The organism is Nocardioides sp. CPCC 205120 (genome assembly GCF_048654585.1).
Taxonomy (GTDB): Bacteria; Actinomycetota; Actinomycetes; order Propionibacteriales; family Nocardioidaceae; genus Nocardioides.
In genome coordinates this window covers 450,095-562,746 of record NZ_JBMCYY010000001.1, presented here as the reverse complement: position 1 = coordinate 562,746, position 112,652 = coordinate 450,095, and the positions used below count along the sequence as shown (strand labels likewise).

At 74.7% G+C, this 112,652-nt stretch carries 105 protein-coding genes (2 of these 105 running past the window's edge); 54 read left to right on the top strand and 51 right to left on the bottom strand.

Annotated features, from left to right (window positions below):
- The 7 genes from gyrA to dnaA all read right to left on the bottom strand — a co-directional run.
- Positions 1–2,637, bottom strand: partial view of a DNA gyrase subunit A gene (gyrA, locus tag ACOACO_RS02690; RefSeq protein WP_420296285.1) — the 5' portion only. The gene continues 54 nt to the left of window position 1, outside the view; the window shows 2,637 of its 2,691 coding nt (coding positions 1–2,637); it begins with the start codon at positions 2,635–2,637; its stop codon lies beyond the left edge, outside the window.
- A 187-nt stretch (positions 2,638–2,824) separates the two neighbouring features.
- Positions 2,825–4,894 carry a DNA topoisomerase (ATP-hydrolyzing) subunit B gene (gene gyrB / locus ACOACO_RS02685; protein WP_420296284.1) on the bottom strand — a complete coding sequence of 690 codons (2,070 nt, stop codon included), beginning with the start codon at positions 4,892–4,894 and terminating at the stop codon, positions 2,825–2,827.
- A gap of 358 nt (positions 4,895–5,252) precedes the next feature.
- On the bottom strand, positions 5,253–5,852 hold the full coding sequence (locus tag ACOACO_RS02680) for a DUF721 domain-containing protein (RefSeq protein ID WP_420294711.1): 600 nt from the start codon (positions 5,850–5,852) through the stop codon (positions 5,253–5,255).
- 73 nt (positions 5,853–5,925) lie between these two features.
- Positions 5,926–7,080, bottom strand: coding sequence for a DNA replication/repair protein RecF (gene recF, locus ACOACO_RS02675; protein WP_420294710.1), 1,155 nt, complete (start codon positions 7,078–7,080; stop codon positions 5,926–5,928).
- A gap of 7 nt (positions 7,081–7,087) precedes the next feature.
- Positions 7,088–8,029, bottom strand: a complete 942-nt coding sequence (gene gnd, locus ACOACO_RS02670) for a phosphogluconate dehydrogenase (NAD(+)-dependent, decarboxylating) (protein ID WP_420294709.1) — start codon at positions 8,027–8,029, stop codon at positions 7,088–7,090.
- 149 nt (positions 8,030–8,178) lie between these two features.
- Entirely contained in the window at positions 8,179–9,318 is a 1,140-nt protein-coding gene (dnaN, locus tag ACOACO_RS02665; protein ID WP_277501520.1) for a DNA polymerase III subunit beta, read from the bottom strand.
- A gap of 539 nt (positions 9,319–9,857) precedes the next feature.
- Positions 9,858–11,285, bottom strand: coding sequence for a chromosomal replication initiator protein DnaA (dnaA, locus tag ACOACO_RS02660; RefSeq protein ID WP_420294708.1), 1,428 nt, complete (start codon positions 11,283–11,285; stop codon positions 9,858–9,860).
- A 507-nt stretch (positions 11,286–11,792) separates the two neighbouring features.
- Here dnaA and rpmH point away from each other — a divergent pair.
- The 8 genes from rpmH to ACOACO_RS02620 all read left to right on the top strand — a co-directional run bounded on the left by rpmH (position 11,793) and on the right by ACOACO_RS02620 (position 17,037).
- Positions 11,793–11,930, top strand: a complete 138-nt coding sequence (gene rpmH, locus ACOACO_RS02655) for a 50S ribosomal protein L34 (protein WP_277501522.1) — start codon at positions 11,793–11,795, stop codon at positions 11,928–11,930.
- Positions 11,931–11,949: 19 nt separating this feature from the next.
- On the top strand, positions 11,950–12,300 hold the full coding sequence (rnpA, locus tag ACOACO_RS02650; RefSeq protein WP_420294707.1) for a ribonuclease P protein component: 351 nt from the start codon (positions 11,950–11,952) through the stop codon (positions 12,298–12,300).
- Complete coding sequence (gene yidD / locus ACOACO_RS02645) at positions 12,297–12,530, top strand: membrane protein insertion efficiency factor YidD (protein WP_277501524.1); 234 nt, start codon at positions 12,297–12,299, stop codon at positions 12,528–12,530. Before rnpA ends, yidD begins: the two co-directional genes overlap by 4 nt.
- Before the next feature lie 19 nt (positions 12,531–12,549).
- Positions 12,550–13,581 (top strand): membrane protein insertase YidC, encoded by a 1,032-nt coding sequence (gene yidC / locus ACOACO_RS02640; RefSeq protein ID WP_420294706.1) that lies wholly within the window; start codon positions 12,550–12,552, stop codon positions 13,579–13,581.
- Between the two features lie 13 nt (positions 13,582–13,594).
- Positions 13,595–14,173: a protein jag gene (locus ACOACO_RS02635; protein WP_420294705.1), complete on the top strand. Its 579-nt coding sequence runs from the start codon at positions 13,595–13,597 to the stop codon at positions 14,171–14,173.
- Between the two features lie 62 nt (positions 14,174–14,235).
- Positions 14,236–14,835, top strand: a complete 600-nt coding sequence (rsmG, locus tag ACOACO_RS02630) for a 16S rRNA (guanine(527)-N(7))-methyltransferase RsmG (RefSeq protein WP_420294704.1) — start codon at positions 14,236–14,238, stop codon at positions 14,833–14,835.
- A 364-nt stretch (positions 14,836–15,199) separates the two neighbouring features.
- Complete coding sequence (locus ACOACO_RS02625; protein WP_420296283.1) at positions 15,200–16,021, top strand: ParA family protein; 822 nt, start codon at positions 15,200–15,202, stop codon at positions 16,019–16,021.
- A complete protein-coding gene (locus tag ACOACO_RS02620) occupies positions 16,018–17,037 on the top strand; it encodes a ParB/RepB/Spo0J family partition protein (RefSeq protein WP_420294703.1) in 1,020 nt (339 codons plus the stop codon). The genes ACOACO_RS02625 and ACOACO_RS02620 overlap by 4 nt, the downstream gene beginning before the upstream one ends.
- A gap of 414 nt (positions 17,038–17,451) precedes the next feature.
- On the opposite strand, the gene ACOACO_RS02615 is transcribed toward ACOACO_RS02620, so the two are convergent.
- The 8 genes from ACOACO_RS02615 to ACOACO_RS02580 form a co-directional block, all read right to left on the bottom strand.
- Complete coding sequence (locus ACOACO_RS02615) at positions 17,452–18,219, bottom strand: lysophospholipid acyltransferase family protein (RefSeq protein WP_420294702.1); 768 nt, start codon at positions 18,217–18,219, stop codon at positions 17,452–17,454.
- A 134-nt stretch (positions 18,220–18,353) separates the two neighbouring features.
- A complete protein-coding gene (trxA, locus tag ACOACO_RS02610) occupies positions 18,354–18,680 on the bottom strand; it encodes a thioredoxin (protein WP_420294701.1) in 327 nt (108 codons plus the stop codon).
- Positions 18,681–18,762: 82 nt separating this feature from the next.
- The gene (gene trxB / locus ACOACO_RS02605; RefSeq protein ID WP_420294700.1) at positions 18,763–19,806 is read right to left on the bottom strand and encodes a thioredoxin-disulfide reductase; all 1,044 of its coding nucleotides are present in this window, start codon (positions 19,804–19,806) and stop codon (positions 18,763–18,765) included.
- A gap of 94 nt (positions 19,807–19,900) precedes the next feature.
- The gene (locus ACOACO_RS02600; RefSeq protein WP_420294699.1) at positions 19,901–20,734 is read right to left on the bottom strand and encodes a hypothetical protein; all 834 of its coding nucleotides are present in this window, start codon (positions 20,732–20,734) and stop codon (positions 19,901–19,903) included.
- Between the two features lie 61 nt (positions 20,735–20,795).
- Entirely contained in the window at positions 20,796–21,491 is a 696-nt protein-coding gene (sigM, locus tag ACOACO_RS02595) for an RNA polymerase sigma factor SigM (protein ID WP_420294698.1), read from the bottom strand.
- Entirely contained in the window at positions 21,488–23,674 is a 2,187-nt protein-coding gene (locus tag ACOACO_RS02590; protein WP_420294697.1) for a hypothetical protein, read from the bottom strand. Before ACOACO_RS02590 ends, sigM begins: the two co-directional genes overlap by 4 nt.
- A 74-nt stretch (positions 23,675–23,748) precedes the next feature.
- Positions 23,749–25,809 (bottom strand): murein biosynthesis integral membrane protein MurJ, encoded by a 2,061-nt coding sequence (gene murJ, locus ACOACO_RS02585; protein WP_420294696.1) that lies wholly within the window; start codon positions 25,807–25,809, stop codon positions 23,749–23,751.
- Positions 25,806–28,265 (bottom strand): DUF6049 family protein, encoded by a 2,460-nt coding sequence (locus ACOACO_RS02580; RefSeq protein ID WP_420294695.1) that lies wholly within the window; start codon positions 28,263–28,265, stop codon positions 25,806–25,808. Before ACOACO_RS02580 ends, murJ begins: the two co-directional genes overlap by 4 nt.
- Positions 28,266–28,369: 104 nt before the next feature.
- Between ACOACO_RS02580 and ACOACO_RS02575 the strand changes: the two genes are divergently transcribed.
- From ACOACO_RS02575 to ACOACO_RS02565, 3 genes are all read left to right on the top strand, one after another.
- Positions 28,370–29,806 carry a CCA tRNA nucleotidyltransferase gene (locus ACOACO_RS02575; protein WP_420296282.1) on the top strand — a complete coding sequence of 479 codons (1,437 nt, stop codon included), beginning with the start codon at positions 28,370–28,372 and terminating at the stop codon, positions 29,804–29,806.
- Positions 29,807–30,011: 205 nt separating this feature from the next.
- On the top strand, positions 30,012–30,482 hold the full coding sequence (locus tag ACOACO_RS02570) for an SRPBCC family protein (RefSeq protein ID WP_420294694.1): 471 nt from the start codon (positions 30,012–30,014) through the stop codon (positions 30,480–30,482).
- 102 nt (positions 30,483–30,584) lie between these two features.
- Positions 30,585–31,250 carry an AIM24 family protein gene (locus ACOACO_RS02565; protein WP_420294693.1) on the top strand — a complete coding sequence of 222 codons (666 nt, stop codon included), beginning with the start codon at positions 30,585–30,587 and terminating at the stop codon, positions 31,248–31,250.
- 202 nt (positions 31,251–31,452) lie between these two features.
- Here ACOACO_RS02565 and ACOACO_RS02560 read toward each other — a convergent pair whose 3' ends face one another.
- Together ACOACO_RS02560 and ACOACO_RS02555 are read right to left on the bottom strand one after the other, a co-directional pair.
- Positions 31,453–32,538 (bottom strand): inositol-3-phosphate synthase, encoded by a 1,086-nt coding sequence (locus tag ACOACO_RS02560; protein WP_420294692.1) that lies wholly within the window; start codon positions 32,536–32,538, stop codon positions 31,453–31,455.
- Between the two features lie 76 nt (positions 32,539–32,614).
- Complete coding sequence (locus tag ACOACO_RS02555) at positions 32,615–33,196, bottom strand: PadR family transcriptional regulator (protein WP_420294691.1); 582 nt, start codon at positions 33,194–33,196, stop codon at positions 32,615–32,617.
- A 204-nt stretch (positions 33,197–33,400) separates the two neighbouring features.
- Between ACOACO_RS02555 and ACOACO_RS02550 the strand changes: the two genes are divergently transcribed.
- Positions 33,401–35,755, top strand: a complete 2,355-nt coding sequence (locus ACOACO_RS02550) for a transglycosylase domain-containing protein (protein WP_420294690.1) — start codon at positions 33,401–33,403, stop codon at positions 35,753–35,755.
- 27 nt (positions 35,756–35,782) lie between these two features.
- Positions 35,783–37,207 carry a glycosyltransferase 87 family protein gene (locus ACOACO_RS02545; RefSeq protein WP_420294689.1) on the top strand — a complete coding sequence of 475 codons (1,425 nt, stop codon included), beginning with the start codon at positions 35,783–35,785 and terminating at the stop codon, positions 37,205–37,207.
- Here ACOACO_RS02545 and ACOACO_RS02540 read toward each other — a convergent pair.
- The 4 genes from ACOACO_RS02540 to ACOACO_RS02525 form a co-directional block, all read right to left on the bottom strand.
- On the bottom strand, positions 37,197–38,264 hold the full coding sequence (locus ACOACO_RS02540) for an alanine racemase (protein WP_420294688.1): 1,068 nt from the start codon (positions 38,262–38,264) through the stop codon (positions 37,197–37,199). The two genes, ACOACO_RS02545 and ACOACO_RS02540, sit on opposite strands and share 11 nt — an antisense overlap.
- Positions 38,265–38,273: 9 nt before the next feature.
- Positions 38,274–39,401, bottom strand: coding sequence for a lipid II:glycine glycyltransferase FemX (locus tag ACOACO_RS02535; RefSeq protein ID WP_420296281.1), 1,128 nt, complete (start codon positions 39,399–39,401; stop codon positions 38,274–38,276).
- Positions 39,402–39,641: 240 nt separating this feature from the next.
- A complete protein-coding gene (locus ACOACO_RS02530) occupies positions 39,642–40,457 on the bottom strand; it encodes a deoxyribonuclease IV (protein ID WP_420294687.1) in 816 nt (271 codons plus the stop codon).
- A gap of 44 nt (positions 40,458–40,501) precedes the next feature.
- A complete protein-coding gene (locus ACOACO_RS02525; RefSeq protein ID WP_420294686.1) occupies positions 40,502–41,404 on the bottom strand; it encodes a DUF6892 domain-containing protein in 903 nt (300 codons plus the stop codon).
- A 259-nt stretch (positions 41,405–41,663) separates the two neighbouring features.
- Between ACOACO_RS02525 and rpsF the strand changes: the two genes are divergently transcribed.
- The 4 genes from rpsF to rplI all read left to right on the top strand — a co-directional run bounded on the left by rpsF (position 41,664) and on the right by rplI (position 43,502).
- Positions 41,664–41,960, top strand: a complete 297-nt coding sequence (rpsF, locus tag ACOACO_RS02520) for a 30S ribosomal protein S6 (RefSeq protein ID WP_277500074.1) — start codon at positions 41,664–41,666, stop codon at positions 41,958–41,960.
- Between the two features lie 136 nt (positions 41,961–42,096).
- Entirely contained in the window at positions 42,097–42,693 is a 597-nt protein-coding gene (locus ACOACO_RS02515; protein WP_420294685.1) for a single-stranded DNA-binding protein, read from the top strand.
- A 105-nt stretch (positions 42,694–42,798) separates the two neighbouring features.
- Positions 42,799–43,035 (top strand): 30S ribosomal protein S18, encoded by a 237-nt coding sequence (gene rpsR, locus ACOACO_RS02510; RefSeq protein ID WP_277500077.1) that lies wholly within the window; start codon positions 42,799–42,801, stop codon positions 43,033–43,035.
- A gap of 20 nt (positions 43,036–43,055) precedes the next feature.
- Entirely contained in the window at positions 43,056–43,502 is a 447-nt protein-coding gene (gene rplI / locus ACOACO_RS02505) for a 50S ribosomal protein L9 (protein WP_420294684.1), read from the top strand.
- A 172-nt stretch (positions 43,503–43,674) separates the two neighbouring features.
- On the opposite strand, the gene ACOACO_RS02500 is transcribed toward rplI, so the two are convergent.
- Positions 43,675–45,027, bottom strand: a complete 1,353-nt coding sequence (locus ACOACO_RS02500) for an MATE family efflux transporter (RefSeq protein ID WP_420296280.1) — start codon at positions 45,025–45,027, stop codon at positions 43,675–43,677.
- A gap of 440 nt (positions 45,028–45,467) precedes the next feature.
- Between ACOACO_RS02500 and dnaB the strand changes: the two genes are divergently transcribed.
- Positions 45,468–46,883 (top strand): replicative DNA helicase, encoded by a 1,416-nt coding sequence (dnaB, locus tag ACOACO_RS02495; protein ID WP_420294683.1) that lies wholly within the window; start codon positions 45,468–45,470, stop codon positions 46,881–46,883.
- A 30-nt stretch (positions 46,884–46,913) separates the two neighbouring features.
- Here the strand turns inward: dnaB and ACOACO_RS02490 are convergent, their stop codons facing one another.
- The 3 genes from ACOACO_RS02490 to ACOACO_RS02480 form a co-directional block, all read right to left on the bottom strand.
- Entirely contained in the window at positions 46,914–47,303 is a 390-nt protein-coding gene (locus ACOACO_RS02490) for a TIGR03618 family F420-dependent PPOX class oxidoreductase (RefSeq protein WP_420294682.1), read from the bottom strand.
- Between the two features lie 277 nt (positions 47,304–47,580).
- The gene (locus tag ACOACO_RS02485; RefSeq protein ID WP_420294681.1) at positions 47,581–48,150 is read right to left on the bottom strand and encodes a hypothetical protein; all 570 of its coding nucleotides are present in this window, start codon (positions 48,148–48,150) and stop codon (positions 47,581–47,583) included.
- Positions 48,151–48,180: 30 nt separating this feature from the next.
- Positions 48,181–50,142 carry a VWA domain-containing protein gene (locus tag ACOACO_RS02480; RefSeq protein WP_420294680.1) on the bottom strand — a complete coding sequence of 654 codons (1,962 nt, stop codon included), beginning with the start codon at positions 50,140–50,142 and terminating at the stop codon, positions 48,181–48,183.
- Between the two features lie 159 nt (positions 50,143–50,301).
- Here ACOACO_RS02480 and ACOACO_RS02475 point away from each other — a divergent pair, with 159 nt between their 5' ends.
- From ACOACO_RS02475 to ACOACO_RS02465, 3 genes are read left to right on the top strand one after another with little or no spacing between them, the layout of a single operon-like run.
- Positions 50,302–52,290: a serine hydrolase domain-containing protein gene (locus tag ACOACO_RS02475; protein WP_420294679.1), complete on the top strand. Its 1,989-nt coding sequence runs from the start codon at positions 50,302–50,304 to the stop codon at positions 52,288–52,290.
- Between the two features lie 38 nt (positions 52,291–52,328).
- Positions 52,329–53,663 (top strand): sensor histidine kinase, encoded by a 1,335-nt coding sequence (locus tag ACOACO_RS02470; RefSeq protein ID WP_420294678.1) that lies wholly within the window; start codon positions 52,329–52,331, stop codon positions 53,661–53,663.
- Positions 53,660–54,313, top strand: a complete 654-nt coding sequence (locus tag ACOACO_RS02465; RefSeq protein ID WP_420294677.1) for a response regulator — start codon at positions 53,660–53,662, stop codon at positions 54,311–54,313. The genes ACOACO_RS02470 and ACOACO_RS02465 overlap by 4 nt, the downstream gene beginning before the upstream one ends.
- Here ACOACO_RS02465 and ACOACO_RS02460 read toward each other — a convergent pair.
- The gene (locus ACOACO_RS02460) at positions 54,310–54,690 is read right to left on the bottom strand and encodes a pyridoxamine 5'-phosphate oxidase family protein (RefSeq protein WP_420294676.1); all 381 of its coding nucleotides are present in this window, start codon (positions 54,688–54,690) and stop codon (positions 54,310–54,312) included. The genes ACOACO_RS02465 and ACOACO_RS02460 overlap by 4 nt on opposite strands.
- Before the next feature lie 81 nt (positions 54,691–54,771).
- Between ACOACO_RS02460 and soxR the strand changes: the two genes are divergently transcribed.
- The gene (gene soxR / locus ACOACO_RS02455) at positions 54,772–55,239 is read left to right on the top strand and encodes a redox-sensitive transcriptional activator SoxR (RefSeq protein ID WP_420294675.1); all 468 of its coding nucleotides are present in this window, start codon (positions 54,772–54,774) and stop codon (positions 55,237–55,239) included.
- Positions 55,240–55,264: 25 nt separating this feature from the next.
- On the opposite strand, the gene ACOACO_RS02450 is transcribed toward soxR, so the two are convergent.
- Positions 55,265–55,903, bottom strand: coding sequence for a TetR family transcriptional regulator (locus tag ACOACO_RS02450; protein ID WP_420294674.1), 639 nt, complete (start codon positions 55,901–55,903; stop codon positions 55,265–55,267).
- A 73-nt stretch (positions 55,904–55,976) separates the two neighbouring features.
- Between ACOACO_RS02450 and ACOACO_RS02445 the strand changes: the two genes are divergently transcribed.
- Positions 55,977–57,326: a cytochrome P450 gene (locus ACOACO_RS02445; protein WP_420294673.1), complete on the top strand. Its 1,350-nt coding sequence runs from the start codon at positions 55,977–55,979 to the stop codon at positions 57,324–57,326.
- A gap of 37 nt (positions 57,327–57,363) precedes the next feature.
- Here the strand turns inward: ACOACO_RS02445 and ACOACO_RS02440 are convergent, their stop codons facing one another.
- From ACOACO_RS02440 to ACOACO_RS02430, 3 genes are read right to left on the bottom strand one after another with little or no spacing between them, the layout of a single operon-like run.
- Complete coding sequence (locus ACOACO_RS02440) at positions 57,364–60,858, bottom strand: ATP-binding protein (protein ID WP_420294672.1); 3,495 nt, start codon at positions 60,856–60,858, stop codon at positions 57,364–57,366.
- Entirely contained in the window at positions 60,855–61,805 is a 951-nt protein-coding gene (locus ACOACO_RS02435; RefSeq protein ID WP_420294671.1) for a DUF4194 domain-containing protein, read from the bottom strand. Before ACOACO_RS02435 ends, ACOACO_RS02440 begins: the two co-directional genes overlap by 4 nt.
- Positions 61,802–63,385, bottom strand: a complete 1,584-nt coding sequence (locus ACOACO_RS02430; protein ID WP_420294670.1) for a DUF3375 domain-containing protein — start codon at positions 63,383–63,385, stop codon at positions 61,802–61,804. Before ACOACO_RS02430 ends, ACOACO_RS02435 begins: the two co-directional genes overlap by 4 nt.
- Before the next feature lie 172 nt (positions 63,386–63,557).
- Here ACOACO_RS02430 and ACOACO_RS02425 point away from each other — a divergent pair, with 172 nt between their 5' ends.
- A complete protein-coding gene (locus tag ACOACO_RS02425; RefSeq protein WP_420294669.1) occupies positions 63,558–64,490 on the top strand; it encodes an oxygenase MpaB family protein in 933 nt (310 codons plus the stop codon).
- A 9-nt stretch (positions 64,491–64,499) separates the two neighbouring features.
- A complete protein-coding gene (locus ACOACO_RS02420; protein WP_420294668.1) occupies positions 64,500–65,018 on the top strand; it encodes a GNAT family N-acetyltransferase in 519 nt (172 codons plus the stop codon).
- Here ACOACO_RS02420 and ACOACO_RS02415 read toward each other — a convergent pair.
- The 3 genes from ACOACO_RS02415 to ACOACO_RS02405 form a co-directional block, all read right to left on the bottom strand.
- The gene (locus tag ACOACO_RS02415; protein WP_420294667.1) at positions 64,991–66,259 is read right to left on the bottom strand and encodes an MFS transporter; all 1,269 of its coding nucleotides are present in this window, start codon (positions 66,257–66,259) and stop codon (positions 64,991–64,993) included. The genes ACOACO_RS02420 and ACOACO_RS02415 overlap by 28 nt on opposite strands.
- Positions 66,260–66,427: 168 nt before the next feature.
- Entirely contained in the window at positions 66,428–66,775 is a 348-nt protein-coding gene (locus tag ACOACO_RS02410; protein WP_420294666.1) for a TraR/DksA family transcriptional regulator, read from the bottom strand.
- A gap of 40 nt (positions 66,776–66,815) precedes the next feature.
- A complete protein-coding gene (locus ACOACO_RS02405; protein WP_420294665.1) occupies positions 66,816–67,493 on the bottom strand; it encodes a TetR/AcrR family transcriptional regulator in 678 nt (225 codons plus the stop codon).
- A gap of 119 nt (positions 67,494–67,612) precedes the next feature.
- Between ACOACO_RS02405 and ACOACO_RS02400 the strand changes: the two genes are divergently transcribed.
- Positions 67,613–68,362: a hypothetical protein gene (locus tag ACOACO_RS02400; RefSeq protein WP_420294664.1), complete on the top strand. Its 750-nt coding sequence runs from the start codon at positions 67,613–67,615 to the stop codon at positions 68,360–68,362.
- Here the strand turns inward: ACOACO_RS02400 and ACOACO_RS02395 are convergent.
- The 4 genes from ACOACO_RS02395 to ACOACO_RS02380 all read right to left on the bottom strand — a co-directional run bounded on the left by ACOACO_RS02395 (position 68,275) and on the right by ACOACO_RS02380 (position 72,430).
- Positions 68,275–69,888, bottom strand: a complete 1,614-nt coding sequence (locus tag ACOACO_RS02395; RefSeq protein ID WP_420294663.1) for an ABC transporter transmembrane domain-containing protein — start codon at positions 69,886–69,888, stop codon at positions 68,275–68,277. The two genes, ACOACO_RS02400 and ACOACO_RS02395, sit on opposite strands and share 88 nt — an antisense overlap.
- Positions 69,885–71,009, bottom strand: coding sequence for a hypothetical protein (locus ACOACO_RS02390; protein ID WP_420294662.1), 1,125 nt, complete (start codon positions 71,007–71,009; stop codon positions 69,885–69,887). Before ACOACO_RS02390 ends, ACOACO_RS02395 begins: the two co-directional genes overlap by 4 nt.
- Positions 71,010–71,153: 144 nt before the next feature.
- Entirely contained in the window at positions 71,154–71,714 is a 561-nt protein-coding gene (locus ACOACO_RS02385) for a dihydrofolate reductase family protein (RefSeq protein WP_420294661.1), read from the bottom strand.
- A 95-nt stretch (positions 71,715–71,809) separates the two neighbouring features.
- Entirely contained in the window at positions 71,810–72,430 is a 621-nt protein-coding gene (locus ACOACO_RS02380; RefSeq protein WP_420294660.1) for a DUF6891 domain-containing protein, read from the bottom strand.
- Between the two features lie 63 nt (positions 72,431–72,493).
- Here ACOACO_RS02380 and ACOACO_RS02375 point away from each other — a divergent pair, with 63 nt between their 5' ends.
- A complete protein-coding gene (locus ACOACO_RS02375; RefSeq protein ID WP_420294659.1) occupies positions 72,494–72,793 on the top strand; it encodes a DUF1905 domain-containing protein in 300 nt (99 codons plus the stop codon).
- Here the strand turns inward: ACOACO_RS02375 and ACOACO_RS02370 are convergent, their stop codons facing one another.
- Positions 72,794–73,102 (bottom strand): hypothetical protein, encoded by a 309-nt coding sequence (locus tag ACOACO_RS02370; RefSeq protein WP_420294658.1) that lies wholly within the window; start codon positions 73,100–73,102, stop codon positions 72,794–72,796.
- 131 nt (positions 73,103–73,233) lie between these two features.
- On the opposite strand from ACOACO_RS02370, the gene ACOACO_RS02365 reads away from it, so the two are divergent.
- Both ACOACO_RS02365 and ACOACO_RS02360 read left to right on the top strand, forming a co-directional pair.
- Positions 73,234–73,566, top strand: a complete 333-nt coding sequence (locus ACOACO_RS02365) for a YnfA family protein (RefSeq protein WP_420294657.1) — start codon at positions 73,234–73,236, stop codon at positions 73,564–73,566.
- 82 nt (positions 73,567–73,648) lie between these two features.
- Positions 73,649–74,689, top strand: a complete 1,041-nt coding sequence (locus ACOACO_RS02360) for an LLM class flavin-dependent oxidoreductase (RefSeq protein ID WP_420294656.1) — start codon at positions 73,649–73,651, stop codon at positions 74,687–74,689.
- A gap of 88 nt (positions 74,690–74,777) precedes the next feature.
- Here ACOACO_RS02360 and trxA (ACOACO_RS02355) read toward each other — a convergent pair whose 3' ends face one another.
- A complete protein-coding gene (gene trxA / locus ACOACO_RS02355; RefSeq protein WP_420294655.1) occupies positions 74,778–75,161 on the bottom strand; it encodes a thioredoxin in 384 nt (127 codons plus the stop codon).
- Between the two features lie 175 nt (positions 75,162–75,336).
- Here trxA (ACOACO_RS02355) and ACOACO_RS02350 point away from each other — a divergent pair, with 175 nt between their 5' ends.
- Positions 75,337–75,840, top strand: coding sequence for a ribonuclease H family protein (locus ACOACO_RS02350; RefSeq protein WP_420294654.1), 504 nt, complete (start codon positions 75,337–75,339; stop codon positions 75,838–75,840).
- A 100-nt stretch (positions 75,841–75,940) separates the two neighbouring features.
- Positions 75,941–77,158 (top strand): pyridoxal phosphate-dependent aminotransferase, encoded by a 1,218-nt coding sequence (locus tag ACOACO_RS02345; RefSeq protein WP_420294653.1) that lies wholly within the window; start codon positions 75,941–75,943, stop codon positions 77,156–77,158.
- A gap of 16 nt (positions 77,159–77,174) precedes the next feature.
- Here the strand turns inward: ACOACO_RS02345 and ACOACO_RS02340 are convergent, their stop codons facing one another.
- Together ACOACO_RS02340 and ACOACO_RS02335 are read right to left on the bottom strand one after the other, a co-directional pair.
- Complete coding sequence (locus ACOACO_RS02340; RefSeq protein WP_420294652.1) at positions 77,175–78,509, bottom strand: cation:proton antiporter; 1,335 nt, start codon at positions 78,507–78,509, stop codon at positions 77,175–77,177.
- Positions 78,510–78,648: 139 nt separating this feature from the next.
- Complete coding sequence (locus tag ACOACO_RS02335; protein WP_420294651.1) at positions 78,649–78,996, bottom strand: winged helix-turn-helix transcriptional regulator; 348 nt, start codon at positions 78,994–78,996, stop codon at positions 78,649–78,651.
- A 62-nt stretch (positions 78,997–79,058) separates the two neighbouring features.
- Between ACOACO_RS02335 and ACOACO_RS02330 the strand changes: the two genes are divergently transcribed.
- The 8 genes from ACOACO_RS02330 (at position 79,059) to ACOACO_RS02295 (ending at position 84,882) form a co-directional block, all read left to right on the top strand.
- Entirely contained in the window at positions 79,059–79,979 is a 921-nt protein-coding gene (locus ACOACO_RS02330) for an NmrA family NAD(P)-binding protein (RefSeq protein WP_420294650.1), read from the top strand.
- 111 nt (positions 79,980–80,090) lie between these two features.
- Positions 80,091–81,092 carry an ATP-binding cassette domain-containing protein gene (locus tag ACOACO_RS02325; protein WP_420294649.1) on the top strand — a complete coding sequence of 334 codons (1,002 nt, stop codon included), beginning with the start codon at positions 80,091–80,093 and terminating at the stop codon, positions 81,090–81,092.
- Positions 81,089–81,895 (top strand): ABC transporter permease, encoded by an 807-nt coding sequence (locus ACOACO_RS02320; RefSeq protein WP_420294648.1) that lies wholly within the window; start codon positions 81,089–81,091, stop codon positions 81,893–81,895. The genes ACOACO_RS02325 and ACOACO_RS02320 overlap by 4 nt, the downstream gene beginning before the upstream one ends.
- A gap of 13 nt (positions 81,896–81,908) precedes the next feature.
- Positions 81,909–82,496, top strand: coding sequence for a sugar O-acetyltransferase (locus ACOACO_RS02315; RefSeq protein ID WP_420294647.1), 588 nt, complete (start codon positions 81,909–81,911; stop codon positions 82,494–82,496).
- Complete coding sequence (locus tag ACOACO_RS02310) at positions 82,493–83,149, top strand: GNAT family N-acetyltransferase (RefSeq protein ID WP_420294646.1); 657 nt, start codon at positions 82,493–82,495, stop codon at positions 83,147–83,149. Before ACOACO_RS02315 ends, ACOACO_RS02310 begins: the two co-directional genes overlap by 4 nt.
- 6 nt (positions 83,150–83,155) lie before the next feature.
- Positions 83,156–83,482 carry a hypothetical protein gene (locus tag ACOACO_RS02305; protein WP_420294645.1) on the top strand — a complete coding sequence of 109 codons (327 nt, stop codon included), beginning with the start codon at positions 83,156–83,158 and terminating at the stop codon, positions 83,480–83,482.
- A gap of 12 nt (positions 83,483–83,494) precedes the next feature.
- A complete protein-coding gene (locus tag ACOACO_RS02300; RefSeq protein ID WP_420294644.1) occupies positions 83,495–84,481 on the top strand; it encodes a hypothetical protein in 987 nt (328 codons plus the stop codon).
- Positions 84,478–84,882 carry a hypothetical protein gene (locus ACOACO_RS02295; protein WP_420294643.1) on the top strand — a complete coding sequence of 135 codons (405 nt, stop codon included), beginning with the start codon at positions 84,478–84,480 and terminating at the stop codon, positions 84,880–84,882. Before ACOACO_RS02300 ends, ACOACO_RS02295 begins: the two co-directional genes overlap by 4 nt.
- A 24-nt stretch (positions 84,883–84,906) precedes the next feature.
- Here ACOACO_RS02295 and ACOACO_RS02290 read toward each other — a convergent pair whose 3' ends face one another.
- A complete protein-coding gene (locus ACOACO_RS02290) occupies positions 84,907–85,560 on the bottom strand; it encodes a hypothetical protein (RefSeq protein WP_420294642.1) in 654 nt (217 codons plus the stop codon).
- An 86-nt stretch (positions 85,561–85,646) separates the two neighbouring features.
- Between ACOACO_RS02290 and ACOACO_RS02285 the strand changes: the two genes are divergently transcribed.
- Both ACOACO_RS02285 and ACOACO_RS02280 read left to right on the top strand, forming a co-directional pair.
- Positions 85,647–86,405: a GAP family protein gene (locus tag ACOACO_RS02285; RefSeq protein WP_420294641.1), complete on the top strand. Its 759-nt coding sequence runs from the start codon at positions 85,647–85,649 to the stop codon at positions 86,403–86,405.
- 89 nt (positions 86,406–86,494) lie between these two features.
- A complete protein-coding gene (locus ACOACO_RS02280; protein WP_420294640.1) occupies positions 86,495–87,016 on the top strand; it encodes a PGPGW domain-containing protein in 522 nt (173 codons plus the stop codon).
- A 43-nt stretch (positions 87,017–87,059) separates the two neighbouring features.
- Here ACOACO_RS02280 and ACOACO_RS02275 read toward each other — a convergent pair whose 3' ends face one another.
- The gene (locus ACOACO_RS02275) at positions 87,060–87,713 is read right to left on the bottom strand and encodes a TetR/AcrR family transcriptional regulator (RefSeq protein ID WP_420294639.1); all 654 of its coding nucleotides are present in this window, start codon (positions 87,711–87,713) and stop codon (positions 87,060–87,062) included.
- Between the two features lie 44 nt (positions 87,714–87,757).
- Between ACOACO_RS02275 and ACOACO_RS02270 the strand changes: the two genes are divergently transcribed.
- Positions 87,758–89,029 (top strand): oxygenase MpaB family protein, encoded by a 1,272-nt coding sequence (locus tag ACOACO_RS02270; protein WP_420294638.1) that lies wholly within the window; start codon positions 87,758–87,760, stop codon positions 89,027–89,029.
- 83 nt (positions 89,030–89,112) lie between these two features.
- On the opposite strand, the gene ACOACO_RS02265 is transcribed toward ACOACO_RS02270, so the two are convergent.
- Complete coding sequence (locus tag ACOACO_RS02265) at positions 89,113–89,544, bottom strand: VOC family protein (RefSeq protein WP_420294637.1); 432 nt, start codon at positions 89,542–89,544, stop codon at positions 89,113–89,115.
- Positions 89,545–89,690: 146 nt separating this feature from the next.
- Here ACOACO_RS02265 and ACOACO_RS02260 point away from each other — a divergent pair, with 146 nt between their 5' ends.
- Entirely contained in the window at positions 89,691–90,062 is a 372-nt protein-coding gene (locus tag ACOACO_RS02260; protein ID WP_420294636.1) for an MmcQ/YjbR family DNA-binding protein, read from the top strand.
- 32 nt (positions 90,063–90,094) lie between these two features.
- Here ACOACO_RS02260 and ACOACO_RS02255 read toward each other — a convergent pair whose 3' ends face one another.
- A complete protein-coding gene (locus ACOACO_RS02255; protein ID WP_420294635.1) occupies positions 90,095–91,042 on the bottom strand; it encodes a PfkB family carbohydrate kinase in 948 nt (315 codons plus the stop codon).
- A gap of 117 nt (positions 91,043–91,159) precedes the next feature.
- Here ACOACO_RS02255 and ACOACO_RS02250 point away from each other — a divergent pair, with 117 nt between their 5' ends.
- On the top strand, positions 91,160–91,981 hold the full coding sequence (locus ACOACO_RS02250) for a PP2C family protein-serine/threonine phosphatase (protein ID WP_420294634.1): 822 nt from the start codon (positions 91,160–91,162) through the stop codon (positions 91,979–91,981).
- 39 nt (positions 91,982–92,020) lie between these two features.
- Here the strand turns inward: ACOACO_RS02250 and ACOACO_RS02245 are convergent, their stop codons facing one another.
- Together ACOACO_RS02245 and ilvA are read right to left on the bottom strand one after the other, a co-directional pair.
- The gene (locus ACOACO_RS02245; protein ID WP_420294633.1) at positions 92,021–93,127 is read right to left on the bottom strand and encodes an alpha/beta hydrolase; all 1,107 of its coding nucleotides are present in this window, start codon (positions 93,125–93,127) and stop codon (positions 92,021–92,023) included.
- Positions 93,128–93,265: 138 nt separating this feature from the next.
- A complete protein-coding gene (gene ilvA, locus ACOACO_RS02240; protein WP_420294632.1) occupies positions 93,266–94,573 on the bottom strand; it encodes a threonine ammonia-lyase IlvA in 1,308 nt (435 codons plus the stop codon).
- A gap of 45 nt (positions 94,574–94,618) precedes the next feature.
- Here ilvA and ACOACO_RS02235 point away from each other — a divergent pair, with 45 nt between their 5' ends.
- Together ACOACO_RS02235 and ACOACO_RS02230 are read left to right on the top strand one after the other, a co-directional pair.
- Positions 94,619–94,987, top strand: coding sequence for a hypothetical protein (locus tag ACOACO_RS02235; protein ID WP_420294631.1), 369 nt, complete (start codon positions 94,619–94,621; stop codon positions 94,985–94,987).
- Positions 94,980–95,420 carry a hypothetical protein gene (locus tag ACOACO_RS02230; protein ID WP_420294630.1) on the top strand — a complete coding sequence of 147 codons (441 nt, stop codon included), beginning with the start codon at positions 94,980–94,982 and terminating at the stop codon, positions 95,418–95,420. The genes ACOACO_RS02235 and ACOACO_RS02230 overlap by 8 nt, the downstream gene beginning before the upstream one ends.
- Before the next feature lie 65 nt (positions 95,421–95,485).
- Here the strand turns inward: ACOACO_RS02230 and ACOACO_RS02225 are convergent, their stop codons facing one another.
- Positions 95,486–100,096 carry a hypothetical protein gene (locus tag ACOACO_RS02225; protein WP_420294629.1) on the bottom strand — a complete coding sequence of 1,537 codons (4,611 nt, stop codon included), beginning with the start codon at positions 100,094–100,096 and terminating at the stop codon, positions 95,486–95,488.
- 175 nt (positions 100,097–100,271) lie between these two features.
- Positions 100,272–102,164, bottom strand: coding sequence for a penicillin-binding transpeptidase domain-containing protein (locus ACOACO_RS02220; RefSeq protein ID WP_420294628.1), 1,893 nt, complete (start codon positions 102,162–102,164; stop codon positions 100,272–100,274).
- A 58-nt stretch (positions 102,165–102,222) separates the two neighbouring features.
- On the opposite strand from ACOACO_RS02220, the gene ACOACO_RS02215 reads away from it, so the two are divergent.
- Positions 102,223–103,530, top strand: coding sequence for a phosphotransferase family protein (locus ACOACO_RS02215; protein WP_420294627.1), 1,308 nt, complete (start codon positions 102,223–102,225; stop codon positions 103,528–103,530).
- On the top strand, positions 103,527–104,207 hold the full coding sequence (locus ACOACO_RS02210) for a histidine phosphatase family protein (protein ID WP_420294626.1): 681 nt from the start codon (positions 103,527–103,529) through the stop codon (positions 104,205–104,207). Before ACOACO_RS02215 ends, ACOACO_RS02210 begins: the two co-directional genes overlap by 4 nt.
- Before the next feature lie 109 nt (positions 104,208–104,316).
- Here the strand turns inward: ACOACO_RS02210 and ACOACO_RS02205 are convergent, their stop codons facing one another.
- Together ACOACO_RS02205 and ACOACO_RS02200 are read right to left on the bottom strand one after the other, a co-directional pair.
- Complete coding sequence (locus ACOACO_RS02205) at positions 104,317–105,072, bottom strand: SDR family oxidoreductase (RefSeq protein WP_420294625.1); 756 nt, start codon at positions 105,070–105,072, stop codon at positions 104,317–104,319.
- A gap of 71 nt (positions 105,073–105,143) precedes the next feature.
- Complete coding sequence (locus tag ACOACO_RS02200) at positions 105,144–105,782, bottom strand: hypothetical protein (protein ID WP_420294624.1); 639 nt, start codon at positions 105,780–105,782, stop codon at positions 105,144–105,146.
- 191 nt (positions 105,783–105,973) lie between these two features.
- Between ACOACO_RS02200 and ACOACO_RS02195 the strand changes: the two genes are divergently transcribed.
- The 6 genes in view from ACOACO_RS02195 to ACOACO_RS02170 are tightly spaced (at most 44 nt apart) and all read left to right on the top strand, a layout consistent with a single transcriptional unit that may run on beyond the window.
- Positions 105,974–106,627: a TetR/AcrR family transcriptional regulator gene (locus ACOACO_RS02195; protein WP_420294623.1), complete on the top strand. Its 654-nt coding sequence runs from the start codon at positions 105,974–105,976 to the stop codon at positions 106,625–106,627.
- Entirely contained in the window at positions 106,627–107,553 is a 927-nt protein-coding gene (locus tag ACOACO_RS02190; RefSeq protein ID WP_420294622.1) for a TIGR03084 family metal-binding protein, read from the top strand. Before ACOACO_RS02195 ends, ACOACO_RS02190 begins: the two co-directional genes overlap by 1 nt.
- The gene (locus tag ACOACO_RS02185) at positions 107,550–109,367 is read left to right on the top strand and encodes an acyclic terpene utilization AtuA family protein (protein ID WP_420294621.1); all 1,818 of its coding nucleotides are present in this window, start codon (positions 107,550–107,552) and stop codon (positions 109,365–109,367) included. Before ACOACO_RS02190 ends, ACOACO_RS02185 begins: the two co-directional genes overlap by 4 nt.
- Positions 109,364–110,560: an acyl-CoA dehydrogenase family protein gene (locus ACOACO_RS02180; protein WP_420294620.1), complete on the top strand. Its 1,197-nt coding sequence runs from the start codon at positions 109,364–109,366 to the stop codon at positions 110,558–110,560. The genes ACOACO_RS02185 and ACOACO_RS02180 overlap by 4 nt, the downstream gene beginning before the upstream one ends.
- A 44-nt stretch (positions 110,561–110,604) precedes the next feature.
- Positions 110,605–112,191 carry an acyl-CoA carboxylase subunit beta gene (locus ACOACO_RS02175; RefSeq protein WP_420294619.1) on the top strand — a complete coding sequence of 529 codons (1,587 nt, stop codon included), beginning with the start codon at positions 110,605–110,607 and terminating at the stop codon, positions 112,189–112,191.
- Positions 112,192–112,196: 5 nt separating this feature from the next.
- Positions 112,197–112,652 carry the 5' end (the start) of a biotin carboxylase N-terminal domain-containing protein gene (locus ACOACO_RS02170; RefSeq protein ID WP_420294618.1) on the top strand. It continues 1,506 nt past the right edge of the window, so only the first 456 of its 1,962 coding nucleotides appear in the window; the start codon lies at positions 112,197–112,199; its stop codon lies off the right edge, out of view.

Sequence of the window (112,652 nt, the reverse complement as noted above, 5' to 3'; positions counted from 1 at the left end):
CGCGCCAGCGGACTCATCCCCCGCGATTGTGCCACCCTCCGGTGAACCGGCCACCGCCTCGGCGTCGATGGTCGAGTCGGCGTCGGCGCTCGGCTCACCGCTGAGCTCGCCGGCCTCCTCGGCCTCGTCGAGGATCTCCTCGGCGCGGGCCTCGACGGAGCGGGCGACCACGGCGACGGCGTCGTTGGCCTTCGGGCTGACGAACTTCACGCCCATGGTCGAGCGACCGGTGGCGCGGAAGTCCTCGTTGATCGGGCTGCGCACGACCTGGCCGGACTGGGTGATGGAGAGGATCTCGTCGCCCTCCTCCACGATGAACGCGCCCACGAGCGAGCCGCGGTCCTCGTTCGCCAGCGCCATCGCCTTGATGCCCAGGCCGCCGCGCGACTGGCTGCGGTAGTCGCTGATGCGCGTGCGCTTCGCGAAGCCGCCGTCGGTGATGGTGAAGACGTACTGCTCCTTCACGCCCGGCAGCTCGCCGGCCTCCGTCGACGCACCCGCCTCGGCGGCAGCGGCCTCGGCCGCCTCCTCCGCCTCGACCTGCGCGGCCCGGATGACCGACATCGACAGCAGCGCGTCGCCCGCGCGGAACTTCATGCCCGTCACGCCGGAGGTCGCGCGACCCATTGGGCGCAGCTGGGTGTCGTCGGCCGCGAAGCGGATCGCCTGGCCCTTGCGGGACACCAGCAGGATCTCGTCGCGGTCGTCCACCAGCTCGGCGCCGATGAGCTCGTCGTCGTCCTCGCGGAAGTTGATCGCGATGACGCCGGCCTGGCGCGGGGAGTTGTAGTCGCCCAGGCGGGTCTTCTTCACCAGCCCGTTGCGGGTGGCGAGCACCAGGTAGGGAGCCTGCTCGTAGTCGCGGATCGCCAGCACCTGGGCGATCTCCTCGTCGGGCTGGAAGCTCAGCAGGCCGGCCACGTGGCCGCCCTTCGCGTCCCGGCTCGCCTCGGGCAGGTTGTAGGCCTTCGTGCGGTAGACCCGCCCGGCGGTGGTGAAGAACAGCAGCCAGTGGTGGTTCGTCGTCGCGATGAAGTGCTCCACGACGTCGTCCCCGCGCAGCGAGGCGCCGCGCACGCCCTTCCCGCCACGCTTCTGCGTGCGGTACAGGTCGGCGCGGGTGCGCTTGGCGTAGCCGCCCCGCGTGATGGAGACGACGAGGTCCTCGTCGGGGATGAGGTCCTCCATCGACATGTCGCCGGCGGCCGCGATGATCTGGGTACGGCGGTCGTCGCCGTACTTGTCCACGATCGCCGCGAGCTCGTCGGAGACGATCTGCCGCTGGCGCGCCTCGTTGGCGAGGATGTCCTTCAGGTCCGCGATGATCAGCTCGAGCTCGGCCAACCGGTCGATGATCTTCTGGCGCTCCAGCGCCGCGAGGCGCCGCAGCTGCATCGCGAGGATGGCGTCGGCCTGCACCTCGTCGATGTCGAGCAGCTGGATCAGCCCCTGGCGGGCCTCGTCGACGTCGGGGGAGCGGCGGATGAGGGCGATGACCTCGTCGAGCGCGTCGAGCGCCTTCACGAGGCCGCGCCACACGTGCGCGTCCTCCTCCGCCTTGCGGAGCCGGTAGCGCGTGCGCCGCTGGATGACCTCGATCTGGTGGGTCAGCCAGTTGCTGATGAACTGGTCGATCGTCAGCGTGCGCGGCACGCCGTCGACCAGGGCCAGCATGTTGGCGCTGAAGTTGGTCTGCAGCTCGGTGTGCTTGAGCAGGTTGTTGAGCACCACCCGGGCCACGGCGTCGCGCTTGAGCACGACGACGAGCCGCTGGCCGGTGCGGTCGGAGGTGTCGTCGCGGACGTCCGCGATGCCCTGCACCTTGCCGGAGTCGGCGAGCTCGGCGATCTTCAGCGCCAGGTTGTCCGGGTTGACCATGTAGGGCAGCTCGGTGATGACCAGCACGGTGCGCCCGCGGCTGTCCTCGTCGACGTCGATGACCGCGCGCTGCGTGACCGAGCCGCGGCCCGTGCGGTAGGTCTGCTCGATGCCCTGGGTGCCCACGATGAGCGCGCCCCGGGGGAAGTCGGGGCCCTTGATGCGCTCGATGAGCGCGTCCTGCAGCTCCTCGCGCGTCGCGTCCGGGTGCTCGATCGCCCACTGCACGCCGGCGGCGACCTCGCGCAGGTTGTGCGGCGGGATGTTGGTCGCCATGCCGACCGCGATGCCGGCCGAGCCGTTGACCAGCAGGTTCGGGTAGCGCGACGGCAGCACCGTCGGCTCCTGCGAGCGGCCGTCGTAGTTGGGCTGGAAGTCGACGGTGTCCTCGTCGATGTCCCGCACCATCTCGAGCGCGAGCGGCGCCATGCGGCACTCGGTGTACCGCATGGCCGCCGCGCCGTCGTTGCCCGGCGAGCCGAAGTTGCCCTGGCCCTGGATGAGCGGCGCGCGCATGACCCACGGCTGCGCGAGACGCACGAGGGTGTCGTAGATCGCCGTGTCGCCGTGCGGGTGGTACTGACCCATCACGTCACCGACGACGCGGCTGCACTTGCTGAAGCCGCGGTCGGGGCGGTACCCGCCGTCGTACATCGCGTAGAGCACGCGCCGGTGCACCGGCTTCAGGCCGTCCCGCACGTCGGGCAGCGCGCGACCGACGATGACCGCCATCGCGTAGTCGATGTAGGCGCGCTGCATCGAGGTCTGCAGCTCGACGTGCTCGATGCGGCCGCCAGGCCCCAGCGGCAGGCCGCCGTCGGTGGGGGTCTCGGTCACGATTGCTCTCTCTCCGGAGTTCTAGATGAATCTAGGAACAGCTGTAGATCGGTGGAGACTCTCCTGACGAGGTGCGGCGACACGCGCCGCCGTGCCCCGCCGGCAGGTCCTAGATGTCGAGGAAGCGGACGTCCTTGGCGTTGCGCTGGATGAACGAGCGGCGCTGCTCGACGTCCTCGCCCATGAGGATCGAGAAGATCTCGTCGGCGTGGGCGGCGTCGTCCAGCGTCACCTGGAGCAGCAGGCGCTGGTCGGGATCCATCGTGGTCTCCCACAGCTCCTTGGCGTTCATCTCGCCCAGACCCTTGTAGCGCTGCACCGGGTTCTCCTTCGGCAGCTTCTTGCCGGCGTCGTGCCCGGCCTTCAGCAGCGCGTCGCGCTCGGCATCGGAGTAGACGAACTCGTGCTCGGCCGGCTTGTTCCACCGCAGGCGGTAGAGCGGCGGCTGCGCCATGTAGACGTGGCCGTTCTCGATGAGCGGGCGCATGAAGCGGAACAGCAGCGTCAGCAGCAGCGTGTTGATGTGGTGGCCGTCGACGTCGGCGTCGGCCATCAGCACGACCTTGTGGTAGCGCAGCTTGGCGAGGTCGAACTCCTCGGTGATGCCCGTGCCGAGCGCGGAGATGATCGACTGCACCTCCTGGTTGCCCAGGACCTTGTCGATGCGCGCCTTCTCGACGTTGAGGATCTTGCCGCGGATCGGGAGGATCGCCTGCACGCGCGGGTCGCGCCCCTGGCGCGCGGAGCCGCCGGCGGAGTCGCCCTCGACGATGAACACCTCGCACTCGGCGGGGTTCGTCGACTGGCAGTCGCTCAGCTTGCCCGGCAGGCCGCTGCGGCCGAGCAGGCCCTTGCGGTCGCGGGCCAGGTCGCGCGCCTTGCGGGCCGCGATGCGCGCGTGCGCCGCGGACTGCGCCTTGCGGACGATGTCCTTGCCCTCGGCCGGGTTCCGCTCGAACCAGTCGCCCAGCTGCTCGTTGACGACGCGCTGCGTGAAGCCCTTGGCCTCGGTGTTGCCGAGCTTGGTCTTCGTCTGGCCCTCGAACTGCGGCTCGCCCAGCTTGATGGAGATGATCGCGGTGAGGCCCTCGCGGATGTCCTCGCCCGAGACCCGGTCCTCCTTCTTCTTCACCAGGCCCCACGTCTCGCCCCAGTTGTTGACGAGCGAGGTGAGCGCCGCGCGGAAGCCCTCCTCGTGCGTGCCGCCCTCGTGGGTGTTGATCGTGTTCGCGAACGTGTGGACCGACTCGTTGTACGAGGTGTTCCACTGCATCGCGACCTCGAGGCTCATGTGGTTCTCGACGCTGTCGGGCGTCTGGGCCTCGAAGGAGATGACGGTCGGGTTGGCCACGGCCTTGCTGCGGTTGAGGTGCTCGACGTAGTCGACGAGGCCGCGGTCGTAGCGGAAGACCTGCTCGAGGCCGCCGCCCGCGCCCCGGGTCAGCGCGTCGTGCCCGCCGTCGACCGACTCGTCGATCGTGTCGTCCTCGACCGCGTCGGCGATGCCGGAGGCCGCCGGACGGTCGTCGCGCACGACGATCTCCAGGCCCTTGTTGAGGAAGGCCATCTCGCGGATGCGCGAGGTGATGGTCTCCAGCGAGTACTCCGTCGTCTCGAAGATCTCCTCGCTGGCCCAGAACGAGACGGTCGTTCCGGTGTCCTCGCCCTCCTCCATCGGGCGGACCTTCTCCAGCGGCCCGTCGGGCGCGCCGAGCTGGAAGGACTGGCGCCACAGGTGGCCGCGGTTCTTCACCTCGACGACGAGGCGGCTCGACAGGGCGTTCACGACCGACACGCCCACGCCGTGCAGACCACCGGAGACCTTGTAGCCGCCGCCGCCGAACTTGCCGCCCGCGTGCAGCACGGTCAGCGCCAGCGTCACGGCCGGCAGCTCCTGGCCGGGGGCGGTGTCGGTCGGGATGCCGCGACCGTTGTCCTCCACGCGGATCGCGCCGTCGTCGGTCAGCGTCACGACGATGCGGTCGCAGTGGCCGGCGAGCGCCTCGTCGACCGCGTTGTCCACGATCTCCCAGATGAGGTGGTGCAGGCCGCGGGCACCGGTCGAGCCGATGTACATGCCCGGGCGCTTGCGGACGGCCTCGAGGCCCTCGAGCACCTGGATCGCGGACGCGTCGTAGGCCCCGTCGTCGACGATGGACGCCGACACCGGCTGGGCCATCGCCTCGTCGGCGCTCCCGGGCATCTCGGGCGTCTCCGGCACTCCCGGCGTCTCGATCTGCTCGTCGTCGCTCACGCGCGTTCCCTCTTCTCCTCGACCCGGTCCGCGACCGGCAGCCGCGACACACGCGATGACCGCCCGAGGACGGTCACCGTTCGCCATCCTACCGCCGTGGAGGCCCGGAGACACGCAGGCGTCCCCAGGCCGGGGGGCGAGTCGTGGACGCGGACCGCCTCAGGCGGCTCGGGAACCCACCGTGGAGGGGCGCGCAGGGTGCCGGGTGGGTCCCCCCACCACCGCGAGGCCCGCAGATCGTCTCCTGCGCGCTCACGCCGTCCGGGGTCTCCCGGCCCCGGCCTCACCCGTAGGTGTCGCGCGGCCCCCGGCCGTCGCGCACGCTGCGCGGGCCCTTCTTCCACGACGGCCCCTGCGGGCCGAGCACCTCGATGGCCGTGACCGTGCCGGAGCCCAGCTCGGTGTTGATCCGCTGCAGCAGCGTCGGCGCCAGCAGCCGCAGCTGCGTGGCCCAGGCGGTCGCGCGGGCGCGCACCACGAGGCGCCCGTCGACGAACGACTCGGGCGTCGAGTGCTCCGCGACGTCGGGCCCGACCAGCTCGGCCCAGCGCCCGAACACCCCGTGCACCCGCAGGTCGAGCTCCCACCCGCGCTGGGCGACGAGGCGTCGTACCTCCCCCTCCACCCCCTGCGGGTCACGGTCGTCGGGCCGCGAGCCGGAGAACGTCGGTCCCTTGCTGCGCCCTCGTCGGCGGTCGGGAGCGCCGACCCAGCCGGTGCCCCCCGTCGTACGGCGACGCCCCCCGCCCGGCAGGCCGGGGGGTCCGCCCGCGGCGGCCGCGGCGCGCGCGGCGGCCCGGGCCAGGTCGAGCCCGGCGGCGTCGTGCGGCGGCGCGGCGGGGTCCGCAGGATCCTCCGCGGGGTTATCCCCAGGGTTCTCCACACCTGTAGGGACAGCCTCGTCCGTCCCGTCCGTGTGCTCCGATCCCTCGGATCCCACCGGTCCCTCCGGCACCTCAGGGCTCACGGTGCACCTCGCCTCCGGCGACGCGGTAGCGCGCCCCGGCCAGGGCGGGCGGCACGTCCTCGGCCACGGCGGCGGTGACGAGCACCTGCTCGGCTCCGGCGACGAGCTCGGCGAGCTGGTCGCGCCGGCCCGCGTCGAGCTCGGCGAAGACGTCGTCGAGCACGAGGATCGGGTCGTCGCCGTCGTCGCGCAGCAGGTCGTACGACGCCAGCCGCAGCGCCAGCGCGAACGACCACGACTCCCCGTGCGAGGCGTAGCCCTTGACCGGCAACCGCGTCTCCGCCGACGCCAGCGTGCAGAGCAGGTCGTCGCGGTGCGGCCCGACGAGCGAGTGGCCGCGGTCGAGCTCGTCCTTGCGGCGCTCCGCGAGCCCGGCGAGGAACGGCTCCGTCAGCGACGCCGCGCTCGGGCGGTCCTCGCCCTCGGGCAGCTCGACCGAGGAGCGGTAGACGACGTCGGCCGCGTCCCGCCCCGCGCCGCGTGCCACCGCGGCGTACGCCTGCGCCAGGTAGGGGCGCAGCTCGTGCACCAGCGCGACCCGCGCGGCGAGCAGCTGGCTGCCGACCTCGACGAGGTGGGAGTCCCAGACGTCGAGGGTGGCCAGCGACGCGTCGAGCGAGGCGCCGCGGCGCGCGGCGCCGGCCGTCTTCAGCAGCGTGTTGCGCTGGCGCAGCACGCGGTCGTAGTCGGCGCGGACCCCGGCGTACCGCGGCGAGCGCAGCACCAGCAGGTCGTCGAGGAAGTGACGGCGCTCGGTCGGGTCGCCCTTGACGAGCGCGAGGTCGTCGGGCGCGAAGACGACCGTGCGCACCAGGCCGATGAGCTCACGGGCGCGGGGGAGCGCCGAGCGGTTGACCCGCGCGCGGTTCGCCTTGCCCGGGTTGATCTCCACCTCGAGGGTGGCGCTGCGGCCGTCGCGCACGACCGCCGCCCGCACCACCGCCCGCTCCGCGCCGTGCCGCACGAGCGGGGCGTCGGAGGCGACCCGGTGCGACGAGAGCCGCGACAGGTAGTCGATCGCCTCGACGAGGTTCGTCTTCCCCTGGCCGTTGCGCCCCAGGAACGCGCCCACCCCCGCCTCCAGCGGCAGCTCGAGCGTGCCGTAGGAGCGGAAGTCGTGGAGGGAGAGGTGGGCGACGTGCACGAACGGGTCAGCGCTGGGCGGGGTGCGCCGTACCGGTCTGCTCGCCGGACTCGGGCGCGTCACCGCCGGCGGGGGCGGCGGTGTGGACGGCGTGGCCGCCGAACTGGTTGCGCATCGCGGCGATCGCCTTCATGGCGGGGGAGTCGTCCTGGCGGGAGACGAAGCGGGCGTAGAGCGCCGCGGTGATCGCCGGCGTGGCGACCGCGTTCTCGATGCCGGCCTCGACGGTCCAGCGGCCCTCACCCGAGTCCTCGGCGTACCCGCGGATCGATGCCAGGTCGGGGTCGTCGTCCAGCGCGGCGACGAGGAGGTCGAGCAGCCACGAGCGGATGACCGTGCCCTCGCGCCACGAGCGGAAGACCTCGGTGACGTTGTCGACCATGTCGACCTTCTCGAGCAGCTCCCAGCCCTCGGCGTAGGACTGCATGATCGCGTACTCGATGCCGTTGTGGACCATCTTCGAGAAGTGGCCGGCGCCGACCTTGCCGGCGTGCACGGCGCCGAACTCGCCCTCGGGCTTGAGGGTGTCGAAGACCGGCTGCACCTTGGCGACGTCCTCGGGGGTGCCGCCGTACATCAGCGCGTAGCCGTTCTCCAGGCCCCAGACGCCGCCGGAGACGCCGCAGTCGACGAAGCCGATGCCCTTCGCGCCGAGCTGCTCGGCGTGGGCCTGGTCGTCGGTCCAGCGGGAGTTGCCGCCGTCGACGACGAGGTCGCCCTCGCTCAGCAGGTCGCCGAGCGCGGTGATCGTGTCGTGGGTCGGGCCGCCGGCCGGCACCATCACCCAGACGACGCGGGGCGAGGGGAGCGCCTCGACCATCGCCTCGAGGCTGTCGACGTCGGCCAGGTCGGGGTTGCGGTCGAACCCGGCGACCGTGTGGCCGCCGCGGCGCAACCGCTCCCGCATGTTGCCGCCCATCTTGCCGAGTCCGATGAGGCCGATCTCCATGGCGAGCTCCTCTGCAGGCGTGTCGTGTCCGGGGGTTCGTGTCCGGGTGTGTCCGGGGTGGGTGTGTGCGGTGGGGCGGGCGCGGGGCCCGCGCACCTGCGTACGACGCTACGCAGCGGCGCCAACGGGCGGCGTACCCCGCCGAGGGGTCAGGAGAGCAGGCGGCGCGGCATCAGCAGGTAGCGGAAGCCCGGGTCCTGCTCGCCCTCGTCGACGACGCCGCTCATCACCACGGGCTTGGAGGCCTGGGTGAAGGCGAGCTTGACGACGGGCTGGTCGATGGCGGTGAGGCCGTCGAGGAGGAACTGGGGGTTGAAGCCGGTGACGATGTCGCCGCCGTCGATGGCCGCCTCGATCGACTCGGAGGCCTGGGCCTCGTCGCCCGAGCCGGCGTCGAGCGTGAGGACGCCGTCGGAGAAGGCCATCTGCACCGCGGTGTTGCGCTCCGCGACGAGCGAGACGCGCTTGACCGACTCGACCAGCGCGGCCTTCTCGATCGTGGCGACCGTCAGGTGCTCGTTGGGGAACAGGCTGCGGACCTTGGGGAACTCGCCGTCGAGCAGGCGCGTCGTCGTACGGCGCACCCCGCCGTTCGCGGCGCCCTCGAAGCCGATGATGCCCTCGCCCGAGCCGCTGGCGGAGAGCGCGATGGTGACCTCGGTGCCGGCGGTCAGCGACTTGGCGGTGTCGGCGAGCACCTTGGCCGGGACGAGCGCGGCGAGCGACTCGTCGGGCGTGCGGGGCTCCCACTCCAGCTCGCGCTGCGAGAGGCGGAAGCGGTCGGTGGCCAGCAGCGAGATCGTCGTGCCGTCGATCTCGATGCGCACACCGGTGAGCACCGGGAGCATGTCGTCGCGGCCCGCGGCGGTGACGGCCTGGGCGACCGAGTGGGCGAAGACGTCGCTGCGCACCGTGCCGGTGGCGGTCGGCATCTGCGGCAGCGAGGGGTACTCGTCGACCGGCAGCGTCTGCAGCGTGAAGCGCGCCGAGCCGCAGACCAGCGAGACGCGGGCGCCGTCGAGGGTCATCTCGACCGGCTTGTTCGGCAGGCTGCGGGTGATGTCGGCGAGGAGACGGCCGCTGACGAGCACGGTGCCCTCGTCGACGACGTCGGCCGCGAGCGTCGCGCGGGCCGAGGTCTCGTAGTCGAAGGTGGACAGCACCAGACCGTCCTGCTTCGCCTCGACGAGGAGGCCGGCGAGGACGGGGACGCTCGGACGCACGGGCAGGCTGCGAGCAGCCCAGGCGACGGCGTCGGCGAGGACGTCGCGTTCGACGCGGAACTTCACTGCAGGTCCTCCTGGTGGCGGTCCGTTCGGGGCCGGGGCGGCGTGCGAATCACACGACGTCGGCACGCACGGGTGGGAATCGCATCCTGCCACGTGCGTCGAGGTCGCGGGACCGCTGGGCGGAGGGATCCGTGTGATTCACGGTCGTCGGCCGGTCCCGGGTCGCCCGTCGACGTGACCGCGAGGTGCTCCTGGCGTGCCGGTTGCGTGCCGTGCGGGCTCGGTCATCCCCAGGGAGAGGGCCGGGTGGGGGTCGACGAGGAATCGGATCCGGATGTCAGGAGGGAGGGGTCATAGGTGCTGTGCACTCTGTGGAGAAGTGCTGTCCGCCCAGGTCAGGTGACCGACCCCCCTGTGGAGCGGCGGTGGAGGACGACACGACGCACCTAGGGGCGGGTGTGGAGGGGCCGGCGTCCGTCGCGACTTCCTCCCCACGAGTGCACAGGGGCTGGGGACGGCAGGCGGGGTGGGCGCACAGGCGCTCCACATCTTCCACGCGTGTAGTTCACCCGGGTGCCCGGACGTCGAGCAGTGGCGCGTCAGGGGGTCTGGCGCGCCTGCATCTTGATGCGGTTGGTGAGCTCGCTGACCTGGTTGTAGACCGAGCGCCGCTCGGCGAGCAGCTGGTTGATCTTGTTGTTGGCGTACATGACCGTCGTGTGGTCGCGGTTGCCGAACTGGGCGCCGATCTTCGGCAGCGACAGGTCGGTGAGCTCGCGGCACAGGTACATGGCGATCTGGCGGCCCTGCACCAGGTGGCGGCCGCGGCTGGGCCCGGTGAGGTCCTCGATGGCCACCCCGAAGTACGCCGCGGTCTGCGCGATGATCGCGGCCGGCGTGATCTCCGGCTCGCCGCCGTCCGGGATGAGGTCCTTCAGCACGATCTCCGCCAGCGTCAGCTCGACCTCCTGGCGGTTGAGGTTGGCGAAGGCGGTGACGCGGATGAGCGCACCCTCGAGCTCGCGGATGTTCGTCTGGATCTTCGAGGCGATGAACTCGAGGACGTCAGGCGGCGCGGTCAGGCGGTCCATCGCCGCCTTCTTGCGCAGGATCGCGATGCGGGTCTCGAGGTCCGGCGGCTGCACGTCGGTGATGAGGCCCCACTCGAACCGGTTGCGCAGCCGGTCCTCCAGCGCCTCGAGCCGCTTGGGCGGGCGGTCGGAGGTGAGGACGATCTGCTTGTTCGCGTTGTGGAGCGTGTTGAAGGTGTGGAAGAACTCCTCCTGCGTCTGGGTCTTCCCCTCCAGGAACTGGATGTCGTCGATGAGGAGCACGTCGACGTCGCGGTAGCGCCGCTTGAACCGGTCCTGCCGGTCGTCGCGGATCGCGTTGATGAACTCGTTCGTGAACTCCTCGCTCGACACGTAGCGCACCTTCGCGCCGGCGTAGAGGCTGCGCACGTAGTGGCCGATCGCGTGGAGCAGGTGCGTCTTGCCCAGGCCGGACTCGCCGTAGACCATCAGCGGGTTGTAGGCCTTGCCCGGCGCCTCGGCCACCGCGACGGCGGCCGCGTGGGGGAAGCGGTTCGACGAGCCGATGACGAACGTCTCGAACGTGTACTTGGGGTTGAGCCGGGTCTCGAGGTTGGCCGACTGGCGGCTGGACTCGGACTGCTGCGGCTCCGGCTCCGGGATTATCGACAAAGCAACTTGGCTACTCGTCGACTTCTCGGGCTCGGTGGCGGGGGTCGACGTGGTGGTGGGCTCGTCGTCGGTGTCGAGGGCGGGGTTCACGGTGACGGCGATGCGGACCTCGTGGCCGAACGCCTCGCTCAGCGCGTCCTCGATCTGGGAGCGCAGCCGGCCCTCGAGCTGCATGCGCGTGAACTCGTTCGGCACCGCGATGATCGCCGTCGTCTCGTGCAGCGTCATGGGCTCGCTCGCGTGCAGCCACGCGCGCTGGTGCGCCTGGAGGTCGGCGAGCACCCGCCGCCACGCCGTGGCGAGGTCCGTGGGGCCGTTCTCCATGGTCACTCCTCCTCGTGGCGCCAGGGTGTCCCGGAGCGCCGACCGCTGTCGTCCGCTGCCCGATCCTGCCTCATGGGCGGCGTGATTCCACAGTCTTCTCCACAGCTTGTGAAGAAGGGGTGGTGGGGGCGGAGGCCGGACGGCCGTCGGGCTCCACGGGGCGCCCGAGAGGCATCCGCGCTGGTCATCCGGGGTGCGGCGGCCGGGGTGCGGGCACCCCGAGCGGTACGCGCGGCGCTGCGGGCGGCGTACCGGCTCCGGGCGGGGAGGTGCACGGGTACGGCGGACCACCCGCCGCCGGGGCTGGTTGTCCACAGGGCGCCGACGGTTTGACCCGTCCGGGCCGAGCACGTACCGTTCCTAAGTCGCCGGGGTTGTCTCGACCGGTGCCGCATGTCCACGGAGGGGTCCCCGACGGGCCACGGCCGTGGGTGGGCGGTGCCAGCCGATGGCTGAGACCTCCCCCCGGTGATGGACATCGTCCCAGACCCGATCCGGAGAAGACTCGTGAGCAAGCGCACCTTCCAGCCGAACAACCGCCGCCGTCACAAGGTGCACGGCTTCCGTCTGCGCATGCGCACCCGCGCCGGCCGCGCGATCATCAACACGCGCCGCCGCAAGGGGCGCAAGAGCCTGACCGTCTGAGCTCGCCGAGCAGCCGGACGTGCTCGCGCGCGACCAACGGATGCGTCGTGGCGCCGAGTTCGCCACGGCCGTCCGGCGCGGTCGTCGCGCGGGCACCCGCACGCTGGTGTGTCACTGGGCCGACGCGGAGGATCCCCTCCGCGTCGGCTTCGTCGTGAGCAAGGCAGTCGGCCCGGCCGTCGTGCGCAACCGCGTGAAGCGCCGGCTGCGCCACCTCGTGCTCGACGCGGGCCGGTCCGGCGCCCTCCCCCTGACGGGTCTGCTCGTCGTCCGGGCGCTGCCCGCCGCGGCCGACTCCGACGTCGACCGGTTGCGCTCCGACCTGGAGCGCAGCGTGGACCGCGTCGGTCCGCCGATGGTGGCGGCGTGAAGTACCTGCTCATCGGGCTGCTGAAGGCCTACCGGCTCCTCATCAGCCCCCTGTACGGCCAGGTGTGCCGCTACCACCCCTCGTGCTCGGCGTACGCGCTCGAGGCGGTGACGCAGCACGGAAGCATCCGCGGATCGTGGCTCGCGGTGCGGCGTCTGTCACGCTGTCACCCGTGGGCGGCCGGCGGTTACGACCCCGTTCCCGAGCGCCACCCGGCGCCACGACCCTGAGATCGAGGAGCTCCGCATCGTGTTCGACTTCTTCGGTGCCATCGGCGGCGCCATCATGACGCCGCTGTACTACGCCGTGTCGGCGGTGATGCTGGCGTGGCACAAGCTGTTCTCGCTGTTCCTCCCGTCGGACAGCGGCGCGACCTGGATCCTCTCCATCGTCGGCCTGACCCTCGTCATCCGCGCGGCCCTGATCCCGCTGTTCGTCAAGCAGATCAAGTCCAGCCGCAACATGGCGTTGCTGCAGCCCCAGGTGCGCGAGCTGCAGAAGAAGTACAAGCACGACCGGGAGCGGCTCGCCCAGGAGACGATGCAGCTCTACAAGGAGGCGGGCACCAACCCCTTCGCCTCCTGCCTGCCGATCCTGCTGCAGATGCCGATCTTCTTCGCGCTGTTCCGGCTGATCGACCAGGCCGCCAAGAACGGCACGGCGCACGGCTTCCTGACCGAGGAGCTGGCGGAGAACTTCGGTGCCTCCGAGCTGTTCGGGATCCCGATCGCGCGCACGTTCATCGACAACGACGGCAACCTGGGCGTCAGCGTGCTGGCGGCGATCCTCGTGATCGCCATGACGGTCACGACCTTCACGACGCAGCGCCAGCTGATGAGCAAGAACATGCCGGCGGAGGCCCTCACGGGCCCCTACGCCCAGCAGCAGAAGATGCTGCTCTACATCCTCCCGCTGGTCTTCGCCGTCGGTGGTGTGGCCTTCCCGATCGGCGTGCTCTTCTACTGGACGACGTCGAACCTGTGGACCATGGGCCAGCAGTTCTACGTGATCCGGCGCAACCCCGCTCCCGGCACGCCGGCGGCCCAGGCCAAGGCCGAGCGCGACGCCGAGAAGGCCCGGCGCAAGGGTCACCGCCCCGCCGACGGGGTCTCGCTCGACAAGGGCGGGAGCACCGTTGTCGAGACGGCTCCCGAGCCGGCCCCCCGCCCGCGGCAGCAGCCGCAGCGACAGACCAAGGCGCAGCGCTCGAAGGCCTCCCCGGCGGGCTCCAAGCCCCGGCCGCAGGGGTCGAAGAGCGCGCCCACGAAGAAGAAGCGCTGAGCGGGAGACCCGCGTGGACGAAGGAGTGGAGCAGGTGACGGAGACGACGGAGACGGTCGAGCCGACCGGTCAGGACGCAGTGGCGCAGGACGAGCGCGAGGATGCTGCCCCGGCGGCGGGTGAGCCCGGTGCCCGGGTGGGTCGCCTCGAGCGTGAGGGCGACATCGCGGCGGACTACCTCGAGGAGCTGCTCGACATCGCGGACCTCGACGGCGACCTGGACATCGACGTCGAGGGGGACCGTGCGTCGGTCTCGATCGTCGGTGCGGACCTGTCGCAGCTGGTCGGCCCTCAGGGTGAGGTGCTCGACGCGCTGCAGGAGCTGGCCCGCCTGGCCGTCTACCGCGAGACCGGCGAGCGCTCGCGGCTGATGCTGGACATCTCCGGGCACCGCGCGGAGCGTCGTGCGGCGCTGGAGAAGTTGGCCGCCGAGGCCATCGAGGAGTCGCGCACGACGGGTGACCGAGTGTCGCTCGACCCCATGTCGCCGTTCGAGCGCAAGGTCGTGCACAACGCGGTGGCCGCTGCCGGTCTGTCGTCCGAGTCCGAGGGCGTGGAGCCCCGCCGGCACGTCGTCGTCCTGCCGAGCTGATCGGTCCCGTGTCGGACGACGTTTCACGTGAAACACCCCCCGCGCCCGAGGTGGCGCGGGGGGTGTTCCCTGTCGACCGGTGGTCGCTCGCGGAGCGGTACGCCGCGTCGCTGGCCGACGACGGAGTGGTGCGCGGCCTCATCGGACCCCGCGAGGTGCCGCGGCTCTGGGACCGCCACCTGCTGAACTGTGCGGTGATGGCGGATGCCCTGCCGAGCACACCGCACACGCTCGCGGACATCGGCTCAGGCGCGGGCCTCCCGGGCATCGTCCTCGCGATCTGCCGGCCCGATGTCCAGGTGACGCTCATCGAGCCCCTGCTCCGGCGCGTCACCTACCTCGAGGAGATCGCCTCAGAGCTCGGTCTCGACAACGTCGAGGTCGTCCGCGCCCGGGCCGAGGAGGTGCACGGACGTCGGACCTTCGACGTCGTGACCTCCCGCGCCGTCGCTGCCCTCGGCAAGCTGCTGGGCTGGTCGATGCCGCTGGTGCGTCGTGACGGCGAGCTCATCGCCATGAAGGGCTCGCGCGCCCGCGACGAGGTCGCGTCATCGGCGAGGGCCCTGCGTCGGTGGACCACCGAGCGTGTGCGGGTCGAAGAGCTCGGTGGCGGTGTCGTCGATCCACCGACGACCGTCGTTCGAGTGGTGCGGACGAAGTGAGTTGACTAGGTTGTTCCCTCGGGTCCGGGCATCGCGCGGCGCCGTCCTCGGCGCTCCGCACACTGGAGCCGACCAGCGATCGACACCCGGTACGCACGGCTCGTCTGTACACAGGGCGATTCCGCGTGGTTGTGGGGCGAGCACGCTGGTTGTCCACAGATGTGGCCCGGATATCCACACGGCGTGATGAAGGGACGTTGACGTGGTTTCACGTGAAACAGAGATCGACGGGGGTACGCCGGCGGCGTACCGCGTGCGGACCGCCGGCGACCTCGCCGAGACGACTCCCCCGTCGGACGACGCGACGACGCCCCTCGCTCGCGCGGTCGAGGCCTCGCTCCTGGTGCGCGACGGCGCGCGACGGATGGCTCTCCCCCGGCCGGCGCAGACCCGCGTCATGGTGGTGGCCAACCAGAAGGGCGGCGTCGGCAAGACCACGACGACCGTGAACGTCGCCGCCGGCCTGGCGCAGCTCGGCCAGCGGGTGCTGGTCATCGACCTCGATCCCCAGGGCAACGCGTCCACGGCGCTCAACATCGAGCACCACCGCGGCACCCTGGGTACCTACGACCTCCTCGTGGACGGGGCGGCGCTGGCTGACGTGGCCCAGCCGTGCCCCGAGGTCGAGCGGGTCGACGTCGTACCGGCGACCATCGACCTCGCCGGTGCGGAGATCGAGCTGGTGAGCGTCGTGGCCCGCGAGAACCGGCTGAACAAGGCCATCCAGGCGCATCCGCTGGTCGGCGGGGCCGAGGTGGGCGAGGGTCGCTACGACTACGTGCTCGTCGACTGCCCGCCGTCCCTGGGGCTCCTGACGCTCAACGCGCTCGTCTCCGCGCACGAGATGCTCATCCCGATCCAGGCGGAGTACTACGCGCTCGAGGGGCTCGGCCAGCTCATCGAGACCGTCGAGATGGTCAAGAAGCACCTGAACCCCTCGCTGTGGATCTCGACCATCCTCATCACCATGTACGACGGCCGCACGCGGCTCGCTGCGGGTGTCGCCGAGGAGGTACGTGAGCACTTCGGTGACCAGGTGCTGCGGACGATGATCCCGCGGTCGGTGCGCGTCAGCGAGGCTCCGTCGTACGCGCAGACCGTCATGACGTACGACCCGGGGTCGACCGGGGCCATGGCGTACTTGGAGGCCGCCCGCGAGATCGCCCAGCGAGGAGGCAAGGCATGAGCAAGCAGCCACCGCGCCGCGGGCTGGGTCGCGGGCTGGGCTCGCTCATCCCCACCGCTCCGGAGCAGCCGGCAGAGGTCGCGGAGGGCGCTCCGGGCGCCCCGAGCTCGTCCGGAACGGATGGGGCGCCCGCGTCGGGCGCGTCGGACGTTTCACGTGGAACGAACGCTGCGGGTCGCGAACCTGAGCTGGCGCCCGTCAACGGGGCCTACTTCGCCGAGCTGCCGGTGGGGCAGATCTCCCCCAACGCCCGTCAGCCCCGCCAGGTCTTCGACGAGGACGCCATGGCGGAGCTGGTGTTCTCCATCAAGGAGATCGGGCTCCTGCAGCCCGTCGTCGTGCGCCGTACCGGCGACGACGCCTACGAGCTCATCATGGGCGAGCGACGCTGGCGCGCCACCCAGGAAGCCGGCCTCGACGTCATCCCGGCGATCGTGCGGGAGACCGAGGACACCGCGATGCTGCGGGACGCCCTCCTGGAGAACCTCCACCGCTCCCAGCTGAACCCGCTGGAAGAGGCGGCCGCCTACCAGCAGCTGCTCGAGGACTTCTCGTGCACCCACGAGGAGCTGGCCCAGCGCATCGGGCGCTCCCGTCCTCAGATCAGCAACACGCTGCGGCTGCTCCGGCTCAGCCCCGCCGTGCAGCGTCGCGTGGCCGCCGGCGTCCTGTCGGCCGGCCACGCCCGGTCACTCCTCGGCGTCGCCGACGGAGCCGCACAGGACCGCCTCGCCCAGCGCGTGGTGGCCGAGGGCATCAGCGTGCGGGCGCTCGAGGAGATCGTCTCGATGGGCGAGGAGACCGGCGAGCCTGCGCCGCGGCGGCGGTCCGCCCGGCAGCAGGAGCCTGGCCTGGTTGACCTCTCGGACCGGCTCTCGGACCGCTTCGACACCCGGGTGAAGGTCGACATGGGCAAGGCCAAGGGCCGGATCACCGTCGAGTTCGCCTCGGTCGAGGACCTGCAGCGGATCGTGGACATCATGGATCCGCGCAATCGTACCGACAAGCTGATCTAGCACTAAGTCGACAAAGCGCTTTGTGGCCGCTGGACCGGGCTCAGAGAGTTCTGTGAGAGCGATTCTGAGCGCCGTCCGCAGGCGCGCGGAGCGACGTCGGGTGCCCGCTCGGCGTCTACGAGCGTCCCTGGGAACGGTCCTGAGCGTTCTTGGGCGTGGTTTCGAGGGCCGCTGGCGCGGCCACCTCAACCACCGGGGAGCTGGCGCGGCCACCTCTACGAGCGGTGGTTGAGGTGCGAGCCCTGGCGAGCCTCGAAACCAGTGCGGGCTCGTCGTGGTTTCGAGGGCCGCTGGCGCGGCCACCTCAACCACCGCGGAGCTGGCGCGGCCACTCAACCACCGGGGAGCTGGCGCGGCCACCTCGACCACCGGCGTACTGACGCGGCCCCTCGGCCTCCGGCAGCCCGTGGAAGGTCAGGAGGCGCGGCGCTTCTCGGCCCGCTTGGCGGCGCGGGCGCGCTTCTCCTCCGCGTCGAGGCGCTCGGCCTCCTCGAGCGTCGGGGCGCCGCCGCCGCGGCGGGCGGGGATCCACCAGGCGCCGGCGGGCTTCTCGTCCTCGGGGTAGAGGTCGATCGCCTTGTCGAGCAGCGCCTTCATGGACTCGTGCAGCTCGGCGGTCTCGGCGACCGGGTCGGCGGCCGTCGGGTGCAGGGGCGCGCCGACGTGCACGCCGATGGTCTTGCCGCGGGAGAAGTCGCGGGGGTGGTCCTTGGTCCACATGCGGTGGGTGCCGAAGAGCACGACGGGCAGGAGCGGAACGCCGGCCATCGCTGCGATGCGCACCGCGCCCGTCTTCAGCTCCTTGATCTCGAAGGACCGGGAGATGGTGGCCTCCGGGAAGATGCCGACCGCCTCGCCCTTGCGGAGGTAGTCGACGGCCTTCGCCGCGGACGCCGCGCCCTCGCCCCGGTCTACCTCGATGTGGTGGAAGGACCGCATCACCGGGCCGCCGACGGGGTTGTCGAAGATCTCCTTCTTCGCCATGAACCGCACGTAGCGCCCCGACGGGTTGGCGGCGAGGCCGCCGTACACGTAGTCGACGTACCCGACGTGGTTCACGGCGAGCAGCACGCCGCCCTTGCGGGGGACCTGCTCGGTGCCCGTCATCTGGAAGCGCTGCCCGAGCGCGCGGAAGGAGAGCTTCGCGGTGGCGATGACGGCGGGGTAGGTCAGGTCGAGCACGTGGTCTCCCGGTGGCTGCGGCGCTGCGGTCGACCGACTCTAGCCTGCAACGGCGCGGCGTCGACCCGGGCCCGGACGCCAGAAGGCCGGCCCCCGGGACGCGGGGCCGGCCTTCGACGAACTGGTGTCGCTGGTCAGCCGATGAACTCGCTGAGCTCGCGCACCAGCGCGGACTTCGGCTTGGCGCCGACGATGGTCTTCACGACCTCGCCGCCGGAGTAGACGTTGAGCGTGGGGATGCCGGTCACCCGGTAGTTGTTCGGGGTCACGGGGTTCTCGTCCACGTTCATCTTCACGAACGTGATCTTGTCGCCGTGCTCCTTGGCGAGCTCGTCGAGGATCGGGGAGACCTGGCGGCACGGGCCGCACCACTCGGCCCAGAAGTCGACCAGGACGGGCTTGTCGGACTTCAGGACCTGCGCCTCGAACTCGGCGTCGGTCACAGCGGCGATGTCAGCCACGGCGTGTTCCTCTCGTTGATGGGGTCGCCCGGCGAACCGGGGCGTCGGTGGTGGAACGTCGGGGAGCCGTCGGATCTTCCCGTCAGAGACCGGCGGTCTGCACGGCCTCGGTGACGGCCTCGAGGGCGACCGCGTCCTGCGCCTGCTGGGGCGAGTGGGCGGCGTGGTCGAGGTCGGCGATGTAGCGCTCGGCGTCCAGCGCGGCCGCGCACCCCGTGCCGGCGGCCGTGATGGCCTGGCGGTAGTGGTGGTCGACGAGGTCGCCGGCGGCGAAGACGCCCGGCACGTTGGTCGCGGTCGAGGGGTGGCGCACCAGCACGTAGCCCTCGTCGTCCAGGTCGACCTGGCCGCCGAGCAGCTCCGAGCGGGGGTCGTGGCCGATGGCGACGAACAGGCCCGTGACCTCCAGCGGCCGGGTCTCGCCGGTCACCGTGTCGCGCAGCGTGACGCTCTCCAGCTTGTCGCTGCCGTGGATCTCGGCGACCTCGGAGTTCCAGACCATCTCCAGCTTGGGGTCGGCGAACGCCCGCTCCGCCATGATCGCGGAGGCGCGCAGCTCGTCGCGGCGGTGGATCAGGTACACCTTCGACGCGAAGCGCGTGAGGAAGGTGGCCTCCTCGACCGCGGAGTCACCGCCGCCGACGACCGCGATCGCCTGCTCGCGGAAGAAGAAGCCGTCGCAGGTGGCGCACCACGACACGCCCTTGCCCGAGTAGAGGTCCTCGCCGTCGATGCCGAGCTTGCGGTAGCCCGAGCCCATCGCCAGCACCACGGCGCGCGCGGTGTAGGTGTCGGTCTCGGTGCGCACGACCTTGATGTCGCCGGTCAGGTCGACCTCGACCACGTCGTCGGGGATCAGCTCGGCGCCGAAGCGCTCGGCCTGGGCACGCATCTCGTCCATGAGCGCCGGGCCCATGATGCCGTCGCGGAAGCCCGGGAAGTTCTCCACCTCGGTGGTGTTCATCAGCGCACCGCCCGCGGTGACCGAGCCCTCGAACACGAGGGGCGCGAGGTTCGCGCGCGCGGCGTAGACCGCGGCCGTGTAGCCCGACGGCCCGGACCCGATGACGATGACGTTGCGGGGCTCCCCGGCAGCGGGGGTGGCGGTGGCTGTCTGGTCGGTCATGGGGGTCGAAGCTCCTGAGGTCGGTACGGCGGAGGCCGGTGCCCTCGCCACAGTCGTCAACCGATCGTAGGCGAGAGGGATTCCCGGCTCGCCGTCACGGCCGGGCCAGTCGCAGCGCGTCGAGGCGGTCCCCGGTGCCGCAGGCGCGCACCACGACGTCGACGGTCCCCGCGTCCCCCTCGGGGAGGGTGACGTCGACGCGGGCGGGGGTGCCGGCGTACGTCGTGAGGACGCCCACCGCGCCGGGTCCAGGCTCGCCGCAGTCCCCGGCCGCGGGGGCGGGCGCCGCAGCCACGGAGGACAGCAGGTCGGCCACCTGGGCGTCCAGGTCCGGCCCCGCCGAGAGCACGACGCCGTCCGGGCCCGCGAGCACCTGACCGGCGTACGGCGTGAGGGCGGCCGCCGCGGTCACGGCGCGGTCCTGCACGTCGGCCTCCGGGGCCGCACCGGGAGCGTCGTACCCGGGGGACGCCGGACCGGCGTCCTCCTGCTCCTCGGCCGAGGAGCCCTGGGGCGCCTCGCCCGCCACCTCGCTCGACTCGGAGTCGCTCTCCGAGCCCCCGAGCCGCGGCACGACGGTGCCCCCCACCCCGACGACCACGACGGCCGCGGCGGCGACGAGCAGCCCCCGCGCGACCCGTCGGCGGCGACGTGCCGCGGCGAGGTCGACGAGCTCGGGGGCGGGGCGGTGCGCGGGGGATGCGTCCGGGCGCGGGGGGAGGGCGTTCTGCGCCGGGGTCGCGGCGGGCGCCGCACCCGCGCGCTCGGCGGCGAGGCCGGCGAGGACGTCGTCGAGCCGGGCGGCGACGTCCGCGGGCATGGGCGAGCGCTCGGCGGCGGCGCGCAGCAGGCCGCGTACGCGGGCCTCGGTCGCGGGGTCCAGCGGGGCGTCGTCGCCGGGCGCGGGTCGGTCGGTCGGGTCGGTCATCTCACCTCCTCGTGGGGGCGCGGCGGGGTCGGGGGCAGCGCGGGTCAGGGGCCGCGCGGGGTCAGGGGGCGTCCGCGGGTGGTCCGCGCGTCGTGCGTGGGGATGGGACGTCCGAGGTGGCGGGACGGTTCCCCGGCGGCGACGCGGGAGGTCGCTCCGCGACGGGCGCCGCGACCAGGTCGGCGAGGAGCGCGGCCAGGCGCGCACGCCCGCGGGAGCACCGCGACTTCACCGTGCCGACGGCGCAGCCGAGCACCTCGGCGGCCTCGGCGACGCCGTACCCCTCCATGTCGACGAGCACCAGCGCGGCCCGCTGCTCCGGCGGCAGGGTGGCCAGCGCCGCGAGCACCCGCTCGCGGGTCTCGGCGTCGGTGGCGGCGCGCTCCGGGTCGGTCGTGGGCGTCGGGGCGCCGACCACCCCGCCCCGGGACGCCTGCTCGTCGAGGTCGTCGGGCAGCGGGTCGGCCGCGCGGACCTTGCGGGCGCGGAGCCGGTCGAGGCAGGCGTTGACGACGACCCGGTGCAGCCACGTCGTGACCGCGGAGTCGCCGCGGAAGGTCCCCGCCCGCCGGTACGCCGCCACGAGGCCGTCCTGCAGGCCGTCCGCCGCGTCCTCGGGGTTGCCCGTCGTGCGCAGCGCCACCGCCCACAGGCGGTCGCGGTGGCGGGCGAGGAGCAGGCCGAACGCGTCGGGGTCACCCGCGACGTGGGCGCGCAGGAGGGCGTGGTCGTCGGGGCCCTCCGGGCTGGCGCTCACCCGAGGACCCGCACCTCGGCGACCTCGGCGCGGAAGCCGCCCTCGACGGTCGGGAGGGCGGTGAACCAGAGCGTCAGGTAGCGGCCGGAGCCGCCCTCGACCGCGAGCGAGGCCCGCTGGGCGAGGTCGGCGCCGGTGGCGACGGGCTCGAGGTCCTCGACGTCGTCGACCGCGTCGTCACCCAGGTAGACCGCCACGGCGGCCCCGGAGCCGGCGAGGTCCAGCTGCACCTCGCGCACCTCACGGCTCTCGCCGAGGTCGAGCTGGAGACCCACGCCGGTCTTGAGGCCGCCGGGACCGAGCTGCTGGAAGTAGCGCTCGCTCGTCCACGAGGTGCCGGCGTCGCCGTCGAGCACGTTGGCGACCTGGTTCTCGCGCTCCTCGCCGTCGCCCTGGGGGTCGATCGAGGTCGCGGTCAGCCCGGTCAGCGGCTCGGGCGCGGCAGCCGGCGCGCTCGAGGAGGACCCCGACGACGCCTCGTCGGAGCCGCCGCCACCGCCGTCGTCGGAGGGGCCGACGAACTGGTAGAGGATCGCCACGACGAGCAGCAGCGCCACCAGCGCACCGAGGAACCCGGCGAGCTGCAGCCACGAGCGCCCCGGGGCGGTGCGCTTGCGGGCGCCGGGGTCGCGGACGGGATGCGGCAGCACGGCGCCGGTGGTGTGGCCGGTCGCCCACGGCCAGAACTCCTCCGAGACCGGCGGCGGACCCGCCTCCTGGGCGCGGCGGCGGGCCTCGATCTGCTCGGGCGTCTCCGGCGCGAACAGCGGCCGCTCGGGGTGCGGCTCGAAGTCCGGCGGGGGCGGCGGCGGCTCGGCGCGCTTGGCCAGCCAGGACACGTCGCCCGACTCGCCCTCCTCACCCTCGTGGAAGATCGGGACGCCCGCCTGCGTGGGCACGTCCAGGGACTGCGCCGCGCGCACGTTCGGGCGCCCCGCCGGACGTTCCCCCGACGCGCCCTCCCCGGAGGGGCGCTCGGAGTCCGCGGCGTCCGCCGCGTCGGCCGGCACCGCCGCCCGCTCCGCCGTCGAGGTGGCTCCCTCGTCGTCGTGCTGGGCGGTCACCGGCCCGGGTGCGGGTACGGCGGGGGTCGCAGCCGTCGTACCGCTCACGGCGGAGGAGGCGAGGCCCGGCTGCGCCTTCGCCACGTGGGCGGGCGTGGCGGAGGTGGCGGAGGAGGTGGCGGCGGGAGCGGCGGCGGTGGGAGCGCCGAGCGGGTCGGCGGCGGGGCCGGTCAGCGGGTCGGCCAGGGGGTCGCCGGTCGGAGCCGCGGGGACGGCCGCGCCGGGCCGCACCGCGGTGGCGCCGTTGCGGGCGTCGTGGGGCAGCACCGGGGGCAGCGGGGTCAGCAGCGTGGGGGACACGGCCGGGATGGCTCCGGTCGCCACGGTGCCGCGCTCGGCCTCGGCGGCCGCCATGCCGGCGGGGTCCCCGACGTACTCGCGGAGGTAGTCGGCGATGCCGCGGGCGGTGGTCAGGTCGTACGGCGCGCGCGGCGGGTCCGGGGCGTTGAGGACGTCGTCGCACAGCTCGTCGAGCACCCGCGGGATGCCGGCGCGCACCTGCCGCGGGCGCAGCACGGCGTGGCCGTCAAGGGGGGCGGCGGGCATCTCCGAGGGGGAGCGGCCCGGCCAGCGGCCCGTCAGGCCGGCGTAGAGGAGGCTGACGATCTCGTGCACGTCGTCGCGCTCCGTGGCGGGCAGCAGGCCCTTCAGCGCGGCGTCGACCTGGGCGCCGACGACGCGCACCGAGCCCGAGAGGTCGACGAGCACGTTCTCGGGGGCGAGGCGGCCGTGGGTGACGCCGACGGCGTGGGCGGCGGCCATGGCGCCGGCGACCTCGCCGACCATCCAGGCCGCGCGGCGGGGGGCCAGCGGCGCGTGCTGGAGCATCAGCAGCAGGGAGGTGCCGGTCCCCCACTCCGTGACGACGTACGTCATCCCCGCCTTGACCTCGGCGTCCAGCACGCGCAGGAAGCGGCGGTCGGTCAGGCGGGCGCAGCCGCGGGCGGCCTCGAGCAGGGTCGCGGCGCGCGGGGTGCCGGCGGGGCTGACGAACACCGCGACGTGGCGGGCGAGCACGCGGTCGTGCGCGCGCCAGAAGCGTCCGTCGCCGGTCTCGCCGAGCAGGTCGATGAGCAGGTAGCGGTCGGCGAGCACGTCACCGGGCCGGATCGTCGGCACCCGCGAACCTCCTCACCCGTCGGTCTCGTCATCGGCTCCGGCCATCGTAGGACGCCGGTCGAGCGCGCGTGCGGTCAGCGTCGGACCCGTCGTACGACGGTGCTCACCACGTCGTTCACCTCGCGCACCCGCAGCAGGCGGGCGAGCAGCAGGACGACCGCGAGGTAGAGCAGCCCGACCGCGGCGAGGAGCCCACCGGCGGCCAGCTTGCCCGGCTCGTCGGGGAGCAGGTCGAGGGCCTGGAGGCGCACCACCCAGGCGACCGCGGAGCCGATCACGACGGCGACCATCAGACGGGCGAGGAAGCCCAGCGTCCGGCCCGTGTGCAGGCCGCCGAGCGTGCGCGACAGCACGACGTACGACAGCGCGGCGCCCACCGCGTACGCGGTGCCGTAGGCGAGGACCAGCGCGGGTGCGGTGTCGTAGAGGTTCGCGCGCCGCACCAGCAGCACCGCCATCCCGATGTTCACGGCGGCGATGACGCACTGGATGAAGAACACCCGCCGGGTCTGCTCGAGGGCGTAGAAGCCGCGCAGCATCAGGTAGTGGATCGTGAAGAGCACCAGTGCCGGGGCGAAGAGCACGAGCGACGGCACGATGACGCCGAAGGTCTCGCGCGCGGCGCCGTAGCCCCAGATGATGTTGGCCAGCTCGTCGGCGCTGACCACGACGAAGGCAAGGGTGGGTACGACGAACGCCAGGGCCGTGCGCAGGGTCTGGGCGATCGTCGTGCCCATGGCGGCGAGATCGTGGTTCGCGGCCGCCGCGGAGAGGCGGGGCAGGATCGCGGTCGTCAGCGAGACCGTCACGACCGAGTGCGGCACCATCATGATGAGGAAGGCCTGGGAGTAGACGGTGTAGCCCGTGCCCACCTCCTCGTTCAGCGCGCCGCCGGCGGCACCGGAGGAGGCCAGGCGCACGACGACGGTGTAGGCGACCTGGTTGACGATGACGAAACCGATCGTCCAGACGGCGAGCTTGAGCGTCCGCCCGAGGCCGGTGCCCAGGAAGTCGAAGCGCGGACGCAGCGAGACGCCGGCCTTGCGCAGGTAGGGCACGAGGATGGCGAGCTGGGCAACGATCCCGAGCGTCGATCCCAGGCCCAGGAGCAGCTCCTGGCCGGCGGTGAAGGCGCTGTCCTGCTCGGAGCGGGCGACGGGCCCGAAGACCAGCAGGTAGATCGTCAGTACGGCCACGGAGATGACGTTGTTGGCGATCGGCGCCCACATCATCGGACCGAAGCGCCGCCGGGAGTTCAGGATCTGCCCGACGAGCACGAACATGCCGTAGAAGAAGACCTGGGGCAGGCAGTAGCGGGCGAAGTCGATCGCCGACTCCCGCTGCGCGGCCAGCTCGGGGGCGTCGAAGGCGTCGTCCAGGTAGATCGACATCACCCAGGGCGCCGCGATCACCAGCAGCACGGTGACGGTGCCCAGGAAGAGCACCGAGAGGGTGACGATGCGGTTGATGTACGCCTCGCCCCCGTCGTCGTCGTTCTTCATCGCCCGCACCAGCTGCGGCACCAGCACGGCGTTGAAGACGCCGCCCGCGAGCAGGATGTAGACCATGTTCGGGATCGTGTTGCCGATCGTGAACAGCTCGGCGTGCAGCTCGAGACCCAGGGCAGCGACGAGCAGGATGCCCCGCACGTAGCCGGACAGGCGGGACACGATGGTGCCCGCCGCCATCACCGCGCTGGAGCCGAGCACGCCCGCGTCGACGGAGCGCTCGGCGGCCCGCTCGCCGGCACGCTTGCCGCCGCCCCCCGCGCCCGCCTCCCGGTCGGCCTCGCGATCGGCCTCCCTGTCGGCCTCGCGGTCGGCGGCGCGGGCCTCGGCCCGCGGGTCGCCGACGGCGCCGAGGTCGCCGAGCGCGAGCTCGCCCGTGGCGGCGTCACCCGACAGGGGCGCGCCGACCGCGGCCGGTCCCGGGGCCCGGTGCTTGCCGCCCGACGGGGGCTCGGCCGGGTCCTCGACGGGCGCCGCGGGCAGGGCGTGACCGCTGTCGGGCAGCCAGAGGGCCGGGCGCTCGCGGGTCTCGTCGAGCCCGGACCCGTCGTCCTCCCACCCGTCGGGCCAGCGCGGGGCGCCGTGGTCGGACCCGTGGGGGGACCGGGGGTCCTGCGGTGAGCTCACGCGGTGCTACCCGTCCGTTCGTCCGCCGGCTCCGCCGCGGGGGCGGCGGGCTCGGGTGTCTCGTCGGCGGCGAGGCGCCGCGCCGCTGCGCGCCGGCGGCGCACGAACAGGTAGGAGGTGCCCACCAGGAGCACGAAGGCGACGACGATGACGATCCAGATCACGTCGCTCACCGCCGTGGAGCGCAGCGGCACGGTCGTCGACGCTCCGAGCGGCACGCCCTCGGCGTCCGTCACGCGCACCTGCGCGTCGAAGACGCCGATGTAGTCCAGCGTCGCGGACAGCAGCACCGTCGCGGTCCCGCCGGGCGGCAGCTCGACCGGGCCGGACTCCTCGAGGGTCACGGAGTCGCCCTCGGCGCCCCGCAGCTCGACGACCACCGGCTGCTCGAGGCCGTTGACGACCCGCACGCTGAAGCGCCCCGACTCCGACGCCAGGGTCACCGAGGGCGGACCCTCGACGGTGACCTCGCCGAGGAGCGACTCGATCTGCGTGACGGCCGCCTGGGTGCTCTCGCGGGTGCGGGCCACGTCGTTGCGGTGCGCGTAGGACAGCAGCACGGCCGCCTCGCGCTCCACCTGGCCGCGCACGGCGTCCGTGTCCGGCAGGATCTCGTCGAGGCGGGCGCCGCGCACCAGGAGGTGCTGCCCGCGGTCGAAGACGTCGGCGGGCAGCGTCTCGGCGCCCGCGTCGGTCACGACGTCCTCGGGCTGCGCCGTGGGCAGGTCGCCCGACGCGAGCTCGCTCAGCGGCACCGCCTGGAGCCACCCGGTGCCGAGCCCCGCGGTGGGGGAGGCCGACGCCCCCGGGTCCCACGCGGAGGGCAGCACGACGACGGGCGGCTGGTACGACGCGGCGTCGGGGCCGAGCGCCCCCACCGCGGCATCGGCGAGGAGGCGCTGGCGCACGGCGAGGCCCGACGTGCGGGCCGCGGCGGCCTCCGCCGCCCCGGCGGCGGACGTCTCCCCGTCACCGTCACCGGCCCCGTCACCGGCCCCGTCGGTCGGGTCGTCGCTCGCCCCGCCCGCCCCGCCGGCGGTCGCGACCGCCTCGGAGCCGTCGGCCGAGCCGTCGGTGACGACGAGGGTGCGCCCGCCGAGGTCGAGGACGGGGGCACCGCCCACTCGCGGCTCCTCGTCGTCGGCGGGGAGGTGGTCGTCGCCCACGAGGACGACGGCGTCGTCCTCCAGCACGTCGAGGTCCTGCTGCGCCACGCCCTCGCCCTCGGGCGCGACGGCGGGCACACCGCTCAGCTCGAACCGCTCGAGGGCCTCCTCGGCGAGCAGCCGGGCCCGCGCGTAGGCCTGGGGGCGGTGCTCGGCGGCGCCGGCGAGGTCGGTGTCGCCGTACGGGAGGACCAGCAGCTCGCCCGACCGCAGCAGCGCGAGCACGTCGTCCAGCCAGGCGGCGGCGTCGCTGGCGAGGTCGTCGTCCGCCCCGGCCGCGTCGTCGGCGCCCTCCCCGCTCCCGTCGCCGCCGTCGTCCCCACCGTCGGTGGTCGCGCCGTCCTCCGGCTCGCGGGCGACGGGCGGGGCCAGCGTGCGCTCCGGGTTGCCCCGGGCGAGGCGCTGCGCCACGTCGAGCACCGCGGGGTCGACCAGCCAGGTCACCGGGGCGGAGCCGGGCTGCCCGACGGCGTCGACGACGTGGCGCAGGCGCCCGTCGTCGCCCAGCAGCTCCTCCCAGCGCTCGGGGTCCGCGACCGACCCGTCGGCGGCGTAGCGCACCGCCTCGCGGATCGGCACGACGACCGAGGCCTGCACGCCCGGCGGTGTCGCGGGCGGGGCGGGCAGCAGCGGGAGGAGGACCCGGTCCTTGCCCTCCGCGTTGCCGCTGCGGCCCTCGTCGGTCGCGCCGAGCGCGTGCACGCCGAGCCAGTAGACGCCCGGCTCGTCCGCGACCGGCAGCGCCTCGCGGGGCAGCACGACCGTGAACGGCCGCGTCTGGCCGGGCTCGAGGGTGGTGATGGAGTCGTCGAAGACGCCCTCGGTGGTGATGCGGTTGCCGATGAAGTCGTCGACGTCGCTCGCCGCCGCGTCCGCCACCTCCTCGGCGTCCGTCAGCGGCTCGGTCGAGGTCAGCGGGTAGATGCGCACGTCGCGCCACTCGTCGTCGGAGGTGTTGGTGACGGTGCCGGTGGCCGTCACCACGCCCGCGGTCGCGGTGGTCAGCACCTCGGGGCTCACGTCGAGCAGGCGCACGTCGAGGGCCTCACCGTCGCCCGCGGCGGCGAGCGACGCCGTACCGGGGGCCGACGGGGACGCGCCCGGCGCGGGTACGGCGGACCCCGCCGCCGCGGGCGCCGTCGGGCCGAGCAGCACGAGGGCGAGGAGCGTGACGACCCCGGTCGCCGCGGCCCGCAGGCGCGCGGAGGGGCCCGCGGGCGGGGGCGACGTCGGACGCCCGGGAGCCGGGGGTCGCGCGGCGCGCGGGGGAGACGCGACCGGCTCGAGCATGGCGACGACTCTAGGACAGGCGCGGGCAACTAGAGTGGTCCGTCGTGTCCACCGAGCCCACGAGCCCCGCCGCCACCCCGTCCGAGGGCGGCGAGCAGCTGTCGATGGTGCAGGTGCAGCAGCGCGTCACCGCGGAGCTGGAGCGCATCGGCGCCGTGGTCGACGAGCTGGGTGAGCGCTTCGTCACGGCCGGCCACCAGCTGCACCTCGTGGGCGGGCCCGTGCGCGACGCGATGCTCGGGCGGCTCCAGGACGACCTCGACTTCACCACCTCCGCGACGCCCGACGAGGTGGAGCGGCTCGTCAAGGGCTGGGCCGACGCGGTATGGGACATCGGTCGCGCCTTCGGCACCATCGGCTGCCGCAAGGGCGGCTGGACGATCGAGATCACGACGTACCGCTCCGAGGCCTACAGCCCCGACTCCCGCAAGCCCGAGGTGGCCTACGGCACCGACCTGGGCGGCGACCTCGGCCGGCGCGACTTCACGGTCAACGCGATGGCCGTCTCCATCCCGGACCGGCGCTTCGAGGACCCGTTCGGCGGCATCGTCGACCTCGCCCACCGGGTGCTGCGCACGCCGGGGCGCCCCGAGGACTCCTTCTCCGACGACCCGCTGCGGATGATGCGCGCGGCCCGCTTCGCCGCCCAGCTCGGCTTCGACGTCGCGCCCGAGGTCGTGGAGGCGATGACCGCGATGGCGGAGCGCATCGACGTGATCTCCGCCGAGCGTGTGCGCGACGAGCTCGTGAAGCTGGTGTGCGCGCCGTACCCCCGCCTCGGGCTCGCGCTGCTGGTCGACACCGGGCTGGCCGCGCGGGTGCTGCCCGAGCTGCCGGCGCTGCGCCTCGAGCGCGACGAGCACCACCGGCACAAGGACGTCTACGAGCACTCGCTGACGGTGCTCGAGCAGGCGATGGACCTGGAGCCCCGGCTGGCCGGCGAGGACGGCGCGGGGGTGCCCGACTTCGTCGTGCGCTTCGCCGCGCTGATCCACGACATCGGCAAGCCGCGCACCCGCCGCTTCGTCGACGGCGGCACCGTCACGTTCCACCACCACGACGTCGTCGGCGCCAAGATGGCGCGCAAGCGCATGAAGGCCCTGCGGTTCTCCGGCGACGAGATCGACGCCGTCGCCAAGCTCGTCGAGCTGCACCTGCGCTTCCACGGCTACGGCGACGGCGAGTGGACCGACTCCGCCGTCCGCCGTTACGTCCGCGACGCCGGCGACCAGCTCGAGCGGCTGCACATCCTCACCCGGGCCGACTGCACGACGCGCAACAAGCGCAAGGCCGACCGGCTGCGCCGCACGTACGACGACCTCGAGCGCCGCATCGCCGTGCTGGCCGAGCAGGAGGAGCTCGACTCGATCCGGCCCGACCTCGACGGCAACCGGATCATGGAGGTGCTGGGCATCGGCCCCGGCCGCGAGGTCGGCGAGGCCTACCGGTTCCTGCTCGAGCTGCGCATGGACGAGGGCCCCCAGGAGGCAGAGGTCGCCGAGGCGGCGCTGCGCGCCTGGTGGGCGGGGCGGCAGGGCTGAGGTTTCCCCGCCTAGGCGGGGAAACCTGTGGTCTACGGCCAATGCCTGGGCCGTAGAGCACATGGTTCGACCGTGGAGCGTCGCCGGAGCGCACCACCCTTGTCTTGTTGACGCGCGTTCAGTAGCGTGCGCCGGGAGCCTGACCACCCGGCGTACCCCCGCGCGCCCGCGCGCCCGGCGTGCGCCGCCGACGAGCGGAGCCCCCGTGACCCAGCAGCAGTCCACCTCGACCGAGCTCGAGGCCACGACCGACATCGACGCCAGCCCCGCCCAGGTCTGGGCGCTCGTCTCCGACCTGCCCCGCATGGCGGAGTGGAGCCCGCAGGTCGTGCGCACCTTCGTGCCCGGCGGCGTCCGCCTCGGGGCGACGATGGTCAACCTCAACCACCGCGGGCTGCTCGTGTGGCCCACGCGTGCGAAGGTCGTGCGCTTCGACCCGCAGCGCGAGATCGCCTTCCGGGTCGCGGAGAACCGCACCATCTGGTCCTACCGCCTCGTCCCCCACGAGGGCGGCACCCGCCTGGTGCACCGCCGCGAGACCCCGGACGGCATCTCGAATCTCTCCATCGGCCTCACCAACCGCGTGCTCGGCGGCGTGCCCCAGTTCACCGAGGAGCTGCGCACCGGCATGGCGCGCACCCTGGCCGCCATCAAGAAGGAGGCCGAGCGCGCCTGACGCGCCGCCCGGCTCCCGCCCGACCCGCTCCACCCGCCTGCCCGGCACGCGCCTGAGGTGATCGCGTGCCGGGCAGGCCCGTGATCGGGCAGAGTTGCCCCCATGAGAAGCGAACTCTTCGCGCAGGACAACCTGCCCAAGCAGAGCAACGAGCGGTTCCTGCTGCAGAACTCCCAGACCCTGCGGGTGGGCCTCGGCCCGGACGTCCTGGCGGCGAAGGGCTCGATGATCGCCTACCAGGGCAACGTCAGCTTCGACCACGAGGGCGCGGGCAGCATCGGCAAGCTCGCGAAGAAGGTGCTCACCAGCGAGAACCTCGCCCTCATGCGCGTCTCGGGCCAGGGCGTCGTCTACTTCGCCGAGCAGGCCGGCTACGTCAACCTCATGCACCTCGAGAACGAGGGCATCTCGATCAACGCCCGCAACCTGCTCGCGTTCGACGCGACGCTGCAGTGGGACATCAACCGCACCAAGGGCGCGGGCATGATGGGCGCCGGCCTCTTCAACACCACGATCGGCGGCACCGGCACGGTCGCGATCAACGCGGTCGGCCTCGTCACCGTCCTCGACTGCTCCCAGGGACCCGTGTACGTCGACTCCGACGCCGCGGTCTGCTGGTCGGCCAACCTCGAGCCCGGCGTGAAGAACAGCATGAACGCCCGCTCGATGCTGCGCGGCGGCACGGGCGAGGCGCTGCAGTACGTCTTCCACGGCCCGGGCTTCGTCGTGGTCCAGGCCTTCGAGTGGTCGCCGGTCCCCACCTCCTGACGCACCCGCACCCGGGCACCCGGGTGCGCAGACGCGACGAGCGCCCCGTGGGTCCGACCCACGGGGCGCTCGTCGTACGGCGGGTGATCCGCCTGACGGCGGCGGCGGCGGTTTCGACTCGCGGTCGCGACCTCGTCCCTCGCTCGCGCGCTCGCTCAACCTGATCCACCGACGCCGGCAGCTCACGCTGCCGGCTGGCGGATCACTCCTCGCCGCGGATGAAGGCCTCGACGCGGCGACGGCCCTCGTCGTCCGGCAGCTGCACCGGCGGGGACTTCATGAGGTACGACGACGCGGAGATGATCGGGCCGCCGATGCCGCGGTCCTTGGCGATCTTCGCGGCGCGGATGGCGTCGATGATGATGCCGGCCGAGTTCGGCGAGTCCCACACCTCGAGCTTGTACTCCAGGTTGATGGGGGCGTCACCGAAGGCGCGACCCTCGAGGCGGACGTACGCCCACTTGCGGTCGTCGAGCCACGCGACGTAGTCCGACGGGCCGATGTGCACGTTCTTGTCGTGCACCTTGCCCGAGAGCGAACCGGTGAGGTTCGAGGTGACGGCCTGCGTCTTGCTGACCTTCTTCGACTCCAGGCGCTCGCGCTCGAGCATGTTCTTGAAGTCCATGTTGCCGCCGACGTTGAGCTGGTACGTGCGGTCCAGCGTGACGCCGCGGTCCTCGAACAGCTTCGCCATCACGCGGTGGGTGATGGTGGCGCCGACCTGGCTCTTGATGTCGTCGCCGACGATCGGGACGCCCGCGACCTTGAACTTCTCGGCCCACTCGGGGTCGGAGGCGATGAAGACGGGGAGGGCGTTGACGAAGGCCACGCCGGCGTCGATCGCGCACTGGGCGTAGAACTTGTCGGCCTGCTCCGAGCCCACGGGGAGGTAGGAGACGAGGACGTCGGCGCCGGTGTCCTTGAGGACCTGCACGACGTCGACCGGCTCGGCGTCCGACTCCTCGATGGTCTCGCGGTAGTACTTGCCGAGACCGTCGAACGTCGGGCCGCGCTGCACGGTGACGCCGGTGGGCGGCACGTCGCAGATCTTGATCGTGTTGTTCTCGCTGGCCTGGGTGGCCTCGGCGAGGTCGAAGCCGACCTTCTTGGCGTCCACGTCGAACGCGGCCACGAACTCCACGTCGGCGACGTGGTAGTCACCGAAGACGACGTGCATGAGCCCCGGCACGGCGCCGGAGGGGTCGGCGTCCTTGTAGTACTCGACGCCCTGGACGAGCGACGTCGCGCAGTTTCCGACGCCGACGATCGCTACTCGAACCGAACCCATGGGGCTCTCCTTACTGATCTTCCTGAATGGACAGGTCTGTGGGTGGTGGGATCACATCGGGACGTGCACGAGCCGCTCAGGCCGTGCTCGGCTGGTCGCCCGGAGGTGCGTCGTCGGCGGGGCGGCCCCGCTCGGCGTCGATCAGGTCCGACAGCCAGCGGACCTCGCGCTCGACCGACTCGACCCCGTGGCGCTGCAGCTCCACGGCGTACCGGTCGACCTCCTTCTGCGTGCGGCTGAGGTCGGACTGGACACGGTCCAGCCGCTCCTGCAGCCGCGTACGGCGCCCCTCCAGCACGCGCAGGCGGATCTCCATGTCCGTGCGGCTGAAGAAGGCGAAGCGGATGTCGAACGTGTCGTCCTCCCAGGCCGCCGGCCCGGAGTCGGACATCATCCGCTTGAACTCGAGCTTCCCGTCCTCGGTGACCTCGTAGACGATGCGCGGCCGCCGGGTGACCGGGGTCGTCGACACCGTCGTCTCGGTGATGAGGCCCGCGCGCAGCAAGCGCTTGAGGGCGGGGTAGAGCGATCCGTACGACAGCAGGCGTCCCCAGCCCAGCATGAGGTTGAGGCGCTTGCGCAGCTCGTAGCCGTGCATGGGTGCCTCGTGCAGCAGTCCGAGGACTGCTAGCTCGATGGTCTCCGCGCGACGTGCCACGCGATCTATCGTAGCGATATATCCGGGTAAGTGAACCCCCGGTGTGCCGGCGACGTCCGTCACGTGTCGCGCAGTGGCCCCAGCGGGCGGTCGCGGGCGCCCGCCGTACCGGTTCCGGGGCTGCTGTGGCGGCGGGTGCGTACCCTGGGTCAGGTTTGCCCGGTGCCCCCGCACCGGCCCCCCCACCTGCAGGAGGCCCCCCAGATGGCTGGAAAGCGTCGCGCGGACGGCACCGCGGCCACCCGGGACCGCGGCGCCGGACGCGCCTCGAGGTCCGGTGAACCGAAGGTCAAGCGCGCCTGGTGGAAGCGCGCGCTGCTGTGGGCGACCACGATCGGACTGGCCCTCGCGCTCATCGGCGTCGGCACGTTCGTGGTGGCCTACCAGACCACGGAGATCCCCGACCCGAACGAGGACTTCCAGACCCAGACGACCAAGATCTACTACACCGGCGGCGGTGCCGAGATCGGGTCGTTCGCGACGCAGAACCGCGAGTCGGTGCCCTTCGACGACATGTCGGAGTACATGCGCGACGCGGTCGTCGCGGCGGAGGACCGCTCCTTCTGGACGAACCGCGGCATCGACCCCAAGGGCATCCTGCGCGCCGCGTTCTCCAACGCCTCCGGCGGCTCGACGCAGGGCGCGTCCACGATCACGCAGCAGTACGTGAAGATCCTCTACCTCAGCCAGGAGCGCACCCTCAGCCGCAAGGCCAAGGAGGCGATCCTCTCGCTGAAGATCCAGCGGCAGCTGAGCAAGGAGGAGGTGCTCGAGGGCTACCTCAACACCATCTACTTCGGCCGCGGCGCGTACGGCGTGCAGGCGGCGGCCCGCGCGTTCTTCGGGCCCGAGGCCAACGCGAACAACCTGACGCTGCAGCAGGCGGCGGTGCTCGCCTCCGTCATCAACAACCCGACGGCCTTCGACCCGGCCAACGGCCCGGAGGCCGAGGAGCGCCTGCTCGGCCGCTACCGCTACGTGCTCGACGGCATGGCCGAGGAGGGCGAGGTCGACCGGGCCGAGGCCGACGCGGCCGCCGAGGCGCTGCCGCCGTTCCCGGAGGGCGAGCAGTCGGACTCGTACGGCGGCGAGAAGGGCCACATGCTCCGCCTCGTGCGCGACGAGCTCGTCGAGCTCGGGTTCACCGAGGACGAGATCGACGGCGGGGGCCTGCGTGTCGAGACCACGTTCTCCGGCAGCGCGATGAAGGCGGCCCGCGAGGGCGTGGCCGAGGAGTTCCCCGAGGGCTTCTCCAACGAGGAGCTCCACGTCGGCGTCGCGATGGTCGAGCCCAGCACGGGCGCGCTGCGCGGGTTCTACGCCGGCCAGGACTACCTGCAGTCCGAGATCAACTGGGCGGCCTCGCTGGTGCAGCCGGGCTCCACGTTCAAGGCCTTCGCGGTCGCCGCGGCGCTGGAGTACGGCTTCTCCCTGCGCGACACCTTCGACGGCAACTCGCCGTACGAGACCCCGGACGGCAGCGAGGTGGAGAACCAGGGCGACCAGGACTACGGCAGCGCCGTCAGCCTGCGCACGGCCACCCAGAACTCGATCAACACCGCCTTCGTCGACCTCACCGAGCAGATGGAGGACGGGCCCGGCCTCATCCTCGACGCCGCCGGGCGCCTCGGCATCCCGGGCAACGGGGGCAGCGAGTACGGCATCCCGCGCACCTCGCGCGGCCTCGACACCAACCTCGGCGTCTCGCTGGGCTCGGGCGACGTCAGCCCGATCAACATGGCCTCGGCCTACGCGACGATCGCCAACGACGGCGTGCAGCAGGACGTGCACGTCGTGCAGAAGGTGACGGACCGCTTCGGCGCCGTGAAGTACGAGTGGGAGTCCGACCCGCAGCGCGCGATCTCCTCCGACGTCGCGGCCGACACCTCCTACGCCCTGCAGCAGGTCGTGCAGGACGGCTCGGGCACCGCGGCCCGCGCGCTGGGCCGCCCGGCCGCCGCCAAGACCGGCACGGCGACCAACGACCGCGGCGAGGTCTCCTCCTCGTGGTTCGTCGGCTACACCCCGCAGCTGGCGACGGCGGTGGCCTACACCCGCGGCACCGGTCGCGAGCAGCTGCAGGACTGGCTGCCGGAGTACTTCGGCGGCGCCTTCCCGGCCCGCACCTGGACCGAGGTCATGGACCGCGCGCTCGGCGACTCCGAGGAGCTCGACTTCCCGGAGCCGGCGTTCCTCGACGGCGACGTCGACTCCGACTCCGGCGAGTCCAGCTCGGGCGGTGGCGGCGGCAACGGCGGCGGCTCCGGCTCCGGCGGTGGCGGCGGTGGCGGCGGTGGCGGCGGCGGCAACGACGACGACGACGCGACCTCCGCGCCGTCGACGAGCGCCCCGCCGGCCACCACGGCTCCCCCGGCACCCCCGCCGGTCGAGGAGACGCCGGTCGAGCCCTCGCCGCCGGTGGACCCGCCGGTCGAGCCGCCGGTCGACCCGTCACCCACTGCTCCGGCGCCCACCACGGGTGGCGGTCAGGGCGGCGGTCAGGGCGGCGCCGGCCAGGGCCGCGGTGGCGGCAACGGCGGCGGCACCGGCCCTCCGTGACGGACCGCACGGGGCGGTGACGCGGCGGTGAGGAGCGTCGCCGTACCCACGCAGGAGGACCCGGCCCTCGCCTCCCTCAGCGAGGTCGTCGGCGGGCCCGTCGGCGTCCACGCGCGGGCGACACGCTGGGTGCCCCTCGCGGTCGCGGCGGCGCTCGCCGCCCTGTCCGTCGTGCTCGGGCTGGTCGCGCGTGCGGACTGCCCCGCCCCCGGGTGGTCAGGCTCCGGCGCGACCTGGACCGAGGCGTCCTGCTTCTCCGACCTGCCCGACGCGTACGTCGCGGGCGGCGCCGCGGAGGGGGTGGCGCCGTACGACGAGCGGGTCGGGGACGTCGACGACGGGGCCCGCCACGCGGCCGACGCCGACCACGCGCTCGTGGGCGCGACGTACCTCCGCGGCGTGCTCGGCGCGCTCGTCGCTCCTGGCGACACGACGGTGACGGACCAGCGCGGGCTGGTGCCGACCGCCGACCTGGCGCGCGACGAGGACGTGCGCGGGGAGGCCGGCCGGGTGCTGCTGCCGGGGGCGGTGCTCGTGGGGCTCGCGGCCCTGGTGCTCGTGGTGGCGGTCGCACGCCACCGGACCGAGCGCCCCTGGGACGGGGTGCTCGTCGCCGCGGCGCCACTCCTGCTCGTCGCCGGGCTCGCCGACGTGGACCTCGTCGGCGTGGCCCTGGCCGTGGGCGGCCTCGTCGCCGCCGGGCGCGGCCGGCCGCTGGTCGCCGGTGCGCTGCTGGGGCTGGGGCTGACGGTGACCTGGTCGGCCGGGCTCGTGCTGCTCGCCGTCGTGGCCGCGGGGGTACGGCGCGGCGCCGCCACCGCCGCCCTGCGCGCCGGGGGTGCGGCCGCGCTGGTGTGGCTGGCCGTGACCCTGAGCGCGGCCGTGACCGGCCCCGACGCCTGGCGGACGGGCTGGGTGGAGACCCTCGTCGGCGCCGCGACGCCCGGCTCGCTGCGCCACGCCGTCGAGCAGACCGCCGGCCGCGAGCTGCCGGCGTACGTGCCCGTCGCCCTCGTGGTGCTCGTGCTGTGGACCGCGGCCGTGCTGCTCATCGAGCGCCGCGCGCCGCGCCCCGCGCGTCCCGAGCAGGTGGCGCTGGTGCTCGTGGCCGTCGCCGTCGCGCTCCTCGGTGCCGGCCCGGCCTCGGCCCTGGCGGTGCTGCCGCTCGCCGTGCTGGCCCGGCCGCGGCTCGGGCCCCTGCTGGCGTGGCAGGCCGTCGAGCTCGTCCACGCGCTGGTGCTGTGGTGGACGGTGGCCGGCTACCTCGACTCGGGCTCGGAGCCGGCCGCGGGGCCGCTGCTCGTGCTCGGCCTGGTGCGCGTCGGCGCGCTGCTCGCGCTCGCCGGGCTCGTGGTGCGCGACGTGGTCATGCCGTCGTACGACGTGCTGGCCCCCGCCCGGCCGCGGTCGAGGACCGGGGCAGCGACCGGGGCAGCGACCGTCAGGAGATGACGACGTCGTCGAACGACGTGGTCGTGTAGCGCACGCGGACGTCGACGGGGTCGCCCACCGCGGGCACGTGGGCGCCGGCGGGCACGAACAGCATCGAGGCCTGCATGTGCGGCGGCTCGGCGAAGAGGCGCTGCTTGCCGTCGATCGAGAACGGGGAGCGGACGAAGCCGACCGCGTCGAGGCCGCCGCGGGCCAGCGTCGCCGCGCGCGAGCGCAGCGACAGGTCGCCGCTGGGCGCCTCGAGGCCGATCCCGTGCGCGGTGCCGCCCGAGACGACGAGGATCGTGCCCGGCTTCGGTGCGGAGCGGCCGCGGTAGCCGAACACCTCGCCCCGCTCGACGGGGTGGACGTCGAGCACGGTGGAGGTCACGCGCAGCGCGCTGCGGTCGCCGAGCCACAGGCCGGTGCCGGTGCGCGGGCGGAAGGTGTAGTCCGGGTACGACGTGGCGAGCTCGCCCTGCTCGGCCTCCGAGAGGTGGCTGACCCAGACGGTCGTGGTCGCCAGGTCGGCGGCGACGACGTCGGTCATGAGGCGGCGCACCTCGCCCAGGTGCGAGCCCTGCGCGAGCGGCAGGTGCAGGGCGACGCCGCGCAGCTGCTCGCGCATCCCGCCGCGGGCGGCGAGCAGGGCCCCGGCCGCGCGGAGGTCGCGGGCGGAGAGGCCGTGGCGCAGCATCGAGGTGGCGCGCTCCAGCACGAAGCGGGCGTCGGGGTCGCGCGCGAGCAGCGCCTCGAGGTCCTCCACGCGGCTGACCGTGTGGACGACGCGGCGCGTCAGCGGGCTGCCCGGCGCCAGGTCGAGGGCGGCGCCGAAGGGGCGCCACGGGGTGAGCACGAGCAGCGAGCCGTCGAAGCGGTTCGCGACCTCGCCGAGCTCGTCGTACGTGCCCACGGCCAGCGTGTCGACGCCCAGCCAGGCGGCCTTGCGGGCCAGCCGGCCGAGGCCGAAGCCGTAGCCGTTGCCCTTGGCGACGGGCACGAGGCCCGGGTGGCGCTCCGCGTAGTCGCGCAGGTGCGAGCGCCAGCGCTCGCCGTCGACGGTCAGGACCAGACTCATGGTTCCTCCTCAGCCCCGGCGCCGCATGTAGAGGTCGAACGCTCGGTAGAGCAGGCGGTTGACCGGGAGGTCCCACTCGCCGGCGTACTCCACCGCCTCGCCCCCGGTGCCCACCTTGAACTGGATGAGCCCGACGTGGGCGTCGTCGGTGTCGAGGGTCTCGGTGATGCCGCGCAGGTCGTAGACGTCGCAGCCCGCCGCGAGCGCGGCCCGCACCATGGCCCACTGCACGGCGTTGGAGCCGCGGACCTCGCGCTTCTCGGTGGAGGAGGCGCCGTAGGAGTACCAGTAGTGCGCGCCCACCCGGATGGCGATGGTCGCGGCGACCAGGTCGCCCTCGTGGTGGGCGAGGAAGAACGTGAAGCGGTCGGGGGCCTCGGCGTTGAGCGCGTCGCGCATGGTGCGGAAGTAGGCGAGCGGCCGGGGCGTGAAGTGGTCGCGCTCGGCGGTGTGGAGGTAGAGCGCGTGGAACGCCTCGAGCGCCGCGTCGTCGGTCGCGGTCGTGACCTCGACGCCGGCCTTGTCGGCCTTCTTGATGTTGCGGCGCCACAGCTGGTTCATGCCGGCCAGCACGTCGGCCTCGGTGCGGGCCTCGCCGTCGGCGGTGCGCAGCGGCACCTGGAAGTTGAACGCGGGCTGGCCCGCGGAGAAGCCGCCCTCGGCGGAGAGCCGCTGCCAGCCCAGCTCGAGCAGCTGCGAGACCACCGTCGCGCCGCCGGGCTCGCGCTGCGTGGGCGGCAGGGCGCCGAGGCGGGTCACGGACTCGTCGGCGATGCCGCCCTTGACGGTCGCGGTGTCCCAGCGGTTCACGACGACGGGCGGGCCGATGCGGATGCCGAACGCGCCCTGACCGCGCAGGTGGCGCGTCAGGGGGGTGAGCCAGCCGGCGAGGTCGCCGTCGTCGTACGTGATGACGGGGCCCTCGGGCAGGTAGGCCAGGTACCGCTTCAGCTTGGGCACCTGCCGGTAGAGCACCAGCGCCGCGCCGACGAGGGCGTCGCCGTCGAACCACCCGACCGACTCGTGGCGCCACTCGGCCTTCACCGCACCCCACGCGGGGGTCTGCAGGAAGCTCGCGGAGCGGCGGGTGGCGAGGAACGCCCGGTGCTCGTCGGCCGCGATGGTGCGCACGGCCAGCGGTCCCCGGGGCGACTCCGGCAGGTGCTCCGGGCGGGGGTCCGGGCGGGAGGAGGGAGTCGTCGTCACGGGGGCGAGGCTACCGGTCGACGGGCGGTGCGCCGGGTGGGCCGGGGGCCCGAGCGGTCCCCCGTGACGCTCGGGTCCCCGGCCGGACGAGTGGTGCCCGCCTCGCGGCGTGGGCAAACCCGGACGGGGACGGGAGGGGGCGGGTGGCGGCGTGCGGGGGCGTGCGGGGGCTCAGGCCGGGATGCGCTCGCGCAGCCAGGCGAAGTCGGCGACGTGGGCGTCCGCGCCGCCGGGGGTCTCGCACACGACCGGGGCGCCGGCGTCGCGCACGACGGCGGCGAGCAGGCCGGGGTCGATGCGGCCCGCGCCGAAGTTGGCGTGGCGGTCGGCGCCGGAGTCGAAGTCGTCGCGGGAGTCGTTGGCGTGCACCAGGTCGATGCGCCCGGTGATGGCCAGGACGTCGGCCACGACCGTCTCGAGCGCGTTGCCGCCCGCGTGGGCGTGGCAGGTGTCGAGGCAGAAGCCGACGCGGTCGGCGCCCTCGGCGGCGCCGATCGCGTCCCACACCCCGCGGATGCGGTCGAGGTAGCGCGTCATGGCGTTGTCGCCGCCGGCCGTGTTCTCGATGAGCAGCGGCACCTTGAGGTCGGTGGCCTCGACCGCCTTGCGCCAGTTGTCGAAGCCCTTCGCGGGGTCGTCGTCCTTGCCGACGTGGCCCCCGTGGACGACGAGGCCCAGCGCGCCGATCTCGGCCGCCGCGTCGACGTGCTGCTGCAGCAGCTTGCGGCTGGGGATGCGGATGCGGTTGTTCGTCGTCGCCACGTTCACGACGTACGGCGCGTGCACGTAGATGCCGACCCCCGCCTCCTCCGCGGCCGCCTTGAGCGCGGAGGCGCCCCCGGCGTACGCCACGACGGGGCCCTTGTAGCTCTGCGGGTCGCCGAGGAACATCTGCACGACCGGCGCCTGCCGGGCCTGCGCCTCGGCGATCGGGTCCGCCTGGTCCACGTGGGCGCCGATGACGAGGTCGGTCGGGTGCGGGCTCATGCCCGCCATCGTAGGGACGGGCACCGACCGACCGGGCGGGTCCCTCAGAGCAGCTCGGCGTCGATCCCGCGGGCGCGGATGAGGCGCAGCGTCTTCTCGTCCCCGCCCATGACGGTGACCGACCGGAGACCGGGGAGCCGGTCGAGGTCGTCCCACCGGGCCACGTCGAACGCCCCGTCCTCGCCGTCCCACTGCGGCGCGACCTGCAGGTAGATCTCGTTGCCCCCGTCCATGGAGATCTCGTCCACCTGGGCGAGCAGCTCCTCGGGGATCTCGAGCGCGGCGAAGTGGGCGAGCACCTCCGGGATGGGCCCGTACCCCTCCGTGACGAGGTCGATCTCCCGCTCGCAGGTGTCGACGAAGTCGTCGACGACGAACCGGGGGGTCAGCAGCCCCTTCTCGTACATGAGGACCTGCACGACCGCGAGCTTGAGGTTGAGGTCGGCGAAGCCCACGACGGCGGGCGGCGTGGGGGCGGCGGGGGTCGCAGGGGCCGCGGGAGCAGCCTGCTTCTTCCCGGCGGCACGCCTGCGCGGCACCTTCTGCTCGACGATCACCTCGCGCACGTGCTGGTCGGGTCCGGGCTCGGAGCGGTGCACCATCACGTAGCCGGTGCCGAAGTCGCGGTTCGGGAACGTCGAGCCCCGGGGCCCGAACTCCTCGCCGAACGGCACCCCCTCGATGCGCACCTCCCGCTCGACCGTGTCGACGGAGAACGCCAGCTTCTCGGCGTGCACCTCGTCCTTCGTCCCGGCCCTGACGCCTGCGTCATCCCAGATCCAGGAGCCGCGGTTGCGCTTCGACGGCGGGATGGCGAAGGGCTCGCCGGGCAGGATCTCCGCCAGGTCGGCGAGGAGGACGGGGTAGGCGAACAGCCGGCCGTCGATCTCGACGCCGTCGAGGCGGATGTCGACGTGGCGGGCGGGCACGGTGGTCTCGTCGGTCACGGGCCGGGTCCTGCCCCCGGCGGGCCGGGCCCAATCCCACCGCCCGTGGATCCAGGCCCCCGTGGAGGGATTTCGGCGCCGGGGCACGGCGCTGCTATCTTCAGGGGTCTTTCGTCCGCCCCGACCGACGGGGTACGGCGAGGACACCCACCCACCGCTGCCGGCGTCGTACCCGTGCGAGCCGGCGAGGGGGTGGACGCAGAGCCCTCCTGCCACGGAGAGACCGTGGTCGCCTAGTCCAGAGGAGGTGGAGACCGCTGTGCGTGCATACGAAGTGATGGTCATCCTCGACCCCAGCCTCGAGGAGCGGACGGTCGCCCCGTCGCTCGACAAGTACCTCGAGAACGTCGTCCGCAAGGACGGCGGCACCGTCGAGAACGTCGACGTGTGGGGCCGGCGTCGCCTGGCCTACGAGATCAAGAAGAACGCCGAGGGCATCTACGTCGTCATCAGCCTCCAGGCTGAGCCGGCGACGGTGAAGGAGCTCGACCGTCAGCTCGGTCTGAACGAGTCGATCCTCCGGACCAAGGTCATCCGCCCCGACATCCGCGGCTGAGCGTCCTTCCACAACCGTGGAACCGGGGGTCGCGCCGCAACGCCGCCACAGGCGACGATGAGGCAGGACCCCGGCGCTAGGCCCCGCGACACCGCAGGGCGGCCCGACGGGCTGAGACTTCACGAGGAGACCTGACATGGCAGGCGAGACCGTCATCACCGTGGTCGGCAACATGGTCGACGACCCGGAGCTGCGCTTCACCCCTTCGGGTGCGGCCGTGGCGAACTTCCGGATCGCGTCGACGCCGCGCACGTTCAACCGCCAGACCAACGACTGGGAGGACGGCGAGGCGCTGTTCCTCTCGTGCTCGGTGTGGCGCCAGGCGGCGGAGAACGTCGCCGAGTCGCTGCAGCGCGGCATGCGTGTCGTCGTCCAGGGTCGCCTGAAGGCGCGGAGCTACGAGACCCGTGAGGGCGAGAAGCGCACCGTCTTCGAGATCGAGGTCGAGGAGGTCGGGCCGTCGCTGAAGTTCGCGACCGCCAAGGTCGCCCGCGCCACCCGCTCCGGCGGTGGCGGTGGTGGCGGCTTCGGTGGGGGCGGCAACAGCGGTGGCGGTGCTACCGGCGGTGGCGGCGGCGGCTTCGACCAGGGCGGGCCGCAGCGCTCGTCCGGTCCGGCCTCCGACGACCCGTGGGCCTCGCCCGCGCCCTCGCAGGGTGGCGGCTCGCGCGGCGGCCAGTCGGCCGACCCGTGGGGTGCCCCCGGCGTCGGTGGCGACGAGCCCCCGTTCTGAGCCTGAGCCTCGGCCCACCCAACGGCGGTCCTCGGGACCGTCTGACAAACCTGTTCCACCATCCCATTCCGGCCTCGGCCGGGCTCTGACTAGAGGAGCACCACAATGGCGAAGCCAGTCATCCGCAAGCCCAAGAAGAAGCAGAACCCCCTCAAGGCTGCGGGCGTCACGTACATCGACTACAAGGACGTCAACCTGCTGCGGAAGTTCATCTCCGACCGCGGCAAGATCCGGGCGCGCCGCGTCACGGGTGTCAGCGTCCAGGAGCAGCGCAAGATCGCCATGGCGATCAAGAACGCCCGCGAGGTCGCCCTGCTGCCGTACTCGTCGGCCGGTCGCTGAGAAGGAGAGTCGGAAACAACATGAAGCTCATCCTGACCCAGGAAGTCGACGGTCTCGGCGCTGCCGGTGACGTCGTCGACGTGAAGCCGGGCTACGGCCGCAACTACCTCGTGCCCCGCGGTGTCGCCATCGCGTGGACGCGCGGTGCGGAGAAGACCGTCGAGTCCATCAAGGCGGCCCGCGCCTCCCGTGCCGTGCGCGACCAGGCGCACGCCGAGGAGATCAAGGGCAAGCTCGAGGGCACCACGGTGGACGTCAAGGTCCGCTCCGGCCAGGGCGGCCGCCTCTTCGGCGCCGTCACGGTCGCCGAGATCGCCGACGCCATCAAGGGCACGACGGGCGAGCCCGTCGACAAGCGCACGATCGTGGTCACCAACCCGATCAAGTCGCTCGGCGCCCACGCCGTGTCGGTCAAGCTCCACGACGACGTCTCCGCCGCCGTGTCGCTGAACGTGCAGTCCGCCTGACGAGTCCCCTCGTCACCGGCTCCGGACGGGCCGTCCTCCTGCGGGAGGGCGGCCCGTTCCGCGTCTGCGGGGGCTGGCCTTGGGGCGCCCGGGCGCCGGTAGTCCCTGACGTTTCCGACGCCTGGACCGGCGTGTCGTGTCGAAAACGTCAGGGACTACGGGCGGGGCGGGATCAGCGCGCCGGTGCTCCGGTGACCATCCACGCGTCGGTGCGGGCGCGCCGTACCAGCACGACGCCGCGGGCGCCCATGAACACGAACCCCAGCGCCGCCCACGTCACCACGAGGTGCGCCGCCACGTGCGCGAGCACGAGGACGACCGGGGCGTAGACCGCGAGCACGACGACGCCGCCCCACGCGAGGTAGCGCCCGTCGCCGGCGCCGATGAGGACGCCGTCGAGCACGAACACGACCCCGGCCAGCGGCTGGCCGACGGCGATGACGAGCAGGACGGGCACGAGCAGGTCCTGCACCCCGGTGTCGGGGGTGAAGAGCGCGCCCAGCCACGGGCTGGATGCCGCGAGCAGCACGCCGGTGACGACGCCGCTGCCGATGCCCCACTGCACCATCCGGCGGGTGGTGGCGCGGGTGTCCTCGAGGTCGCCGGCACCCAGCGAGCGCCCCGTGAGCGCCTGGGCGGCGATGGCGATCGCGTCGAGCACGAACGCGAGGAACGTCCAGAGGGTGAAGGCGAGCTGGTGGGTCGCGAGCGTGACGGCGCTGCCGGAGCCCTGGGCGGCGGCCAGCGTCGCGGCGTACGTCGTCACGAGCAGCGCGGCGCGCAGGGTGAGGGTGCGCACGACGAGGGGTACGCCGGAGCGCCCGGCCGCGCGGATCCCCGGCAGGTCGGGGCCCAGGGGGGCGCCGTGGCGCCGGGCGCCCCGGGCGACGACCGCGGTGAGGACCGCTGCGCTCGCGAGCTGGGCGAGGACGGAGCCGATGGCGGAGCCGGCGACGCCGAGGGCGGGGACGGGCCCGGCGCCGTACACGAGGAGCAGGTTGAGGGCGACGTTGAGCCCGTTGCCGAGGACGGCGACGACGAGGGGGGTGCGCACGTCCTGCAGCCCGCGGAGCACGCCGGTCGCGGCGAGCATGACGAGCAGGGGTGCGGCGCCGAGCAGGGAGATCCGCAGGTACGTCGTCGCGTGGTCGGTGACCTCGGCCCCGGCGCCGAAGAGCCCGACGAGCGGGCCCGCCAGCGGGATGCCGACGACGGTGACGACGACGCCGATGGCGACGGCGAGCCAGATGCCGTCGATGCCCTGGGCCAGGGCGCGGCGCAGGTCGCCGGCCCCGAGGTGGCGGGCGACCGCCGCGGTGGTGCCGTAGGCGAGGAAGACGCAGACGCCGACGAAGGTCTGCAGGACGACCGAGGCGATGCCGACGCCGGCGAGCTCCGCGGTGCCCACGTGGCCGACGATCGCGGCGTCGGAGAGCAGGAAGAGCGGCTCGGTGACGAGGGCCAGGAACGCGGGGACGGCGAGGCGGAGGATCTCGCGATCGCGGGGGCCGAGCACCGTCCGCACTCTAGTGCTCGGGACAAGATTCGACGGTTCGGTGGACACCGCGGCCCCGATGCTTGTATTGGGGACAACCTGTGCATATCCGTGCAGGAGAGGCCGGGTCGGGGCGTCGTCGGCCGCTGCGGCGAGCCGATCCTGATTCCACAGGGCACGAGTTTTGCTCCACAAGCGTGAAACTGCGTTTCAGCAGGTCAGCGGCCTGTATCGGAGTGACCGGACGGTTGTCCACCGGGTTCTCCCCAGGCGGGGAGGAGCGCCACGCCGCGTCCTCCACGGACTTTCCCCAGTTATCCCCAGGGGCTGTGGAAAAGGTCCTGTCGCGAGCCCCCTCCGGACGCGTACGGTCGGGCCTCTCCCGGTCGCGAGCCAAGACTGTCCATGGCCGGTCCTAGCCTCTCTCGGGGTCGGACGGACGACGGGGAGCGCACCAGGAAGGGGAGGCCGTGAGCGTCACGCAGCGGGACCAGGACTACGGCGCCCCGCCGCCGCAGGAGTGGGGCGACGGACCGTCGTCGTACAGCCCCGGTGAGGCCCCCTCGCGACCCGGCGACCGCACCCCGCCGCAGGACAACGCGGCGGAGCAGTCGGTGCTCGGGTCGATGCTGCTGAGCAAGGACGCGATCGCCGACGTCGTCGAGTCGATCAAGGGCACCGACTTCTACCGGCCGGCCCACGAGATCGTGTTCGACGCGATCATCGACCTCTACGGCCGCGGCGAGCCCGCGGACCCCGTCACCGTCGCCGCCGAGCTGCACCGCAAGGGCGAGCTGCAGCGGGTGGGCGGCGCGCCGTACCTGCACACGCTCTCGGCCAACGTGCCGATCGCGGCGAACGCGGGGTACTACGCGGAGATCGTCCGCGAGAAGGCGATCCTGCGGCGCCTCGTCGAGGCCGGCACCAAGGTGGTGCAGCTGGGCTACTCGGGCGAGGGCCAGGTCGACGACATCGTCGACACCGCGCAGGCGGAGATCTTCAAGATCACGGAGAAGCGGGCGAGCGAGGACTACGCGCCGCTGGCCGACATCATGGAGGGCGTCCTCGACGAGATCGAGGCGATCGGCAACCGCGACGGCGGGGTGTACGGCGTGCCCACCGGCTTCGTGGACTTCGACGAGCTGACCAACGGGCTGCACGCCGGCCAGATGATCATCATCGCCGCGCGACCCGCCATGGGTAAGTCGACGCTGGCGCTGGACTTCTGCCGCGCCGCGTCGATCCACAACAACCTGACCAGCGTCTTCTTCAGCCTGGAGATGAACCGCGCCGAGATCACGATGCGCCTGCTCTCGGCCGAGGCGCGGGTGCCGCTCAACCACATCCGCAACGGCCAGATGACCGACGACGACTGGGCGAAGCTGGCGAAGAAGATGGGCGAGGTCTCGAGCGCGCCGATCTTCATCGACGACAGCCCGAACCTGACGATGATGGAGATCCGCGCCAAGGCGCGCCGGCTCAAGCAGAAGCACGACCTGCGGCTCGTCGTCATCGACTACCTGCAGCTGATGAGCTCGGGCAAGAAGGTCGAGAGCCGCCAGCTCGAGGTCTCCGAGTTCTCCCGGCAGATCAAGCTGCTGGCCAAGGAGCTCGAGGTGCCGGTCATCGCGCTGTCGCAGCTGAACCGTGGCTCCGAGCAGCGCTCCGACAAGCGCCCCATGGTCAGCGACCTGCGTGAGTCGGGCTCGATCGAGCAGGACGCCGACATGGTCGTGCTGCTGCACCGCGACGACGTCTACGAGAAGGAGTCGACCCGCCCCGGCGAGGCCGACCTCATCATCGCCAAGCACCGCAACGGGCCCACCCGCGACATCGTCGTGGCGTTCCAGGGCCACTACTCGCGCTTCGTCGACATGGCGCAGTGAGCGCCGGGAGCGACGGGGACGCGCTCAGCGCTACGGCGTGTGCACCTTGTCGGCGGCGATGGTCACGATGAGGCGGGACGAGCCGGCGCCGAAGCCGGGGTAGGGCCGCCCGAGGTAGCGCTGGGACAGCTGGTCGATGTGCTCGTCGGCGCCCTCGGTGGTCGTGGCGGTCACGCGACCGCGGACGCCCCAGTAGCGGGCCGGCTGGTCGGGATCGGCGATCGCGACCGCGACGCGGGGGTCGCGGGCGATGTTGCGGACCTTCTGGTGCGTGGTGACCGTGTTGATGACGACGTTCTCGCCGTCGGTGTCCACCCAGGTCTCCGTGGTGACGGGGGAGCCGTCGGGCATCAGGGTGGTCACGAAGCACAGGGCGCGGCCCCGCATCATCTCGACGAGGTCGGACGGCAGGGCGGTCATGGGTTCTCCTCGCGTGGTGGCCGCTGGACGGGGGCGTCCATGACGTCACCGACCCTACGGGCCGCACCACCGGCGGCTCGGGCCGCCGACGACCACGCCGCGGCCGGGAGCAGCCGGGCCTCGTGGCGGATCGGCGGTCGTCCGGCTCCCGGGCTGCGGGAGTGCGCAGAATCAGCCCCCGACGCGGCGCGGGACTGAATCCACGCACTCCGGCGGCACGGAGCACGCCGCGAGACGCCGACCGAGCCCCGGCGGCGCGGCGCGGGGGGGCGGCTGGTCAGTCGGTCGCGGGCTGCTCGTCGCCGTACCGCCACACGGCCGCCCAGCCCATCGCGCAGAGGGCGAGCACGCCGACGGCGAGGAGCGCCGTACCGGCCACAGTGAGGACCGGCAGGTCCGACTGGAGCCCCGGCACGAGCAGGCTGGTGCCGAGCAGGCTCGCGAGGACGGCGACGGCGCCGTACTGCCCGACCCGGCGGCGACGCCGCGCGCTCGTCTCCCGCGCCGCGGCGGACAGGTCGCGCTCGGCCAGCACGGCGAGCACGCGGGGGGCGGTCCGGAGCCGCGACCACAGGGCCGCGGCGGCGACCAGCGCTCCTACGGCCCCTGCCCCGGCCTGCGCGTCCTCGCCCTCGACCGCGAGCACGACCGCGGCGACCACGTAACCGACCACGCCGGCGGCGAGGAAGGCGGGCTGCACCCGGCTCCGGTACGACGCCCGCAGCCCGTCCGCCTCGAACACGTCCATCGCCAGCAGCCGCCGGCGCCCCGCCGCCCCGCTGACCCGTCGGTCGTTGACGATCGACGCGAGCACGAGGCCCATCCACGTCACGAGCTGGAACCACATGACGCCGTGCCTACCCGGCCGGGGAACCGGTCAACCGGCGCGCCGCCGCAGGAGCAGCAGGCCGCCGACGACCAGCACGGCGAGCACCGCCACGCCCGCGCCGACGGCCACGGCCGACAGGCCGCCGCCGGAGGACGACCCGTCCGACGAGCCGGACGACGCCGGGCCGCCCGAGGCCTCCCCGTCCTCCGGCTGCGACTCCCCTACGGCCGACGACACGAGCGCGGAGTCGGCGGTCGGCGGCTCGAGGCCGTCGACCTCGTCGTACTCCGGCGCGCCCTCGCCCGCCGTGCCGCGGGTGCGGATCGTCAGCGTGTACGGCTGATTGGCCTCGTCGCCGCGCACGGCGAGGCTCACCGCGACGTACCGCAGCCCCGCGACCGCCGACCCCTTCTCGGAACCGAACGAGTAGCGCTGCGGGTAGGCGACGGTGCGGCTGAGGGCACCGGTGCGGTACGCCGGGTCGTCCAGGTTGGCGAGGGGCGCCGTCGTCCAGTCCGCCGGGGCGTCGGAACTGGTGAGGCGGACCGACGCGTCGTCGCGCAACGGCCCGATGAACGCGACCCGCAGCTCGCTGCCGATGGCGGCGGCCTCCATCACGGGCTCGGTCAGGGTCGCGTCGAGCTGGGCCTGCACGTGCTGGCCCCAGTCCACGGGCACGGCCAGCACCTGGGTCTCGCCCGCGTTGATGTCCAGCGCGTAGGTGCCGTCGCCGACCACGGGCGCGCTCGACAGGCTGGTGCCCGGCACGACGGAGGCGTCGGCCACCCCGGGATCCAGCGTCGACCACTCCGGGGCGGGGAGCGGCTGACCGGTGGCGACCGCCGGGTCGGCCAGCGGCGGCTCCTCGTAGACGGCCACCTCGAACGGCGCACCCTGCCCGTCGTTGGCCCGCGCCTCCCGCACCGTGAGCACCAGCCGGTCGGCCGTCGCGCACTCCGCGTCGGGGTCGCGGCCCGAGGCGGCCGAGGCGTAGAAGACGGGGCGCTGCTCGCCGATGCTCGAGTCGAACGCCGACCCGGTGTCGCACTGCAGGCCGGCCGTGCCGTCCTCCCGCAGCGGTGCGAGGGCCAGGCCGCCGCCCGAGCCCAGCGACCCGCCCTCGCCGACGAGCGTCATCCCGACGTGGAACGTCGTGCCCGGCGCGGTGCGCTCCAGCAGGTAGAACTGCTCCCCGGCGCCGCGGAAGCGATCGAGGTACTGCCCCGTCGTCACCGTCGGCGCGCCCGCCACGTCGAGGCTGCCCTCGACGGCTTCGCCCGTCAGGTCGAACGGCCGGCTGGCCCGCACCGCCGACTCGCGCAGGCCCTCGGTGATGCTCTCGGCGTCGTCGGCGTCCACGTAGGTGCCGCCGCCGGCCTCCGCCACGCACGCCAGCTGGTCGCGCGCGCTGCCGCTGACGTCGAGCCCGACGACGTCGATGCGCAGGTCGATGCCGTCGGCCGCGAGCTCGGCGGCCACCACGCACGGGTCCGGGTCGCAGGTCGACTCGCCGTCCGAGACCAGCAGGATCGTCCGCGGCCCCTCCGGGCCGAGGTCGTCCGCGGCCTGCTGCAGCGCGTACCCCGTCGGGGTCCACCCGACGGGCTCGTACGCCGCGACCGCCGCCCGCAGCGCGTCGCGGTTGTCGGTGCCCCGGTCGACGATCCGCTCCGAGTCGGTGCACGCCGCCGGGTCCGTCTCCGGCACGTCGCTGGCCCCGAACACCCGGAACGACACCGGCTGGTCGTCGGGCAGCCCGTCCACCACCGTCGTCAGCGCCGAGCGCGCCGCCTCGATCCGCGTCCCGCCGCCACCGCCCGCCGGTTCCGCCATCGACCCCGACGCGTCGAGCACGAGCGCCAGGCTCCCGGGGGCGTCGGGGTCCGCGGCGGCGGCGCGCGGCGTACCCCCGGCAGCGGCGGCGAGCGGTGCCGCGGGCGGGGCGGCAGCGACGGCGGGTGCGGCCAGCAGCAGGAGGGCGAGGGAGGCGGAGGGGAGGGCTCTGCGCATGGCGGATGCTCCTGCCCCGCTCCGGGCCACGTCAACCGCCGCCCCCGTTCCGAGCCCCGGACGCGACCTGCGGCCAGGCGCATCTGCGACCTCCGGAGGAGGACGGGTGCGCACCCGCGCACGATGTGGCGGCCCCCGCCCGCGGCCGAGGCTCGGGGCATGGACATCTCCCGGATCCCCCGCGGCATCGCCGCGACGTTCGCCGCCGGCACGCTGCTGGCCCTGACCGCCTGCGGGGGCACGACCGCCCCCGCCGCCCCCGGCGCAGCCGCCGCCCCCGAGACGGCGGCGGGCGCCGCCGTACCCCACCCCCTGACCGCCGCGGACGTCGACGCGTGGCTCGACGGCTACGTGCCGGCGGCCCTCGACCGCGAGGGCATCCCCGGCGCCAGCGTCGCGGTGGTGCACGACGGCGAGGTCGTCACCACCCGCGGCTTCGGCTGGGCCGACCGCGACGCCCGCGAGCCGGTCGACGCCGACGACACCCTCTTCCGCGTCGGCTCCGTCTCGAAGGTCTTCACCGCGACCGCCGTGATGCAGCTCGTCGAGGGCGGCGCCGTCGACCTCGACACCGACGTGGCGGAGTACGTCGACGTCGACCTCGAGCGCCCGGTCACGCTGCGCCACCTGCTCACCCACACCGGCGGGTTCGAGGAGAAGGTCGCGGGCCTGATCGGCGGGCCCGGCGAGACCGTCGACCTGCGCGCGGCCCTCACCACCGACCCGCCCGAGCAGGTCTACGAGCCCGGCACCGTGCCGGCGTACTCGAACTACGGCAACGCCCTGGCGGGCCTCGTCGTGGAGGAGGTCGACGGGCGGCCGTTCGAGGAGTACGTCGCCGACGAGGTGCTCGCGCCGGCCGGCATGGACTCCTCGTCCTTCGCGCAGCCGCTGCCGGAGCCGCTGGCCGACCGGCTCGCCGCGGGGTACGCCGACGCCACCTCGCCGCCCACGGAGTTCGAGACCGTCGGCACCCCGCCCGCCGGCGCGCTGACGAGCTCGGCCGGCGACATGGCCCGGTTCATGCTCGCCCAGCTCGGCGACGGGCCGGAGCTGCTCGCGCCCGCGACACGGGAGCAGATGCACGCGCCCGGCCTCGACGAGGAGGCGCTCGGCGGCCTGGCGGCCGGACCGCGGATGACGCTGGGCTGGTTCGACCGCAGCCGCGGCGGGCACCGCGTCGTCGAGCACGGCGGCGACACGAACGTGTTCCACGCCGACCTGGCCCTGTGGCCCGACGACGGCTCGGGGATCTTCGTGGTGATGAACGGGTCGGGGACCGACCCGATGTCGACCGTGGACCTGCGCAACGGGCTGCTCGAGGGGTTCGCCGACCGCTACCACCCCGGCGAGGAGCCGGCCGGCTCGGCCGACCCCGCGGTCGCGGGCGACCAGGCGGCGGCCCTGGCCGGCACCTACGAGACCTCGCGGACGATCCGCAGCAACTTCCTCGCCGCAGCGTTCGCGACCGGCCAGACCACGATCGAGGCCGAGGACGACGGGCGCGTGCTCATCACGCCCGGGCCCAACGCCGCGGAGCCGGTCCGCTACGAGCCGATCGGTGACTGGACGTGGCGCGAGGTGGGCGGCAGCAGCACCATCGCGGCCCGCGCGGTCGACGGCGAGGTCGAGGCCATCGGCTACGACTCCGCGTTCACCCTCCTGCCCGTGCCCGCCCACCGCTCGGCCGCCGTGGTGGTGCCCGTCGTCGGCGCCTCGACCGCCGTCCTCGTCGCGACCCTCCTGGGCGGCCTCGTGCTCGCCCCCCTGCGGTGGGTGCGCCGACGCCGCGACCCGGCGGCGCAGCCCGACCGCGCCGACCGGGCCGACCGCACGACGCAGGTGCTGCGGGTGCTGGTGCGCGTCGGCGTGGTCGCGACCGTGGTCGCCCTCGTCGGGTGGGTGCTGCTCGTCGCCGGTGTCATGACCTTCCAGACCCCGTCCGCGCTGGTCATCCGCCTGCTGCAGGTGCTCCAGGCCGTCGGGCTGCTCGCCGTCGTGCCGGCCGCGGTGCGCGTCGTGCAGGCCCTGCGCCGGCGGGAGGGCGCCCTCCGGGTGGCTGCCGGGGTGGGCGTGACCCTCGCGCTCGCCGGGATCGGGTGGGCGGCGGTCACGCTGCACCTCCTGTCGCCCGACATCAGCTACTGAGCACTAGGTTCGTGACGACCCCCGAGCACGGAGGACCCATGACCGCCCCCGCCGACCCGGCACCCCCCACCCCCGCCGCGCGGCTCGACGCCTGGCTCACGCGGCGCGGCCTCACCCGGGCGCCGCAGCGGGACGCGCTGCTCGCCGTGCTCGTCGCGGTCGCCACCGCGGTGGTGCTTCCGCCGGTGCTCCTGCTGGGCGCCGCGGGCGACGAGACCTCCGTGGGTCCCGCCGTCGTCGCGGCGCTGACGGCGCTGAGCGTGGTGCAGTGCCTGCTGCTGGCGCTGCGGCGTACCCGCCCGGTGACCTGCCTGCTGCTCGTCGCCGCGGTGCAGGTGGCGATCGTCGCGGTCACCCCGGCGGACTCCGGCGTGCGGGGCGCGGCCCCGCTGCTCGCGGCCTACGCGGCGGCGACGGTGCTGCCCGGGCGGGCGGCGGCGGGGGCCGTCGGTCTCGCCGTGCTCGTGGAGCTGGTGGGCTCGGTGGCGGTGACGGTCCCGGCCGGCGCCCTCGGCGTGGGGCTGGCCGGGGTGGTCGGCGGGGCGCTCGCGTACGCCGCGTCCGCGCTGGCGGGCTCGAACGTGCGCACCCGGCGTCGGTACGTCGAGGTGGTGCGACGCCGCGCGGCCGAGGCCGAGGCCTCCCAGGAGGAGCGGGTGCGGTCCGCGATCGCCGGCGTGCGGACCCGGATGGCCCGGGAGATCCACGACATCGCCGCCCACCACCTCTCGGCCATGGTCGTGCAGGCCACCGCCACCGCCCGGCTGGTCGACCGCGACCCGGCGGCGGTGAAGGAGGGCCTGCTGGCCATCCGCGCCCAGGGCCGCCGCACGCTCGAGGACCTGCGGATGCTCGTGGGGGTGCTGCGCGACCCGGCGACGGCGGAGGACGGCGGGCCGGTGCCGGGCCTCGCGGTGCTGGACGAGCTCGTCACCGACGCCCGGTCGCTCGGCACGCAGGTGGAGGTGCGGCGCGAGGGCCGCGTCGGCGGGCTCGACCCGCTGGCCGACGTCACCGCCTACCGGCTCGTGCAGGAGGCGCTCACGAACGCCCGCCAGCACGCCGCGGGCGCGCCCGTGGTCGTCGAGCTCGTCGGCCACGACGACCACCTCGTCGTGACGGTGACGAACGCGGCGCCGCCCCGCGCGGCGGACGGCGGCGACCCCGCAGCGGGGGACCACGCGGGGGACCGGGCCGCCGGGGACCGCTCCACCGGCGGCGTCGGCCTGCTCGGCATGCGCGAGCGGGTGCAGCTCGTCGGCGGCCGGCTCGACACCGGTCCGAGCGGCGCCGGAGGATGGCGCGTGCGCGCCGAGCTCCCCACCGGGGGCGGCGGGAGCGACGAGACCGACGGGGAGGGGGGCGCGCCGTGATCCGGGTGCTGCTGGTGGACGACCAGGCGGTCGTGCGGGCCGGGTTCCGCGTGATCCTGTCCGAGCACCCCGACCTCGAGGTCGTCGGCGAGGCCTCGTCGGGCCCCGAGGCGGTGGCCGCGGTCCGTCGTACCCGTCCCGACGTCGTGTGCATGGACGTGCGGATGCCCGGCGGCGACGGCCTCGCCGCCACCCGCGCCATCCGCGACGAGCACGGCGACGCCGCCCCGCCGGTGCTCGTCGTGACCACGTTCGACCTCGACGACTACGTCTTCGGCGCGCTGGAGGCCGGGGCGAGCGGGTTCGTGCTCAAGGACTGCGAGCCCGAGGAGCTCGTCGACGCGGTCCGACGGCTCGCCGGGGGCGAGGGGCTGCTCCAGGGCGGCATCACCCGCCGGGTCATCGAGGAGTTCGCCCGCCGCCGCAGCGCGCCCACCCTCGAGCCGGGCCTGGTGGAGGCGCTCACCGAGCGCGAGACCGAGGTCGTGCGCCTCCTCGCGCAGGGCCTGTCGAACGCCGAGATCGCCGACGCGCTCGTCGTCGAGACCACGACCGTGAAGTCCCACCTGGGCCGGGCGATGACCAAGATCGGCACCCGCGACCGCGTGCAGACCGTCGTCTGGGCGCACCGGCACGGGCTCGGGGGCTAACCGGCCGCCGGGAGCGCCGCCTCCCGGGCCGCCAGCCCCCACGACGTCACGTCGACCGGGGTGAGCCGGATGGCGGCGACGCGCTCGTCGTACCGCGCCGGCCCGCGCACCGCCAGCGCCCACGGCTGCCAGCCGGGTCCGTCGGCGACACCGTCGACGACCGCGGCGGCGAACGGGTGCGCGGCCACGTTGCGCGCCCGGACGGTGCGCGCGAGGTCGCGCCCCGTCAGCAGCAGGTCGCCGGTCGCCTCGTCCCACCGCCACACGGTCGGTACGACGTGCGGCAGCCCCGCCGCGTCCACGGTCGCCAGCCGCGCCAGGCCCTCAGGGTGGGCCAGGAAGCGGCGCTCGACGTCGGTCAGGGGGCGGCGGCTCATGCGGGGATGCCTCTCGTCGTGTTCACTGGCCTCCAGGGGACTACGTCAAGTGGACTTGACGTCAAGGCGGGAGGTGACGTGGTGGCCGCCAGCGAGACGGTGTGGCTGCGGCCGGGGCAGCTCGCACGCCGCGCGGGCGTGGCCGTCTCGACGCTGCACTACTACGAGGGGCTCGGGCTCATCACGAGCCGTCGTACGGCGGGCGGGCGGCGCGAGTACCGCCGCGAGACCCTGCGCGTCATCGCGTTCGTGCGCGCCGCCCAGGGCGTCGGCGTCTCGCTGGAGCGGATCCGCGCGGCGCTCGCCACGCTGCCCGACGGCCGACCCCCGACCCGCGAGGACTGGGCGCGGCTGTCCCTGGCCTGGCGCGACGAGCTCGACGAGCGGATCGAGCGCCTCGTCGCCCTGCGCGACCGGTTCAGCGACTGCATCGGCTGCGGCTGCCTGTCGCTCGACACCTGCCCGGTCTCGAACCCGGGCGACGTGCTCGCCGGCGACGGGCCGGGCGCCCGGCGGCTGGGCGCGCCCCGTCCGGAGCAGTCGCGGTAGGAGCGGTGGTCGGCGGCTGTCGCTGCTACCGCGACCCCGGCGCCGGGCGCGAGAACGACGCCGCCAGGCCCGCGAGCAGCTCGCCCGTGAGCCCGTCGGGGGCGTCGTCGGGGGCGACGAGCCGCTCGAGGGCCATGCCGTTGGCCAGCGCCATGATCGCCACCGCCGCGTGCTCGGCCGGGACGACGAGCTCGGCCCCGGACGCCTCCGCGTGCTCGCGCACGGCGGCGGCGATCGCGTCGCGCATCGCGGTGCGGCGGCGGCGGAAGCCCTCGACCGCCGGGTCGCCCCGCACGGCGCGCTGCCACAGCTCGACGAAGAGCAGGTGCCAGTCGCGCTCGTCGGCCGAGGCGGCGTCGAGGCGGTCGCCGAGGGCCCGGGCCCGCGCGCTCAGCGGGCCGTCGGTGGACGCGGCGGCGGCGAGGCCCAGCTCGAGGTAGGCCGCGGTCTGCTCCTCGACGATCGCGGCGACCAGCCCGTCCTTGCTGGCGAAGTTCGAGTAGACGGCGCCCTTGGTGTAGCCGGCCGCGGCCGCGACGTCGTCGACGCTCGCCGCGTCGATCCCGCGGCGCGCGAACACGCGGGTGGCGGCCGCCAGCAGGGTGGCGCGCACCTCGCTGCGGCCCGGTCGCCGGGCGCGCTCGCGGGCGGGGGGTGTTGACACCCGCGCCACGATACCGGAACGTATCCGATACCGACCGGTATCGACTGGCACCCACCGCCGAGGGCGAGGACCCATGAGCACCACCACCATCCAGCGCCGACCCACCCGCGCGCGGGCCCGCGACACCGCGCAGCTCGCCGCCCGCTGGGGCCTGGGCCACGCCGCGCCCCGGCTCGCGCTCACCGCGAGCGCGCGCTCCGGCGACCTCCACGCCCGCGCCCTCCTCGAGGCCAACCGCACGCAGGGGATGCCCGTCGAGGTCTTCGACGCCATCCGGGCCGCCGGGCCGCTCTACCGCTCGCGGCTGTCCTTCGTCACGGCGCGGCTGGAGATCGTGAAGGAGGTGCTGGGCAGCCCCGACGTGCGCGCCGGCATCGACCTGCGGGGCGGCGGCCCGCTCGGCCGCCTCGGCGGGTGGTCGCAGGGCTCGGCACCCCTCGGTCCCCTGCGCCCGCCGTCGCTGCTGGCCATCGAGCCGCCCGACCACACCCGCCTGCGCCGCCTCGTCACGCGCGTCTTCTCGGCCAAGGCCGTGCAGCGGCTCGAGCAGCGCACCGTCGAGATCGCCGACGCGCTCCTCGACGAGCTGGCCGCCGACGCGACCGACCCCGTCGACCTCGTCGAGCGCTACTGCGCCCGGCTGCCGGTGCTCGTCATCTGCGAGGTGCTCGGCGTGCCCACCGAGGAGGAGGACCTCGTGCGGGGCTTCGGCACGCGCGCCGCGCCGAGCCTCGACATCGGCCTGCCGCTCGGGGAGTTCGTGGCGGTGGAGCGCTCGCTGCGGCAGTTCGACGCCTGGCTCGGCCGCCACGTCGAGCGGGTACGGCGCGAGCCCGGCCAGGACCTGCTCAGCCAGCTGGTCGCCGCGCGCGACGACGACGGCACGCCGCTGACCGAGGACGAGCTGCGCAACACCGCCGGCCTCGTGCTCGCCGCCGGGTTCGAGACGACGGTGAACCTCATCGGCAACGGCGTCGCCCTCCTCGCCGAGCACCCCGACCAGCGCGCCGCCGCGGTCGCCGACGACACCCTGTGGGCGAACGTCGTGGAGGAGGTCCTGCGCTACGACCCGCCCGTGCTGCTCACCGGCCGCACCACCGAGCGCGACACCCGCATCGCCGACGTCGACGTCCCGGCCGGGTCGGTCGTCACCACGCTGCTGGCCGGGGCGAACCGCGACCCCGACGTCTTCACCGACCCGCACCGGTTCGACATCACGCGCCCGGAGGCCCGCGAGCACGTCTCGTTCTCCTCCGGCCGGCACTTCTGCCTGGGCGCCGCGCTCGCCCGGATGGAGGGGCGCGTCGCGCTCCAGCGCCTCCACGAGCGCCACCCCGACCTCCGCGTGCGCGACGGTGCGCGCCGCCGTACGACGCGCATCCTGCGGGGCTACCTCACGCTCCCCGTCTCGCTGGGGGGCTGAGCCCGCGCGGCCCGCGCGACCCGGCGGGGTCGTGGGGTCAGGTGCTGGCGGGCTCCTCGGCGTCGACGACGCGGCGCACGCGCGCCTCCTGCGTGGCGGGGTTCTTCACGACCTCGAGGAACTCGTCCATGTGCCGCTCCAGGCCCGTGACCTTGTCGAAGGGCGCGCCGACGACGAGCTGGAAGCCCAGCCCGCGCCACGCCTGCACCGCGCGCCCGGCGAACTCGGCGTCGGCCTTCACGAACCCCTCGTCGAGGAACACCGGCGCGAACCGGGGACGCGAGCGCAGCTCGTCGCCGAGCCGGAAGCGCAGCGCGGCGCCGATGACGAACGCCACCAGCTCCTGCGACTCGCCGCCCGACTTCTCGCCGAGCGTGCGGTACCACGCCTGGTGCGCCCCCGTGCGCGGGTCGTAGCGCTCCGCGGAGATCTCGACGTGCCGTCGTACGTCGAGGAGGAGGTCGCGGTGGCGGCTCTCGGTGCCGGCGCGCGGGTCGTCGCGGCGGCGCAGCTGGGCCATGAAGCCCTGGAGCCGGCGGAACCGGTCCTCGAGCTCCCCGCTCGTCTCCTCCGGACCGGCGCCCGCGGTCAGGGCGCGCAGGTCCTTGAGGAAGAGCGTCAGCTCGGTGGGCGCGAGGCGGCGCATCCGGATGCGCAGCCGGTCGTTGCCCGCGCCGAACGGCAGGCGGCGCAGGATGTCGTTGATCGGGTCGAGCCGGTCCTCGATCTCCTCGACCGCTGCGGCCATCGCCTGCTGCAGCGGCACCAGGTCCTGCCCCGACCAGTCGGTGAGGCGGCGCTGCCACTCCGCGCGCCGCTCGGCCAGGCCGGTGCGGCGGATGTCGTCGAGGATGTCGGCGTAGTCGCGGTAGGACAGCAGCGTCGTGCCCAGGTTCGGGTCGGGCCAGCGGGTGAGGAACTGGGTGAAGATCCGCCGCAGCTCCTCGCTCGCCGCCGTGAGGAGCTCCGACGCGGCGCGCGACGCGGCGCCCAGCCGGTCGCGCAGCCGGGCGCAGTGCTCCTCGAAGCGGTCGAGCGCGGTCGGGTCGCCGGGCCCGACGGCCTCGGCGAACTCGGCGTCGAGCGCCGCCGCCTGCTCCGGGTCCAGCACGACCTCGCCGGCCGCCAGGATCGCCTCGCGCTCGTCGGTCGTGGCGTCCTCCAGCTCGACGAGCCGGCCCTGCTCGGCCTGCAGCTCCTCGTGCTCGTCGCGCGCCCGGGCCAGCTCCACCCCGGCCTCGCGCGCCTGGCGCTCGAGGTCGCCCACCACGTCGGCGAGCTGGCGCAGCCCGTCGTCGGCGGCCAGCACGCGCTCGCGCTGGGCGCTCAGCTCCGCACAGCGGGCGAGGCTCGACTCCACGTCGATGTCGGCGAAGGGCACGTCGGCCAGGGCCTGGTACGCCGCCAGCACCGCCGCCGCGCGCCGGCGCTGCTCGTCCAGGTCGCGCCGCTCGGCGTCGATGCGCTCCAGCTCGGCCTCGACCGCGGCGAGCTCCGCGTCGAGGGCGGCGAGCGCCTCGGTGTTGGAGAAGCCGATGACGTCGCTGCCGCCGCTGCGCCCGTGCGAGCCCCGGGAGCCCGACCGGGTCTGGCCGGCCAGGGTGACCCGCAGGCCGGGGCCGTCGAGGTCCTCGGCGCGCTCCACGCACAGGGCGTTGCGCGACGGGTCGGCCAGGTACCACCGCACCCAGCCCTCGAAGGCACCCGCGCGGTACTCCAGCTTCCCGGCGAGCCGGTCGCGCGGCTGCTCGTCGGGCGCGTCGGCGTCGACGTCGGCGCCGACGAACGTGATGCGGCGCGGCAGGTCGAGGTGGTCGATGGCCGCGGAGAACTCCCGCAGCCGCTCGCGGGGCACGAGCAGCTGGCGGGCCGCCCCGCCCAGCACCGTCTCCGCGGCGGGCCGCCAGCGCGCCTCGTCGACGCGCACGTCCACGAGCTCGGCGAGGAACGGCAGCTCCTCCAGCCCGGCGGCCTGCGCCAGCAGGGTGCGGATCTCGTCGAGGTCGCGCGGCACCCGCCCGTGGCGGCCCGCGAGCGACGCACGGTCCTTCGTCAGCTCCGCCTTGCGGGCCAGCAGCGGCCCCTGGGCCCGGGCCAGCGCCGTGCCCGCCTCGTCGAGGCGGGCCGTGGTGGCCTCGTGCTCGGCCGCGTGGGTGCGGCCCGCGGCCTGCGCCCGGGCCACGTCCTCGGCGGACGAGAGGTCCACGTCGAGCACCGCCACGCGCGGCGCGAGGCGCTCGCGGCGCTCGCGCAGCTCGTCGGCGTGCGTCTGCTCCTTGCGCAGCTCGGCCGCCAGCAGCTCGAGCGTCTCGCCGCCGGCGCCGCGGTGCGCCTCGCGCGCGGCGACCAGCTCGGCCTCCAGGTCGGCGCTGCGCCGCCCCAGCGCGGAGCGCCGGCTGCGGTTCGCCTCCCGGGCGGCCTGGTTGGCGCCGACCGCGGCGTCGAGCAGCGCGCCGTACCGGGTGAGCTCCCACAGCCGCAGCGGCGTCGGGCCCTTGCGGGTGGCGCCGTAGGCGTCGAGCTCGTCGATGCGGGCCTGGGCGCCGGTGACGCGGTCGTGCAGGTCGGTGATCGGGGCGAGCAGGTCGGCCTTCTGCTGCTCGGTGATCATCGTCTCGTAGGAGCCCTCGAGGTCGTCGAAGTGCTCCACGGCGCGGTCGGCGGCGGCGAAGGTGGCCGGCCGCTCCAGAACCATCTCCTTGTAGAGCTCGTCGACGGAGCGCACCGGCTGCGAGGCCTGGATCCGTGCCAGCAGGCGCAGCGCCTTGTCGCCGTCGCCGTTCGCGCCGATGCCCAGGCGCGTGTAGAGCCGGGCGGCGAACGCGGCGTACGTCTCGTGCACGGCCAGCCCCGGGACCAGGGCCCGCAGGTCGCGCGGCTGGAAGCGGGTCGCGACGGCTGCCTGCAGCAGCCCGAGGTCGACGGGGCCCTCGTGGGTGGCCAGGCGCATCACGACGTCGGGGGCCCGGGTGACGCGGCGCGGCACGTAGAAGACGCGCAGCGCCGTGAACCGCCGCTCGCGGTCGTCGACGAAGGTCGCGGCGACCGCGCCCCACGTGTCCTCGCCCGACCCGCGCAGCGTCACCTGGCGCGCCTGCGCGGTCTCGCGGTCCTCCGTCTGGTCGACGACGCCGCGCAGGTAGGACAGCGGGTTGCGCTGCCCCTGCGAGCGGGCCCGGCCCGTCGTCATGTCGTTGGAGGCGCCGTTGAGGCGGGTGTCGGAGGGCATGACGAGCGTCGTCCACGCGTCGAGCAGCGACGACTTGCCCACGCCCGACGCGCCCGTCAGCAGCGTCGCGTCCCGGGAGAACCGCACCTCGTGGTGGCCCGAGAACCCGCCCCAGTTGACGAGCTGCATCGACGCGATGCGCCACTGCGTGCTGCCCTCGGTGGCGCCGTGCATGCCGAAGAGCGCCTCGTCGGCCGCCTCGAGCAGGCGGTCCTCGGGGTCCGGGGCGCCCTCGTCGTCGAAGTCGGCCTCGAGCGCCTCGATGGTCTCGAGGTCGTCGGCCACGGTCGTCTCGTCGCTCATGCCCGGTCCTCGTCCTCGGTGCGTGCGGTGTCGGTGGCGTCGGCCGTGCCGGTCGCGTCGGTCCCGCCGCCGTCCGCGGGCCCCAGGTCGAGGTCGTCGAACGCCGTGTCGGGCTCGAGCTCCTCCTCGGGCTCGGCGGGCTCGCCGGCCTCGGTCGGCTCGATGGCCGGCGCCTCGTCGTCGGCGGGCGCACCGTCGTACGGCGCGTCCCCCAGCTCGTCGGCGGGCACCGGCTCGTCGGGGGCGCGGTCGTCCTCCGGCGGCGGGGTGCGCAGCCACTCCAGCAGCTCCTGGAGGCGGTCGAGCGGGAGCAGGGCCTCGACGGCGGGGCTGACCTCGAAGCGGTCGCCGGTCGCCGGGCCGAGCAGCAGGCCCGCCTTGTAGAGGCTCGCGACGGCGTTGCGCGCGCGGCCCTCGTCGCCGGCGGCGTCGGTGGAGTGGGGCGGACGCATCGCCATCACGTGGCCGACCACGTCGGCGACGTCGACCCAGACGCGGTCGTCGCCGCGCGCGGAGTCGGTGAAGTGCCGGTTGCGCAGGAAGACCAGGGCGATCGTCTCCTCGCGGTTCCACGCCGTGTCGTGCAGCAGCGTCGGGAACCGACCGCCGGCCTCGGGCACCGCCTGCCGCTTGTAGGCCACCTCGTGCTCGCGGTCGAGCACGAGCTCGAGGAACAGGTCGTTGAGGCGCGAGGCCACCGCGCGGGGGTTCTCCAGCAGCGCCTCCCACTCGCGGGGGTGGGTGCGGGCGGTGACGAAGCGCAGCTTGACGAGCGCGAGCAGCGCGCGGCGCTGGGCGAGGGGGAGGCCGCCCTCGTCGCCGTCGAAGAGCGACAGCGACGACGAGCCCTCGAGCTCGGGGTTGAGGTCGTCGGTGAGACCGGCGTGGTCCGGGTCGTGCCGGTCGGCGTCGGTGCCGTCCCAGGTCTCCTCGGTGGTGGTGCTCATCGGTCGTCTCCTGCGGGACTGCGGGTGGTCGGGGGCGCCTCGGTGGATGCGGCGGCGGGCGCGTCGGCCGGTGCGTCGGCCGGTACGGCGGGGGGTGCGTCGGCCGGTACGGCGGGGGGCCGCGGCACCGTGCGCACCTGCGGCACGCGCAGCACGCGGCGGGAGCCGTCGGGGCGCACGGTGACGACCTCCTCGGTGCCCTCGCCGTCGGCCAGGGCGCGGCGCTCGGCGAGGTGGAGGAGGCCGAAGACCTCGACGGGGCGGCGCAGCTCGTCGTCGAGGGAGGCGAAGAGCTCGCCGACCGTGGTCGCCGTGGACGCCGCGAGGGCGTCGTCGAGCAGGGCGTCGAGCTCGGAGATCGACGGGCCGCCGGCGGCGCGCAGCGCGGTCCACGACACGGCCTCGGCGCCGTCGGCGTCGGCCCGGCGCAGCGGCGGCGGCGCCTTGTCCTCGGTCGGGTCGTAGGTGCGCTCGCGCAGGTGGTCGACCGCGGCGCGCTCGGGCAGGAGCGGCAGCCCGACGTGCGTGCGGGGGCCGGTGGCGGCGTACCAGCGCCCCAGCTCGCCCTCCAGGTTGCGCAGCACCCGCTCGAGCTCGCGGTCGCGGTTGACGTCGCGCGCCTCGATGTTGCCGCGCAGCGTCGCGGTGGCGCGGTTGCGCTGGGCGAGCACGCGATCGAGGCCGGCGCGGATCTGCTTGACGGTGTCGCGGATCTCGCGGCGGTCGGTGTCGCCGAGGATCGTGTCGGTGACGGGGTGGTCGAGCAGGTCGGAGATGTCCTCGCGCAGCTGCTGCAGCAGCGCCTCGTCGCGCAGCAGCGGGAACGCGCCCTCGAAGGCCCGGCCCTCGGGGGTCGCGGTGGTCAGCTCGTCGATGCGCGCCAGGTAGTCGTCGACCACCTCGCCGGCGGGGCGCTCGTCGGCGCGGAACTGCTCGTGGATGTCGTGGCGGATGCGGACGAACGCCTCCTCCACCCGCGCGAAGTCGCTCGGCAGCCCGCCGACGAGGGAGAGCAGCTCGGTGAAGCCCTCGAGCATGTAGTCCTCGCCCGCCACCGGCAGGTCGCCGCCGTCGACGAGGCGGTCGCGCTCGGCGCGCAGCCGCGCGATCTCCTGGTTGAGGATCGTCACGCGGGTCGTGCGGTCGGGGTTGGCCTCGGAGTTGAAGCGGCGGAACGCCGAGACGATGTTCGCGACCCGGTGCTCCGAGAGGCTCGAGCGCTCCCGCGACAGCGTCCGGGCCTGCTCCAGCGCCGCCTGGGCGTAGGAGGTGAGCGTGTAGACCTCGCCGTCGGTCTCCGGGTCGTTGGCGCGGATGAGCCACTTGCGCCGCATCCAGCGCAGGCACAGGTCGCGGCCGCTGCCCGTCGGGAGGTTCTCCGTGCCCGCCAGGCGCAGCTCGGCGAGGTAGGTCTCGACCTGCTCGTGCAGCCGGCCCGTCGGGATCGGCGCGTTGTCGCGGCCGAACGAGGAGCGGAAGACGGCGAGCACGAGGGGCGCGTGGCGCTGGTGGAGCAGGCGCAGCGTCGGCTGCTCGAACGCCTCGCCGGTGCGCGCCAGCTCGTCGACGATGTCGCTCACGACCAGCCTCCTCCCCTCGGTACGGCGGGCCCTCCCGCCCGTTGACGCCCCGCATCGTCCCATCCGACGGGGACGGTCCGGCCATCCGCCTCGGCGCTCGTCCACAGGCCCGCCGGGTGCCCGTCCACGGACCCGGCCGGAGGCGTTGCCGGGGCGGCGGGTCCGCCGTACCGTGAGCCACCTCACACCGGAGGTGGTCGTCGTGGCGCTGTCGAGCCGCCGGCGCCGCGTCGCGCGCCTGGACCCGGCGACGGACTACGCCGAGATCCACCGCAACACGGTGCTCCACGAGTTCCCGTGGGACATGGAGGTCGCGGCGGTCGCCGCGCAGCTGCGCACGCTGGCGGTGCCGCGCATCGGGGCGCTGCTCGCGCGCACCGGTGAGTTCCGGCAGCGCCCGCAGAAGCGGTACGACGACACCGCCCTGCTCATGGAGGTGCCGCTCGTCGAGGGGCTCGACAGCGTGCGGGGGCGCACGGCGTTCCGGCGGATCAACGAGATGCACGCGATGCACGACATCGAGGAGGGCGACCTGCGCTACGCGCTGGCCACCCAGGTGGTGGTGCCGGCGCGGTGGATCGCCCGGCACGGCTGGCGCGCGCTCACCGCGGCCGAGCTGGAGGCGAGCATCAACTACCACCGCCACGTGGCCCGGAGGATGCACGTGCCGGGCCTGCCGACGACGTACGCCGACCTCGCCGCCCTCGTCGACGCGCACGAGCGCGAGCACTTCGGGCACGACCCGGGCGCCCGGCAGGTCGCCGACGCGCTGCTGCACCTCGTCGCCGGCTTCGGCCCGGTCGGCACCCATCACCTCGTGCACGCCGCCGCGCTCGCGCTCATGGACCCGCCGCTGCGCGAGGCGCTGGGCTACCCCGACCCGGGTGCGGGGGTACGACGCGCCACCCTCGCCGCGCTGCGCACCCGGGCCCGGACCGTGGCCCTCCTGCCCGCCCGGCGGCGGCCGCGGTCGCTGGCCGGCACGGCGCGGGGGCGCAGCTATCCCGCCGGGTTCCGCGTCGACCGGCTCGGCACCTTCGCGCCCACCTGCCCCGTGCACCGCCACAGCCCCGAGCCGCCCGGTCGCACCGCGGCCGTCGACTGAGACGGGCCGATGGGGGAGGGGCCGGCGGGACAGGGGTCGGCGGGCGCGGCGCGCACCCGGGTCGCCGGGCCCGACGACGCGGACGACGTGGCGCGGCTGCTGCGGGCCTTCAACGCCGAGTACGACGAGCCCGCGCCCGCCCAGGCCTGGCTCGCCGACCGCGTCCGCGCGCTGCTGGGCGCCGACACGGCGGTGGTGCTGCTGGAGGTGGACGCCGCGACCCGGCCCGGCCCGCACGGCCTGGCGCTGCTGCGGCTGCGGCGCTCGCTGTGGGAGGACGCCGACGAGGCCTACCTGGCGGAGCTCTACGTGGCCCCGGCGCTGCGCGGTCGCGGCCACGGGCGGGTGCTCCTGCGGGCGGCGATGGCGCACGCGCACGAGCGGGGCGCGACGTACCTCGACCTCACCACCACGAGCGCCGACGAGGCCGCCGTGGCGCTCTACGAGTCCGTGGGCTTCGACCGCCACGAACGGCGCGGTCCCGACGTGACGTCGTACTACTACGAGATCGACCTGCCGGCGGACTGAGCGCCGTCGGGGCCGGGCTCGCCGGCCGGTACGGCGGGGGTCGGGGCCGGGCCGGACAGCTCGCGCCCGCCGCGGCTGAGCACCGCCCAGGTCGCGGCGACGGTCCAGGTGGCCGCGATGAGCGCCGCGGCGAGGCCGAGGTCGGTCGTGCCGTCGAGGAGCAGGGCGAGGGCGCCGAGCCCCAGCGGCCCGGCGACGAGGCTGGTCGCGTTGAGCCACGCCAGGGCGCGGCCGCGCACGTGGGCGGGCACGCTCTCGGCGATGTAGACGTTCCACACCGGGCCGAACAGCCCGCCGCCGAGGCCCATCGCGGCCATGCCCGCCAGCACGAACCCGCCCGCGCCCAGGGGCGCGACCAGCCAGGTGCCCGCGCTCATCACGACGAGGCCGAGCACGTAGGCGAGGCGCCGGGAGCGCCGGGTGACGATCGCGTAGCCGGCGGCGCCGACGAGGGACCCCACGGCGTACGCCGACATGCTCGCCCCCAGCAGGCCCGGCGCGTCGAGCCGCGTGAAGTGCCCCGGCAGCACGACGGCGAGCAGCGGCTGGAACACGAAGGAGGACGCGAAGCCGATGACCACGGCGGCGACGAGGGCGCGGCTGCGGAAGACGACCCCGAGCCCGCTGAGCCCGGCGTCCTCCGCGGCCACCGGGGGCGCCTCGGCGACGGGCACGAGGCGCGTCAGCAGGGCGGCGCCGGCCGAGCAGGCGGCAGTGAACCAGACGACGTCGACGGGGTCCCACCACGACAGCAGCACGCCGGCGAGGGCCGGGCCGGCGAGGAAGGCGAGGGAGAACCCGCCCTGGTAGAGCGCCGCGACCCGGTCGGTGCGCACCCCGGAGACCTGCGCGACGCCGGCGAGCAGGGCCTGACGGGCGCCCATGCCGGGCACGTCGAAGACCGCTCCGGCGACACCGAGGGCGATGAACCAGACCAGGTCGAGGCCCCACAGCAGGTCGACCACCGCGAGCGACGCCACGGCCGTCGCGCTGCCGAGGTCGGCCACCACCGCCACGCGCCGCGCCCCGAGGCGGTCGACGAGCTGGCCCGCGACGAAGGTGGCGGGCACCGCCGCGATGCCCGAGGCTGCCGCGACGACGCCCGCGGCCGACAGGTCGCCCGTCGTGCTGATGACGAGCCACGGCAGGACGATGGCGATCGCCGAGTTGCCGAAGAGCGACAGCGCCGCCCCGCCGACGTACAACGGCACCGCGACGGGCCGCAGGGCGCTGGTGGTCATGGCCCCACCTTCGTGGGTCGACGGTGCATCGCGGTCACGCGGGGTCGGCGCGCGGGCTTCCGGGCGGTGGTTGTACACGCAACCCGCCGCTTCCGGTGGGAAATTTGGGGCCGGAAGCGGCGGGTTCCCCGGTGCACCGGGGAAACCGCCACCTGCGCCCGAGCGGACCTAGCGCCGGCGCGCGGGGGCGCAGGCGACGCAGGTGGTGGCGGAGGGCCGCACCTCGAGGCGGGCGGGGTCGATGGGACGTCCGCAGACGCTGCACGTGCCGTAGCCGCCGCTGCCGGCCCGCTCGAGCGCGGCGTCGACGTCGGCGAGGCGCCGCTCGGCCTCGCGCAGGAGCGCCTCGACCTGGGCGCGCTCGAAGGCGATGGTCGCGCCCTCGGGGTCGTGCTCGTCGTCGGCGTTGCTGTCGCGGCTGGCGGCGACGAACCCGGCGTGGTCGGCGCGCAGCCGGTCGATGCGTGCGAGCACGGAGGCCCGTTCCGCCCGCAGCGCATCCGTCGTACCGCTCACCCCTCGAGCGTGCCACGCCCCGCCGACAGCGACCCCCGGATCACCAGGTGAGGGCGTCCGCCTCCGTCGCGACGAGGGCGGCGAAGAGGTCGTCGGCGGGCTCGAAGCTCCCGACCAGGTGGCCGTTGAGCTCCAGCGTCAGCGCGCCGAGCACCCGGGCGAACGCCCCGACGAGCCACAGCACCACCGGCGGCTCCAGGTCGAGGGCGAGCGCCTCGGCGGTGCCCGCGAGCTGGAGGGTCAGCGCACGCGCCACCGTGGGCCCGTCGCCCCCGACCCGGCGGGCCGAGACCGGTACGGCGGCCGCGAACGCCCGGAGCACCCGGGCCGCCGGCTCGATCGTGGTCTCCGGCGCCCGGTAGCCGGGGATGACCGAGCCGTAGACGAGCGCGAAGCGGTGGGGCTCCGCCACGGCCCACGCCCGCAGCCCGTCGCAGGTCGCGGTCCACCGTGCGCGGGCGGACCCCTGCCCGGAGCCGGCCGTCTCCAGGCGGGCGGCGAGGTCGTCGTACGCGTCGACGATGAGGGCGGTCAGCAGCTCGTCGCGGCCCGAGAAGTAGCGGTACACCGCGCTCGAGACGACCTCGAGCTCGCGCGCGACCGCGCGCAGCGACAGGCCGGGCGCGCCCTCGGCGGCCAGCTGGGCGAGGGCGATCGTCTTGATCCGGGCCAGCGTCTCCTCGCGGGCGATCTGGCGGGGGGTGCGGCGCGCGCTCATCCGTCGCATCCTGGCAGGCGCGAGCACGGGTGACAAATGTGAGCACCGCTCTTGCAAACCGGGTGGGCATGTCCCACGCTGGACTCATTCAGAGAGCATCGCTCACATTCGGAGGACCCATGGAACCCCACCCGTCGGACGGCGCGCCCGCACCACCCGCAGTGCCCGCCGGCCGCGCCGGCCGCGTCGCCCCCGCCGCCCTGCTCGGCCTCGCGGGCGCGGCGCTCGCGGCGTACCCCGCGCTGCGCGGCCACGCGGTCGAGGACGGCCTCGCGGCCGCCGAGCTCTACGCCCGCCCCGCCTGGCTGTGGGCGCACGTGCTCGCGATGGCGGGCTTCGTGCTGGTCGCCCTCGGGCTGGCGGCCGTCGACCGGGCCGCGCAGCGGGCGGCCGTGGTCGGCACGGCGCTGCTCCTGCCCTACTACGGCGCCGAGGCCTACGGTCTGCACGCGGTGGGCCGCCGGGTCGTCGAGACCGGGGACGCGGCGGTGCTGAGCGCGGGCGACGGCGCGGCGGACCTGTTCCGCTACGAGCCGGTCGCCGTGACGCTGTTCGCGCTCGGCTGGGTCGCGCTGGCGCTCGCGGGGGCACGGCTGGTCGTCGTGGCGGTACGGCGCAGCCCCGGCCCGCTCGCCCGCGCCGGCCTGGTGCTGACGGCGGCGGCGCTGGCGACGTACCTCCCCCAGTTCTTCCTGCCGCCGGGCGGGCGCACGGCCCACGGCGTGCTGGCCGCCGCAGGGCTGCTGCTGCTCGCGGTGGACCGCGCCCGGGCGCCGGGCGCTCAGCGCCCGCCCGGGTCGCCGACGCGCGCGGGAGCAGGGGCCGGCGTGCGTCCCGGTTCCGTCGCACCGACCTCCACCGTCCGGTAGCCCGCCGCGACCTCCTCGGGGGTGTCGGAGGCGAACACGACGACGCCCGGGTGCGCGGCCACGAGCTCCCGCAGGCTCCGGCGGCCCTCCGCGTCGAGCGCGGCGTCGATGCGGTCGAGCACCAGCAGCACGGGCGCGCCGAGCGCCGCCCGCGCGACCTTGACCCGGGCCACCTCGGCGGGCGTGAGGGGGTGTCCCCCGCGGCGCAGCTCGGTGCGCTCGCCGCGGGGGAGCCGGGCGAGCACGGCGTCGAGCCCGGCGGCGGCGACGGCCGCGCCCACCTGCGCGTCGTCGGCGTCGGGACGGCGGTAGCGCACCGCCCGCGCCACCGTCCCGCGCTCGAGCGGCACGTCGTGGGCCGCGAGCCCGACGAGCCGCCGGCGCACGGACGGCCCGACCCGGCCGCAGTCCCACCCGTCGACGACGACCTCGTGGCCCGGCTCGGGCGCGGCGAGGGCGAGCAGCGTCGCGGTGGTCGTCGCGGCGTCGGGGCCGGCGACGCGCACCCGGTCGCCCGGCCGGGCGTCGAGCAGCCCGGGCACGAACACCCGGTCGCCGTCGGCCGCCGAGCGCGCGGCGCTCGGCACCGGCGGCGGGGGAGCGCCCAGGTGCGGGGCCACGACCCGGCGGGCGGCCCGGAAGTTCTGGCGCAGCTCGGCCACGCGGCCCACCCCGGCCAGCGGCGCGGCCAGCGCACCGGTCACGGTCAGCGCCGTCGCGACCGCCCCGGCGGGGAGGTCGTCGGCCCGGGCGACGGCCACGACGAGGGCCGCGGTGGCGCCGCTCGCGACCAGGCACGCCGCCTGCAGCAGCCCGGCGGTGCGCGCGCGGGCGACGGCCGCCGTACCCACCCGTCGGCTGTCGCGGGCGACGCGGCGCAGCTCGCGCTCCTCGCCGCCGGCGGCCACGATGCCGTCGCGGGCGCGGAGGCTGTCGGTGACCCGGCCCGCGAGCCGGCCGCGGCGCCGCCGGAGCGCCGCCGCCCGCTCGTAGGCGTGGGGCGTGACGGCGAGCAGCGCGGCGACGAGGAAGACGAGCGGTACGCCGGCGGCCAGCGCCAGCCGGGGGTGCAGTGTCGCCAGCAGGCCGAGCGAGCCGACGACGAGCGGGACGCCGGCGACGAGGGGCGCGATGCCTTCCGCGACCCAGCCCCGCACGGCGGTGAGGTCGTTCGTGGTGCGCGCGATGGTGACGCCGAGCGAGCGCGCCCCCTCGCCGCGCAGCGCGGCGCCGACGAGCCGGCCGCGCAGCTCGTGCACGTAGGCCTGGCCCAGCTGCTCGGCCAGCACCCGCGCCGCGTACGCCGTGCCCCCCGCCGCGGCGAGCACGACCACCAGCCCGGCCGCCACCGGCAGCGTCCCGCCCGCCGGGGCCGAGACGAGCGCGCCCACGAGCAGCGCGACGCCGACCGTCAGGGCGGCCTGGGCCGTGGCGGTGACGACGAGCAGGGTCATCAGCCCCCGGCGCCGGCCGACGAGCAGCGGCGGCAGGCGCGGCGACCGGTCGGTGGTGGTGGGGGCGCTCACGCCGACGTGCGGGCGCGCACCAGCCGCGTCGCGACGGCCGGGTCGCGCAGGTCGAACGTGCCGACGACGGGCACGTCGGAGGCGGCCAGCGCCCGGCGCGTCTCGCCCGTGGCCAGCGGGCTGGAGGTGACGACGCCGGACGCGGCGGCCACGGGCAGGCCGTGCTCGCGCAGCACCGTGGTGCCGGCGACCGCGCCCATCGCGTCCTGGGCGGCGAACAGCACGGCGTCGACCTCGGTCGCGAACGACGGGTCGGCCACGAGGGCGGAGGTCTCGCCCTGGTAGAGCCCGTCCGCGAGCTCGACGACGACCACGTCGGGCCGGTCGAGCGCCAGCTCGTCGACGAGGGCGCTCCACAGGCCGCGCACCTCGGCGGGCCGCAGGCGGTAGGTGCTCGGCAGGCCGAAGTCGGTGAAGTCGAGCACGCGCGTCGCGCCCGCGTCGCGGAACAGGTGGGCGTCGTTGCCGGCGCCGGTGCCGGTCGCCTTGCCGGCGGAGACGACGAGACCGGCCGCCGCCAGCCCGTTGACGAGGCACGCGAGCGTCGTCGACTTGCCGGAGTTCATCGACGTGCCGAGCACGGCGACCACGAGCGGGCCGTCGGTAGGACGGTCACCGAGGCGTCCGCGGGCGTCGACGCCGTACGGCGCGGTGCGCGCCAGGGTCACGGCGCCCTCGGCGTCGGCCAGCAGGCCCAGCGGCTCGATGCTGGTCGCCTCGGCGATGGCGGCGTGCTGCTCGACGACCGTGCCGGCCAGGCCGCCGGCCGCGACGAGGTGGCATGGGCCCAGGTCGCCCGGCACCTCGGCGAGGAACTGGTCGGGGGCGTAGCGCGCGCCGTACGCCACCACGACCTCGTCGCCGGGGAACAGCAGCTGGCGGCGCGAGCCGGGGCCCTCGAGGCGGGTGTGCTTGCCGATGGCGGTGACGCGCGCGAGCACGACGTCGCCGGCGCGGGGGACGACGCCGTCGCCCGCCACCAGCGAGTAGCCGGTGCCGCTCGTCGCGATGTCCTCGGCGACGTGGCGGGTGGTGTAGGCGAGCTTGGCGGCCCGCAGCCGGCGTGGGTCGAGGGTGCGGACGGTGCGGGCGGCGGTGGCGGTGGCGGCGAGGGTGGTCATGACGAGGAGCGTGCGGGCGCCGGATGAGGCGACCGTGAGGCGTCCGTGAGACCTGCTCTCATCGAACGACGGGCGGGTGAACGCCCGGTGCCCCGGCGCCCGGTGCCCCGGCGCGCGGTGCCCCGGCGCTCAGTGCCCCGACCCTCAGTGCTGGACCTCGAGCACGGAGAGCTGCACCCCGTTCGCGTACGCCGCGTGCTCGACCAGCTTCAGCGACGTCCTCGCGCCCGGCGCGTCGGTCGGGAAGAGGCGCTTGCCGCTGCCGAGCACGACCGGGAACGTGAGGAGGTGGTAGCGGTCGACGAGCCCGGCCGCCGCCAGGCCCTGCGCGAGCGTCGCGCTGCCGTGCACGTGGATCTCGCCGCCGTCGCCCTGCTTGAGGGCGGCGACCTCGTCGAGGGAGCGCAGCACGTGGGTGTTGTTCCAGGGCGACTGCGCCAGCGTCGAGGACACGACGTACTTCGGCATGGCGTTGTACTCCGCGAACTCCTCCATCGTGGGCCACACCGGCGCGAACTCGTCGTGGCTCACCCGGCCGAGCAGCAGCGCGGTCGCCGCCTCGGTCTCGCGGCCCTTGATCTCGTAGGCCGCCTCGTCGAACGGGACGTCGGTGAACGTCCACCCCGCGTGCGGGTGGTCGCCGCCCCCGGGGGAGTCGACGACGCCGTCGAGGCTGATGAACTCGGTGACGACCAGGGGGCGCATGGCTCTCTCCTTCGGTGGCCCGCCGGGTGGCGGGGGCTGCGGTACGACGAGTCCGACCACCGTCGCCGGCCGAACTCATCGCGGGCCCGGGACGATCACCGATCGGCGTACGGGAGCTCCCAGCGCACGGGCGCGACCGCGATGCGGGCCTGGGGGTCCCCGTCCCACCGGACGGGCAGCCCGGCCGTGGTCAGCACCTCGACCACCGTCCGGCCGACCGCGACGGCCTCCTCCTCGAGCCGACCGGACATCCCGCTGAACCCGAGGTACAGCTGGTCGGAGAGCACGAGGCGCTCGAGGTCCTGCGTGTGGCTGTAGACGTAGCCGATCGCCCCGTCGAGCCGGAGGGCGGCGGCGTGCCCCATCTGCGCGCCCTCGCGGGCGTCGAACCCCTCGCCGAACGAGACGGCGACGCCGCGCGCCGGCAGCGTCTGCAGCACCCCGGCGAGGGCGAGCGCGTCGTGCGACGGCGCCGTGACGACCGCGTCGTGCGCCGCGACGACCTGGTCGAGCAGGGCCACGGCGTCGTCGTACGTCGGCACGGGCTCGTCCGGGTAGACGGCGGGGAAGTCCCCGGTCCCCACGAGGTCCTCGATCTTCTCCCGCAGGTCGTCGAGGTCGTCGATCCCGAGCGCGACGTCGAGCATCAGCCGGCCGGCGAACGTCGCGTCCGAGGGCGGGTAGGGGGTCGAGAACGCGGCGTGGCGTGGGGTCATGGCGGGCTCCGTCCCCTCCGCGCGCCCGCGGCAAACCGGCCGGGGGCGCCGTACCGTTCCGCCATGCAGCCCGCGATGCTCGAGCTGGAGGTCACCGGCGAGGTGTTCTGGTGGCGCGGCCCCGCCCCGTTCCACTTCGTCGCCGTCGCACCCGACGACGCCGAGGAGATCCGGGCGCTCTCCGCGGTCGTCACCTACGGCTGGGGGATGGTCCCGGCCCGGGTCACGCTGGGGGCGACGACGCTGCCGACGGCGCTGTTCGCGAAGGACGGCGGGTACGTCGTGCCGCTCAAGGTCGCGCTGCGCCGGGCCGAGGGCGTCGAGCTCGGGGACGTGGTGACGCTGGGCGTGCGGATCGGCTGATCAGCGCGACGAGGTGTCGTGGGCGTCGCTCACCACGGGCCGCTCGGGCCGCTCGGGGGCGACGTCGCCCTGGCCCGCCTCGAGCAGTGCGCTCGCGCAGGCGGCGCCGAGGACGGCGAGCGTGTCGGCGTACACCGCCTGACCGGCGGCACCGGTCTTGTGGAACGCGGCGCGGGCCCGGTAGAGCTGCAGGCGCAGGCCGGCGGACTGGCCGGCGTCGACGGCCTCGAGCCGGCGCAGGGCGCGGTCGAGCGCGACGTACTCCCGGACGATGTCGTCGCCCCCGTCGCGTGCGTCGGTCGTGTGCATGGCCCCCGTGACCCCTCGGTGCTGCTGAAGTGGGTGGGTCGCGATCGCGGACCCGCGGCTGATCGTGCCACACCCCCGACCCCCGCCGCAGGGCCTCTCCACCGTGATCCCCGACGCCCTAGCCTGGCGCCGTGGTCGCCCGCTCCCTCGCCCTGTTCGCCGTCGCCGCCGTGCTCGAGATCGGCGGCGCCTGGATGGTGTGGCAGGGCCTGCGCGAGCACCGCGGCTGGCTGTGGGTGGGCATCGGCTTCCTGGCCCTCGGTGCGTACGGCGTGGTGGCCACCTTCCAGCCCGACGCGCACTTCGGGCGCATCCTCGCGGCGTACGGCGGGGTGTTCGTGGCGGGCTCGATCCTGTGGGGGATGGTGGCCGACGGCTACCGCCCCGACCGGTGGGACGTCGCGGGCGCCGCGATCTGCCTCGCCGGGATGGCCGTGATCATGTACGCGCCCCGCGAGGCATGAGGGGAATCCCCGGGCGACCAAAGTGGTTGACTGTGCAACCAGATCGGGCCACCGCCCGACACCCGACCCACCGGAGGCACCCATGACCGTCCACCTCGGCCTCGACACGTTCGGGGACGTCACCGTCGACGCCGACGGCCGCCCCCTGCCCCACGCGCAGGTCGTGCGCGACGTCGTCGAGCAGGCCGTGCTCGCCGACCAGGTGGGCGTCGACGCCTTCGGCATCGGCGAGCACCACCGCGACGACTACGCGGTCTCCGCCCCCGACGTCGTGCTGGCCGCCGCCGCCGTCCGCACCGAGCGCATCCTGCTCGGCACGGCCGTCACCGTGCTGAGCTCCGACGACCCGGTGCGCGTCTACGAGCGCTTCGCGACGATAGACGCGCTCGTCCCGGGCCGCGCCGAGGTGACGCTGGGCCGCGGCTCCTTCACCGAGTCGTTCCCGCTCTTCGGCTTCGACCTCGGCGACTACGAGCGCCTGTTCTCCGAGAAGCTCGACCTGTGGTCCGCGCTGCAGGCCGACGGGCCCGTCAGCTGGCGCGGCTCCGTGCGCGGCCCGCTGGAGGACGCCGAGGTCTTCCCGCGCCCCACCGCCGGGCACATCCCCACCTGGATCGGCGTGGGCGGATCGCCCGAGTCGGTCGTGCGGGCGGCGCACTACCGCTTCCCGATGATGCTGGCCATCATCGGCGGCGAGCCGGAGCGCTTCGGCCCCTACGTCGACCTCTACCACCGCGCGCTGCGCGAGCTGGGCGACGACGCGGACGCCCCGCTGCTGCCGGTCGGCGTGCACTCGCCCGGGTTCGTGGCCGACACCGACGAGGAGGCCCGGGAGCTGCTGTTCCCGCACTTCAAGGCCAACCGCGACCGCATCGGCCGCGAGCGCGGCTGGGGCCCGGCGACCCGCGAGCAGTTCGACGCCGAGATCGAGGTGGGCTCGCTCTACGTCGGCTCGCCCGAGACCGTCGCCGCCAAGATCGCGAGCACCGTGCGCGGGCTCGGGGTGCAGCGCTTCGACCTCAAGTACTCCAACGGCCCGATGCCCCACGCCCAGCTCATGCGGGCCATCGAGCTCTACGGCACGCGCGTCGCCCCGCGCGTGCGGGAGCTGCTCGCCGACTGAGGCGCTCCCGGCGGGTCCGTCCGGACGGCCCCGGACGCACACCGGCCCGGCCCCCTGAGGGGCCGGGCCGGTGTCGTCGAGCGGGGTGTCAGCCCTGCTGGTCCTGCTGGGCCGCCTGCTCGGCCTCCTGCTCCGCCAGGGCGGCCTCGAGGTCGAGGTCCTTCACGGCGGTGATGAGCTGCTCGAGCGCGGTGGCCGGCAGGGCGCCCGCCTCGCGGTAGACCAGCTGGCCCTTCTTGAACGCCATCAGCGTCGGGATCGACGTGATCTGCGCGGCCTGCGCGAGCTGGGCCTCGGCCTCGGTGTCGACCTTCGCGAACACCACGTCGCCGTGCTGCTCGGAGGCCTTGTCGAAGACCGGCGCGAACTGGCGGCAGGGGCCGCACCAGGACGCCCAGAAGTCCACCAGCACCAGGTCGTTCTCCATCACGGTGCGCTCGAAGTCGGCGGCACCCACGGTCACGGTCGTCATCTGCACTCCCATCGTCGTCTGCAGCGGTCCGTGCTACCCCTGCCCAACGCCGCGGGGGTGCGAGGTGTTCCCCGGGTACGCCGCGAGCCCGCGCCGCGGCTACGGTCTCCCCCTCATCCTGCCCGACCTTCCCCGCCGACTCCCCTGCCGACTCCCCCCGCCCCAGGAGCCCCCCGTGCCGACCGCGCCCCGCCGTACCCCCGCCACCCGCACCACCCGGGCACGCCGCCCGCGGCCGGCGGACATGGTGGCGCCGCCCGGGGCCGTCGAGGTCTTCACCGACGGCGCGTGCGCGGGCAACCCGGGGCCGGGCGGCTGGGCGTGGGCGGTGGACGAGTCGACGTACGCCTCCGGCGGCGAGGGCGCGTCGACCAACCAGCGGATGGAGATCCGCGCGGCGCTCGAGGCGGTGCTCGCCAACCCCGGGCCGCTCGTGGTGGTCAGCGACTCGACGTACGTCGTGCACTGCTTCCGCGACCGCTGGTGGGCCGGCTGGCTCGAGCGCGGCTGGACCAACAGCGCCCGCAAGCCGGTCGCCAACCGCGACCTGTGGGAGCCGCTGGTCGCCGAGGTGTCGGGGCGCGGCGACGTGGCGTTCCGCTGGGTGAAGGGCCACTCGGGCGACGTCATGAACGACTTCGTCGACCGCCTCGCCGTCGCGGCGAGCAAGCAGGCCTAGGCCCGCCGGGCCCGGACCGGTCCACCGGTTGCGGGTCGGACCGCCGCCACACGTCAAACCCGCGCGCGTCGGGGCGCCCGGGGCTGCGAGACTGAGCCGCATGCGCGACATCGTCCAGAGCAAGAAGCTGCAGAACGTGCGCTACGACGTGCGCGGCCCGATCCTCGTCGAGGCACAGCGGCTGGAGGCGGAGGGTCACCGGATCCTCAAGCTGAACATCGGCAACCCGGCGCCGTTCGGCTTCGAGGCGCCGCAGTCGATCGTGGCCGACATGGTCGCGCACCTGCCCGACGCGCAGGGCTACTCCGACTCCCGCGGCATCTACTCGGCGCGCACGGCGGTGGCGCAGTACTACCAGTCCCGCGGCCTCACCGAGACGGCCGTCGACGACGTCTTCATCGGCAACGGCGTCTCCGAGATGATCTCGCTGGTGCTCCAGGCGTTCCTCGACGACGGCAACGAGATCCTCGTCCCGGCGCCGGACTACCCGCTGTGGACGGGCGCGGTGACCCTCTCGGGCGGCACGCCGGTGCACTACCGCTGCGACGAGGAGGACGGGTGGAACCCCGACCTCGCCGACATCGAGGCCAAGATCACGCCGAACACGCAGGGCATCGTGATCATCAACCCGAACAACCCGACGGGCGCGGTCTACAGCGAGGAGACCGTCAAGGGCCTCGTCGACATCGCGCGGCGCCACGAGCTGGTCGTCTTCAGCGACGAGATCTACGAGAAGATCCTGTTCGACGACGCGGTGCACCACCACACGGCCGCCTTCGCGGGCGACGACGTGCTGTGCCTGACGTTCTCGGGGCTGTCGAAGGCCTACCGCGTGTGCGGCTACCGCGCCGGCTGGGTGATGATCTCGGGCCCGCGCCACGCCGCGGAGAGCTTCCTCGAGGGCCTGACGCTGCTTGCCAACATGCGCATGTGCGCCAACGTCCCGGCGCAGCACGCGATCCAGACGGCGCTGGGCGGCTACCAGTCGATCAACGAGTACATCGTGCCCGGCGGCCGCTTCTACGAGCAGTCGAAGACGGCGTGGCGCCTGCTCAACGAGATCGAGGGCGTCTCCTGCGTGGAGCCGATGGGCGCGCTCTACTGCTTCCCGAAGCTCGACACCGAGATGTTCGGGATCGTCGACGACCAGGCGTTCGTGCTCGACCTGCTGCGCGCGAAGAAGCTGCTGGTCACCCACGGCACCGGCTTCAACTGGTTCGAGCCCGACCACTTCCGGCTCGTCACGCTGCCCGACGTCGACATGCTCACCGAGGCCATCGAGCGGATCGCGGACTTCCTGGGGTCGTTGCGCCGCTGACCCGCCCCCGGGCCCCTCACGCCGGCTGGGTACGGCGCTTCTCGAGCCACGCCATGGCGGGGGTCGCGGAGATGCCGTGCAGCACCACCGAGAAGGCGATGACGAAGCCGACGGTGGCCCACAGCGTGTCCGTGCCGGAGAAGGGGTTCTGCCCGGTCGCGTAGGCGAGGTAGTAGATCGAGCCGATGCCCCGGATGCCGAAGAACGCCGTGACCCAGCGCTCGCGCGGCTGCAGGTGGTGGTCGCCGACCCGGTCGCGCGGCCGGGGGCCGACCCGCAGGGCCACCCACGTGGTGAGCGGGCGGACCACCAGGACGAGCGCGATGCCCAGGGCCGCGCCCCGCCAGCTCAGCGCACCGAGCAGCCCGCTGGAGATCGCGACCCCGAGCAGCAGGAGCACCACGAGCGTCAGCAGTCGTTCGAGCCGCTCGACGACCCCGTGCATCAGGGCGTGGTAGGCGTCCGTGCGGTCGAACGAGCGCAGGGCCATGGCGCAGGCGAAGACGGCCAGGAAGCCGTACCCCTGGGCGACCTCCGCCGCGCCGTACGACAGCAGGACGGCGGCGAGCACGAGCAGGGGGTCACCCGTCTCGGCCGTGCGGACCGACCGGACGCGCGACTGGAAGGCCGCCTTGGCGAGGGACCACCCGACGACGATCCCGACCGCCGCGCCGACCGCGATCTTGCCGAGCAGGTCCCACGCGACCCACTTCAGGCCCCAGTCCATCGCCGACCCCGCACCCACGACGAGGATGGCGAGGTAGACGAAGGGGAAGGCCAGCGCGTCGTTGAGCCCGGCCTCCGACGTCAGCGCGAAGCGGACCTCGTCGCGCTCGTCGACCGCGCCGTCCTCCTGGTCCTCGTCCTCCTCGTCCGTGGTGGGCCCCGCGACCTGGACGTCGGAGGCGAGCACGGGGTCGGTCGGGGCGAGGACGGCGCCGAGCAGGATGGCCGACGCGGGCGCGAGGCCGAGCACCCACCAGCCGAGCCACGCGGTGGCCGCGATCGAGAGCGGCATGGCGAGGAGGAGCAGGCGCCACGTCGTGCCCCACCGCCGCCACGACGCCCAGGAACGGAAGCTGAGCGGCCGGTCGAGCGCGAGCCCCACCCCCATCAGCGACACGATCACGGTGAGCTCGGCGAGGTGCTCGATGAACGGGCGGTCGTCCGACGGGGTCAGCACCACCTCCGCCGGCAGCGGCAGCAGCCCCGCCAGCACCCCCACGCCCAGCAGGACGACGGGGGCCGACAGCGCCGCGGAGCGCAGGGCGTAGGGCAGCACCACGGCCAGCAGGAGGGACACCCCGGCCAGCAGGTAGACGAAGTCGGCGTTGATCAGGTCCGTTGGCATGGTCTGTCCGATGTGCGTGGGCGGGGACTGCAGCGAGCCGGAGCCACGGCGCCACCCCCTCGAGCACCACGACGACCGTTCGGAGGTCGCGATCCAGTACCCGCGGCGACCGCCACGAGACCTGGACCGCAGGGACCCCTCAGCTCGTCGCGCCACCCACCCGCGCCTGGGCCCACCGGGCGAGGGGCTCGAGCAGTGCGGCGGCCTCGTCGCCGGCGGGCGTCAGGGAGTACTCCACGTACGGCGGCACGACCGGGCGCGCCTCGCGCCGCACCAGCCCGTCGGCCTCGAGGGTCTGCAGCGTCTGGATCAGCATCTTCTCGCTGACGCCGGCGATCTCCCTCTTGAGCCCGCTCCAGCGCAGGGTGCGGTCGGTGAGCACGAGCAGCACCAGCAGGCCCCACTTGCTGGTGACGTGCTCGACGAGCAGCCGCATCTGCGGGCACGCGGTGTCGAGGGTGCTGAGGGCCGGCGGCGAGGTCGTCACGGACGGGAACTTACCTCGAGGTGGGTACCCCACTTCGAAGTCGGTACCCCACCACGGGAAGGGTGGGCGGCCGCGGCCGGTTGGGCTCCTCGACGGCCGCGACCTGCGCGGCGTACGACGAGGAGTGGATGAACATGGCGATCGTGGTGACGGCGGCGAGCGGACAGCTCGGGCGGCTCGTGGTGGAGGCCCTGCTGCAGCGGGGCGTGGCGGCGGACGAGGTGCTGGCGACCGCGCGTGACACCGCGAGGCTGGCCGACCTGGCCGAGCGCGGTGTGCGGACGGCACGGCTCGACTACGACGACGTGGACGCCTCGGTGCTCTCCGCCGGCGACGTGCTGCTGCTCGTCTCCTCCAGCGCGGTGGGCCGGCGCACGCAGCAGCACCGCAACGTGGTCGAGGCCGCGCGCGCCGCCGGCGTGGCCCGGGTCGCGTACACGAGCGCCCCGGCCGCCGACACCTCGCCGCTCGTCGTGGCGCCCGAGCACAAGGAGACCGAGGAGCTGCTGCGCGCCTCGGGCCTGCCCGTGACGCTCCTGCGCAACGGGTGGTACACGGAGAACTACCAGCCCGCGTTCGCCCAGGCCCGCGCCACGGGACGCATCGCCGCGGCCGCCGGTGACGGCCGGGTCGCGAGCGTCGAGCGCGCCGAGCTGGCCGAGGCCGCCGCCGTCGTGCTGACCACCGAGGGCCACGAGGGCGCGGTGCTCGAGCTCGTCGGCCAGGAGGCGTGGAGCCACGCCGAGCTCGCCGCCGCGTTCGCCGAGGTGCTCGGCACCGAGGTCGCGTACGACGCGCTCCCCGCCGACGAGTACCGCCAGGTGCTGCTCGGCGCCGGCCTCGACGAGGGCACGGTCGGCTTCCTGCTCGCCGCCGACGCGAACATCGCCGACGGCGTGCTCGCCCCCACCGGCGACGACCTCGCCCGCGTGCTGGGCCGCGCGCCGCGCACCCTGCGCCAGACGGTCGCCACCTGGGCCTGACGGGCACGTGCGCCGCGGGTCGGGGGTGCACCCCGATCCGCGGCGCGGTCGCCGATGAGTCCTGGATGTCGGCGGGGTCTGCCACCGTGGCCCCGACGAGAGAGGACCGCGATGACCGACATGATCCGCGCTCACGGACTGGTGAAGCGCTACGGCGAGGTGGAGGCCCTCAAGGGGCTCGACCTCGCGGTGCCCGAGGGCACCGTGCTGGGGCTCCTGGGCCCCAACGGGGCGGGGAAGACGACCGCCGTCCGCATCCTGGCGACCCTGCTGGAGCCCGACGGCGGCTCGGCGGAGGTGGCGGGCGTCGACGTCGCCGCCGACCCCGACGGGGTGCGGCGACGCATCGGCCTGTCGGGGCAGTACGCGGCCGTCGACGAGCACCTCACGGGGTTCGAGAACCTCGAGATGGTCGGCCGGCTCTACGGCCTGGGCCGCGCGCGCTCCCGGGAGCGCGCCCGCGAGCTGCTGGAGCGGTTCTCGCTCGCGGAGGCCGGCGACCGTCCCTCGAAGACCTACTCGGGCGGCATGCGCCGGCGCCTCGACCTGGCCGGCGCACTCGTGGCCGCGCCCCCGGTCCTCATCCTCGACGAGCCGACGACGGGGCTCGACCCGCGCAGCCGCCAGGAGATGTGGACGGTCATCCGCGAGCTCGTGTCGGGCGGCTCGACCCTGCTGCTGACGACGCAGTACCTGGAGGAGGCCGACCGGCTCGCCGACGACATCGTCGTCATCGACCACGGGCGCGCCATCGCCCGCGGCACCGCCGACGAGCTCAAGGCGCAGACCGGCGGGGAGCGCATCGAGGCGGTCCTGCGCGACGGCGCCGACCTCGAGGCCGCGCGACGGGTGCTCGCCGCCGAGGCGGTCGCCGAGGTGCAGGTCGACGCGGGCGGCCGCACCCTCACGGCGCCGGTGACCTCCGGCGTACCGGCGCTGCGCCGCGCGCTGGAGGCCCTCGAGCGGGAGGGCGTCGAGCTGCTCGACGTCGGCCTGCGCCGGCCCACCCTCGACGACGTCTTCCTCACCCTCACCGGCCGGGCCGCCGAGCCCGGTGCCGACGAGGCCGGCACCGCCGCCCGTCCCGTCCCGACCGCGGAGGAGAACCGATGAGCACCCTGGCCCGCACCGCCAGCGACGGCTGGGTGGTCACGAAGCGCAACCTCATCAAGATCAAGCGGGTGCCCGAGGTGCTCGTCTTCGTCCTGGTCAGCCCGATCATGTTCGTGCTGCTCTTCGCCTTCGTCTTCGAGGGCGCCATCGGCTCCGAGGGCGGCGTCGGCTACCGCGAGTTCCTCATCGGCGGCATCTTCGCCCAGACCGTGGTGTTCGGCGCGACCTTCACCGGCGCCGGGCTGGCGGAGGACATGCAGAAGGGCATCATCGACCGGTTCCGGTCGCTGCCGATGTCCCCGTCGGCGGTGCTGGTGGGCCGCACGACCTCCGACGTGGTCTACAACGTGCTGTCGCTGATCATCATGGCGATCACCGGCCTGCTCATCGGGTGGCGCATCCGCGAGGGCGTGGTCGACGCGGCCCTCGGGTTCGGCCTGCTGCTGCTCTTCGCCTACGCGATCAGCTGGGTGATGGCCTACGTGGGCCTGCTGGTGCCGAGCGTGGAGGTCATCAACAACGCCTCGTTCATCGTCATCATGCCGCTGACGTTCGTGTCGAACGCGTTCGTGCCGCTCGACAGCTTCAGCGGCGTGCTGCGCACGCTGGTGGAGTGGAACCCGGTGTCGACGCTGACGCAGGCGACGCGCGAGCTGTTCGGCAACGTGGACCGCTCGCTGCCCGCGCCCGACGCGTGGTCGATGCAGCACCCGGCGCTCTACACGCTCATCTGGGTCGTCATCATCCTCGTCGTGTTCGTGCCGCTCTCGGTGCGGCAGTACCGGCGCACGACGCGCCGCTGACAGGCTGGGCGGCATGAGCGCCCACGAGCCCGACGACCGCACGATGCGCGAGCGCATGCTCGCAGGTGACCCCTACCTCGCCGACGACCCCGAGCTGGTGGCCGGCGTGGTCCGCGCGCAGCGACTGCAGGAGGCCTACAACGCGACGGGCATCGACGACCGCGAGCGCCGGCGCGAGCTGCTCGCCGAGCTGCTGGGCTCGGTCGGCGAGGACGTGGCCATCCGCCCGCCCCTCTACGTCGACTACGGCACGCAGATCAGCGTCGGCAGCCGGGTGTTCGCCAACTACGGGCTCGTCGCGCTCGACGTCGCGGCGATCACCATCGGCGACGACACCCAGATCGGGCCGAACGTGCAGCTGCTGACGCCCACCCACCCGGTCGCGCCCGGGCCGCGGCGCGACAAGTGGGAGGGCGGCAGCGCCATCACCATCGGGTCGAACGTCTGGCTCGGCGGCGGGGTCGTCGTGTGCCCCGGCGTGACGATCGGGGACGACACGGTCGTCGGCGCCGGTGCCGTCGTCACCCGCGACCTGCCGGCGGGCGTGGTCGCCGTGGGCAACCCGGCGCGCGTCGTACGACGGGTGGACGACCCCGCGTGAGCAGCACCGGGTCCGGTACGGCGGGGGCCGCGGCGCCGCCGTACCGGCCCGACCCGGGGCCGCCGGCCCTGCCGCTGCGCACGGAGCGGCTGCTGCTGCGCCCCCACCGCGACGACGACGTCGCGGCGCTGGGCTACTACGGCGACCCGGACGTCACCCGCTACCTGCTGCAGCACCCCCTGGGCGAGGCGGAGCTGGCCGCGATGGTCGGGCGCCGCGCCGCCTGCCTCCACCCCCGTGCGCCGGGGGAGACGCTGCCGCTCGTGGTCGAGCACGACGGCGTGGTGGTGGGCGACGTGGTGCTCAAGGTGGTCGACACCTGGCGCGGGGTCGGCGAGGTCGGCTGGGTGCTCGACCCGCGGCACGCCGGCCGCGGCTACGCCACCGAGGCGGCCGCGGCGCTGGTCGACCTGGCGTTCGGCCACTACGGCATGCACCGCGTCGAGGCGCGCCTCGACGCCCGCAACGCGGCGTCGGCCCGGGTGTGCGCCCGGCTGGACATGCGCCTCGAGGCGCACCTGCGCCGCGACTGGTGGATGCGGGGCGAGTGGACCGACACCCAGGTGCACGCCGTGCTCGTCGAGGAGTGGCGTGCCGGCACCCGGACCCGTACGGGCGAGCGCGTTTGGAACGGCGACGGACCGGAACACTGACCCGTCATGAGCGACCGGATGCAGGTGGCGGCCGACCACATCGGTGCGTTCCACGCCTACATGAACGAGATCTCCGCCCAGCTGACGGAGATCGACAGCTACGTGTGGGAGCACGTGGCGCTGACCGACGCGTTCGGCGACGGTCTCCTCGCCCCCCTCAAGGACCACATCCGCAAGTACGCCTGTCTCCCGTTCGGCGACGCCCTCTCGAAGGGGCGCACCAGCATGGGGCTGGCGCGCTACGGCCTGTGGGACACGGGCAGCGAGTACGACAAGGTGGACGGCGAGGTGTCGGAGTACTTCGCCGAGACCGCGTCGTTCCAGGACGAGTGAGGTGGGACGGCCGTGGTGACCTACACCGTGCCCCAGGAGATGTCATCGGTGCTGACCCCGCCCGTCGAGGGCGAGGTCGAGCTCGAGATCGACCGTGACGACGCCCGCTTCGACACGCTCAACGACGCGATCGAGAAGTGCACGACCTTCTACTCCGAGGCGCAGAGCATCGTCGGGAAGGTCGGGCTGCCCTTCCCCGGCCCCGAGGTGCAGCCGACGAACGCCGTCGAGCTGTTCGTGCAGCCCTTCTCCGGCGACTGGAACAAGATCCTCGCCTGCGGCGACGCCGTGAAGAAGGCCGGTGACGGGTTGATCGCGGCCGGCACCAACCTGGGGTTCGGCACCACGGAGCTCTTCCTGCACTGGGAGGGGCAGGCGGCGACGGCGTTCAGCACCCACATGGCCGCGCACGCGGCGGTCTACGCCGGGGCCGGCGCAGTCGTCCGCCAGGGCCAGATCGTCTTCGAGGGGATCTCGGAGGTCGCGCAGTTCATCGCCGGCCTCGTGGTCGAGCTCATCGACACCGCGTTGGACATCGCGGTGTGGCTCATCGAGAAGATCGCGCGCTACGGACGACCGTGGATCGGCTGGGTGCAGCTCGGCTGGGACGTCATCCAGGACGGCTGGGACGCGATCCAGGACATCATCGACACCATGTGGTCGCTCGTCGACACCATCAAGGCGGTCTTCGACCTGCACGAGGCCGTGACGGCCTGGGTGGACACGATCCCGGCGGCGCTCGAGGTGTTCAGCGGCCTCGTCGCGGTCTTCCAGGAAATCCCCGCCATCGTCGAGACCCCGGTGCTGACGGCGGCTCAGATCCGCAACGGCCTCAACGACCTGGGCGAGGAGTCCGCCCAGGTCCGGGAGGACCGGGAGAAGGCGGAGAAGGACATCGCCGACGCCGAGCAGCGGCTCGCCGACCTCGAGCAGGGCATCGAGAAGCCCGAGGTGCCCGAGGGCATCGAGAACGTCGAGGTCCCGGAGGTGGAGGAATGACGGAGGACGTCGACGCCCTGCTGGCGCGGCTGCGGTCCGACCGGGCGAACCCCCTGGGGGCGCTCGAGGACATCCGGCACCGCACCCGCTCGCTCCGGGCGGAGTTCGGGCGACGGGTGCGCGAGGACGCCGACGGACTGCCGCCCGGCATCGTCGCGGCGCTGGTCGCGGCGTCCGGGCCGGACTCCTCCCTGGCCTGTCAGCGGGTCCGCCGTCAGGTCGACGAGGGTCTCCTCACGTGGACGGACCTGTACGCCGACCCCGAGGGCACGGCAGGGCCCGAGGGCCGCGAGCTGGTACGGCGCGCCCTCCGCAGCGGGCCGTTCCCGCGCGACGTGCCCGACGCGCCCATCCCCGAGCCGGGGGACCCGCCACCGCCACGCCGCGACACCGCGGGCTGACGGGGTCGGTGCGCTCCGGGGCGCTCAGCCCGCCCAGACGACCGGGGCACCCGTGCGGAACGCGTACGCGCTGCCGGCCGGGGCCCACGTCGCGTCGACCTGCGCGTCGGGGTCGGACACGGCGGTCACGCACATCTCGAGCACGGTGCCCGGCGCCGTGTCCTCGTCGAGGTCCAGCGGCCCGCACCCGAGGGCGTCGGCGTCGGCCGAGGACGTCTTGCCCAGCGGGCCGCCGTCCACCGCGCCGTTGAGGTCGACGGTGGGCTGCAGCGGCCCGGCGTCCGGGGCCAGCTCGACGACGGTGAGGGTCGCCCGGAGCACGTGCACCGCCTGGCCCTCGTCCACCTCGGTCCCCGCCAGGTCGTCGGCCGGGACGGGCTCGATGCCGGTGACCACGACCTCGGCGACCCCGACCTGCGTGCCGCCGCGCGGCGAGACCAGCGGGACGGTCGCCGCCTCGCCGACGAGCAGGCGGCTCCCCGGGGTGGTCAGCCCGTCGGCCGTGGCGCTGCTGGTGGAGGCCGTGGCCGTCGGCTCGCCCGAGGTGGTCCCGCTGCTCGACGAGGCGGTGGACGACGAGGCGGTGGCCGAGGAGTCGTCCCGGGGCTCCTCGTCGGCCCCGCAGGCCGTGAGGGTCGCGAGCAGCAGGAGGGCGGCGACGCCGCCGGTGGTCCGCATGGCTCGAGGCTAGACGACCCGGGTAGGGCCGGGAAGCGACCTTCGTCGCTCCCGCCGGCCCGGTGCGCGGACCTAGCGTCACCGTCGTGGACCTCGTGACCCTCGGCCTGCTCGCCGGCCTCGCCCTCGTCGACAGCACCAGCATCGGCACCCTCGTGCTGCCCCTCGTGCTGCTCACGGCCCCGCGCGTCGACGTGCGCCGCTACCTGGTCTACCTCGGCACCGTCGGCGGCTTCTACGCGCTCGTCGGCATCGGCCTGGTGCTCGGCGCGGACGCCGCGGTGCGGCTGCTCGCCGGTGTCGGCGAGCTCACCTGGCTGCGGTGGGTCGAGCTCGTCGTCGGCGGGGCGCTGCTGGCCGCGGGCCTGGTGGGCGACCTCGTGCTCGCGCGGGTGCGCCGGTGGCGCGCGCCGCGGGGTGCTGCCGCGCAGGCCGGGGCCGGGACGGGCGAGCCGGCGGCGACGCCCCGCCGTACCGCGTCGTGGCGGGCCCGGCTCGTGGGGCCGGGGGCGTCGTACCGGGTCGTCGTGGGCGTCGGGCTGGCGGCCGCGCTGGTCGAGGTGGCGAGCATGCTGCCGTTCCTGGGGGCCGTCGGCATCATCACGGCCGCCGACCTGCCGCTGGCGGCGTCGGCGGGAGTGGTGGTGGCCTACGCGCTGGTCATGGTGGCGCCGGCCGTGCTGCTGCTCGCCGGGCGTCTCGCCCTGGGCGGCCGGGTCGAGGCGCCGCTCGCCCGGTTCTCGGGCTGGCTGGAGCGGGTGACCTCCGGCGCGTCGTGGTGGGTGTTCGCCATCGTGGGCCTGCTCATGGTCGGCGATGCCTCGCGCGCCCTGGAGCTCGGGTGAGCCCCGGCCGACGCCTCGGGGCTGGACCGGGGTGGAACCGGGGCGCTCGAGACGCCCCACGACACCCACCTGTCTGGGAGGCTGTGACCGTGCGCGGCGCGACGAAGCGGATCCTGGTCGAGGTCACCGGTTGGACCCTGGTGGTCGCCGGCATCGCGGCCCTCGTGCTGCCCGGCCCCGGGCTCCTCATGCTGTTCGGCGGCCTCGCGGTGCTCTCGCAGCAGTACGAGTGGGCCGAGCGCCGCCTGGCGCCGGTCGAGCGAGCCGCGATGCGCGCCGCCGCCGAGGGCGTCGAGACCATCCCGCGCATCGTGCTCTCCTGCCTCGGCGCGCTGTGGCTCGTCGGGCTGGGCGTGCTGTGGATCGTGGGCCCGCCGGCCCCCTCGTGGTGGCCGGTGCGTGACAGCTGGTGGCTGATCGGGGGGATCGGCACGGGCATCACGCTCATCGCGTCGGCCGCGATCGCCGCCGGGCTCATCGTCTACAGCATCCGGCGCTTCCGCGGGCCGGGCTCCGAGCGGGCGCGGGCCGCGGTCGACGCGCCGGGCGACCCGGTCGAACCGGACCGGCGCACCGCCCCCGTCGACCCGAGCGGCCCCGCGGGGCGCTGAGCGGGCCCGGCAGGCCCGGCAGGCCCGGCAGGACCGGCGACGCTCACCCGGGCGCGAGGTCGCCGAGGTAGCCCAGGCTCATCGCCACCACCTCGTCGAGCAGCTCGTCGCGGGTCAGCGGCGGGTCGGGGTCGAGCACGAACCGCACGGTGAGGTACTCGGTGCTCAGCACGACCATCCAGGCCAGCCGCACCGCGCGGCCCGCCTGCTCGGGCGGGAGCCGCACGGCGAGGTACGCCGTCAGCACGTCCCGCACGCGCCGCTCGAGGGCGTCGCGGTTCGCCCGGTGCCGCGCGCCCGGGAGGTCCTCCCACACCACGTGGAGCAGGCTCGTGTCGCGCTCCAGCGCGGTGAGCAGCGCGTCGGCCGTCGAGCGCACCATCGCGGGCCCCTGCAGGCCGAGGCGGTCGAGGAGCGCCCGGGCGACGTCCTCCGACACCTGGTCGACCCACCGCTCGGCGACGACGTCCACGAGCGCCGCCTTGTCGGGGAAGTACTGGTAGAGCGACCCCGGGCTCACGTCGGCGCGCGCCGCGACCCGGTTGGTGGTGAACGCGTCGTACCCCTCGGTGGTGAGCACCTCGCGAGCCGCGTCCACGATCCGCTCGACCATGGCCCGTGAACGCTGCTGGCGGGGCTGTCGTCGCAGGCCAGCGGGGGTGGGCGCCGGACGGTCGGGGCGGCGGGCCGGGCTCATGACGCGAATTGTATGCGAGTAAATGCTCGCGTCAGGGTGGGTGCATGAGTGCACAGGTCGATCGGTCCCCCGGTACGCCGTCCCTCACCGCCCGCGAGGAGGCGCCGGCGCCGCCCGTCCCGCCCGCGCCGCCCGCGCGGTTCCGCTCCGCGCCGGAGCGGTCGCGCCGCCTGGGCCGCACGCTCCGCCTCGTCGCACGGGTGCGCGAGCCCGACGAGGAGCTCCTGGCGCGCATCGGGGCGGCGCTGCGGCAGCAGGACGAGGTCGGTGCCCGGCTCGCCGCGGCGATGCGTCTCCCCGCGGGCGACCCCCGGCGGGTCACGATGCGGGCCTTCCGCACGGCGCTGGCCGACGGGGTGGACGCCGTGCCCGCCGCCCCGCCGGCGCTGCGCGCCTTCTTCGACCACGTCACGGCGACCCCCGACTGGGTGGACCCCGACCTCGTCGAGGAGGGCGCGGCGACCTACCTGCGCTTCGGCCAGAACGCCGCCGACGTGCTGCTGCAGCTGTCGCTCATCGGCGGCTACCGCTTCGGCGGCCCGCCCGACCTGCTCGTCGCGACCGGGGGGCTGACCGGCGACAGCACCCGGCGCCGCCTCGCCGAGACGCAGACGTGGACCGCGAGCCTGAGCAAGCCGCTGGCGCTGCGGCGGGACGCCGACGGCCGGTGGGGCGAGGGCTGGCGCGCCACGGTCCACGTGCGCGCCATGCACGCGCTGGTCAACGCCTCGTTCGCCGACTCCTGGGACGTCGAGCGCTGGGGGCTGCCGATCAACCAGGCCGACCAGGCCGGCACGCTCGGCCTCTTCGACGGCGTCGTGCTGCTCGGGGTGCGGGCCCTCGGCGTACCGGTCAGCGCCCGCGAGTCCCGGGCCGTCATGCACCTGTGGAAGTACGTCGGCTGGCTCATGGGCGTGGACGAGCAGTGGCTCGTGGACGACGAGCGCGAGCGGCACCGGCTGAACTACCACGTGCTCCTCGCGCAGGGCGACGTCACGCCGGCGGGCAGCCGGCTCTCGCGCGACATCGTCACGATGCTCGGCGGCATGGAGCACGGCCGGTGGAAGCAGGAGCGCACGCTCAGCATGCTGACGGCGTTCCTCGGCCGCGAGTCGATGCGGGACCTCGGGCTGGGCGCGCGCCCGCCGTGGGCGCACCTCTACCTGCTGGGGCTCAACACGTGGCGCTACCGCGTCGACCGGCGCCTGCCCGGCGGCCGGGCGCGCCTGGACCGGTGGTCGGCCGCCGTGCTGGACCGCACGATGGCCGACTACTTCGGCACCGACGCGCCCGCCGTGGGCGAGCTGCGGGTGTGAGTGGGGATTCCCCGCCTAGGCGGGGAATCATGTGCTCTGCGGCCAATGCCTGGGTCGTAGAGCACAGGGACAGGTCGCAGAGCTCAGGCGCCGGGCTCCTGGCCCGAGGAGATGTTGAACATCCAGGCGATCCCGAACGGGTCGGTCACCTGGCCGAACCAGTCGCCCCACATCTGCTTCTCCAGGGGTACGTCGACCGTCCCCGCCGCGGCGAACGCGTCGTACCAGCCCCGCACGAGGGCCTCGTCCTCGACGTCGCCGTTGAGGGCGACCGCGAAGTCGTTGCCGTGCACGATCTCCTCGGCCGGCGGGCCGTCGGAGGCCATGAGGCGGAAGCCCTGCTCGGTGAGCAGGAACGAGTGCATGACGCCCTCGGGCGGCGGCACCGGGCCGGTCTCGCCCATGTCGCCGAACGTCATGACGTCGAGCCGGCCGCCCAGCACCGACCGGTAGAACTCCATCGCCTCGCGGGTGTTGCCGCCGAACACCAGGTACGTGTTCATGTGCGTCGTCATCGCCGTGCTCCTTCGTCGGGGCGCGACCGCCGTCGGGCCGCGTCGCTGCTCCGACCCGGGGCGGGCCCGGTTCTCATCGGTGCGGCGGCTCCCGTCGTACGACGGAGGTCGGGCGGGGTGTCGGCGCGCTGTGGGAGCGTGGCGCCATGGCACGTCCCGACGTCCCCCCGGCGATGCTGGAGCGGTTGCGGCGCATCCTGGGCGCCCTCCCCGAGTGCGAGGAGGAGGCGGCCTGGACGGGCGTCCGCTGGCGCGTCGGGAAGGCGACCGTTGCCCACGTCTTCGGCGGCGAGGACCAGCTGTTCCGCGTCACGTTCCGCGCCGAGCCCGCCGAGGTGATGGCGTTCGGCCACCTCGGGGACCCGTACTTCGTGCTCGGCTGGTCCGGCGACGGCGCCGGCATGCTGCTCGACGACACCACCGACTGGACGGAGGTGGCCGAGCTGCTCACCGACTCCTACTGCATCCAGGCGCCGGCGCGCCTCGCCGACCTGGTCGAGCGGCCGGACGCGGGCTGAGGCGGGTTGGGGCGGGCTGGGGCGGGGAGCCCTCAGACGCCCTGGGGCACGGCGGCGCGGCGGGCGTCGACGAGCTGGCGCGTGAGGCGGGGGTGCACCTGCGGGCGCACCTCGGTGGCGAGGGCGGCCGCGGCGGCGCCGGTCGCGACGGCCTCGCGCAGGGGGCGGCCCACGACGAGGTCGGCGAGGGTGCCGCCGACGAGCGCGTCGCCCGCGCCCTCGACGTCGAGGACGGCGGAGGGCACGGCGGGCAGCACGGTGACGCCGTCGGCGTCCGCGACGACCTGGCCGTCGGCGCCCAGCGTCAGCACGACCGAGCGGACGCCGGCGTCGAGCAGGGCCAGCGCGGCGTCGTGGGCGGTCTCGCCCGGCGGGCGGCGGCGGTCCACGAGGAGCGTCCGGGCCTCGTCGAGGTTGGTGAAGAGCACGTCGACGGCGCCGAGGTCGGCCGGCACGCGGGCGGCGCGGGCCACGGAGACGGTGTCGACGGCGAGGCGCAGGTCCCGGGTGCGGCGGGTCGAGGCCAGCCGGGTGTGGGTGGCGTCCGGGAGCGTCGCGTCGGCGAAGATCCACGCGCCGGGCTCGACCCGCGACAGCGGCTCGGCGAGGCGCTCGGGCGTCATCTCGTCGAGCACGCCGGTGTCGGAGACACCGAGGACGAGCTCGTCGCCCGGGCCGCGGACGGTGCTCGACGTCGCGGTGGTGCGGCCCGCGATGGGGCGCACCGCCCAGGTGTCGACGCCGATCCGGTCGAGGTCGTCGAGCAGGGCGCGGCCGGGCACGTCGTCCCCGACGACGGAGACGAGCGCGGCGCGCACCCCGAGCCGGGTGAGGTTCTCGGCCACGTTGCGGGCGACCCCGCCGTACGCGGTGCCGCCGGTGGCGGGGTGGGACTTCCCGAGGACGACGGGACCGGTCACGCGGTAGGAGCGGTTGAGCACCGCACCGCCGACACAGGTCACGTAGGGGTTGTAACGCACCCGTCGACAGTACGACTTCTGCGCGACATCGGGCAGTTCCGTGCGAGGGATCACACGGGGTCTCACCCGTCCGTGCGAGGTGGGGGCGAGGTGGGCGCGGCTGGCAGGATGGCAGGCATGTTGCGGTTCGTCGGTGCGGGTGCCAGCCACGTGGGACTCGTGCGCGACCACAACGAGGACGCGGCGTACTCCTCGCCCTACCTCGCCCTGGTCGCGGACGGTGTCGGGGGCGCGGCGGCCGGTGAGGTCGCCTCGGCCACGGCCGCCTGGGTGGTGGCCGCCACGGCCCGCTCGCACCCCGACGACGACCCGGCCGTGGTGCTCGGCGAGGCCATCCGCACCGTGGTGCTCGACCTGCACCGCGGCGTCGCCGCCGACCCCGACCGCACCGGCATGGCCACCACGCTGACGGCCGTCGCGACCGACGGCCACCGCGTCGTGCTCGCCCACATCGGCGACTCGCGGGCCTACCTGATGCGCGCCGGCCAGCTCGTGCGCGTCTCCCACGACCACACGTTCGTGCAGGCCCTCGTCGACGCCGGCGACATCTCGGCGGAGGCGGTGCGCACCCACCCGATGCGCAACGTCGTCATGCGCTCCCTGCACGCGGGCTCGGGCACCGAGGCCGAGGTGCAGCCCGACATCGCCGTCCTCGACGCCCGGCCCGGCGACCGGCTGCTGCTGTGCAGCGACGGCCTCACCGACATGGTGGAGGACGCGGCGCTCACCCCCCTGCTGGGTACGGCGGACCCCGCCGCCGCGGCCGACGCCCTCGTCCAGGCCGCGCTGGACGGCGGGGGCCGGGACAACGTGACGGTGCTCGTGCTCGACGTGGTCGACGACCCCGACGCCGTGCGGCTCTCGGCCGACGGGGAGCTGCACGGGGCGATCCGCGACCCGCGCAACGTCGTCGACCCGGGCGACCAGCAGCACCCCTGACTCCCCCCGAGCGCCGGGGCGCCGGGGCGGTCCCGAACGTCAGGCGGTGACGGCCTGCCGCAGCTGCTCGCCGCCGGTGGCCCGCTCGACGAACGCCGCGGCGTTCTCCAGGGCCTCGCGGCCCTCGGGCACGAAGCCGGCGGCGGCCTGGAACACGTGGACCTGCTTGTCCCACACCTCGAGCTCGACCTGCACCCCCGCGGCGGCGAGGGTCTCCGCGAGCCGCACGCCGTCGGCGTACAAGCACTCGGCGGAGCTGACCTGCACCAACACCGGCGGCAGGCCGCGGCGCGGCGCGTGGGTGGGCGACTCGATGGGGTCCTCGCCCCGGCCGCGGCGCTGGTTGACGCGGGCCGCCAGCTGTTGGAAGCGGCCGATCGCGGCGCGGGGGAAGAGGGTGCAGCCCGGGTAGGTCACGTCCTCGGAGGGGACGAAGTCCACCAGCGGCGACAGCGCGACGACGGCGGCGGGCGCCGGCAGGCCGGCGCGCTGGATCGCGATGGCGAGCATGACGGAGAGGAACCCGCCGGCGGAGTCGCCCATCAGCACCGTGCGGGCGGGGTCGGCGCCGTGGTCGAGGGCGTACCGGTAGCCGTCGACGGCGTCCTCGAGCGCGTCGGCGACGGTGTGGCGGGGCAGCTTGCGGTACTCCGGCGCGATGATCGTGGCGCCCGTGCGGTGCGCGACGCGGCTCAGCAGCTGGCGGTGCAGGTGGTTGCCGCCGACGAGGAACGCGCCGCCGTGGAGGTAGACGATCGTCTGCCCGCTCGTGGCCGCGGCGTCCGTCGTGACCCGCGTGCCGGGGCAGTGGGGCAGCCGGATCCGCTCGAAGGTCGTGCCCGGCAGCGGCCGCAGCAGCCGGCCGAGGTGGTCGACGGCGTGGTAGGGCCAGGGCAGGTGGGGCGCGAGGGTCCAGACGCCGATGAGCGGGCGCACCGTGGCGCGCAGCCACAGGTCGAGCGCCGCGCTGCGGGCCCCGCCGCCGCCGTGGTCCCGCCGGACGAGCGAGGTGTCGGCGCGTGCGGCGCGCGCCGAGGCGACCGAGGTCACCGACGCCAGGGCGCCCTCGTCCTCGAGCCCCGCCAGGGGGTCGGACGCCGCCGATGCTGCGGCGACGGACTCCGCCGCCTTCCTCGTCCTGCGCATCGCGGACCTCCTCGTCGCGCCCCGGCTGAGCGATCGGTCGCTCGGACCGCCCATTGTGCTCCCCGTCACAACACCACGGGGGACATCGGCCGGCGCGGCCCGGAGCTGAGGACCGTCCGGTACCCGCCGGGCGCCGGCTCAGAGCACGAAGCCGAAGAGGGGGCTGTCGGGGTCCACCTTCGTCACGCGCAGGTTGGAGACCTCCATGCGCTCGCGCAGCGCCTCGAGCTCGCCGGGGTCGCCGAGCTCGACGCCGACGAGGGCGGGCCCGGTCTCGCGGTTGTTGCGCTTCGTGTATTCGAACAGCGTGATGTCGTCGTCGGGGCCGAGCACCTCGTCGAGGAAGCGGCGCAGCGCGCCGGGCTCCTGCGGGAACTCGACGAGGAAGTAGTGCTTGCGGCCCTCGTGCACCAGCGCCCGCTCGACCACGTCGGCGTAGCGCGAGACGTCGTTGTTGCCGCCGGAGACCACGCAGACGACGGTGCTGCCCGGCGCGGGCGCGTCGGCGCCCTCGACCATGCGCAGCGCGGCGCTCGCGAGCGCGCCCGCGGGCTCCGCGATGATCCCCTCGGACTGGTAGAGGTCGAGCATCTCGACGCACACGAGGCCCTCGGGCACGGCGAGGGTCGCCAGCTCGACGGTACGGCGGGCCGCGGCCACCGCGGCGTGCGTCACCGCCCCGATGCGCCGCACCGCGGCGCCGTCCACGAACGGGTCCACGTGGGGCAGGTCGACGGGGCCGCCCGCCTCGAGCGCGGCGGCCAGGGAGGCGGCGCCCGCGGGCTCCGCGGCCAGGACGCGCACGCCCGGCGCCCGCTCGGTCAGGTACGTCGTGGTGCCCGCCAGCAGCCCGGCCCCGCCCACCGGCACGACGACCGCGGCCGGCGCGAGGCCCGCGGCGGCGGCCTGGGCGACGATCTCGGCGGCCACCGTGCCCTGCCCCGCCACCGTGCCGGGGTGGTCGAAGGCCGGCACGACGGTGGCGCCCGAGGCGTCGGCGAACTCGGCGCAGGCGGAGGCGGCGTCGTCGTAGGCCTCGCCCGCGATGACGACCTCGACGTGCGGGCCGCCGAGCGTGGCGACCCGGTCGCGCTTCTGCCGCGGCGTGGTGCGCGGCAGGAAGATCGTGGCGTCCACCCCGGCCCGGGCGCAGGCGTAGGCGACGCCCTGCGCGTGGTTGCCGGCGCTCGCGCAGGTCACGCCGCGCTCCCGCGCCGCCGCGTCGAGGCCCGCGATCACCGTGTAGGCCCCGCGCACCTTGTAGGACCGGACGGCCGTGAGGTCCTCCCGCTTGAGCCACACGTCGTACCCGGTCAGGGCGGAGAGCCGCGGGCTGTGCTGCAGGGGCGTCGGCGGGATCACCGGGGCGAGCAGGGCGGCCGCACGGTCGACGTCGGCCGCGCTCGGCAGCCCCGGGCGCGCGTGGTCGGGGAGCGAGGTGGTCACCGGGTCAGCGTAGGGCGGTGGTCGCCGGTCCCTACGATGGCTCCCGTGTGGGACCCGCTGCAGCTCGCCGTCGTCGTGGCCTCGCTGGTCGTCGCGGCGCTCGCCGGGTTCTACGTCTGGCGCGACCGCCGCCCCGACCCCCTCCTCGGTCTCCCGCTGTGGGTCGTCGAGCTGCTGCTGGTCGTGCAGCTCGTCGTCGGCCTCGTGCAGACCTTCCGCGGCGTGCCCGACGGGGTGAGCGTCGCGACCTTCGTCGGCTACCTCCTCGGGCTCGTGGCGATGATCCCGGTCGGCATCTGGTGGGCGCGCGGCGAGCCGAGCCGCGCCGGCACCGGTGTGCTGCTCGTCGTGCTCCTCGTCATCCCCGTGCTCGTCGTGCGCCTCGAGCAGATCTGGGACCCGGTCGGTGCCTGAGGCCACGCCCCGCCCCGGGGAGACGCCCGCCGAGGCCGCGTCCCGCCGTACCTCCGGGGGCTGGGGACGGGTGCTCGTCGCCGTGTACGCCGTGCTCGCGCTCGCCGCGACCGGCCGCTCGTCCGTCCAGCTCGTCACCCACGCCGCCGACGCGCCCGTGCCCTACGGGCTGTCGGCGCTCGCGGCACTGGTGTACGTCGCCGCCACCCTCGGCCTCGCCCGCCCGGCGCCGGTGTGGCGCCGGGTCGCGTGGGTCGCGGTGCTCGTCGAGCTCGTCGGGGTGCTCGCCGTCGGCACGGTCAGCGTCGTGCACGGCGACTGGTTCCCCGACGACACCGTGTGGTCGCGGTTCGGGTCGGGCTACGGCTACCTGCCGCTGGTGCTGCCCTTCCTCGGGCTCGCCTGGCTGCTGCGCACCCGCCCCTCGACCTGATCCGTGGTAGCAGCGCCACGGATCCCCTGGCGCTGCCACCACGAACCGGCGGCCCGGACCGGGGCTCAGGCGCGCAGCCGCGACCAGAGCGCGCCCGCGCCGAGCAGCAGCACGCCCGCGACGGCGAGGGGCAGGAGCGGGTCGACGCGGCGACCGTCCTCCTCCGGACCCGCCTCGGCGGCGGCCGGGGAGGCGAGGCCCAGCGAGCCCTCCGGGTCCTCGGCACCCGGAACCACGCGGGAGTCGGGGGCGGCCTGGAGCAGCGGGGGCACGCCCAGCGGCACCGTCGTGGCGGGGACGCCGCCCGGGAGGCCCGCCGCGAGACCGCCCGGCAGCCCGGCCAGGCCCGGCGTCGGCGGCAGCGCCGGGGTCGACGAGCGCGGACCGAGGCCGGCGCGGGTGACCGGGTCGGCGTACGCCGTCCGCGGACCCACCGTGATGACCAGCTCCTGCAGGCGGCTCGGGTCGCCCGCCACGACGCTCACGGCGGTGGCGGGACCGTCGGCCGAGACCCGGTACGCCGTGCCCCCCGCCGCCGTGCAGGCCGTGCCGGCCGGGAGGAGGGCGGGTGCGCCGGCGCGCCCGGCGACGACCGAGCGGCCCGGGGCGACCGCGACGTGTCCCGACCACACGGGGGCGCTGCCGCGCCGGCACGTGACGTCGACCGTCGCGTCGTCGGCGAGGGCGGCGTCGCCGCGCACGACCAGGCGACCGGCCGAGAAGCCGGACACGAGCTCGAGGACGGTGTGGCCGTCGCGGGTGGCCGTGCGCAGCGTGACCGCGCCGGCCGCGCCCCGGTCGGCGCCCGCCGCGTCGGTGTCGGCGCCGCTGCACAGGGCACCCACCGGCAGCGGCGCGGTGACCTCGCCGGCCCGGCCGTGCCGCAGGTCCATCTCGACGGGGAAGCCGGGCAGCGTCGCGCCCCGCCACGTGCAGGACACCTCCACCCGGCTGGCCGGCGGGGCCATCGGCGCGCCGACCCCGGCGACGCGCTTGACCACGAGCAGGCGGGCGAGGTCGAAGCGGGTGGCCACGAGGAGGCTGCCGGCGGGCGTCTCGGGCGTGACCCGGGTGCCGGCGGCGGGCTGGACGGCGACCGCCGTGGCGCCCTGGTCCTGGGTCACGCCGGCCGTGCAGACCGAGCCGAAGGGCACCGGGAGGTCCGCGGTCCCCTCGCCGTCGGCGAGCTGCACCGTGCGCGGGAAGCCGTGCACCGCGACGCCACCGCGCACGCAGTCGACCTGGATGGCCGTGGGCCCGGAGCCGAAGAGGTCGACGCCGTCGCCGTCCGCCTCGTGGGTGATCGCGAGCGTGCCGGACGGCACGTTCACCTCGGCGCACACGCCCGCGCCCTCGGGGCACGGGTCGGGCAGGATCGCGCCGTCGAGCTCGAAGCGGCTCAGCAGGGTGCCGGCCGCGTAGGCGTCGGGCGCGGCCACCAGCTCGACGACCTTCGTCTCGTACGGCGCGAGCTCGAGCGCCGGCCACGTCACCTCGCCGCCCGAGGCGGGGGCGGGCGCGGGCTCGTCCGGCGTGCCGGGGTCGACCGGCTCCTCCGGCGTGCCGGGCTCGGCGGGCTCGTCGGCGGGCTCGTCGGCGTCGAGCGTGGGCAGGAACGGCCGCTCCCCGGCGCCCAGGAGACCCGTCTGGAGCCCGTCGGCGAGCTGGCCGACGGCGTCGAGCAGCAGCTGCACGACGCCCCCGAGGGTGGCGCTGAGGAACTGCAGGCCGACGGGCAGGCGCCCGACGGGGGCGTTCGTCGTGAGGGGCGACGGCCCCGGGTTGCTGACGGACAGGCGGTAGGTCACGGCCTCGCCCGCCCCGGCGTACGCGCGGTCCGCGGACAGCTCGACGACGGGGGGCAGGTGGTCGGCGTACCGCGTCGTGCCCACCTTCTGGCTCTCGCGGGCGGGCAGGCCGGACCCGGTCCAGGCGTTGCGGGCCGTGGCAGCGACGGTGTTCCACGCGACGGCGCCGGGCTCGAGGCCCTCGGGGACCGCCACGGTGAAGGTGAGGTCGAAGCCCTCGCCGATCGCGTAGGTCTCGCGGGAGGTCACGCGCAGGCCGCGCACCTGGCGGGCCGGGGCGGTCTCGCGCCACGTGGCGCAGCCGTCGGCCATCGGGCTGCCGAGGTCGGAGTGGCACACGTCGGTGCCGGTCGCGTACTGCACCTGCAGGCCCGGGGGCGCGTCCTCGATGCGCACGAAGCGGGTGCCGAACCCGCTGCCCCGCGGCGTGCCGACCGCGGCGCCGGCGAGCAGCTCGTCGCCGGGGGTGGGGAGCACGTCGTACAGCACCACGTCCTTGAGCGGCACGTCGGCGGTGTTGCGCCAGCGGATCGTGTACGTCGCCTCGCCGCGCTGGGCGCTGACGAGCCCGAGGGCGGGGGCGGCCTTGTCGCCGGTGTCGCGGTCGCCGCGCACGACGGTGTCGACGGAGAAGGAGGCGGCGCCGTCGCCGACCTCGACGCGCAGCGGGGCGGTCGCGCCGCAGCCGGCGGCGGGGACGTCGAGCCCGCTGACGTGGGGGGCCACGACGCCCGCGCGGGCGCCGGGGGTCTGGGCGCAGAGGTCGGCGACGGTGCCGCCCGGCAGCAGCAGGCGCGCCTCGTTGACGTGCAGGCCGGGGCGCGTCGTGGCCACCGGCAGGCGGGCGGCCAGGTCGAGGCGGGCGCCGCCGGCGCTCGTCCACGGGGCGAGCTCGGCGGCCGGCAGGGTGAGGGTCACGAGCGTGCGGCCGCTGCCGCCGACGTTGGCCGCGACGCGCAGCGGCAGGTCGAGCGACGCGGTGCGCTGCACCTGGCCACCGTCGGCGCCGCGGTGGGTGACGTCGACGGTGACGGGCACGGTCGCGGGCACCGCGCCGTCCCAGCGGGTGCCGACCGGGAGGCGGTCGGCGAGCACGAGGTCGCCCCCGGGAGCCCCGGGCAGCAGCGCGCGGCCGGTGAGGGCGAGCGTCGTGGTGCCCCCGACCTCCTCGACGACGTCGTCGGCGAACGAGGTCGCGACGCCGAGCTGCGGCCGGCCGGCGACGGCCAGCTGCGCGTCGCGCGGGGTCAGCGCGGTCGACCAGTCGCCGTGGTGGGCGCGGCCGCTGGTGCGGGCGACGAGGACGTCGCCGGCGGCCACCTCGGCGTCGGCGTACCCGTAGACCGCCCAGTGCATCCGGAACGACTCCGCGCCCCGGGTGCGGGGGAACTCGACCGCCCGCACGTGGCCGACCGCGCTGCGGGGGATGGCGAACGCGGCCCACTGGCCGCCGTCGGCCAGGCCGGGGGAGGCGCCGGTGCGGTGCAGCGCGACGCGGGAGCCGTCGGTCAGCAGCGCCTGCGCGCGGTACGTCGCGGGCAGCGCCGGGCCGTGGTCGCCGTCCGCGTCGTTGTCGACCCACACGGCGGCGGTGGTGGCGTGGAACGCGGGCGCGCAGGCGCCCTCGCGGGGCTCGTGGCGGGTGCCGCCCGTCAGGCACGGCAGCTGCTCGCTGAGCGCGACCTGGTAGCCCGAGCCGCCCTCCACGTTGTTGTACGACGCCTTGAACCCGGCCTGGGCGAGCCCCGTCGCCTCGTTCGGCTGGTACTGCGCCAGGGTGCTGCCCGGCTGGGCCGGGAGCGTGCCGAGCCAGTCACCGGCGTACGTCGCCTGCGAGCGGTCCTCGGTGGAGCCAGCGTCGGCGGTGCTGGTGCGGACCTGGCCGAACGCGCCCGCGAACAGGCCGCCCGGGCTGGCCTCGGGGCGGGTGCGCACCGTGACCTGGGTGGTGGTGCGGACCACCTGGCCCGTCACGACCGGGGTGGACCCGCCCGTGCTGGGGCGGGCGCGGAGCACGAGCGGCAGCTGGGTGCCGTCGACCTGGTCGGCGGCGATGCGGGCGACGACGGCGCCGCGGACCGGGGTCGTCGCGCCGCGCTCGGTGCAGCTGGGGGGCAGGTGGGCGGCGTCGGCCACCCACGTGACGGTGCGGTCGTCGCGGCGCGTGGCGCCCGGCTCGGTGCGGACGAGCTCGAGGCCCGGCGCGAGCTCGGCGGCGACCTCGAGGCGGCCGGGGAAGACGTTGCCGGCCTCGGGCTGCAGGCACGCGACCTCGACCTCGAAGCGCACCTCGTCGCCCGGCTTGCGCCACACGTTGCCCGCGGTGACCGCCCGCGCGACGAGCGACGTGCGCGCCTCGACGCTGCTGCGGGTCGTCGGGGTGTAGCCGCCGGGGGCGCCCCGCACCGCGGCGTTGGTGCTCGTCGCCGTCGGGGTCAGCGACCAGCCGGTGCCGTCGGCGAGCACGTCGTTGGGCGGGGTGACGGTGAACGGGACGGTGACCGAGGTGCCGGCGGGCAGGGGGCCGGCGACGGTCGCGACGAGCGCCTCGCCCTCGACGGCGGTCGTGACCTGCACGCCCGCCGGGGCGCCGGCCTCGCCGGGCACCACGTCGTACGACGCCGCGTCGCCCAGCGGGAGCCGTGCGACGACGCCCTCGCAGGGGGTGTCCGCGCGCGAGCACGCGACCCGCACCTCGTAGCCGAACGGCGTGCCGGAGGGGGCCTGCGGCGCGGTGGTCGCCCGGATGCCCACCTCGAGGCCGGTCGTGGCCTGGGCGGGTGCGCCGAGCGCGACCATGCCCAGCAGGACGAGCAGGAGGGCGGACCCGGTCCGGGTGACCGGGTGCAGGCGTGAGGACCTGACCACGTGCGTGACTCCCCCGAGTGGGTCACGGCCACGACGCCGCGCCGCGCCCCGGTCAGGGCCGGCGGCGGGCCCGAGTCCGCGACGGAGCTGGATGGTGTGGGCCCGAAGTTACTCCCGCCGGACCGTCGCGTCAGCCCCTGCGAGGTGTCGGCCGGGTGACCGGTGGGTGTCCCGCTCAGCCGGCCGCGCCGGCGAGGAACGCACGCAGCACGGGGCCCGCGGTGCGGGAGCCGGACTCCCCGGTCTCGACGAAGACGGCCACGGCGAGGTCGCCCTGCGTCGCGATCATCCAGGCGTGGGTCGCGGGCGGGGTCGTGGTGCCGAACTCCGCCGTGCCGGTCTTGGCCCCGACGGGCGCGCCCGGCAGGTCGGCCAGCGCGCGGCCGCTGCCCTCGGTGACCACGGCGCGCAGGAAGCCCTGGAGCGCGGCCGCCTCCTCGGGGGTGAGCGGGGACGCCGGCGGCACCTGCTCCGTCGGCACCTCCGGCAGCAGCCGGGGCAGGACGGCGCGGCCGGCGGCGACGGAGGCCGCCACCGTCGCCATCGCCATCGGGGAGGCCTGCACCCGGCCCTGGCCGATGAGGGAGGCCGCGGCCTCGGTCGCGCTCTCCGGCGCCGGCACCGAACCGAGGTACGCCGGGAAGCCCAGGTCGTGGTCGACGCCGAGGCCCAGCGCGGCGGCCGCCTCGGCGAGCGCGCCCTCGCCGAGGAGGTCGGCGCTGCCGAGGAAGGCGGTGTTGCAGGAGTTCGCGACGGCCCGGGTGAGGGTGATGCGGCCCAGCGCCGCGGCCGGATAGTCGTCGTAGTTCTCGAAGGTGCGCCCGTCGACCGTGGTCGTGGCGGGGCACTCGACGGCGTCGTCGGGGGCGACCCCGGCGCGCAGGAGCGCGAGGGCGCTGACCACCTTGAAGGTGGAGCCCGGGGCGAACTGTCCCGACGTCGCGATGTTGGTCCCCCCGGTGCCCGGGCCGTTGGCGACGGCGAGCAGCGCCCCGTCGGAGGGACGCACCGCCACCAGCGCGCTCGCCGGGCCGACCTCGGCGAGCGCCGACTCGGCCAGCGTCTGCAGGGGTACGTCGAGGCTCGTCGTCAGGTCGGTCCCGGGCACCGGCTCCTGGGCGTGGACCTCGCGCTCCCCGCCCTCGGCGTCGACCACCACGACGCCGATGCCGTCGGTGCCGCGCAGCGTGTCGTCGTACCGACGCTGCAGGCCGCTGAGGCCCACCACGTCGCCGGCGGCGACGGCGCCGTCGGACTCCTCGACGATCTCGGCGGTGGCCTCGCCGACGGTGCCGAGCACCGGCGCGGCGAAGGTGCGGGTGGGGGCGAGCTGGCGCGTGCCCTCGAGGGCGGCGACGCCGGGCGTGCCGGCCAGCAGGTTCGGGTCGGCCTGCTCGACGCGCACGACGAGGGCCTCCACGAAGGCGCGCGGCCCGGCGGCCGCGACCCGCTGCACGAAGGCGGCGGCGTCGATGCCGAGGGCCTCGGCCAGGGCCTGCGCCGACGTCGCGGCGGTGGCGGCGTCGGTGAGGGACTTGTCGATGCCGTAGCGCAGGACGGGGCGGGGCACGACGATCGGCGTGCCGTCGCCGGCCAGCACCGCGCCGCGGGGGGCGGCGACGGTGCGCGCCCGCAGCACCTCGCCCTCGAGCAGCGAGGACTCCACCAGGGCGGGGGACCAGCGCACCGACCAGTCCTCGCCGGCGCCCGTCAGCTCGACGGTGGTCGTGTAGTCCCACGTCGCCGAGCCGAGCTCCCACGACCAGGCGAGCTGGGCCGTCGCGCGGCCGTTGTCGGGGTAGACCTCGACCGCCGAGCCGCTGACGACCGGCTCGGCCTCGCCCATGCCGGCGACGATCGCGTCGTGCTGCTCCTGGGCCTCGGCGGGGCGGGCGCCCGACAGCGGGACGTCGTCGAGCTCGCCGGCCGACAGCGCGGCGGCCAGGGAGGTGACGACCTCGGTCGCGGCCTCGCGCTCCTCGTCGTCACCGCTGCAGGCCACGAGGGACGCCGACGCGACGAGCGCCACCACCGTCGCCGCGCCGCCCCGCCGGAACCACTGCCCCATGCCCGCTCCCCCTCGCAACCTGCCGAATCGGCCTCGCTGCACAATGATGTCGGACACAATGCCGGACGGGACAGGACGGGCGGACGCGGGCACCCGCCGGCGTCGCACCGGCCGGTCCGGGCACCGTGAGGAGAACGCGATCGAGACCGAGGACGGCGTGGTCGGGGACGCGACGCGGCCGGTGCGCGACGAGGACGCCTTCGACGTCGCGGCCGTCGACGGCTGGCTGCGCACCGCGCTGACGGGCAGCGCGCCCGGGGCCGAGGTGGCCCCCGGCGTGCTCGGGAGCGCGCGGGCCGAGCTGCCCCCGGGCCTGCCGGTCGTGCGCCAGTTCCCCGGCGGTGCCTCCAACCTGACCTACCTCCTCCGCTACGGCCCGCTCGGCGCCGGCCAGGGCTCGGGCGAGGGCTCGGGCGAGGGCTCCGACGCCGTGCGCGAGCTCGTGCTGCGCCGCCCGCCGCACGGCGCCCGCGGCGGCAGCGCCCACGACATGGGCCGCGAGTTCGCCCTGCAGGCCGCCCTGCGCCCCGTCTTCCCGCTCGTGCCCGCCATGGTGGTGCACGGCACCGACACCGCGGTGCTGGGCGCGGAGTTCTACGTGATGGAGCGGCTCACCGGCACGATCCTGCGCTCCGACGTGCCGGACGAGCTGGCCGCAGCCCTCACCCCCGCGGCGGTCGACGAGCTGTGCGGTCGGGCGGTCGACGTGCTCGGCGCCCTCCACGACGTCGACGTGGCCGCCACCGGCCTCGACCGCTTCGGCCGGGGCGGCGACTCGGTGGCCCGGCAGGTCGCCGGGTGGACCCGCCGGTACGCCGCGGCCCGCACCCCCGACGTACCCGACTTCGCGGAGGTGACCGCGTGGCTCGAGGCCGAGCGGCCCGCCGACGTCGGCTCCTGCCTGGTGCACAACGACTTCCGGTTCGACAACCTCGTGCTGCACGGCGACCCCCGCGCAGGGCGGCCGTTCGAGGTCGCGGGCGTGCTCGACTGGGAGCTCGCCACCGTCGGCGACCCGCTGTGCGAGCTCGGCAGCGCGCTGGCCTACTGGGTGCAGGCCGACGACGAGCCGGCCTTCCGCGCCTCGCGGCGCCAACCCACCCACCTGCCGGGCATGTGGACGCGCCAGCAGGTGGTCGAGGGGTACGCCGCGCGCCGCGGCCTGGCGGTCGACGCCGGTTCCTGGCGCTTCTACGAGGTGTTCGGCCTCTTCCGCCTCGCCGTGATCGCGCAGCAGATCTGGGCGCGCTTCGTCACCGGCGCGACCACCAACCCGGCCTTCGCGGCCCTCGGACCGATGGTGGGGCTGCTCGAGCAGCGCTGCCGCCAGGTCGTCGAGCACGGACCCGTGGGGTGGGACGCATGACGGGCACCGTGCTCCTCGTGCGCGACGGCCACGCCGCCTGGGACCCCGAGGGCCCGTACGCGATCTCGCCGCTGGGGTGGGAGCAGGCCCGGCTGCTGGGGGGCGGGCTCGCCGCCCGCGGGCTGACGCCCGCGGCGCTGCTGCACGGGGAGCCGCCCTGCCACGCCGAGACCGTCGAGAGCATGGCCGAGGCCGCCGGCTGGTCGACCGAGCCGGTGCTGGACCCGCGGTGGAACTGCTTCGACCACCGCGAGGTGCTGCGCGACCACATGCCGACGATGGTCGGCGGCGCGGACCCCGACCCGGTGCAGGTGCAGCAGTGGCTGCAGGTCGCGATGATGCGCTGGACCAGCGGGGAGCACGACGACTACACCGAGCCGTTCGAGGAGTTCGCCCGCCGCACGTGGGCGGCGCTCGGTGACGCCGCCGAGCGCGCCCGCGGCGGCCCCGTCGTGGTCGTGACCTCCGGCAGCGCGATCGCCTGGGTCGTCGTGGCGATGGTGGGCGGCTGGGACCCCGAGGTGCCGGCCGCCGAGCTCGCCGGCGCCTGGACCCGGCTCTACCCGGTCGTGGTCAACACCGCGGTCACGAAGATCGCCGTCGGGCCCGCCGGCGCCCGCGTCGTCACCTTCAACGAGCACACCCACCTCGAGGCCGCCGCCCCCGTCCCCGGGTGAGGGGGAGTGGGGTGGGGTTTCCCCGCTTAAGCGGGGAAACATGTGCTTTACGGCCCAGGCATTGGCCGTAAAGCACATGATTCCCCACCTAGGCGGGGAAACCTGAGGCTCAGACCAGCTTGCGGAGCAGGCCCAGCGGGGCGTGCTTCAGCACGACGCTCATGGGCGCCCAGGGCAGGGGCGGGACGCAGGCGGACGCCTTCTCCTTCTCGACCGCCGCGACCATGGCGCGCACGCCCTTCTCGGTCGAGACGATCATCGGCGGGTTGCCGCCGGTGCCGTCGTTCATCTCCGAGGCGATGAACCCGGGGTAGAGCACCGTGACCTTGATGTCCGAGCCGTAGACGTCGGCCCGCACGCCCTCGGCGAGGTGGGCGACGCCGGCCTTGGTCGCGGCGTACGTCGTCGTCGACCCCGGCAGCCCGCGCATCGCGGACATCGACGACACCATCACGAGGTGGCCGTCGCCCTGGGTGCGGAACACCTCGAGCGCGGCGTCGGTCTGCGCCAGCGCGCCGAGGAAGTTGGTGACGGCGGTCTGCCGGTTCGCGCGGTGCTTCCCGGTGCCGAGCTGCGCGCCCTTGCCGAGGCCCGCGTTGACGATGAAGCGGTCGATGCGCCCCAGCGCCCGCGCGAGGTCGTGCACGACGGTGAAGACGGCGTCGTCGTCGGTGACGTCGAGCGCCCGCACCTCCACGCGCCGCTCCGGGTGGCGCGCCAGGATCTCGGCCCGCAGCTCGTCGAGGCGGTCGGTACGGCGGGCGCACAGGCCGAGGTCGTAGCCCAGGTCCGCGAACTGGCGGGCCATCTCCGCCCCCAGCCCGGAGCTCGCGCCGGTGATGACGATCGTGCGTGCGTCGCTCATGCGCACAGTGTGACCGAGGGCCGGCCGGGCCGCGGGCCGGGCACCGGCGGAACCGCGCCCGCGACGACGGTTCAGCCGACCCAGAGGACGTAGCCGTCGCCGCTGAGCGCGGTGGGGTCGCTGTAGGTCGTCCACGCTGCGTCGACGACCACGCCGGGCTCGACGATCACGACCTTGCAGAACTCCGCGGTGTCCCCGACCGCCGTGCTCGACCGGAGGTCGAGGGCTCCGCACCCGAGCTCGTCGGCGACCTCCGCCGAGGCGCCGTTCACCACGGCCCCGTCGACGCGCGCGTTGAGGTCGATGCTCGGTTGGATCCCCCGGAAGTCGTCGGCCACCGCGGTGACCTCGAGCGTCGCGCGCACCACGTAGGCGGAGTCGCCGCCCAGGTCCGCGGAGACGTCGCGGTCGGCGACCTCCTCGATCTCCGTGACGGTGACCTGCGCCGCACCGGTCGGCGCCTCCCGGTGGGGCTTCAGCGCCACCGTCGCCGCGGTGCCGACGGCCAGGACGCTGCCGTCGGCCGTGAACCCGTCGGTGGTGGCGCTGCTGGTCGTCGCGGACGGCGTGGGCGCGGCGGACGAGCTCGACGAGCCGCTCGAGGCGGGGCCGGTCGGAGAAGTGTCGTCCCCCTCGTCGCCCCCGCCTCCGCACGCGGCCAGCGCCGCGATCAGCAGGATGGTGGTGGGCAGGGCAGTCGCGGTCCTCACGACGACAAGAGGTCTCCACCGTCGGCGGGGCCGAAACCGCGCGACGCCCGCGGGTCGGGTACGGCGGCACCCCCGCGCCCGCCGTACCCGCCCCGGGTGCGACGCGCCGGCGCCCGTATCGGTTGCGTCGGTGGACCAGGAGAAAAAGACAGGCTTGACTGTTTGTCACGGCGTACCCCAGGGTGGGCCGGGTGACCGTGACGCAGCGCACGAACCGCGTGCCCCAGGAGGAGCGCACGCGGGCCATGCGTGCGCGCCTGCTCGAGGCCTGCGTCGAGGTGCTGGCCGAGCGGGGGTGGGCGGGCACGTCGACGACGGTGGTCTCGCAGCGCGCCGGGGTCAGCCGGGGCGCGCAGCTGCACCACTTCCCGTCCAAGAACGACCTGGTCGTCGCCGCGGTCGAGCATTTGACCCAGGCACGGCGCGACGAGCTCACCGCCGCCGTCGCCGCGCTGGGCGAGCGCCGCAGCACCGGCGCGGTGCTCCGCATGCTGGCCGACCTCTTCACCGGCCCCGTCTTCACCGCCGCCCTCGAGCTGTGGGTGGCCGCGCGCGCCGACGACGCGCTCCGTGAGGTCGTCGCGCCCTTCGAGCGCCACCTCGGCCGCGAGACCCACAAGCTGGCCGTCGAGCTGCTCGGCGCCGACGAGTCCCGCCCCGGCGTCCGCGAGCTGGTGCAGGCCACGCTCGACCTGGTCCGTGGCCTCGGCCTCGCCGCGACGCTCGGCGACGACACCGCCCGCCGCGCCCGGATCCTCGACCAGTGGGCCCTCACCCTCGACGCCGCCCTCGACGCCGCCTCCGACGCCGCGCCCGCCCCGACCCCCGACACCCAGGAGTCCTGATGGCCCCGCCCCCCGACCCCGCGGCCCCGACCGATGCCCCGACCGGAGCCAGCGGCGCCCCGTCCGGCGGCGCCCTCGCGGGCGTGCTGGCCGACCTCGACGCCCTCTCGGCGCGGCTCGACGCCCTCGTCGCCCCGCTGCCCGAGGCCGACTGGCGCCGCCCGACGCCGGCGGCGGGCTGGGACGTCGCCGCGCAGGTCGCGCACCTCGCCTGGACCGACGTGGCCGCCACCGCGGCCGCCGGCGCCGCAGCCGGGTCGAAGGACGAGTGGGACGCGATCGTGCTGCAGGCGATGGGCGACCCCGAGCACTTCGTGGACCGGTCCGCGACGGAGGGGGCCGCCGTACCGCCCGCGACCCTGCTGGCCGACTGGCGCGACCGCCGCGCGGCACTGCAGGCCGCGCTGCGCGAGCTCGCCGAGCTGCACCCGGGCGCGAAGATGCCCTGGTTCGGCCCGCCGATGAGCCCGACGTCGATGGCGACGGCGCGCTACATGGAGACCTGGGCCCACGGCCTCGACGTCGCCGACGCCCTCGGCGCCCCGGTCGTGCACGACGACGGCGTGCGCCACGTCTGCCACATCGGCGTGCGCACGCGCGCCTTCTCCCACCTCAACCGTGGCGAGGAGGCCCCGAGCGCCGAGGTGCGGGTCGAGCTCGTCGGCCCCTCGGGCGCGACGTGGACCTGGGGCCCGGAGGACGCCGAGCAGCGCGTCGAGGGCCCGGCCGTCGACTTCGCCCAGCTCGTCACCCAGCGCCGCCATCGTGACGACCTCGCCCTGCGCGCGGTCGGCGCCGAGGCCGACCACTGGCTCGACGTCGCCCAGGCCTTCGCCGGCCCGCCCGGCCCGGGCCGCGCGCCGCAGGCACCCGGCACCCCCACCGGCACCCCCACCGACACCGACCCGCAGGGAGGAACGGCATGAGCGACGTGCTCCGCATCGGCAACTGCTCGGGGTTCTACGGCGACCGGCTCTCCGCCATGCGGGAGATGCTCGAGGGCGTCACGACCGGCCCCGACGGCCCGCACGGCCTCGACGTGCTCACCGGCGACTACCTGGCCGAGCTGACGATGCTCATCCTCGGCAAGGACCGGATGCGCGACCCGGCGGCCGGCTACGCCCGCACCTTCCTGCGCCAGGCCGAGGACTGCCTGGGCCTCGCGCTCGAGAACGGCGTGCGCATCGTCAGCAACGCGGGCGGGCTCAACCCCGCCGGGCTCGCCGAGCGTCTCGCCGAGGTCGCCCACGGCCTCGGGCTCTCGCCCCGCATCGCCCACGTCACCGGCGACGACCTCTCCGCCGCCCTGCGCGAGGGCACGGTCGCCCTCCACCCGGCCGACCGCGACTGGACGCAGGCCCTCACCGCCAACGCCTACCTCGGCGCGTTCGGCATCGCCGAGGCGCTGGGCGCGGGTGCCGACGTCGTCGTCACCGGGCGCACCACCGACGCCTCCCTCGTCGTGGGCCCCGCGGCCGCGCACTTCGGCTGGGGCCCGACCCAGTACGACGAGCTCGCGGGCGCCGTCGTCGCCGGCCACGTGCTGGAGTGCGGCACCCAGGCCACCGGCGGCAACTTCTCCGGCTTCGGCGACCTGCCGGCGGACGCACTCACCACGCCGCTCGGCTTCCCCGTCGCCGAGGTCGCCGCCGACGGCTCGTTCGTCGTCACCAAGCACGACGGCACGGGCGGCGCGGTCACCACCGACACGGTCACCGCCCAGCTCGTCTACGAGATCCAGTCGAACCGCTACCACGGCCCCGACGTCACCACCCACCTCGACACCGTGCGCCTCGAGCAGGTCGGCACCGACCGCGTGCGCGTCTCCGGCGTGGTCGGCAGCCCGCCGCCGGAGCGGCTCAAGGTCGCCGTCAACGTGCTGGGCGGCTGGCGCAACAGCGTCGAGTTCGTGCTCACCGGCCTCGACATCGACGACAAGGCCGCGTGGGTGCGGGCGCAGGTCGAGACAACCCTCGACGCGTCGCCGCTGGGCCGGCCCGCCACCCTCGACTGGTCCGACACCGGCCCGGCCACCCCCGACGCCCCCACCGAGGAGTCGGCGTCGGTGCTGCTGCGCGCCACCGTGCTCGACGCGGACGCCGACAAGGTCGGCCGCGCCTTCACCTCCGCCGCCGTCGAGCTCGCCCTCGGCTCCTACCCCGGCTTCGCGATCACCGCGCCGCCGGCCAAGCCCTCGCCGTACGGCGTCTACCACCCGGCGTACGTCGACCGCGACGCCGTGGAGCACGTCGTCGTCGTGCGGGGACCGGACGGCGAGGAGCGGCGCGCCGTCGTGCCGCACCCCCCGGAGACCACCGAGGTGGGTGACGAGGCGCAGGCGCAGCGGCCCTCGCCGTACCCCGCCCCGATCGACACGCTCACCCGCCGGATGCCGCTCGGCTCGTTCGTGCACGCCCGCTCGGGCGACAAGGGCGGCGACGCCAACATCGGGCTGTGGGTCGCGACCACCGGCGCCCGCCACGACCCCGCCAAGCACGCGGCGCGCGTGACCTGGCTGACGAAGCTCGTCACCCCCAGCCGCATCCGCGAGCTGGTGCCGGAGGCGGCGGACCTCGAGGTCGAGGTCTACCCGTTGCCCAACCTCGGAGGAGTCAACGTGGTGGTCAAGGGGCTGCTCGGCGAGGGGGTGGCGGCCTCCACCCGCTTCGACCCGCAGGCGAAGGGGCTCGGCGAGTGGGTGCGCAGCCGCATGGTCAGCGTCGAGGACTCGCTGCTGTGAGCACGCGGATGGAGACCTCGCTGGCCGCGGACGTCGCCTTCACCGGTACGCCGGAGCGCACCGCCCTGCGCGAGGCCGCCGCGGCGTTCACGCGGCGGGAGGTGGCGCCGTACCTGCAGGAGTGGGAGGACGCCGGCGCCCTGCCCCGCGAGCTGCACGCGACGACGGCGAAGGCCGGGCTGCTCGGCATCGGGTTCCCCGAGGCCGTCGGCGGCGACGGCGGCGACCTGCTCGACTCCGTGACGGTGACCGAGGGGATCTTCGACGGCGGCGGCTCGGGCGGGCTCATCGCCAGCCTCTTCACCCACGGCATCGCGCTGCCCCACATCGTGGCGAGCGGCGACGCCGACCTCGTCGACCGGTTCGTGCGGCCCACGCTGGCCGGCGAGACGATCGGCTCGCTCGGCATCACCGAGCCCGAGGGCGGCTCCGACGTGGCGTCGATCCGCACCACGGCGGTGCGCGACGGCGACCACTACGTCGTCAACGGCGCGAAGACGTTCATCACCTCCGGCACGCGCGCCGACTTCGTCACCACGGCCGTGCGCACCGGCGGGCCGTTCGAGCCCGGGAAGGGCCACGGCGGCGTCTCGCTGCTCGTCGTCGAGGCCGGCACGCCCGGCTTCACCGTGGACCGGAAGCTCGAGAAGATGGGCTGGCACTGCTCCGACACCGCCCAGCTGTCGTTCGTCGACTGCCGCGTGCCGGTCGCGAACCTCGTCGGCGAGGAGGGCACCGGGTTCGTCCAGATCGCCCAGCAGTTCGTCGTCGAGCGGATCGGGCTCGCGGTGCAGGGCTACGCGGCGGCGGCCCGCGCGCTGGCGCTCGCCGCGGCGTACTCCCACGACCGGCAGACCTTCGGCAAGCCGCTCTCGTCGCGCCAGGTGGTGCGCCACAAGCTCGTCGAGATGCGCCGCCAGGTCGAGGTCGCCCGCACCTACACCCACGCGGTCGCCGCCCGGCACGACGCCGGCGAGCAGGTGATCGCCGAGGCGTGCCTGGCGAAGGAGACGGCGGTGCGGACCGCCGAGCAGGTGTGCCACGAGGCGGTGCAGCTCTTCGGCGGCACCGGCTACATGCGCGGCTCCGAGGTGGAGCGGCACTACCGCGACGTGCGGCTGCTCGGCATCGGCGGCGGCGCCAACGAGGTGCTCGCCGACCTCTCCGCGCGGCTGCTGGGGTACGCCGGATGAGCGCCGACACCGACCTTGACCCACCCGGCACCGAGGGAGCCAGCATGACCAACCGAGAGACGCTGCTCGAGAAGATCCAGGCGCTCGACGCCGAGAACGCGAAGGCCGTGGCGGGCGGCGGGGAGAAGTACGTCGCGCGGCACAAGGAGCGGGGCAAGCTGCTGGCCCGCGAGCGCATCGAGCTGCTCGTCGACGAGGGCTCGGCGTTCCTCGAGCTGAGCCCGCTGGCCGGCTGGGGCTCCGACTTCACGGTCGGCGCCTCGCTCGTCACCGGCATCGGCGTCGTCGAGGGCGTGGAGTGCATGATCACCGCCAACGACCCGACGGTGAAGGGCGGCGCGTCGAACCCCTGGACGCTGAAGAAAGCGTTCCGGGCGGCGCAGGTCGCGGCCGAGAACGGGCTGCCGACCATCGCGCTCGTGGAGTCCGGCGGCGCCGACCTGCCGACGCAGAAGGAGATCTTCATCCCGGGCGGGCGGATGTTCCGCGACATCACCCGGGCCTCCGCCGACCGGCGCCCCACCATCGCGCTGGTCTTCGGCAACTCGACCGCCGGCGGCGCCTACATCCCCGGCATGAGCGACTACACGGTGATGGTCAAGGAGGGCGCCAAGGTGTTCCTCGGCGGCCCGCCCCTGGTGAAGATGGCGACCGGCGAGGAGTCCGACGACGAGTCGCTCGGCGGCGCCGAGATGCACGCCCGCACCTCGGGGCTCGCCGACTACCTCGCGGCCGACGAGCACGACGCGATCCGCATCGGCCGGCGCATCGTGGCGCGCCTCGGGGTCCGCAAGGCGCGCACCGACGCCGCGCTCCCGCCGTACGCCGAGCCGGACCTCGACCCCGACGGCCTGCTCGACCTCGTGCCCACCGACCTCAAGGAGCCGTTCGACCCGCGCGAGGCGATCCTGCGCATCGTCGACGGCACCACCCCGGGCGTCGGGCCGGCGGCGAACGTGCCGTTCGACGAGTTCAAGCCGCTCTACGGCTCCTCGCTGGTCACGGGCTGGGCGCGGATCCACGGCCGCCCCGTCGGCATCCTCGCCAACGCCCAGGGCGTGCTGTTCAGCGAGGAGGCGCAGAAGGCGACGCAGTTCATCCAGCTCGCCAACCAGGTCGACACCCCGCTGCTGTTCCTGCACAACACGACCGGCTACATGGTCGGCGCCGAGTACGAGCAGGGCGGGATCATCAAGCACGGCGCGCAGATGATCAACGCGGTCTCCAACTCCGCGGTGCCCCACCTGACCGTGATCATGGGCGCCTCCTACGGCGCGGGGAACTACGGCATGAACGGCCGCGCCTACGACCCGCGCTTCCTCTTCACCTGGCCCTCGGCGAAGTCGGCCGTCATGGGGCCGGCGCAGCTGGCGGGGGTCATGGACCTCGTCATGCGCGCCGGCGCCGAGGCCAAGGGCCAGCCGTACGACGAGGAGGGCGCCGCGGGCATCCGCGCGTACGTCGAGCAGCAGGTCGAGGAGCAGAGCCTGCCGTTCTTCCTCTCGGGCCTGGTGTACGACGACGGGGTCATCGACCCGCGCGACACCCGCACCGTGCTCGGCATCTGCCTGTCCGTCATCGACAACCAGCCGATCCGCGGGACCGACCGCTTCGGCGTCTTCAGGATGTGAGCGCCGTGATCACCCGAGTCCTCGTCGCCAACCGGGGCGAGATCGCCCGCCGCGTGTTCGCCACCTGCCGCCGCCTCGGCGTCGCCACCGTGGCCGTGCACTCCGACGCCGACGCCCACCTGCCGTTCGTGGCGGAGGCCGACACCGCGGTGCGGCTCCCCGGCGGCACGCCGGGGGAGACCTACCTACGCGCCGACCTCGTGCTCGACGCCGCCCGCGCGGCGGGCGCCGACGCCGTGCACCCCGGCTACGGCTTCCTCTCGGAGAACGCCGACTTCGCCCGCGCCGTCATCGACGCCGGGCTCACGTGGATCGGGCCGAGCCCGGAGTCCATCGACGCGATGGGCGACAAGATCCGCGCCAAGGAGCTGATGGCCGACGCGGGCGTGCCGCAGCTGACCCGGCTGGACCCCGCCACGGTCACGGCCGACGAGCTGCCCGTCATCGTCAAGGCGTCCGCC

Coding starts and splice junctions, on each gene's coding strand:
- gyrB (WP_420296284.1), bottom strand. CDS start 4,894: ATGGCCCAGCCGGTGTCGGCGTCCATCGTCGACGACGGGGCCTACGAC.
- gnd (WP_420294709.1), bottom strand. CDS start 8,029: ATGGAGATCGGCCTCATCGGACTCGGCAAGATGGGCGGCAACATGCGG.
- dnaA (WP_420294708.1), bottom strand. CDS start 11,285: ATGGAGAACGGCCCCACGGACCTCGCCACGGCGTGGCGGCGGGTGCTC.
- ACOACO_RS02625 (WP_420296283.1), top strand. CDS start 15,200: ATGGCTCTCCCCCGGCCGGCGCAGACCCGCGTCATGGTGGTGGCCAAC.
- ACOACO_RS02620 (WP_420294703.1), top strand. CDS start 16,018: ATGAGCAAGCAGCCACCGCGCCGCGGGCTGGGTCGCGGGCTGGGCTCG.
- trxB (WP_420294700.1), bottom strand. CDS start 19,806: ATGACCGACCAGACAGCCACCGCCACCCCCGCTGCCGGGGAGCCCCGC.
- ACOACO_RS02600 (WP_420294699.1), bottom strand. CDS start 20,734: ATGACCGACCCGACCGACCGACCCGCGCCCGGCGACGACGCCCCGCTG.
- ACOACO_RS02580 (WP_420294695.1), bottom strand. CDS start 28,265: ATGCTCGAGCCGGTCGCGTCTCCCCCGCGCGCCGCGCGACCCCCGGCT.
- ACOACO_RS02575 (WP_420296282.1), top strand. CDS start 28,370: ATGGTGCAGGTGCAGCAGCGCGTCACCGCGGAGCTGGAGCGCATCGGC.
- ACOACO_RS02565 (WP_420294693.1), top strand. CDS start 30,585: ATGAGAAGCGAACTCTTCGCGCAGGACAACCTGCCCAAGCAGAGCAAC.
- ACOACO_RS02560 (WP_420294692.1), bottom strand. CDS start 32,538: ATGGGTTCGGTTCGAGTAGCGATCGTCGGCGTCGGAAACTGCGCGACG.
- ACOACO_RS02550 (WP_420294690.1), top strand. CDS start 33,401: ATGGCTGGAAAGCGTCGCGCGGACGGCACCGCGGCCACCCGGGACCGC.
- ACOACO_RS02540 (WP_420294688.1), bottom strand. CDS start 38,264: ATGAGTCTGGTCCTGACCGTCGACGGCGAGCGCTGGCGCTCGCACCTG.
- ACOACO_RS02530 (WP_420294687.1), bottom strand. CDS start 40,457: ATGAGCCCGCACCCGACCGACCTCGTCATCGGCGCCCACGTGGACCAG.
- ACOACO_RS02515 (WP_420294685.1), top strand. CDS start 42,097: ATGGCAGGCGAGACCGTCATCACCGTGGTCGGCAACATGGTCGACGAC.
- rpsR (WP_277500077.1), top strand. CDS start 42,799: ATGGCGAAGCCAGTCATCCGCAAGCCCAAGAAGAAGCAGAACCCCCTC.
- rplI (WP_420294684.1), top strand. CDS start 43,056: ATGAAGCTCATCCTGACCCAGGAAGTCGACGGTCTCGGCGCTGCCGGT.
- ACOACO_RS02490 (WP_420294682.1), bottom strand. CDS start 47,303: ATGACCGCCCTGCCGTCCGACCTCGTCGAGATGATGCGGGGCCGCGCC.
- ACOACO_RS02485 (WP_420294681.1), bottom strand. CDS start 48,150: ATGTGGTTCCAGCTCGTGACGTGGATGGGCCTCGTGCTCGCGTCGATC.
- ACOACO_RS02480 (WP_420294680.1), bottom strand. CDS start 50,142: ATGCGCAGAGCCCTCCCCTCCGCCTCCCTCGCCCTCCTGCTGCTGGCC.
- ACOACO_RS02475 (WP_420294679.1), top strand. CDS start 50,302: ATGGACATCTCCCGGATCCCCCGCGGCATCGCCGCGACGTTCGCCGCC.
- ACOACO_RS02470 (WP_420294678.1), top strand. CDS start 52,329: ATGACCGCCCCCGCCGACCCGGCACCCCCCACCCCCGCCGCGCGGCTC.
- ACOACO_RS02460 (WP_420294676.1), bottom strand. CDS start 54,690: ATGAGCCGCCGCCCCCTGACCGACGTCGAGCGCCGCTTCCTGGCCCAC.
- ACOACO_RS02445 (WP_420294673.1), top strand. CDS start 55,977: ATGAGCACCACCACCATCCAGCGCCGACCCACCCGCGCGCGGGCCCGC.
- ACOACO_RS02440 (WP_420294672.1), bottom strand. CDS start 60,858: ATGAGCGACGAGACGACCGTGGCCGACGACCTCGAGACCATCGAGGCG.
- ACOACO_RS02435 (WP_420294671.1), bottom strand. CDS start 61,805: ATGAGCACCACCACCGAGGAGACCTGGGACGGCACCGACGCCGACCGG.
- ACOACO_RS02420 (WP_420294668.1), top strand. CDS start 64,500: ATGGGGGAGGGGCCGGCGGGACAGGGGTCGGCGGGCGCGGCGCGCACC.
- ACOACO_RS02415 (WP_420294667.1), bottom strand. CDS start 66,259: ATGACCACCAGCGCCCTGCGGCCCGTCGCGGTGCCGTTGTACGTCGGC.
- ACOACO_RS02405 (WP_420294665.1), bottom strand. CDS start 67,493: ATGAGCGCGCGCCGCACCCCCCGCCAGATCGCCCGCGAGGAGACGCTG.
- ACOACO_RS02400 (WP_420294664.1), top strand. CDS start 67,613: ATGGAACCCCACCCGTCGGACGGCGCGCCCGCACCACCCGCAGTGCCC.
- ACOACO_RS02390 (WP_420294662.1), bottom strand. CDS start 71,009: ATGACCACCCTCGCCGCCACCGCCACCGCCGCCCGCACCGTCCGCACC.
- ACOACO_RS02385 (WP_420294661.1), bottom strand. CDS start 71,714: ATGCGCCCCCTGGTCGTCACCGAGTTCATCAGCCTCGACGGCGTCGTC.
- ACOACO_RS02380 (WP_420294660.1), bottom strand. CDS start 72,430: ATGACCCCACGCCACGCCGCGTTCTCGACCCCCTACCCGCCCTCGGAC.
- ACOACO_RS02375 (WP_420294659.1), top strand. CDS start 72,494: ATGCAGCCCGCGATGCTCGAGCTGGAGGTCACCGGCGAGGTGTTCTGG.
- ACOACO_RS02370 (WP_420294658.1), bottom strand. CDS start 73,102: ATGCACACGACCGACGCACGCGACGGGGGCGACGACATCGTCCGGGAG.
- ACOACO_RS02360 (WP_420294656.1), top strand. CDS start 73,649: ATGACCGTCCACCTCGGCCTCGACACGTTCGGGGACGTCACCGTCGAC.
- trxA (WP_420294655.1), bottom strand. CDS start 75,161: ATGACGACCGTGACCGTGGGTGCCGCCGACTTCGAGCGCACCGTGATG.
- ACOACO_RS02345 (WP_420294653.1), top strand. CDS start 75,941: ATGCGCGACATCGTCCAGAGCAAGAAGCTGCAGAACGTGCGCTACGAC.
- ACOACO_RS02340 (WP_420294652.1), bottom strand. CDS start 78,509: ATGCCAACGGACCTGATCAACGCCGACTTCGTCTACCTGCTGGCCGGG.
- ACOACO_RS02325 (WP_420294649.1), top strand. CDS start 80,091: ATGACCGACATGATCCGCGCTCACGGACTGGTGAAGCGCTACGGCGAG.
- ACOACO_RS02320 (WP_420294648.1), top strand. CDS start 81,089: ATGAGCACCCTGGCCCGCACCGCCAGCGACGGCTGGGTGGTCACGAAG.
- ACOACO_RS02315 (WP_420294647.1), top strand. CDS start 81,909: ATGAGCGCCCACGAGCCCGACGACCGCACGATGCGCGAGCGCATGCTC.
- ACOACO_RS02305 (WP_420294645.1), top strand. CDS start 83,156: ATGAGCGACCGGATGCAGGTGGCGGCCGACCACATCGGTGCGTTCCAC.
- ACOACO_RS02295 (WP_420294643.1), top strand. CDS start 84,478: ATGACGGAGGACGTCGACGCCCTGCTGGCGCGGCTGCGGTCCGACCGG.
- ACOACO_RS02290 (WP_420294642.1), bottom strand. CDS start 85,560: ATGCGGACCACCGGCGGCGTCGCCGCCCTCCTGCTGCTCGCGACCCTC.
- ACOACO_RS02275 (WP_420294639.1), bottom strand. CDS start 87,713: ATGAGCCCGGCCCGCCGCCCCGACCGTCCGGCGCCCACCCCCGCTGGC.
- ACOACO_RS02270 (WP_420294638.1), top strand. CDS start 87,758: ATGAGTGCACAGGTCGATCGGTCCCCCGGTACGCCGTCCCTCACCGCC.
- ACOACO_RS02265 (WP_420294637.1), bottom strand. CDS start 89,544: ATGACGACGCACATGAACACGTACCTGGTGTTCGGCGGCAACACCCGC.
- ACOACO_RS02260 (WP_420294636.1), top strand. CDS start 89,691: ATGGCACGTCCCGACGTCCCCCCGGCGATGCTGGAGCGGTTGCGGCGC.
- ACOACO_RS02250 (WP_420294634.1), top strand. CDS start 91,160: ATGTTGCGGTTCGTCGGTGCGGGTGCCAGCCACGTGGGACTCGTGCGC.
- ACOACO_RS02245 (WP_420294633.1), bottom strand. CDS start 93,127: ATGCGCAGGACGAGGAAGGCGGCGGAGTCCGTCGCCGCAGCATCGGCG.
- ACOACO_RS02220 (WP_420294628.1), bottom strand. CDS start 102,164: ATGGGGCAGTGGTTCCGGCGGGGCGGCGCGGCGACGGTGGTGGCGCTC.
- ACOACO_RS02215 (WP_420294627.1), top strand. CDS start 102,223: ATGCCGGACGGGACAGGACGGGCGGACGCGGGCACCCGCCGGCGTCGC.
- ACOACO_RS02210 (WP_420294626.1), top strand. CDS start 103,527: ATGACGGGCACCGTGCTCCTCGTGCGCGACGGCCACGCCGCCTGGGAC.
- ACOACO_RS02205 (WP_420294625.1), bottom strand. CDS start 105,072: ATGAGCGACGCACGCACGATCGTCATCACCGGCGCGAGCTCCGGGCTG.
- ACOACO_RS02190 (WP_420294622.1), top strand. CDS start 106,627: ATGGCCCCGCCCCCCGACCCCGCGGCCCCGACCGATGCCCCGACCGGA.
- ACOACO_RS02185 (WP_420294621.1), top strand. CDS start 107,550: ATGAGCGACGTGCTCCGCATCGGCAACTGCTCGGGGTTCTACGGCGAC.
- ACOACO_RS02175 (WP_420294619.1), top strand. CDS start 110,605: ATGACCAACCGAGAGACGCTGCTCGAGAAGATCCAGGCGCTCGACGCC.